This is a genomic window from Pseudomonas sp. TYF_14 (assembly GCF_043105275.1).
In the GTDB taxonomy this organism is placed as follows: Bacteria; Pseudomonadota; Gammaproteobacteria; order Pseudomonadales; family Pseudomonadaceae; genus Aquipseudomonas; species Aquipseudomonas alloputida.
Window position 1 is genome coordinate 112,502 of the sequence record NZ_JBICLK010000081.1, and the last position, 109,143, is coordinate 221,644.

A 109,143-nucleotide genomic window follows, 5' to 3' on the forward strand; every position below is an offset into this window, starting at 1 on the left:
CAGGGCGATGACCTGGAAGTGGTGCACGTCTTCACCGATTTCCTCCGCTTCCTGGTCGCTGTCCAGCCATACACCCAGGCCGCCATCGCGGGCCTTGAGCACGTGGGCATGGTCGCGCCACATTTGCAGCGGCACGATGTAGTCGTCGCAGTTGGTCAGCTCGTCGAACGAGGTTTCCTTGGGCAGCAGGTGCCAGGTTTCGTCGACGATCTGGTTGTTCTTAATGATTCGCTGCATAGACGCGTTCCTTGAAGGGGTCGATGCCGATACGCTGGTAGGTGTCGATGAAACGCTCTTCCTCGGTACGTTGCTCGACGTACACGGCGATCAGCTTCTCGATCACATCGGCCATGTCATCCTGCGCGAAGGACGGGCCAAGGATCTTGCCCAGGCTTGCGCCGCGTGCGGCGTTGCCGCCCAGCGACACCTGGTAGAACTCCTCACCCTTCTTGTCCACGCCGAGGATGCCGATGTGGCCCACGTGGTGGTGGCCGCAGGCGTTCATGCAGCCGGAGATGTTCAGGTCGATTTCGCCGATGTCGAACAGGTAGTCCAGGTCGTCGAAGCGGCGCTGGATGGACTCGGCAATCGGGATCGACTTGGCGTTGGCCAGCGAGCAGTAGTCGCCACCCGGGCAGCAGATGATGTCGGTCAGCAGGCCGATGTTCGGGGTGGCGAAGCCGCTCTCGCGCAGTTCAAGCCACAGCGCGTGCAACTGGCGCTGCTCGACGTCGGCGAGGATGATGTTCTGCTCGTGCGAGGTGCGCAGGAAGCCGAAGCTGTAGCGTTCGGCCAGGTCGGCCACGGCGTCCAGCTGCTTGTCGGTCACGTCGCCCGGGGCAACACCGGTAGGCTTGAGTGACAGGGTCACAGCCACGTAGCCCGGGCGCTTGTGGGCGCGGGTGTTGCGCGAGCGCCAGCGGGCGAACCCTGGGTGCTCGGCATCCAGGGCGGTGTAGTCGACGTTGTCGAGTGCGAGGTACTCGGGGTCGACGAAGTGGCGCGATACGCGCTGCACTTCGGCTTCGGTCAGGGTGGTGGTGCCGCCACGCAGGTGGACCATTTCGGCCTCGACCTTTTCGGCGAACACTTCCGGGGTAAGGGCCTTGACCAGGATCTTGATCCGCGCCTTGTACTTGTTGTCACGGCGACCGTAACGGTTGTACACGCGCAGGATGGCGTCGAGGTAGCTGATCAGGTCCTGCCACGGCAGGAACTCGTTGATGAACGAGCCCACCACCGGGGTACGGCCCAGGCCACCACCTACCAGCACACGGAAGCCCAGTTCGCCGGCAGCGTTGCGCACCGGCTCAAGGCCAATGTCGTGCACTTCGATGGCGGCGCGGTCTTCCTGCGAGCCGTTGATGGCGATCTTGAACTTGCGTGGCAGGTAGGCGAATTCCGGGTGGAAGGTGGTCCACTGACGGACGATTTCACACCACGGGCGCGGGTCGACGATTTCGTCTGCGGCCACACCGGCGAACTGGTCGGTGGTGGTATTGCGCAGGCAGTTGCCGCTGGTCTGGATCGCGTGCATCTGCACGGTGGCCAGTTCGGCGAGGATGTCGGGGATGTCTTCCAGCGCCGGCCAGTTGAACTGCACGTTCTGGCGGGTGGAAATGTGGGCGTAGCCCTTGTCATAGTCGCGAGCGATCTTGGCCAGGGTGCGGACCTGGTTGGCGTTCAGCTGGCCGTACGGCACCGCGACACGCAGCATCGGCGCGAAACGTTGGATGTATAGGCCGTTCTGCAGGCGCAGAGGGCGGAATTCTTCTTCGCTCAGCTCACCGGCCAGGTAGCGGCGGGTCTGATCACGGAACTGCTTGACGCGGTCCTCGATGATCCGCTGATCGTACTCGTCGTATACGTACATAAAAGTCCTGTCTCAGGCATGCAGCTATTCGCGCGCACGGCCGCGCACTCCGGTACGGAGCCGGGGAACGATAGCAGGTTGCGGTTATGCGCTAAAGTGATGTTTTTGCATATGAAAAGAACCAAATGGACTATGTGAGATTGACTGCCATTTGTGCGCTGAGCATCGCCAGGCGTTTATAATCCGGTGTTTGCTTCGCAGAGATGTGACCCCATGCTCAAGGCCCTGTGCCAAAGCTTGTGCCTTGTCTTGCCACTGGTGGCAAATGCGCAACCGGCTTCGGTGGTGTTCCTCAACCCGGGGCTGTCCACCGAGACATTCTGGACCAGCTATACCCGCTTCATGCAGGCCGCCGCGGACGAGCTGGGCATGAACCTGCAGGTGCAATACAGCGAGCGCCGCGCCGACCTGACACTGACCCAGGCCCGGGCGATCCTGAGCGCGCCGCAGCGGCCGGATTACCTGGTGCTGGTCAACGAGCAGTACGTGGCACCGGAAATCCTGCGCCTGTCGCGTGGCACCGGGGTGAAGCTGCTGCTGGTCAACAATGGCCTGACCGCCAGCCAGCGCCTCAGCATCGAGGGCCAGCCCGACAAGTATGCCGAGCCACTGGGTACCTTGATGAGCAACGACGAGCAGGCAGGCTTCCAGATGTTGCACCTGATGCTCGCGCAGCTGCCTCGCGACGCAGGGCCGGTGGATCTGGTGGCTTTTGCCGGGGTCAAGACCACCCCGGCCTCGCAGTTGCGCGTTGAGGGCATGCGCCGCGCCCTGGCCGATTTCCCTCAGGTGCGCTTGCGGCAAGTGGTATACGGCGGCTGGAACCGCCAGCGCGCCTATGAGCAAGCGAAGCAGTTGCTGGAACGTTACCCGGCCACCCGGCTGGTGTGGTCGGCTAATGACCAGATGGCCTTTGGTGCCATGCAGGCGTTCGAGGAGGCCGGGCACACGCCGGGGCGTGACGTGCTGTTCGCTGCCGTCAACAGCTCGCCCGAAGCCTTGCGCGCGCGTATCGATGGGCGCCTGAGCGTACTGATGGGTGGGCATTTCACCCTTGGCGGTTGGGCCATGGTGATGCTGCACGATGATGCCCACGGGCTGGCGTTGAACCGCGACGGCGTGCGCGAACGCCGTATTCCGGTATTGCAGGAAATCGATCAGGCCAAGGCCAGGCGTTGGCTGAAGCTGTTGGAAAGGGACGACTACGGCGTCGATTTTCGGCGTTACAGTGCCGAAGGGCGGCCGCCCGGGTACCGTTACCCGTTTCTGGCGTCACCGGTCGAATATTGAATGACCCTGCTTGAGGGAAGGGCATTGCTCGTCTTAACTGCTGGTGGTGAAGTGCATTCCCATAACCACTACAAGAGGCAATGCAATGGGAAACTCAACCAAGGTCCGCAAAGCTGACAGCAGTGTCGATGCCTGGGCGATCCTCTGCCTGATCGTTCTGGTGGTGGTCACTGCCGTGTATTGGGTCAGCCACCAGTGACTTGCAACTCAAGACCGTGATGTAGCAGGGGCGTCTGCGGGAGGGAATCTCGCAGGCGCTTTCTTATTGCCTGTGGCCGCTTCTTCGCGGTGAAAACATATCCCTTGAGAATGGCGCAGGACCGTCGTAGGGGCAGGTTTACCCGCGAAAGGGCCGGGCCTGCTGGCCAATTTCCACCTGCCGTTCACCGTTGCCGCCGCTACCGTATTCGCGGGTAAACCCGCTCCTACGCCTGAACGAGGGTGGACACAGGTCGGGGGTTGGACAGGCCGCTGTAGGCGCGGGTTCACCCGCGAAGAGGCCGGCACAGGTTAGCGGGTCAGGTGCAGGGCCAACTGCACCAGCCCGATCAATACCGCAATGAACACCAGGGTGAACAGCGCCCCCAGCGCAATGAAGTGGCTGGCCTTGCCGTGGGTGAAGTCGCGTGCGCGGTTTTTGCCGCTTTGCACGCCGAAGGCGGCAGCGAGGATGCTGTGCAGCATCTGCCAGAAGGTCGGGGGTTTGCCCTGGCTGGAATCGTCCATGGTGGCTCCTGGGGAAATCAGAGGCAATCAGGGACAGTGTAGGCAATGGTTGTGAGGTTGCCCGTACCGGCCTCTTCGCGGGGAAACCCGTTCCAACAGGTAAATGACTGCCCTTGAGGGCTGTGTCATACCTGTGTGGGCAAGCCCGCGAAGAAGCCAGCGCAGTCGTTTAGCTGTCATACCCCAGGTTAGGCGCCAGCCAGCGCTCGCTCACGCTGATATCCTGGCCTTTGCGTGCGCTGTAACGCTCGATCTGGTCCTTGTCGACCTTGCCTACGGCAAAATACTTCGCCTGCGGGTGGGCGAAGTACCAGCCGCTGACCGCCGCCGCCGGGAACATCGCGAAGTGCTCGGTGAGGTACACCCCGCTCGGCCCGGTTTCACCGATGGCGGTGCCATCGAGCAGGCGGAACAGAGTTTCCTTTTCAGTGTGGTCGGGGCAGGCCGGATAACCCGGCGCAGGGCGGATGCCGCTGTACTGTTCCTTGATCAGCGCCTCGTTGTCCAGGTGCTCGTCGCGGGCATAGCCCCAGTGCTCTTTACGCACCTGCTCGTGCAGCCATTCGGCACAGGCTTCGGCCAGGCGGTCGGCCAGTGCCTTGACCATGATCGAGCTGTAGTCGTCGCCCTTGTCCTGGTAAGCCTTGGCCACTTCCTCGGCACCGATGCCGGCGGTGGTGATGAAACCACCTACGTAGTCGGTAACGCCACTGTCTTTCGGTGCGACGAAGTCGGCCAGCGACCAGTTGGGCTTGCCGTCCGGCTTGATGGTCTGCTGGCGCAGGTGATGCAGGGTGGCCAGTGCCTGGCCGTCTTCGCCGTAGACTTCGATGTCGTCATCGTCCACCTGGTTGGCCGGCCAGAAGCCGAATACCGCGCGAGCGCTGATCAGCTTCTCATCGATCAGCTTGTCGAGCATCTCGCGGGCATCCTTGTACAGCGCCGTGGCGGCCTCGCCAACCACCTCGTCGGTGAGGATGCGCGGGAACTTGCCGGCCAGGTCCCAGGAGATGAAGAACGGCGTCCAGTCGATGTACTCGGCCAGGGTGCGCAAATCGATGTCCTCCAGCACCTTGACGCCGGTGAAGGAGGGCGCCGTTGGCTGGTAGCCGGCCCAGTCGTACTGCGGCTTGGCGGCGATCGCCTGGGCGTAGCTGAGGCGTTCGGTGCGGGCGCTGCGGTTGGCGGTACGCTCACGCACCTCCACGTATTCCAGGCGGGTCTTCTCGACGAAGCCTGGCTTGAGTTCTTTGGACAGCAACTGGGTGGCCACGCCGACCGCGCGCGAAGCGTCGGTGACGTAGATGACCGCGTCGTTGCTGTACTTGGGCTCGATCTTGACTGCAGTGTGCGCCTTGGAGGTGGTGGCGCCACCGATCATCAGCGGCAGTTCGAAGCCCTGGCGCTGCATTTCGCGGGCAACGTGGACCATTTCGTCCAGCGACGGGGTAATCAGGCCGGACAGGCCGATGATGTCGCACTTCTGCTCGCGGGCCGTTTGCAGGATCTTCTCCGCCGGTACCATCACGCCAAGGTCGACGATGTCGTATCCGTTACAGCCCAGCACCACGCCGACAATGTTCTTGCCGATGTCGTGCACGTCGCCTTTCACCGTGGCCATCAGGATCTTGCCCTTGGCTTCCGGCTTGTCGCCTTTTTCGGCTTCGATGAACGGGATCAGGTGAGCAACGGCCTGTTTCATGACGCGGGCCGACTTGACCACCTGCGGCAGGAACATTTTACCCGCGCCGAACAGGTCGCCGACCACGTTCATGCCGTTCATCAGCGGGCCTTCGATCACTTCGATGGGGCGCGCGCACTGCTGGCGGCATGCTTCGGTGTCTTCGACGATGAACGCGGTGATGCCCTTGACCAGCGCGTGCTCCAGGCGTTTTTCCACCGGCAGCGAGCGCCACTCTTCGTTTTCCACTTCCTTGGTTGCGCCGCCACCCTTGTAGTCGTCGGCGATGGCCAGCAGTGCATCGGTACCATGCGGGGTGCGGTTGAGCACCACGTCCTCGACCTTTTCACGCAGCTGGGCCGGGATCTCGTCGTAGATCTCCAGCTGGCCGGCGTTGACGATACCCATGGTCAGGCCGTTCTGGATCGCGTGGTACAGGAACACCGAGTGGATCGCTTCACGCACCGGGTTGTTGCCACGGAACGAGAACGACACGTTGGACACGCCACCTGAGCTCAGGGCGTGGGGCAGGTGGTCGCGGATATAGGCACAGGCCTCGATGAAGTCGACGGCGTAGTTGTTGTGCTCTTCGATACCGGTGGCGACGGCAAAGATGTTCGGGTCGAAGATGATGTCTTCTGGCGGGAAGCCCACTTCGTTGACCAGGATGTCATAGCTGCGCTGGCAGATTTCCTTCTTGCGCGCGGCTGTGTCGGCCTGGCCGACTTCGTCGAAGGCCATGACCACCACGGCAGCGCCATAGCGCTTGCACAGGCGGGCGTGGTGCTTGAACTGCTCGACGCCTTCCTTCATGGAAATGGAGTTGACGATGCCCTTGCCCTGGATGCACTTGAGGCCGGCTTCGATCACTTCCCACTTGGACGAGTCGATCATGATCGGTACGCGCGAAATGTCCGGCTCACCCGCGATCAGGTTAAGGAACCGGACCATGGCCGCCTGGGAGTCGAGCATCCCTTCGTCCATGTTGATGTCGATTACCTGGGCGCCGGCCTCGACTTGCTGCAGGGCGACTTCCAGGGCTTCGGTATAGTTCTCTTCGCGGATCAGCCTGGCGAACTTGGCGGAACCGGTGATGTTGGTGCGCTCACCGACGTTGACGAACAGCGACTGGCGGTCGATGGTGAACGGCTCCAGGCCCGACAGGCGGCAGGCCTTGGCGATTTCCGGGATCTCGCGCGGCTTGTACTTGGCCACGGCTTCGGCAATGGCCTGGATGTGCCCCGGCGTGGTGCCGCAGCAGCCGCCAATGATGTTGAGGAAGCCGCTGGCCGCGAATTCTTCGACCACCGCGGCCATCTCGGCCGGGGTTTCGTCGTACTCACCGAAGGCGTTCGGCAGGCCGGCGTTGGGGTGGGCGGACACGTGGGTATCGGCCTTGGTGGCCAGCTCTTCCAAATACGGGCGCAGGTCCTTGGCGCCGAGGGCGCAGTTCAGGCCCACGGAAATCGGCTTGGCGTGACGCACCGAGTTCCAGAACGCTTCGGTGGTCTGGCCCGACAGGGTACGACCGGAGGCGTCGGTGATGGTGCCGGAGATCATGATCGGCAGTTCGACGTTGTCGTCCTCGAACACTTGCTGCACGGCGAAGATCGCCGCCTTGGCGTTGAGGGTGTCGAAGATGGTTTCGATCAGGATCAGGTCGGCGCCGCCTTCGATCAGGCCGCGGGTGGCCTCGATGTAGTTTTCTACCAACTCGTCGAAGGTGACGTTGCGAAACCCTGGGTCGTTGACGTCCGGGGAAATCGAGCAGGTTCGGCTGGTAGGGCCGAGCACGCCGGCAACGAAGCGCGGCTTGTCCGGCGTCTCCAGGGTCTTGGCATCGGCAACCTGGCGAGCGATGCGCGCGCCTTCGACGTTCAACTCGTAAACCAGCGACTCCATGCCGTAGTCGGCCTGGGAAATCTGCGTGGCGTTGAAGGTGTTGGTTTCGAGAATATCGGCACCGGCATCCAGGTAGGCCTTCTCGATGGCGGCGATCACGTCCGGGCGGCTGAGCAGCAAAAGGTCGTTGTTACCCTTCACATCGCTTGGCCAATCGGCAAAACGCGTGCCACGATAGTCGTGTTCCTCCAGGCGGTAGCTTTGGATCATAGTACCCATGCCGCCGTCGAGGATCAGGATGCGCTCTTTGAGTGCGTTCTGGAGTGCTTGGAGACGAGCGCTGCGGTCGGACATAGGAACTACCTGGTCGGGCGAATATCAGAAGGTGCCGAATCATAACAAAGCTGCGCGGTTTTTAGGCATGTCGCCCATTTGCATGAAAACTGCTCATGTTGGGCGGGTGGAGGCAGCGCGAAGCACCCAGGACGACCAGGCAACAAATCGTGATGGCTTTCAAGAACCAGGACTTTCCGCACATGGTGCATCGTATCCTTGCCGGCGCCTTCGCCCTGCTCATCAGCGGCGCGGTATTCGGGCAGGCCCCCCAGTCGAGCCCGGCTATTTCCTACACCCGGGACATTCAACCGATCTTCACCGAGAAGTGCGTGGCCTGCCACGCCTGCAACGACGCCGCCTGCCAGCTCAAGCTGGAAAGCCCTGAAGGCGCGGTACGCGGGGCCAGCAAGGTCCCGGTGTACCAGGGCGAGCGGAGCAAGGCAGTCCCCACCACGCGGCTGTTCTACGACGCACACAGCGAAGAGCAATGGCGCAAGAAGGGCTTCTACTCGGTGCTCGACAACCAGGGCGGTCAGGCCGCGTTGATGGCGCGCATGCTGGAGTTGGGCCACAAGACCCCGCTTACGCCCAACGCCAAGCTGCCCGAAGAGATCGTCCTGGGCCTGAGCCGCAACAACATGTGCCCGTTGCCCCATGAATTCGACGCCTATGCCGGCGCACACCCCAAGGAGGGCATGCCGCTGGCGGTGACCGGGCTGACCGACAAGGAATATGACACCATGCGCCGCTGGCTGGCCGCTGGTGCGCCGGTGGAGTACCAGCCGATCCAGCCGAGCGCGGCCGAAGCCAGGCAGATCGCAGAGTGGGAAGAACTGCTCAACCGCCCGGGTTCCACCGAGGCGCTGGTGGGACGCTGGCTGTACGAGCACCTGTTTTTGGCGCACATCCATTTCGCTGGCGGCGAGCAGGGCCACTTCTTCCAGTGGGTGCGCTCGCGCACGCCAAGTGGCAAGCCGGTCGATATCATTGCCACCCGCCGCCCCAACGACCCACCGGGCACGGACTTCTACTACCGGTTGATCCCGGTGCAGGGCGTGATCGTGCACAAGACGCACATCACCTACCCGATGGGGCCGCAGAAGCTCAAGCGCGTGAAGCAGCTGTTCTATGCCGGTGACTGGCATGCTGCCGCGCTTCCGGGCTACGGCCCGCGCCACCGGGCCAATCCGTTTGAAACCTTCGAGGCGATCCCGGCGGTGGCGCGCTACCAGTTCATGCTGGATAACGCCGAGTACTTCGTGCGCACCTTCATCCGTGGCCCGGTGTGCCGCGGGCAGATTGCCACCGACGTGATCCGCGACAACTTCTGGGCGCTGTTCCAGGAGCCGGCCTTCGATCGCTACATCACCGATGCCAAGTACCGCGGCGAGGCTACCCCGCTGCTGGCCATGCCTGGTCAGATCGATGACGTGGGCAGTGTGCTGAGCCTGTGGCACGCCTATCGTGACAAGCGCAACGACTACGAGAAACTGCGCCGTGAAGCCTATGCCGAAATGCCGGCACCGAGATGGTCGACGCTGTGGGCCGGTAACGACAATGCGCTGCTGAGCATCTTCCGTCACTTCGACAGCGCATCGGTGACCAAGGGCCTGGTGGGGGATGTGCCGCTGACCGTGTGGCTGTTCGACTACCCGTTGTTCGAGCGCACGTATTACCAGCTGGCGGTCAACTTCGATGTGTATGGCAACGTTTCGCACCAGTTGCAGACGCGCCTGTACTTCGACCTGATCCGCAACGGCGCCGAGGTCAACTTCCTGCGCCTGATGCCGGCCGACCAGCGCAAGGCGATCCTTGGCGACTGGTACCAGAACAGTGGCAAGGTGAAGATGTGGATGGATTATGAAGACATCGACACCGACACCCCGAGTGGCATCAAGCTCGACCCGCGCAACCCCAAACGCGACTTTGGACTGAAGCTGCTGCAGCGCACCGGCAGCCTGAATGCCGCACCGGACCCGATCAACCGCTGCCAGGGCGCGTTCTGCTCACGGCCGCAGATGAGCGAAGAATTCCGCAATGCCGAGCAGTCGCTCAGCCGACTGGTGTCACGCCCGGCGGCCGGGCTGAAGGTGATCAACCAGTTGCCCGAGGCGACCATGCTGCGTATCGAAGGGCAGGACGGCCAGCGTCAGGTGTACAGCCTGCTGCGCAACCGCGCGCACAGCAACGTGGCGTTCCTGCTGGGTGAGGCGTACCGCTACCAGCCGGGGCTGGATACCCTGACCCTGTACCCGGGGGTGCTCTCCAGCTACCCGAACTTCATCTTCAACATCCCGACCAAGGATGTGCCGGAGTTCGTCGAGGACATGGAGTACGCCAAAGATGACGCGGCGAAGTTCGAGCGCATTGTCATGCGCTGGGGTGTGCGCCGGAGTCACCCGGCGTTCTGGCGCTATTTCCATGACCTGAACAGCTATATCAAGGAGACCGAACCGGTCGAGGCGGGCGTGCTGGACATGAACCGCTACGAGAACCTCTGATCGGGTTGGCTGACCTTTCCGAGTACCTTGCGGTCGGAACGGGTGGGTGGTCTTGATCGATTGCAAAGGGGGCTGCTTTGCAGCCCTTCGCGGGTGAACCCGCTCCTACAACAGGTACGGCGCTGCTCTCAAGGCTGGCGCTGGCCTCTGCACTCGATACGGGCCTCAATGCACCGCCAAGCGCAGGGTATTCCATGCTGTATTCGCTTCAGGCACTGCGGGCGTTCGCCGCCTGGGTGGTGGTCTGCCACCATTTCATGCAGATCTTCTTCGACTTCCACGCCACCGGCCCCATCGGCCAACTGCTCACCGACCGTGGCGCCGTAGGCGTCGACATCTTCTTCGTCATCAGTGGGCTGGTCATCTACCTGTCGACCCGCGACAAAACCATCGAGCCGCGCCAGTTCCTGCTCAATCGGGCGCTGCGCATCGTCCCTGCCTACTGGTTCTACACAGCCCTGATGGCCATATTGCTACTGGCATTCAGCCAATGGATGCCACATCAGGCGTTTGACTGGCGGCACCTGTTCCTGTCGCTGCTGTTCATCCCGGCGGAAAACCCAGGTGGCTATGGCCTGTACCCGACCCTGAACGTGGGCTGGACGCTGAACTTCGAGATGTTCTTCTACCTGCTGTTCGGCCTGGCCTTCCTGGTACGCCAACGGCATCACCTGCTGCTTGTGACTGCCGCTCTGTTGCTGGTCAGTGAGGTACTGGGGCGCATGGGCGTGGTCAGCCGCTTCTACAACAACGACATCATCTACGAGTTTCTGCTGGGCATTGGTGTCGGTGTACTGTACCGCCGCGGGCTGATCCGCCAGGGCCGGTGGTTGCCGCTGGCGTTGCTGGGTGTAGCGGGCATGGCGATCTACTGTCTGGACGCTTCCCAGCGCTTGCTGCACTGGGGGTTACCGAGTGCGATGATCGTCCTGGCCTTCGTGGCCATGGAGCCGCTGTTCCAGGGCAATCGGCTGCTCAAGGCCCTTGGCGACTGTTCCTACTCGGTGTACCTGATACATGTGCTGGTGCTGTATGCCGGTTGGTTCGCCAGTCAGCGCCTGCATCTGAACCCGTTCCTGACATTTGCCCTGTGCGTGCCGTCCATTGGACTAATGTCGTGGTTCAGCTACCAGTGGCTGGAGCGCGGCCTGTACCGGCGAATGCAGGCCTGGCTGGCGGCGCAACGGGGGCCGGCCCCTGAATATGCGCTTTCCCGAGTCAATTGCTAGGACTTTGTTCGAAGGCTGGGTTGGCGTACACTTGGCCGCAAGTCTGTGAGGAACCTACATGAGCGCTATAACCATTACCGACGCCGCCCATGACTACCTGGCCGATCTGCTCTCCAAGCAGAATACGCCCGGCATCGGCATTCGCATTTTCATCACCCAGCCGGGCACCCAGTACGCCGAGACGTGCATCGCCTACTGCAAGCCGGGCGAAGAGAAGCCTGACGACACCGCCGTGGGTCTGAAAAGCTTCACTGCTTACCTTGACGCCGTCAGCGTACCCTTCCTGGAAGACGCGCTGGTCGACTACGCCACCGACCGCATGGGTGGCCAGCTGACCATCAAGGCGCCAAACGCCAAGGTGCCGATGGTCAACGAAGACAGCCCGATCAACGAACGTATCAACTACTACCTACAGACCGAGATCAACCCCGGCCTGGCCAGCCATGGCGGCCAGGTGAGCCTGGTGGACGTGGTCGATGACGGCATTGCCGTACTGCAGTTCGGTGGTGGCTGCCAGGGTTGCGGCCAGGCCGATGTCACCCTGAAGGAAGGCATCGAGCGCACCCTGCTCGAGCGTATTCCGGAGCTGAAGGGCGTGCGCGACGTGACTGACCACAGCCAGAAAGAAAACGCCTACTACTGAGTTGAAGGCGGCTCCCTTAGCAACAAAGTGTTACGGTTTCAACCCCTGCGACAACAGGCCGCAGCCCGTATTCAAAGGGCTGCAGGCCATCCCCGCCATGGTCGGGTAGAACCCCTCTGGGTGTCATGCCAGAATGCCCCGGTTTTTCGACCGGCCCGTCCCGAGGGCCGGCACCTTCCCTGTAAAGGATGGTTTCATGAATGATCTTTTGACCCGGCGTGCGGTTGTCGCCGGCATGGGCGTTCTCGGGCTTGGCCTGCTGGCAGGCTGCAGCCCGGCCCGGGGGCTCGAGTTCAAGTACGGCAAGAACATGAGCAACGAAATCCTCGGGCGCAAGTTCAGCCTCAAAGACCCGCAAGGTAACGTGCGCACCCTGTCGAGCTTTTACGGCAGCATGCCGATGGTCTTCTTCGGCTTCACCCAGTGCCCGGCCGTCTGCCCGACCACGCTGGCGCGGGCGGCGCAGATTCGCAAGCTGCTGAGGGGCCGCGACCGCGACCTGTTCCAGGTGGTGTTCATCACCCTGGACCCGGAGCGCGACACGCCCGAGGTGCTCGATGCCTACGTCAAGGCCTTCGACCCGACGTTCACCGCGCTGACCGGCACCCCCGAGGAAATTGCCGCCGTGGCCAAGGAATTCAAGGTGTTTTACGAGAAGGTTCCGGCCGGAGACACCTACACCATTTCTCACTCGTCCACTAGCTACGTCTACGATACGCGTGGCACCCTGCGCCTGAGCCTGGGCCATTCCCTGAACGCCAAGGAATGCGCCGAAGATCTGGTCACCCTGATGGAGATCTGCTGAATGTCGATGCAACCGATCAAACGCGGTCTGGCTGCCCTGGTACTGATGGGGCTGGCCCTGCCGGCCCTGGCCCAGACCACCGTGAGTGATGCCTGGGTGCGTGCCAGCGTGCCGCACCAGCAGTCCACCGGTGCTTTCATGGTCCTGACTGCCAGCAGCGACAGCAAGCTGGTGGGCGTGGCTTCGCCCGTGGCCAAGACCGTGCAGGTGCACGAGATGACCATGAACGGTGACGTGATGGGCATGCGTGAGGTCAAGGCTATCGAATTGCCAGCCGGCAAGGCAGTGACCCTGGACCCGAATGGCCTGCATGTCATGCTGATGGGCCTGCACAATCAGGTGAAGGAGGGTGACAAAGTGCCTCTGACCCTGACCATCGAGGATGCCAAGGGCGCCAAGGAAACCCTGGAAGTTCAGGCACAAGTGCGTGCGCTCAACGCCGACGCGGGTGGTGGGCATGATCACATGCACATGAACCACTGACAGATCAAAGGGCCGCGTTCAGCGGCCCTTTTTTCAACTGCGCCTTTCAGCTACGAAAGCGCGGCAGCGGTCTGTCGAGGGTCAGCGACGTCAGGGTCTTGCGAACCTGGGCCTCGTCGGCCTCCAGTGCCTTCAGGCTAGCGCGGATCTTGCCGGCGGCGGGCACATCGCCCTGCCGGTCGATCCAGTCGGCAATCTCCTTGCAGGCACTGCTCAGACAGGCCTGGCGCTGGTTCATCAACGACAGAAGGGTGGTGAGCTCTCTTTCGGACATGGCAGGATCCTCCATTCAGCCTTGTCAGTGTAGCAGAGGGTTGGCCAGGCTCTTGCGGCCTTTGCAAGGTGCGCTGCGGCAGCTGCCAGTGGCTGCTCTTGCGGCCCAGTAACAACTCGTTACTTATAAACAGCGTGTTTAAAGTTGATGCTCGTGCCGTGCAAGGGATTCAGGGCTCGATTTCTGAACGTGACCTGTTGAAGTGCTCAACTGCACAGTCGGGAAAATGCCGTCGGGTCTGCATTCAAAGAATGGTTGTTGTAGGAAAATTCCGGGTTTCTGATTTTCGCTTGCAGAAAGCATCGGCGTTGTTACAACTTTCATGTTGAGCTCAATCCTGGCCGAGTCTTAGATTGAGTTGGCCAATATTTGGCAATCTCAATCGGCTCAAAGGAGTGCCCATATGAATCTGCAATCCAAGTGTTCAGGAGCGATGTCGCCAGGAAGTACCCGCTAATGCTGACATTGCGCATTAACCCCGGAACGCGTTCGCTGTCGCTGGGCTACAGCTTTTCCAAATGTGGTGAATTTGCCTTCGAGGCTGCATTTGCCGTGGCGATCGTGTCCATCACAGATGCGGATATGCTTTCGATCGGCATCGCCTACTTTTTTCGTTACTTGCCAAGTGTGGTGTTTTCGCCATTGGGTGGCTGGCTGGCAGATAACGCCAACAAGAAACACACACTATTAGCAATCGAGGTGACAAAAGGCCTGCTGGCACTTTCCTTCTTTGCCTTGTTCAGCGTGTTCACGCCAGTATTACTTGCGTTGGTGGGCCTCGCAATGGTCATGACAGCGCTCGAATGCCTTTATGTGCCCACGTTTCGCGCGTACTTTCCGGACCTTGTCGAAAAGGATGAGTTAGCCACGGTGAACAGCGGTATCCAGGTAATCGAGGACGCCGCCTCGATCCTCGGGCCGCTGGTCTTTTCGGCCTGTGTGTTACTGCTGTCTCGAGAAGCCACTTTCTTGTTTTTTGCAATGTGCCTTATCGTGTCGGCCATTTGTATCGCTACCTTGACGCCTGCCAGGTGTAGTGTCCAACAGGCATTCGATGGGTGCGCCATAATCAGGGATGCGGCGGGCAGTGTGAGTCAGTTGAGGGCCGGCAATGCGCCGTTGTTCGCTGTCATTGGCTGCACCACACTCTGTGCGATGTTCGCCACGTCGGTGATTCGCTTTATCCTTCCAGCATCGGTGCTGGAGCACTTCGCCTCTGAAGCGGCGGTTGGATACGTGTTTTCACTGCTTGCGGCAGGCACGGTGGTGGGGGGCATGCTCTACACGCGCTTCAATCCGCGCACAACCGCAGGATTGGTGCTGCGTTACTGGATGCTCTATGGCGGGCTGTTTTTTGCTGCAGCAGTGGCGCTGCAATTCAATAACTGGCTGTTCCTGTTGATTCTGTTCCTGGTTGGTTTCATTGGTGCATTTGTCGATATCGCAATCGTGACCAACATCCAGTGCTTGTCGAGGGAGCATGAAGTGGGCAGGAATTTTTCCCTCTATTACTTCACCGCCGTGATGAGTGATGCCGTATCAGGGTTGATTGCCAGTTTGGTCTTCGTGCTTGCGGGGCCGGCAACCTTTATCTGGATGACGCTCATGTTATTCATCGCGCCAGTGCGCTGGAACATGAAAGGACGTGGCCCAGATGTCGACAGCCGTACATAGCTTGGGCCTGGCGTATAGATGCAAGTTCGAGAGGGCGCTGCCGCCCTTTCACGCGCGTAGAGCAGAATGAACGCAGGCTTGCCGATACGCCCCCGGGGTCACCCCATAGGCCTGCTTGAACTGCCGGCTCAAATGGCTCTGGTCGGCAAAGCCGAGGTCGAACGCCACTTGCGAAGCGGCCAGGCCGTGCTTCAGCATTTCGCGGGCGCGGGCCAGGCGGCGTTGCTTCAGCCAGGCATGGGGTGGCAGTCCGGTGGCCTGGCGGAACACCCGGGCGAAGTGGAACGGCGACAGGTTGACTGCTGCCGCCAGCGCTTCCAGTGAGGGCGGGTCGGCCAGTTGGCTTTCCAGCAGTTCGCGGGCGCGGGCTACGGCCAGGGGTTCGTGGCCAGGGGCCGAAGGCTCGGCGCACTGCCCGTGCCGCTGCACCAGGGCCAGCACCGCCTGGCGCCAGGCCGTCTGCTGCTGCAAGGCGCTGGCGCTGGCTTCGGACAACTGATGCAGCTGGCTGAACGCGAGGGCCAGGGCCGGGTCATGGATCACGCTGTCCTTGAAGCTGGGCATGCCGTGGCGGCCCAGTTCCAGTTCGTCAAGCACACCGGTCACCCGCTCGTGCTCGGGATAGAAGCCGCGATAACGCCAGCCGGCTTCATGGGCCGTAGCGCCGGTATGCAGTTCGTCGGGGTTGATCAGCACCATGCTGCCGACCGGTGCCAGGTGCTCGCTGCCGCGGTGCCAGAAGCGCTGGGCGCCCGACTCGATCACGGTGAATACATAGCCCTCGTGCACATGCGGGGCAAAGCGCTGCTGATAGTAGCGAGCGTGCAGCATCTCGACGTCGCCCAGGGCTGGCGCCTGCCAGAGGTGTGTCTGCTCGCGCAAGGGCGGGCTCATGCCAGCCAGCTGCGCAGAAGGAAGAAGATCAACATGCTCACCAGCATGCTCAGCAATACGCTGCGGGTCAACAGCACCAGGGCGATGGCCACAAGGGAGCCCAGCAGGTAGGGGTTGAGCAGGCTCAGGTTGAGCTGGTGGTCAGCCATGAAGATGATCGGGCCGCAGATGGCGGTGAGCATGCCCGGCACGGCAAAGCCGAGAAACTGCCGGGCGTTCGAGCTCAGGCGCAAGGGCAGGCGCGGCTCCAGGAATGCGTAGCGGTTGAGGAACACGATGGCGCCCATGGCGAAAATCAGGATCCAGGTCATGCGCGGGCTCCGGCGAATTTCTGGCAAATGAACCCGGCGCTCATGCCCAGCAGGCCTGCGACCACCAGGGCGGTTTCCCAGTGCCAGTAACTGAACAGCACTGAACAGAACAGCGACACGGCTACGCACACCACGGTGGCCAGGTTGCGCACCAGCGGGGCGATCAGGGCGACAAAAGTGGCGACAATGGAGAAATCCAGGCCGAACTGGTCCAGGTGTGGAATGTTCTGGCCCAGCAGTATGCCGGCCAGGGTGAACAGGTTCCAGGCGATGTAGAAGGTCAGGCCCACCCCCAAGGCATACCAGCGGTTGAATTGCAGTTGGTCGTACTGGCTGGTCAGGGCGAAGAATTCGTCGGTCAGCAGAAAGCCCAGGCCCAGGCGCCAGCGCAGCGGCTGGCTGGACAATACCGGGCGCATCGACAGGCCATACAGCAGGTGCTGCGAGGTCAGCAGCAGGGTGGTGAGCAGGATCGACGCCAGGTTGGCACCCCCCTTGAGCATGCCAATGGCCACCAGCTGTGCGGCGCCGGCGAAGACGATGGCCGACAGCCCTTGCCCCTGCCAGGCGCTGAGGTTGGCCTCGATGGCCATGGAACCGGCCAGCAGGCCCCAAGGGGCAACGGCCAGGGACAACGGGAGAATGGCAATGGCGCCGTGAAGAAAGGCTTGGCGGGCGATGTGGGGCATGATGGCTGCATGACGGCTACGTGGCAGGCCAGCATGACAGACGGGGCAGGGGATGGCTTGAACGATCTTGCTGGTCGAGGCGTGTTCGCCTCAACCTCAGTGGCCAACTGACAACAGGGCCGCAAGGCGGCCCCGAATGACCCTGGGTTATGGGCGGCTGGTCAGCAGCTGTTGCGCCGTTGCGCAGCCATTGATGTCTACGGCTTTCTGCAGCAGGCTCGTGCGCTGCTGTGGGTCGAGGTCGCCAAGCAGGCGGTACACCTCGGCCTGGTAGTCGCGCTGACGCCCCCACAGCATTTCCAGGCCTTGTGGCCGGCTGCGGTTGCAGGCCAGGCGCGTGGCCGGTTGCGGGTAGTAGGGGGCGTACACGGTGGCCATGCTGGGGATGGCCTCCAGCGCTGTACGGTACTCGCTGCTGACGTTGTAGGGCCGGCACCAGGTGGCGATGGCGGGCGCCGGTGCGGCAAAACCCTGCTGGAGGCTGGCTTCGAGCAACGGGCAGGCGGCGTCCGGGATTTGCGCGGCGGGCAGGTACGTCATGTAGTACAGCGCCAGGCGGTACTGTGCGACCGGGTGGCCAAGCGCTACCGATTTTTTCAGCAGGGCAACCGCTGTCGGCAAGGTGTGAGCCATGGCCTGGCCCTGGCGGCTAAGCTCAGGGTCGCCGCCCACTGCGGTGCGCAGCGTGCTGGCAGCGTCGTCCTGGTTGTCGGCCTGCTCCAGTAGCGGCAAGGCCTGACGGTAGAGCAGGTCGGCATGAGGGTCGATGCGTACCTCCAGCGCTTGCGCGGCCAGCGGCATCAGCGCAGCCAATAGCGGGGGCAGGCGTCGCACAAGGCTCACAGGCAAACCCCATGGGTGGCCAAGTACGGATGGACGGCTTCGGTGTTCATGGCGGTCAAACGTGCGCCTCGGGCAAATCGTAACGACGACGTATTCTAGCCACCCAAGGGGGGTGGCCGAAAGACCACCCGACAACTGTCAGACGAGCTTGATCGGCGTGACCTTGCGCTGGGCATGTTTTTCCTGGGCCAGCCCAAGCTTGGCGGTGATCACCTTGGCCAAGGCATTGTTGCCCAGATCGTTCAGGTGCAGGCGGTCGATGAACAGGTCGGCGCCGAACACGGGCGAGCTGTCGAGCATGCAGTTCATGTCGTAGCAGGGCACCGGGTCGGCCTGGCTTTTGATGCGGCGGAAAAATGCCGAATGCAACTGTCTGTCGAATGCGCCCTCCAGCAGCCGGTCGAAGTTCGCCGGTTGTTGCTGCAGCGCGGTCAGCATGGCTTGCTCACCGGCGGGCAGAGTATCCCGGCACCAGGGCAGCAGTGGTTGCAGGATGAAGGTGAGCGTGGCGTGGCTGTCTGCCAGCAGACGGTCCCATTGGCGCAAGGTGCGGCCAATGTTGTCGGCGGCACGGGCCAGTCGTTTTTCCGGGGACGACAGTGGCCAGCTGACCGGGGCTGTGACCACGGGAGGGGCCAGCGCCTGGCCGATGCGCCGCCACAGCGACTGCCGACGGGGCGGTGCGCAGGGCTGCATGCCTTCGCTGAAACTGTTGAGAAAGGCCTGGTAGGCCTTGGCGTGCTGCGGGTCGTTGGTACCTGCGAGGACTTCACACAGGGCTTCGTGGGCCAGGCTGTTGAGGCCACTGAGCACCACCACATGGCCGAGTTGGCCAAGGCGGTGCTGGTGGGTCAGGAACATCATCAATTCCTGGGTGGCGTTCAGCCCGCAGCCGGCCAGGCTCAGCCAGACTTCGCCCGTGAGCATCGACAGGTGCGAGGCCACTGTGTGTTCGTCGGAGCTGGCGCCGATGCCCAGGGCTGTGGAGCCGCCGACCAGCAGGTTGATGCGCGACGCACCACCGTGCTCGGCCGCCGAAAAGCGCTTGCCGGCGCAATGGCTGTAGCGCAGGCCAAGGGCATCGGTGTTGATGGTGCCGGAGCGGTAGCCGGTTTCGTGCACATGCAGGGTATAGGGGGCACGGCGACTGCCCAGCAGGAGAAAGCGCTGGTAGTCCTGCTGCAGCGGCGAAGGAGACGGGCGCGTGTCAGTCGTGGTCATGGTCTCTCCTTCGCTTGAGCCGGGTACTTTGCAGCAGATTCAGGCCGCCAGTTCCTTGAGGTTGTACAGCAGGCCGCCGGCGGCGATCAGCAGCAGGGCGACGCCCGACGCCAGGCTGATGATGCGGTTGCTGCGCTGCGAGGCGATCTTGCCGATGGCGAAGATGTACAGGCTGAGCACGGCGAAATCGATGGCCACCCACAGCAGCGACAGCACCACCATGCTCTTGCCGAACGATTCGGTGATCTGAATGAACTGCGGGAAGAAGGCGATGAAGAAAATGATGTCTTTCGGGTTGGAAATGCCCACCATGAAGCCTTGCATCAGCCCGCCGCGCCCAGCCTTGGGGGCCTCGCTCGCTGCGTCTGACGCGGGTGCCTGCAGGGCGTCCCTCAGCGTGCCCACGGCAATGTAGCCGATGAACAGGCAGCCCAGCAGGCTCATGGTGCTGAGCCATGTCTTGTCGATGGCGGCACTGGTGAGGATGATCCACGCTGCCGCGCCGATCAGCACCAGTGATGCCCAGTTGGTGCCGACGGCGGTGAACATGGCCTTGCGCGAGCCGGAGGCGGCCGCAGTGTTGACGATCAGTGCCACCACCGGGCCGGGAGTGGCGATCAGTAGCAGCACGGTGAGGGCGTAGGTGGCGGTGAGTGCGGTATTCACGGTCAGTTCTCGATCAGTATGTCGGGTGTCGGCTGGTGTGCGGCATGGGCGTGGAACGGGCAGCGTGACGGGTTGAGCGAGCCTGCCTCCTGCAGTTGATACTGCTTCCACTCGTAGTTGTCGGTATCGCCGAAAAAGCCAAGGGTGTCGGGCACAACGCCGTCGTTGTAGTGGTGCACGCGCTCGCGAATGCGCTCGCGGATGCGCTTGCCACTCTCGGTGTTGGCGTTGGCCACTTCGTCGAAGTTCTCCCGCGGGTTGATGACGAAGGTGATGTGCTGGCCCAGGTTGCGGCTTTTCATCTGCTGGTGGCCGGGGAAGTTCATGTTGATGAACAGCGGCATGCCGGCATAGCAGAACGACCAGCCGGTATCGTCGGGATCGGTCGGGATGCCTTGAGGCCAAGGGTGCGGGTCGCGCGCATGCACGCCGCGCAGTACCTTCCAGGCCAAGGCCTGCTGCTCGGCCAGGCTGCTGCCGGCTGCGGTTTCGAGAAACACCACCAAAGGGCTGCCGATGCGCTGCTTGGGTGCGATCGGTGCGACGGTGCGCACATAGTTGGCCAGGCCCTGCGCGATATCATCGGCCAGTTGCTCGGCGCGGGCGAAGAGAATGTGGCAGGTTTCGCCGTTTACCGCCTTGCGGCCGAACAGGCAGGGGAATTCGGGGTTGGCGAGAATACTGCGAAAGTGTTCTATGGTTTTGAACGTCCAGTGTTGCATGGTGTGACCATGTTCAGCGGCGAGCTCCAGCGCATCCAGGCGATAGCAATTTCCATATCCCGTAAACATGATTTCCCCAGGCGTTGATTTAAGTGAACGTTCCAGTCACATGCAGGCAGGATCTTGGTTATGTTTGTTATTTACCTGCATTTTCCGAGACGCTCTTGTCGTTGTAAAACGCGTGGAGTTATGACCTACTATTAGTCCTACTCATGCTCGGGACGCCGCCATGTCGGAACGGATTCAGGCCTTGCACGCGTTACGTGCCTTCGAGGTGGCCTCTCGCTATGGCTCTTTCACCCGTGCGGCTGAAGAGCTGGCCCTGACCCAGGGCGCCGTCAGCCACCACATCAAGACCCTCGAAGCCCTGTTCGGCTGCGACCTGTTCGAACGTCGGGGCCCGAAACTGAGCCTGACCGAGCACGGCCGCCTGCTGGCGCAAGAGCTGAAGGTCGGTTTCAAGATCATCGAGAATGCCTGCGCACTGCTGCGTCAGGATCGCTATGGCCTGCGCCTGAAGGCGCCGTCCACGCTCACGGTGCGCTGGCTGCTGCGGGCGCTGGATGCGTTCAAGAAGGTCGAGGACAACTGCAGTGTGCAGCTGTCCAGTGTGTGGATGGATATCGACAGCGTGGATTTCTATTCCGAGCCCTACGACTGTGCCATTCTCCTGGCCAGCGGGCGATTTCCCGCCGATATCGAGAGTTTCAAGCTGTTCGATGAATGGCTGATCCCGGTATGTCACCCGGATTACATGACGCAGGTGCAACCGCAACTGTCCGACCTGCCCCGATGCGAGTTCCTGCACCCGTCACCCGACCGGCGTGACTGGCGGCGTTGGCTGGCGCGAATGGATGCGCTGGACATCAGCATCGACCAGGGGCAGGTGTTCGATACCCTCGACCAGGGCATATCGGCCGCCCAGCAAGGCCTGGGCATTTCAGTGGTCGATCTGGTACTGGCCAGCACCGACCTGGCCGCCGGGCGCCTGGTCACGCCTTTCAAGCATGCCGTGGCCACCGGCGACGGTTACTACATGACCTGGCTCAAGGCCAGCCCAAAAGCGCGGCAGATGCACAAGCTGCGTGACTTCCTGCTCGGCCAGGTACCGCCGCTGGCCTACAAGGACATCAACTACCTGTACGGTTGAATACCCGAGCGAGCATGAAGTCGATGAATACCCGCAACTTTGGCGGCATCTGCCGCCCGGACGGCCACAGCAGATAGAAGCTGCCGCGCCGTTCCATGAAGTCGTCGAGGACACTGACCAGTGAGCCATCGGCCAGTTCGCGACCCACGTTGAAGTCCGGCAGACAGGTAATGCCGCGGTGGTTCAAGGCAAAGCAAACGCGTGTTTCGACGTGGTTGCAGACCATCGAGATGGGGATGTCATAGGCTTGCTCGGGATGCTCCTGGCGCAGCGGCCAGGTTTCCAGCTTGCCGTTGCTGGGGAAGCGATAATGCAGGCAGGTATGCGCCGGCGGGTCTGCTCGACCAGATCGCCGATGGCATGCACATCAGTCAGGCCATGGCTGGGCAATGGGTCACGGCGTATGCCTTGGGCTCGTTACTGACCGCCATCCCGTTGGTGACGTTGACCCAAGGCTGGTATCGGCGCCGGGCGCTGTTGCTGGCGATCATCGGCTTCGTGCTGTTCAACGGGCTGACGGCCTTGTCGAACTCCAACACGCTGACCCTGGTGCTGCGCTTTTTCACGGGGGCTGCGGCCGGCCTGGCATGGGGCCTGATTGCTGGCCATGCCCGGCGCATGGTGCCGGTGCCGTTGCAGGGCCGGGCCATGGCGCTGGCCATGCTTGGGCAGCCGATTGCCTTGTCGCTCGGCTTGCCGATTGCGACATGGCTGGGAGCGGGGCTGGGCTGGCGCGCGACGTTCGTGGTCGTCACGCTGGTGGCGTCGCTGCTGGTGGTGTGGGTGTTGCGATCCGTGCCGGACTACCCGGGGCAGGCTGCCGGCAAGCGCCCGGCGGCCATGCAGGTATTGCGCACGCCAGGGGTGTTGCTCGTATTGCTGGTGATCCTCACCTGGATCCTTGGCCATAACATTCTCTACACCTATATCGTGCCGTTGCTGGCGGCGGCTGGCATGGCTGCGGACATTGGCCCGGTGCTGATGGTGTTTGGTCTGTCGGCGCTGGCCGGGATCGGCCTGGTAGGGCTGCTGGTCGACCGGCACCTGCGCAAGCTGGTATTGCTGAGCCTGACCGGTTTTGCCTTGGCCACGCTGGCATTGGGGCAGGCATCATCGTGGCTTGTGTACCTGAGCATCGCCTTGTGGGGAATGACCTATGGCGGCGCCCCGACCCTGCTGCAGACAGCGTGCGCCGACGCCGCAGGCCAGGGTGGTGATGTGGCGCAGTCGATGCTGGTGACGGTGTGGAACTGCGCCATTGCTCTGGGCGGAATCATTGGCGGATTGTTGCTGGCTGGGGCCGGCGTGGCGTGGTTTGGCGGGGTAGTGCTGGGGTTGATCGCCTTGGCCTGGCTGCTGGCCGTGGCCGGGCGGGGAAGCGGTTTTGTGGCGGGGAGGCGCTAAAACACTCATGCCAGGCACGACACAGGTAGAATAACGCCATCTAAAGACAATCCAGAGGTCGACGCAGTGGAGTTGCAGCAGGGTTTTGTCCTGACCCGGCACTGGCACGATACGCCGGAAGGCACCTGCGTGGAGTTCTGGCTGGCCACCGATGCCGGGCCGCGACTGTTGCGGCTGGCGGCGCAGGAGTCGGTGGCTTTCATTCCTCAGGCGCAGGCCGAGCACGCCCGTGTGCTGCTGGCCAACGAAACCGGGACGAAGCTCAAGCCACTGCGCCTGAAGGACTTCGAGCATCGCCCGATGCTCGGCCTCTATACCCGCCAGCATCGCCAATTGATGCAACTGGAGCAGCGTCTGCGCACGGCCGGTATCGACGTGTTCGAGGCCGATATCCGGCCGCCGGAGCGTTACCTCATGGAGCGCTTCATCACGGCACCGGTGCAGTTCACTGGCCAGCCGGATGCGCAGGGCGTTTACCGGGAAGCCCAGCTCAGGCCTCTGCCAGGCTATCGCCCGGCGCTGCGCCTGGTGTCGCTGGATATCGAGACCAGCGAGCGTGGCGAGCTGTACAGCATCGCGCTGGAGGGCTGTGGCCAGCGCCAGGTGTACATGCTCGGCCCGGCCAACGGCGATGCCAGCGGGCTTGACTTCGACCTGGAGTATTGCGCCGATCGCGCCGCCTTGATCACCCGGCTCAACCAGTGGATGGCCAGGCATGACCCGGACGCGATCATTGGCTGGAACCTGGTGCAGTTCGACCTGCGCCTGCTGCATGAGCACGCCAAGTCGTTGCAGGTGCCACTGGCCCTGGGGCGCAACGGTGCGGTCATGACCCTGCGCAGCCATGCCGGTGGTGGCCATGTTTTCGCCGATGCGCCGGGGCGGCTGCTGATCGATGGCATCGAGGCGTTGCGTTCGGCCACCTGGAGCTTTGCCTCGTTCAGCCTGGAGAACGTTGCCCAGACCCTGCTGGGTGAAGGCAAGGCCATCGACACGCCGTACCAACGCATGGACGAAATCAATCGCCGCTTCGCCGAAGACAAACCGGCCCTGGCACGCTACAACCTGAAGGACTGCGAACTGGTCACGCGCATTTTCGCCCATACCCGGCTGCTCGACTTCCTGCTCGAACGTGCCTCGGTGACGGGATTGGCCGTGGACCGCAGCGGTGGGTCGGTAGCCGCGTTCTGTCACCTGTACATTCCACAGATGCACCGCCTTGGCTTTGTCGCGCCCAGCCTTGGCAGCCGGCCGGACGAAGCCAGCCCCGGCGGGTTTGTCATGGATTCGCGGCCAGGGCTTTACGACTCGGTGCTGGTGCTGGACTACAAGAGCCTGTACCCGTCGATCATCCGGACCTTTCTCATCGACCCGGTCGGGCTGATCGAAGGCCTACGCCAGCCTGACGACGCACATTCGGTCGAGGGCTTTCGCGGTGGGCGGTTTTCACGCACACAGCACTGCCTGCCAGCCATCGTCGAACGGGTGTGGCAGGGCAGGGAAGCGGCCAAGCGCGAGGGCAATGCGCCGCTGTCGCAGGCCTTGAAAATCATCATGAATGCCTTTTATGGCGTGCTTGGCTCCAGCGGTTGCCGTTTCTTCGACCCGCGCCTGGCGTCGTCGATCACCATGCGCGGCCACCAGATCATGCGCCAGACCAGGTCCCTGATCGAGGCGTGTGGCTACGATGTGATCTACGGTGACACCGACTCCACCTTTGTCTGGCTCAAGGGTGCCCACGCCGAGGAAGACGCGGCGCGCATTGGCCGAGAACTGGTGGCAAAGGTCAACCAATGGTGGCAAGCCCATCTGCACGAGACCATGAACCTGCACAGCGCCCTCGAACTGCAGTTCGAGGTGCACTACCGGCGCTTCCTGATGCCCACCATCCGCGGCACCGACGAGGGCAGCAAGAAGCGCTATGCCGGCCTGGTGCAGCGGGCCGACGGTGCTGAAGAAATGGTTTACAAGGGCCTGGAGTCGGTGCGCACCGACTGGTCACCGCTGGCCCGGCAGTTCCAGCAGGAACTCTACGGCCGTGTGTTCCGCAGCGAGCCCTACCGTGATTATGTCCGCGAGTATGTACGGCGCACGTTGGCGGGCGAGCAGGACGAACTGCTGGTTTATCGCAAGCGCCTGCGTCGCCCGCTGGCTGATTACCAGCGCAACGTGCCGCCGCATGTGCGTGCCGCACGCCTTGCCGACGACTACAACAAGCGTCTGCAGCGCCCTCTGCAGTACCAGCGTGGGGGCTGGATCAGTTACGTGATCACCACCGCCGGGCCTGAGCCGCTGGAAAACCTGCAGGCACCGATCGACTACGATCACTACATCAGCCGTCAGCTACTGCCGGTGGCCGACGCCATCCTGCCCTTTGTCGGCGATGATTTCGCGCGCCTTACCGACCATCAGTTACTGCTGTTCTGAACAGGTGGTAGATAGCTAGGCGTCAGCCTGACGCTACAGTCTTCAGACTCGGCCCTCCATGTCGTCGCGGAGGCAGAGATGCAGAACAATAGCCGTCAACCATCGGCTGCGGTCGATACCCTTGCCATGGCACAAGCATGCCAGGACCACTACATCGCACAGCGGCTGCCGGCCTGGATGAAGCGGCTGAGCATGGCCGAATTCACCCTGCTGAGCGAGGCGCTGCCTGAACTGCTGGCCTGCCGTGCAGGCTTGGCGTCAGCGCTGGCGCGGCTAAGCAACCTGAATGCATTTGCCCGGCCCTTGCTGCAGCAAGCGCTCGGTGCCCACGGCGACCTTGATGTCGATCGCCTGTACTTTCGCCAGTGGTACACCTTTCCCTCACACACGATCCATTATGTAACCAGTCGGTTTCCGGTTGTCGGCAGCGACTACTACGACATTCCTCTGCTCGAGGCCGCTTTGTGCAATTTCACCGCAGACCAGCAGCGCGACCAGGCACAGGGCAATTGCCTGGTCGATGTGCGCGGCGCAAGGCGCAGTGAGCTTTCTGCACGGGGCTTCGCCAGGCTGTGTCGAGCGCTGGATCTTGGGCAGAAATACCAGGCGCATCTGGATTCGGTACTTCAGCCCGAAGTCAGGGGATTGCTGACGCGACGGCAACGCTACAGCATGCTGGTGGATGCCCTGCAGGCCAGGGCGCAGGGCATATTGAGCGCAGACGAACTGCAGTGGGTGGTGGCGCTGTGCACCAAGGACACGCTCGGCAAGCTCGAAGGCGCCTCGGTTCGCGTACGCCAGTTGGCGGTGTTCGGTTGCCGCTTGCAGCAAATCGTCGTGCTGGACGTGATCGACGCAGGCTTGCTGTTCAACACCAGCAAGCGCGTGCTGGTCTATGTACCGGGTGACCCGCACGGCCCCTGGAGCGTGCGCAGCGACCTGGAAGATTATGCCCGCCGGGTGCTTGGCAAACGCCTGCGCAAAGATGACTACCGGCGTTTCTTCAACCGCTTCGTGCGCCGACGCGATAGCCAGCGATTCTTCTCGGCCGTCAGTGAGCGCCTCGATGACGTGCCCGGCTGGGCTACCCGGGACCTCGATGAGCAGACCTTTGCCTATCGCCTGCCATTGTTCGAACACCTTGCTGACGACTGGGTCGCGCGGATCAAGGACGATGCTGCGATGATCGCGCCGCCCGTGGCCTTGCTTGATCGCGAGGTCCAGGCCGAACACGCCCGCCGTTTGCGTGCTGAAGGCTGGACCCTGTTGGGTGTTGCAGGGTTCTTCGTTCCTGGCATCGGCGCGGTGTTGTTGGGGGTGATGGCCTGGGAACTGCTTGAGCAGACGTTCCAGGCTGTAGGGGACTGGCAGGAAAACGAGCGCAATGCAGCGCTGGCGCACCTGCTGAATGTAGGCAAAGGGCTGCTGGCTGTCGGGGCAACCGTTGCCGTAGTCGCCACGGCCCGACGCGCCTGGAGTGTGGTGGACAACCTGGTACCGGCGCAGCTGGAAAACGGTGAGGAAAAACTGTGGAACGCAGACCTCGGCCCCTATCGCTGCGAAAGCCCGCCAGACACGGCGGTGCCGGACATGGAGGGTGTGCACCGTGTTGGCGAGCGCCGCTGGATCAGCATGGACGGGCACTGGTATGAGATGACCTGGCACAATGACGATGAACAGTGGCAATTGCTCCCTTACCAGGGCTATGCGCCGCCGCTCCGTCACAATGGGGCCGGTGCGTGGCGGCTGTGGTGCGAACAGCCCGCCGAGTGGGGCGACACACGCCAGTTGTTCCGCCGCCTGGGCGGGTCATTCAGCGACCTCGACGATGCGCAGATCGACCGGTCGCTGGCGATTCATGGCCTGGATGATCAGCATCTGCGGGCATGGCATGTGTATGGCCGACCGCCGGAGGCCGCGCTGCTCGACACCGTCACGCGCGTGCGGCTCGCCGGCAGGATTGGTACGTTGGTCAACCAGTTGCGCGAGGGCGGTGTAACCGCAGACCCGCAACTGCTGGAGCGGGTCATGCGCCTTCCACAAGCCGCCGGCAAGGAAGGAGCAGCGTTGGCCGATGTGGCTTGGGCCGGGCGACGAGAACTGCTTCAGGCGTTGTACGAAGAGCAGAATCCCGACACTGAAACTGGCCGCCTCTTACGACAGAACTTTGCCAGCCTGCACCGCTTGGCCGCGGATGAGGTGCTGCGCGATGCCAGCGAGGATGACCTGCAGCTTTTGCGTGAGACGGGGCGTGTGCCGTTGCTGATGGCCGAGGCAGCAAGGTTGCAGGTTGCGCGGATTCGAATGGCGCGGGTGTACGAGGCGCTGTGCATCGATACGCCGCAAAACCTCGACCTGGCACGTGTGGTCCTGAATCTGCTGGTGCATGTGCCGGGGGCTGGCGGGCCGGGGTGGCGATTGTACGACGGTGATGCCAGCGAGCCGTTACTGACGGTCGAGGGATCGGCGCAGACGTTCGACCTGCTTCATCGTCATGGGCTGTTCCGCCTGCGTGCCCCAACGCACACGGTTGCCGGTGAGAGGGGGGAGTTGTTCGAGACCTTGGCAGCAGCCTATGACGACGCATCGCAAGCGGCCATCGGCCAAGGCCAGCCCTTCGTGCCTGCGTTGCGCCAGGCGCTGACCAACGTGGCTTTCGACCAACGCCAGACCGTGGTGAACCTGCTCAGGCTGGAACAGCCGAGCGGCTCGTTTCTCGCGCCGCAACGTCTTGCTGATGGCCGGATTGGTTACCCCATGGCGGGCGGCAGGCTCTGGGGGGCGTTAGGGCGAAACCGGCCAAGGGCGCTTCAGGCCCGGTTGCGAGACCTGTACCCGGCCTTTACCGACGAACAGATCGGGCGCTGGTTGGCCTCAATTGACGCGCAGGCCAGGTTATCCATGCTGGAGCAGCAATATGGGGTGCTCAAAAGGCACTTGACCCAGTGGGCACGCAGTGCCTTGCTGTCACCAGAACTGGCCGCCCGGCGTGAGTTCAGGAAGGGGCTGATCAACTGCTGGCGCTGTCTTGTGCCGGAACTGCAAGGGCAAGCGGCACTGGATGACGGGCGCTTCATGCTGACCCAGACCATCAGCCGCTTGCGCCATCTGCCGGCCCTGCCCGCGCAAGTGGGCTTTCCCCACGTCTCGATCCTGGCCTTGCGCGCCATGCGCGTGGAGCACGTTCCGGATGAGTTTCTGCGGGCGTTTCCCAACTTGCGCAACCTGGAAATCACCCATTGCCGACTCACGCGTTTGCCATTGCCTTTGATGCTTGCCCAGAAGCTGGAGGTACTCGACTTGTCTGGTAACCAGATCACGCTCGACCAAGGCCAGGCGTTGGTCCTGGCAGATTGCCGGTCCCTGGTGTACCTGAACCTTTCGGACAACCCGTTGCGCAGGGCATTTTCCGTCCAGGCAATGACCGAACTGAATGCCCTCTACCTGTCAAACACCCAGATGCCCGGGTTTCCCTACGGGCTGATGGACGCGCCAGAACTGCACACCCTGAACCTCAGCGACAACCGTATTTCTGAACTGCCCGAGGGTTTTCATCAGTCGCAGTTGTGGCGTTCGGGCAGGGTCGCGCTTTCCGGCAATCCGCTGGGGGGCGCGCATGACGGGGTTTCAACCTGGCATTTGCTTGAGGCCAGTCGCGTGCCTTACCGGTTGCGTATTCTGGATGCGTTGCCTGGCGAACGTCGAGATGAAATGGCTGCACTGTGGGCCCATCTGGAGGCCGAGCAGCAATCGGAAGAGTTTTTCAATACCCTGTCGATGCTGACAGAATCCGGCGCCTTCAGTTTCTCATCGACTGCATCCGCGTTGGCGGCCCGTGTGTTCGACATGCTCCAGGCGATGTCTGAGCATGATGTCCTCAGGCAAGAGCTGTTCGAGCACGCAGCTGCGACCGGTTGCCAGGATAACGCCACCGCACGTTTCGCCGACCTGGAACTGCGAGTGATGATATGGCGCACGAGGCACAGCGGATCTGCCCGGCCTGAGCGGGCCTTGCTGAAGCTCGGTGCCCGGATGTGGCGGTTGGCGGTGCTTGAGCAAATTGCCGCTGAACATGCTTATCGGGTGGGGGCGGGCGCTGAATCGATCGAATTCGCCTTGGCCTATCGAATCGGCTTGCGCAAGTCTCTGGACTTGCCTGGCCAACCCGATGAAATGCTCTATGCAGGGATCCCTGCCTTGAGTAACCAGGACCTTCTCCTGGCCCGTGAAAGGGTCCTGGCGCGACAGACCCGGGAGGGCATTGCTGATTACCTGTCACGCCAGTGGTTCTGGCAGGATTACCTGCACAAGACTTTCCCGGTTCGCTTGCAAGTGCCACCCTCCATGCACGCTGAACTGGAACGGCTGATGGCGTTGGGAAATCGGGAAGAGGATATCGCACGGCTGCAGACCAGCAACCAGCAACGCGAGCATGCGGTGTTGCTGCAGTTGACGCTGGAGGCGCTGGACCGGAATACGGTGCAGCGTCCGCTCAGCTAGCGGGTTGGCGGTTGTCTGAGCGCAGGCATTAGCTATATAGCGCCTGGCGGGGAGCAGGCAACTTAGTCTGGCCTCTTTTCATGAAGAGGCCCCCGCTATGGACACCACTTTGCCGTCAGATGCGCAGGCCGCCATCGATGCTTTCCAGGACGGCATCATCGGCAGGCGCCTGCCACCCTGGTTGCGTCATGCACCTGCTGAGCAACTGCCTGAGATCGGCAGGGCATTGTCAAACAGCCTTCGCTGCTGTGAGCAAGTGAACACGGTGCTGCGAGGCATCGAAGGCCTCGACAGTTTCGTCGCATCAGCCCTGGGAAAGGCCCTCGACGAGCGTTACGGGCTTGGCCGTAACCCGCACTTGCTCAGGTTCCTGGAGGGCCGCCGGGAAGCTGTGATCAACAGTCAGCCGGTGGGCGCGCACCTGACGGCCGTGGTCTATGAAGAAAAGCCGCTGCTCGAAGTGGCATTGCGCAACTTCACGGCCGCCCAGGCGCAGGAAGGTGGCCAGCCGCGCGGTAACCGCCTGCTGCTTCCCCGCCACGGCACGGTCAAACCCCCTACAAGCATCGAGTTTGCCGGACTGTGTCGTGAGCTGGACCTGGGTGAGCGCTATCAACGTCATCTGGATGCCATCCTCACGCCCGCTGGCAATGCCGAGCGCCTGGTGTCTCAGCTTGTAGATGCCAGGCGCTACACCATGCTTGTGGACGCCTACAAAGCCAGGCAGGAGGGAACGCTGGATGCCAGCGAACTCAATGTGATGGTGGCTGTGTGCGAGAAGGGGGAGCTGCCGCGCCTGGCGGGCGACCTTGTGCTGGCCAGGCAACTGAAATTGCTGGGTTGCCAGATTGAGCAGGTCACCGTGTTCGTTGTCATTGAGCAGGGCGTCCTGTTCAACACGACGCGGCGGGTTTTGCTTTACGTGCCTGGGGACCCTTTTTCGCCCTGGCGCGCGTTCGAGAGCATCGACAAACTGAACCGCGAACTGGGCCGTTGCTTGCGAGACAAGGCCTATCAGCGTTTCTTCAGCCGCTTCGTGCTGCGGCGAGACAGCCAGGCTTTTTTCGCCCAGGTCGCGGAGCGCTTCGATGACCTGCCGAGCTGGGCTTTCCGCGATCTCGAACCGCGCTTGCAGGCTTACCCGCAGCCGTTGTTCATCAGCCTGGCACAGGCACATATCCACCAGATCAAGGACGATGCGGCGATGATCGCGGTCCCCGTGGCCAGGCTGGATCGTGAGGTTCAGCGCCAGCATGACCTGCGCCTTGCCGCTGAAGGATGGGCGCTGCTCAACTTGGCCAGTTTCTTTGTGCCTGGGGTTGGCCTGGCGCTGCTGGCCGTGACGGCCTGCGAACTGCTGGGCGAGGTCTACCATGGCGTCGAGGCCTGGCAGGAAGGCGATCGCCAGGAGGCGCTCGACCATTTGACCCATGTGGCGACAGACCTTGCTGTGCTCGCGACCACGGTAGCCGGGGTGGGTGTGGCTCGACGGGTTTGGGCACGCTCTGCGAAGGTCGATGCCCTGGTGCCGGCTCGGCTGGAGGACGGCACAGAGAAACTCTGGCAACAAGACGTGACTCCGTTTCAAAGCCAGGCACCCGTTGCAGCCTTAAGCCCGGACGCCTTGGGTATTCGGCATCAGGACGGGCTGGCCTGGATCGAAATGGACGGGCATCACTATCGCGTGACAGAGGCGGGTGATGATCAATGGCAGTTGTATCCGGTCGACGGCCACGGGCCGTTGCTGCGTCATAACGGCTCTGGTGCCTGGCGATTGTGGTGCGAGCAACCGGCTCGATGGACCGACAGATACCGCATGTTCCGGCGTCTGGGCGAGCCCTTCAGTGGGCTGAATGACGAACAGATCGATCAGGTTCTGCTGTTCCACGGCCTTGATGGCGACGACCTGCGTGGCCTGCATGTACACGCCCAGGCACCGAGCTCCGGGATGATCGACAGCGTGGCGCGGGTCAGGCTTGATCAACGCATCCGCAGCATGATTGGCCGTCTGCGCAGCGGCGAGCCGGTAGACGATACAACAGTGCTCGATCACGCTCGGCGCCTGCCAGGTGCGAGTGGCCTGACAGATCAGGCACTGGCCGCGTTGGCCTGGACGCAGCGCCGAACACTGCTGCAGCACCTTTTCGAAGCCTTGCAGCCCAGCGACACCCCTGGCAGCGCGGCGCTGCGCCGGGTGTTCCCGGGGCTGAGCGCGCGCACTGCGCAAGCACTGGTACAGGCCGCCAGCAGCGTGGACCGCATGCGGCTGCTGTCCAGCGGAAGGGTTGCACTGGGGCTGGCCGAGGCGGCAAGGGGCAGCGTGCTGGCTACCCGCCAGGCTGGGGTATTTGAAGCGTTGTACCTTGATACGCCGCAGCATGCAGACCTGGCACGGGTGGCCTTGGGCTTGTTGCGGTATCTACCCGGAAGCGAACAAGGTGTGCGCTGGCGCCTGTACGAAGGCTCCTTGGGCGGGCCGATACTGGCGAAGACCGAGCAAGGGCCGCGGGCGTTCGATCTGGTGCACGTCAACGGTAGGTTTCAACTGCATGGCAGCCAGGGCACGGCGTTGGGTGAGGCAGGTGAGTTGTTCGACGTCATGGCGCCAGCCTATACCGAAGCGCAACGGCAGGCGATGGGGATCGGCGATCCATTCACGCACAACCTCAGGGTGATACTGGCGCGCGAAGCGGCACGCCATCGTGATGAGATCAGTCGTTTGCTTGGCGCGGTACGCCCAGGTGCTGCCCGAGGGCCCATGCGCTTGGCCGATGGACGTATTGGCTATCCGCTGGGTGGTGGCGGAGTAGGGGGTTTTGCATCAAGGGGGAGTGCCCTGAGGGCAACGCTGCGCGATCTCTTTCCGTGGTTGAGTGATGAGCAGGTCGAGACCTTCGCCGATGACGCCAGGCGTTCAGGGCATCAGATTGAACACGTACTGGCTGACCTTCGCAATGAGTTCGCCATCCTGCGCATGACACTGAATACCTGGGTGGCACGAGGGCAGGGCGATGTCAGGGAAGATCGAGAGGCTCTACGCCAGACGTTGTTCAATTGCTGGCGGCGGTCGGTGGGCGTGGGGGAACTGCAAATCAATGCACAGGAAAACCTCCACGTCATGTTCTGCAATTTCAGATCGAGCGGCTTGCCCAACATACCCCCACAGGTCAGCTTCAGAGGTGTGACCAGCCTGTCGCTGCTGCACCTTGACCTTCTGGAGGTGCCCAGCAGCCTATTGCTGGCTTTCCCTAACCTGCAGACCCTCGATCTGGGAGGGAACCTGTTGACGCGCCTTCCGCAGCCGTTGCTGCAGATAGCGCAGCTGCGGCATCTGAGCCTGACCAACAACCGGATCGTCCTGAACATCGCACAAACCGCCACACTGGCCAGTTGCACGAGCCTGCAGTCTCTCGACCTGTCCCACAACCCCCTGGGGAGCCGGTTCACGTTGGCGGGTTTGGCTGAATTGCGTTGGCTGAACTTGCGCGACACACAGATCTCGCAGTTTCCACTGGGCGTGTTCGACAACGCTCAGTTGGTATCCATTGACTTGCGGGATAACCGGATCAGACACATTCCAGAGGGTTTCTACCAGTTGCCCGTGTGGCAGCGGCGGCGGTTCCGCTTGAATGCGAACCCCTTGGGCGAGGCCCAGACGTTACGCTTGCAGGCTTCGTTGAGCAGCGACGATCCTGCCCTCGACGAGGAGCAAGTGCTTCTGCGGCTGCAGCACGCGCGTGAAGTATGGGGGGATGCCGTGGCCCCGGAGCATCGCGGCTTGATGCTTGCTGCCTGGGACTCGCTGGATTCAGGGCAGGACGCCGAGCGTTTTTTCCGGGTGCTTCGCCAGTTGTTGCTGTCCGAAGACTTTCGTGTCAATGCGCGTGCACTGGGCAATCGGGTCATGGCGGTACTGCAGGCGATGGCCATTACGCCAGAGCTGCGGCAGAACTTGCTGTCGGTGGCCAATGATGAGTGGGGGTGCCAGGACGGTGCAACCTGGTGCTTGAGTAACCTTGAACTGAACTTGCTGGTTTGGCAGGTTGAGCACGCGGCTCAAGGAGAAAGCGAACGCGCTTTGCTAGACCTGGGCAGGCGTTTATGGCGCCAGGATGCAGTAGACCTGTTCGCTACCCGATGGGCGCTACAGCATGGCAGGGCGCTGGAAGGAAGCGAGGTGGGGTTGGCTTTCAGGATCGGGCTGAGGGAGCGTCTCGACCTGCCATTGCAGGTGGGAGAAATGAGCTTTCTTGCGATCTCAGGCGTTCTGGATGCGGACCTTGCACAAGCAGAGGCTGCGGTGCGGGATGCAGAAACCCCGGAAGAGGTTGCCCGCTCCATGGTTGACCGTGAATTCTGGCAGGCGCATCTGGAACGTTCCCACCCTGAGCGATTCGCTGCGGTCGACCTGCCGTTCAGAAGGCAGCTTGAAAGGGTCCTTGACGACGAAGCGCTGAGCGAAGGGGCCATGATCGACCAGGCGGATGCCATTCGTGATGCTCAGCGCGCTGCACGCAGAGGGCTGATGCTGGATTTGACGATTCAAGCGATGGAAATGGGACCCAAGGGGCCATCGATCGATGTACGTTGACATGCGCTCAGGGTAAGGGCTTGCCCGGCCCTGCCAAAGCGGCTTTGGGCTATGCTCAATCAAGCTGAATGTGGTTTGTACCAGCGCCGTAGTCTTGGCTTCAGATGGCTCGGAAATCGACAGTTACTTTTACACACCCCGTTCTGGAATGAAGTGGTTTAGGCTCCCTGTCGGATTTTTCTCCGTGATCTGTAGTCATTGGTTTATCGAGACAATAAGGAGATACGCATGCTTGTCCGGTCACTGACCCTCGCAACCTTGCTTGCTGTTGCCGGCCCCCTGTTTGCCGCAGACAGTGATGCGCCTCTAGCCAAGGAACTGGGCAAGGCCAGGCCATTGGTGGTTATCGCTCCCAGCAGTGCCGACCCGACGTTGCGAGGGCTGAACAAGGCGCTTGAGGACCCGGCCACCCAGGCCGCGTTCAAGGAGCGCAACCTTGTCCTGTACAGCGTCGCCAACATGATGGGCAAGCGAGAAGACAAGAACCTGGAGCAGCAGACCACAATGGCCCTGATTCGGGAACTGAAGCTGGGGGCGAGCAAGGGTACCAAGGTGATTCTGGTGGGCAAGGACGGTGAGCGGCACATGCTCAAGGACGACGACACCGGCGAGGCCATCGACCCGCAGGTGATCCTCAAGGCGGTCGATGATCTGCCTGCCAGCGAAAAGGCGGTGGCGGCACCCGAGCCCGTAGCGGCGGCCCCGCAAGCCAAGGAAAAGGACAGCAAGCCGGCCAAGCCCGCCAAGCCAGCGGCCCCGCCCAAACCGCTGGAAGACTGATCACGCCTCATGGCCCCAAGGCACCTTGGGGCCCGTTGCCGGGTGGTGTGTATCGCACTGTATCTGCCTGTGCTGCAGACCTACTGCCATACAAAAGCGCGCCTGGCACGATACATCCCCGACAAACCGCAACGGCCTAATGGCTCCACTTTCCAACCCCAGTGGAGCTGCATCATGACTCAAGCAAAAAACACCCTCGGCCTGCTCGGCGCCGCCCTGATCGGCAGCATGGCATTGAGCAACAGTGCGTTCGCCGTCGAGCCGCTGGCTCAAGGTTACCAACTGGCCTCGGCCAAAGTGGCCGGCGAGGGCAAGTGTGGTGAGGGCAAGTGCGGGGGGAGCGGCAAGGCTTCCCAAAGCGAAGGCAAGTGCGGTGAGGGTAAATGCGGCGCCGGCGCCAAGGCTGGGGCTGAGGGCAAGTGTGGTGAAGGCAAGTGTGGTGACGCCTCGTTCGCCGAAACCGACAGCAATCACGATGGCAAGGTCTCGCGCGATGAGTTTCTGGCGGTGGCCAAGGACCGTGCCGGTGATTTCGACACGATCGATCGCAACCATGACGGTTTCATCTCCGAGCAGGAAGCGGCCGATCACCTCAAGGCGATTTACCAGGCCAATGGCAAAGCCATGCCGGATGGCTTGTTCAGCCACCTGACCGGCAAACCCTGACGTTCTACCCCATGAAACGCCACAACGCTCCTCCTGCTGGCCAGGTGGGGCGTTGTGCCTGTTGGAGAACTTTTATGTTTCCTGCGATGTTGAACGTTGGCCTAGGCTTGCGTCGCGGCCTGTTGCCGGAACTGCTGGCCATGGAGGCGGGTGCAGTGGACTTTCTCGAGTGTGCGCCGGAAAACTGGATTGCCGTGGGCGGCGCCTATGGCAAGGGCTTGGCCCAGTTGGCGGAGCGCTTTGCTGTCACCTGTCATGGGTTGTCTTTATCGCTGGGTGGCAGTGCGCCGCTGGACCGCCATTTCCTCGAGCAGACCCGGCAGTTTCTCGACCGATACCAGGTGCGACTGTACAGCGAGCACCTGAGTTACTGCAGTGATGACGGGCACCTGTACGACCTGATGCCCATCCCGTTCACCGATGAAGCCGTACGCCATGTGGCCGCGCGCATACGCCAGGCTCAGGAGCAGCTGGAGCGGCGCATTGCCGTGGAGAACATCAGCTACTATGCCGCGCCGTATCAGGCGATGAGCGAGCTCGACTTCATCCAGGCGGTGCTTGAAGAAGCAGATTGTGACCTGATGCTGGACGTCAACAATGTCTATGTCAACGCCTGCAACCATGGCTACGACGCCCAGCAATTCCTTGCAGGCTTGCCTCAGGCGCGCGTGGCCGGGATGCACGTTGCCGGGCATTACGATGAAGCGCCGGACCTCAAAGTGGATACCCATGGGGCAGCCGTGAAGGAGGATGTCTGGGCGCTGTACGCCAGCGCTTGTGCGCGCTTTGGCGTACAGCCGACGGTGCTTGAACGTGATTTCAACTATCCGCCCTTGGCCGAACTGTTGGCCGAGACGGCGCGTATGCGTGCCGTGCAATGCGCTGCCGGAGGGCAAGCAGATGAATGAGACCCTGCGTGCGCAGCAGTATGCCTTGGCCCGTCACCTGCGCGACCCACAGCGCCATGCCCCGCCGCCCGGCGTCGAGGCCCGGCGCCTGAAGGTTTACCGTGAGTTGTTCTATGGCGCCATCGATGGCTTGCTGGCTGGCAACTTCCCGGTGATGCGCCAGGCGTTGGGCGAGCAGCGCTGGCATGCCCGAGTACGTGATTTCTACGCCAGTTACCGTTGCCAGACGCCTTTGTTTACCGAAATTGCCGAGACGTTCGTCGACTACTTGCAACATGTGGCGCTGGACACCCCTTGGCAGCTGGAGCTGGCGCACTATGAGTGGGTCGAGGCGCAACTGTACCTGAGCGATGCCGAGGACCCGGCGCATGACCCGAGTGGTGACCTGCTGGCTGGAGAGCCATTGTTGTCTTGTGTGGCGCGGGTCCTGGCCTATCGTTGGCCGGTGGAACGCATTGGCGTGGACTACCAGCCAACGGCTGCCCCAGCATCGCCGAGCTTGTTGCTGGTTTATCGCGATGCCCGGTTGCAGGTGCGCTTTGCCCGGTTGGCACCTATGGCGTATCGGTTGCTGGTGGAGCAGGGGACCGGAAGAGAGCGGCTGCAGGCATTGGGCGGGGATGTGCAGCAAGGGTTGGCATTGTTGGAGGTATTGCGCGAGCAGGGTGTCATTGTCGGAACAGTTTGAAGGCATTGGGGGGCTGCGCAGCAGCCCCCGATCCTCATCTGCCGAACCGCATGCCCAGCCAATGATCGAGGCTAAGGCGCCCGGCGCCCTTGAGCAGCAGTGGCAGCAACGCCACCAGGTAGATCAGCGGCAACTTGTAATTGCCGAAGCCCTGGTCGGTAATGGCATAGCCTTGGGCCAGTTCCGCCAGGCCCGACCAGTGCGCCGGCCAGTGCACTGCCACTATCGCTACAACGGTCACCACCATCAAACCCAATGATGCCAGCCGGGTACCCAGGCCCAGCAACAGCAGCAACGGCAGTACCAACTCGGCCCACATCGACAGCTGCCAGTTCAGCTCCGCGGGCAGCAGGTTGAAGGGGAACGGGAAGCTGGACTGCAGGTCGGCGAACCAGTTGCTGCCGTTGAATTTCTCCAGGCCGGATTCGAAAAACTCCCAGGCCAGAAATACCCGTAATGGCACGTCGGCGCTCCAGCTGCCGAGGCGATCAACGGTGGTCAGGGTACGGGTCAAGGTCGTCATGTGCGGTGCTCTCTTCAGGCAAGGGCGCGGGTGCTGCGGCGTTGTTTACGGGCCACTTTGGCGGTGAGCTTGACGGCGATGGCGCTGAACATCAGGGCGAACGCCAGCGGGTACCCCCCCCCCATGGGGATGCGCTTGTAGAACGACAGACAGAACACGGCAGCCAGCACCCACATGCCGCTGCTGTGCAGCGCTTGCCAGGCACGGCCGCCCAAGAGCCGCATGGGGGCCTTGAACGAGGTGGCGGTGAGCAGCAGCAAGAACAGGTAGCCGACCGTGCCGGGCAGGCTGGAAGTGAGCGTGCGGCCGGCCCAGAACAGCTCGGGGAATTGCTGGGCGTAGCGATAGATCAGCACGCCATGCACGGTGTGGGAGAACGCGAATGCCAACCCCAGGTAGCGTCGCTCCTGAAGGATGCGGCGGCTTGCTGTGCCAGGCAGCAAGGTCACCAGCGACGAGGCCAGGAACGCCAGCAGGAACAGTGCGAACGAGCTACGTGCGGTGGCACGAATGGCACTGCGCAAGCCGTCTGGGTCGGGTTGGCTGGCCAGGACTATGGCGGTCATCGCCAAGGTCAGGCCGGCGAGGGCGGCGAACAGCTTCCAGCCGGAGGGCAAGGTGAGGGCTTTCATCAGGGACTCCCGGGGTGTGGTTGTGTGACCGGGAGTGTCTCGAGGCGGGGTATCTGCAGTGTGTCAGGGGGATGCAGTTGTGTATCTGTTTGTAGAGGCGACCTCGCGCTTTACAGGAGCGGCCCGATCGAGATCCAAGGCCGTTCCTGCCAACGATCGCACTTCAGGTGAGTTCGATCTGCGCGCACAACCCGCCCTGTTCGCGGTTGCTCAGGGTCAGCCGGCCCCCCATGGCCCGGATCAGCTGGTGGGCAATGGCCAGGCCCAAGCCGGTGCCACCCGTGCTGCGATTGCGTGAACCTTCCACCCGGTAGAACGGCTTGAGCACTTCATCCAGTTCGTCAACGGGTATCCCTGGCCCGTTGTCGAGCACGCGGATGATGGTGGCACTGCCCTCGCGCGACACTTGCAGCTCGGCAGCACCTGCAAACTTCAGGGCGTTGTCGACCAGGTTCACCAGTACCCGGCGCAGCGCATGCGGGCGGGTTTCCAGCAGGGTATCGCTGCTGCCGTGGCGCTCGACCTGGGCGCCGCTGTCCTGGTAGTCGAATACCAGGCTGTCGAGAAAGGCATCAAGGTTGACCCGGCAGGTCGCTTCGGTGCTGCTGTCCATGCTGCGGGCATACGCCACGCCTTCGCGCACCAGGTGTTCCATTTCATCCAGGTCGCTCCCGAACTTGTCCCTTTCGACCCCCTCATCCATCACTTCGACCCGCAACTTCATGCGAGTGATCGGGGTTTGCAGGTCGTGGGAAATGGCCGCCAGCAACTGCATGCGTTCCTTGAGGTGGGCAGCAATGCGCGCCTGCAGGGCGTTGAAGGCCACGGCAGCGTAACGCACCTCGCGTGGGCCGCTTTCATCCAGTTGAACGCCGGGCTGGTCCGGGTCGAGGTTGTCCACTGCCTGGGCCAGACGGGTTAGCGGGCCGATGGCCAGGCGTACCGCCAGCCAGGTACACAGCAACAGCACAGCCAGCTGAATCAGCAGCACCACGGGCAACCAACGGGCTACCGGGACCGGTGCTGGCGTCACGTCGATGGTCAGTGGCGCGCCGTCGGCCAGCTTCAGGTGCGCCTGGAAGTGCGCATTGGGCCCCGGGATTTCCAGGAAGGTCAGGCGGTAGTCGCTGCCAATGGCCTTGACGATCGACGCGGCGGCCATCGGTGGGTCACTGCTGGGCATCGCTTCGCCTGCCAGGCCCTGGTCCAGGCGATAGCGGTAGGTGCGCCGTTCCAGGCGTGGCAGCCAGGCGGCACGCTCGGCTGCGGGCAGGCGGTCAAGGATGGCAACCGAGGTCGCCACGTCCTGTTCGAGGTTACTGAGCATCATCGAGCGGCTGCTGATATAGCGCTCGTAGGCCTGCAGGCCGAACGACAGACCATAAGCCAACACCAGGCCGGTGAAGAAGATCAGCGCCAGACGCGAGGCCAGGGTGCGCGGCCATTTCATGAGGGGGTCTCGAGCAATTGCACCGGCAGCGAAAACACGTAGCCCTCGCTACGCACGGTCTTGATGCAGCTGGGCTCGCGGGCATCGTCACCCAGGCGCTGGCGCAGGCGGCTGACCAGCAAGTCGATGGAGCGGTCGAAGATGTCGGCTTCGCGGCCCTGGGTCAGGTTAAGCAGCTGTTCGCGGCTGAGCACCCGCTGCGGGTGGTCGAGGAACACCCGCAGCAGGCGGTACTCGGCGCCGCTCAGGGCCACCAGGGTGCCTTCGCTGTCGAGCAGGTGGCGCGCGGTGGTGTCCAGGCGCCATTGACCGAAACCCAGCAGGCGGCTGCTTTCACTGATGGTCAGGTTGGGCGGCAGCATGCGTGTGCGGCGCAGCACGGCGTTGATGCGGGCGAGCAGTTCGCGGGCCGAGAACGGTTTGGTCAGGTAATCGTCGGCGCCCATTTCCAGGCCGATGATGCGGTCGGTTTCGTCATTGCGGGCGGTCAGCATCAGCACCGGCGTATTGCGGTGCTTGCCGGCGCGCAGCTCGCGGCACAACAGCAGGCCGTCGTCGCCAGGCATCATGATGTCGAGCACGATCAGGTCGACGCTGTTGGCTTCGAGAAAGGCGCGCATCTGCCGGCCGTCTGCAACGATGCTGGTGCGCAGGCCGTTCTTCTTCAGGTAATTGCCGACCAGTTCGCGGATCTCGCGGTCGTCGTCGACGATCAGGATGTGATCGACGTGTTCCATGCGCTGGGTTCCTGTGCAAAGGGGGTTGGGCGCAGTGTACCGAGCGCGTTCGCCCTTGCCTGCGGGAGTTTGTATTGCAGTGTATCTGGCACGGGTAGGGATACAGCAGGAGGCACATCACAACGTTGGGCGACACATGCGGGATACCTGGCTGACGTGAAATGGTTCTCGACCGGGGAGCAACACTCCTCACACCCAAGTGTTACCCAGGAGAGAAGCCATGAACCTCAAGACTATCGCCAGCGCCAGCCTGTTCGCCGTGCTCGGCTTCGGTGCCATCGCCGCCCAGGCCGCCACTGCCCCGATGCAGGATGGCGGGGTCATGCAGTACCGCTACGGTGAGCCTCTGGATGTGAAGAGAGTGCTGTCGGTGCAGGATGATCAGCGCAATGCCTGCGGCCTGGTGAATACCCGAATGGACTACCTTGACTCCCATGGCCAGCGGCAAAGCGTGCAGTACCTCACCTATGCCACGGACGGTTGCCATGAAAACTGATCGGCGCCGGATGCTCAAGGCCGGTGGTTTTGCGCTGGCGCTGACGGGGCTTGGGTTGGCTGGGCACCTGAAGGCACGCGACAGCTACGGCGCCATGCCATCGCTGGCGGGCGCCAGCCAGTGGTTGAATTCGCCGCCCCTGGATGCCCCGGGGCTCAAGGGCAAGGTGGTGCTGGTGGACTTCTGGACCTGGGACTGCATCAACTGCCGGCGCAGCCTGCCGCATGTGAATGATTGGGCGCGGCGCTATGCCGATCAAGGGCTGGTGGTGGTAGGGGTGCACACCCCTGAGTTCGACTACGAGCATGATGTGGCGACTTTGCGGGACAAGGTAGCCCGGTTGGGTATCGGGTATCCGGTGGCGGTAGATAATGACTACAAGGTGTGGAATGCCTGGGGCAACCAGTTCTGGCCGGCGCATTACTTTGTCGACCGCAAGGGGCAGGTGCGCCATGTGCACTTTGGCGAGGGGGATTATGGTGGGCAGGAACAGGTGATACAGGCTTTGCTGGATGAAAAAGGGTGATTCTCCTGTACCGGCCTCTTCGCGGGCATGCCCCACAGGGACAGTGCAATCAGTAACGTTTGCGCAGTACCTGTGGGAGCGGGCGTGCCCGCGAAGAAGCCAACACTTTTCTATCAGGTGAAACTGGCAAAGTGCGCCTGCATCCGCGCCGCATCCGCCTGCCGCCCGCTGAACAGCTCGAATGCCTTCACCGCCTGGAACACCGCCATGTTGCTGCCATCCAGCGTGCGGCAGCCCAGTGCCCGGGCCGCGCGCAGCAGTTCGGTCTCCAGCGGGAAGTAGATGATCTCTGCCACCCACAGGCGGGGATGCAACAACTCCACCGGCAGTGGCGTGCCCGGTAGCTTGGCCATGCCCACCGGCGTGGTGTTGACCAGCCCGTCCGCTTCGGCCAAGGCTGTGGCCAGGTCGGTGCCAAGCACGGCGCGCTCCGCGCCGAAATGGGTGTTCAGGTTGTCCACCAACGCCTGCGCACGGGTCGCATCCACTTCGAACAGCACCAGCCGTTCTACCCCTTCACCCAGCAGGGCATGGGCCACGGCCGAGCCAGCGCCACCGGCACCCATCTGCACCACCTGGCGCCGTGCAACGTCGGGCAGGCCACGGCGCAAGCCTTCGGCAAAGCCCAGGCAATCGGTGTTGTGGCCGACGCGCTTGCCGTCCTTGAGCACCACGGTGTTTACCGCGCCGATACCACGGGCCTCGTCGGACAGCTCGTCGAGCAACGGCAGGATCGCCTGCTTGAACGGGTAGGTAATGTTCAGCCCGGTGAAACCGGTATGTTGCGCGGCTTCGAGCAGGCCGGGCAGGGCGCTGTCGTCCAGTTGCAACTGGTCGGCGTCGATCAGCCGGTACAGGTAGCGCAGGGCCTGGGCGTCGCCTTCGTGTTCGTGCAGGGCCGGGGTACGTGACAGTTGGATGCCGCGGCCGATCAGGCCGGCGAGGATGGCTTGCTGGCTCATGCCGCACGCTCCTGCAACAGCTCGGCGAAGTGGCTCAGCGCCATGCGGTAGCCGTGGCTGCCCAGGCCGCAGATGACACCGACGGCGATGGACGATACGAACGACAAGTGACGGAACGGCTCGCGTTTGTGCACATTGGACAGGTGCACCTCGATCACCGGCAGTTCGCTGGCCACCAGGGCATCGCGGATGGCGACCGAGGTGTGCGTCCAGGCGCCGGGGTTGATCACGATGCCGGCGCAGCGGCCACGGGCGGCGTGGATCCAGTCGATCAGTTCACCTTCGTGGTTGGTCTGGCGGAACTCGATTTCCAGGCCGTGGGCGTGGGCAGTGTCGGCACATCCCTGAGCCAGGTCAGCGAGGGTTTCGTGGCCGTACTGGGCAGGCTCGCGGGTGCCCAGCATGTTCAGGTTGGGGCCGTTGAGCACGAGAATAAGGGGCTTCATGACGGGCATCGCTTTGTTGTTGTTGAATGCATGTAGTTTTGTACTGACTGGTTAGTTCCGTCAATTGGCCAAGATCGCCGCACCGGGAAAGTGGGCGATTATCGAACTTATTGGGCGTTGACTGTCCTGTACCCAGCCGTGCAAAGCTGCTTCTGCAACGAACCGCAGTGCGTCATTACAAAATTGTAATCTTGCCGCCACCGCCCCGATAACCAGCCCTTTCTACAGTCCCTGGCCAATGCTTCGCCCAGAGGACTGTTTCGTGCCCATCCCCCGCAAGATCGCCTTGCTCTGTCTGCTGCTGGCCAGTGCCACCGACGCCCAGGCCAGCCAGGTGCTGAGCCTGCCCCAGGCGCTTACCGCCGCTTTCGCCCAGAACCCGGAGCTGGCTGCAGCCGGCCGTGAAATTGGCATTGCCGATGGCGAGCGGCGCCAGGCCGGGCTGCTCCCCAACCCGGAGCTGGCCTGGGAGGTTGAGGACACCCGCCGCGACACCAGCACCACCACCGTCACCCTCAGCCAGCCGCTGGAGCTGGGCGGGAAGCGCGGCGCACGTCTCGCCGTGGCGGGTGCCGGCCAGGCCATTGCCCAGCTTGACCTGGAGCGCCAGCGCAACGCCCTGCGAGCCGATGTGGTGCAGGCTTTCCACGCTGCCTTGCGTGCACAGACCGCGCTGGAGTTGGCTCAGCAGTCGCAGGCGTTGACTGAGCGCGGCCTGCGGGTGGTGCAAGGGCGGGTTACGGCAGGTCAGTCATCACCGGTGGAGGCCACCCGTGCCCAGGTGCAACTGGCCCAGGCCCAGGCCGAAGTGCGTCGCGCGAAAACCCAGCGCAGTGTGGCCTACCAGGCCTTGGCCCGGTTGACGGGCAGCCCGCTGGCAAGCTTCGACCGGTTGCAGGCAGCCAACCTTTCGCCAGGCATTGCGCCGGGTGCCGACACCTTGCTTGACCAGGTCGAAAAGACTGCCGAATGGCGCCTGGCCGCTGCCCAGGTCGAGCGCGGCGACGCCTCCCTGGGGGCGGAAAAAGCCCAGCGTATCCCCAACCTCACCGTCAGCCTTGGCAGCCAGTACAGCCGCGAAGACCGGGAGCGAGTGAACGTGGTTGGCCTGTCCATGCCGTTGCCGCTGTTCGACCGCAACCAGGGCAATGTTCTGGCAGCTGCGCGCCGTGCCGACCAGGCGCGCGACCTGCGCAATGCCGTGGCGCTGCGTCTGCGCAGTGAAACCCGTAGTGCCATCAGCCAGTGGGAGGCGGCGATGCAGGACGTTGAAGCCTATGACCGCACCATCCTGCCTGCTGCGCAGCAGGCCGTGGACACCGCCACCCGCGGTTTTGAAATGGGTAAGTTCGCTTTCCTCGATGTACTCGACGCCCAGCGCACGCTGATCGAGGCTCGCGGGCTGTACCTCGAGGCGCTGGCCTCGGCGACCGACGCGCGTGCACAAGTGGAGCGCATCTACGGCGATCTCGACGGCGTGAGCAACAAACCCAATAGCAGGAGCAACAATGACTAACCCACGCAAGCTAGCCCTTCTGGCTGCCGCCATTGCTGCGCTTGGCCTCGCGGGCCTGGCCTGGACCGGCAACCTCGGCCAGGCGTCCAAGGCTCAAGCCCCCCATGACGACCATGGTGAAGACAGCCACGGCCATGCTGCAGCGCAGGCCGCCGAAGGCCATGCAGAGAAGGAGCACGGCGAAGAAGAAGGCCAGCTGCACCTGTCTATCGCGCAGATCGAATCGGCTGGCATACAACTGGCTGCCGCAGGCCCCCGTGAGCTGGGCACCGCCATCAGCTTCCCGGGTGAGATCCGCTTTGACGAGGACCGCACCGCACATGTGGTGCCCCGCGTGCCGGGTGTGGTCGAAGCGGTGCAAGCCGAGCTGGGCCAGGCGGTCAAGCGCGGCCAGGTACTGGCGGTGATTGCCAGCCAGCAGATCTCCGACCTGCGCAGTGAGCAGCAGGCCGCTCAACGTCGCCTGGAACTGGCGCGGTTGACCTTTCAACGGGAACAACAGCTGTGGCAGGAGCGAATCAGCGCCGAGCAGGATTACCTGCAGGCACGTCAGGCGCTGCAGGAGGCCGAGATCGCCCTGGCCAATGCTCGGCAGAAGGTCGCAGCGGTGGGGCCGGCCGGTGCCGGCAACCGCTATGAACTGCGCGCCCCCTTAGATGCGGTCGTCGTGGAGAAGCACCTGACCGTGGGCGAGGTGGTCGATGAGACCAGCAACGCGTTCACCCTGTCCGACCTGAGCCGGGTGTGGGCCACCTTCGCCGTGGCCCCTCGTGACCTGGGCAAGGTGGTGACCGGCCGTGAAGTCACGGTCAGTGCGCCGGACCTGGGCGCCCAGGTTCTGGGCAAGGTCAACTACGTCGGCAGCCTGCTCGGCGAGCAGAACCGTGCCGCCACTGTGCGTGCCACACTGGCCAACCCCAATGGCGCCTGGCGCCCCGGGCTGTTCGTCAATGTGGCTGTCAGCGTCGACCGCTTCGATGCCGCCGTGGCGGTGCCGGAAAGCGCCCTGCAAACCTGGGAGGCGCAGACCGTGGTGTTCGCCCGCACGGAGGAAGGCTTCGAGGCGCGCCCGGTGAAGACTGGCCGTCGCGATGCTGGCCAGGTGGAAATCACCAGCGGCCTGGCCGCCGGTACTCAGGTTGCGGCCGCCGGCAGCTTTGTCCTCAAGTCGGAACTGGGCAAGGGCTCGGCCGAGCACAGCCACTGATCACGGGGACACCTGCATGTTCGAACGCCTGATTCAATTTGCCATCGAGCAGCGCCTGGTGGTGATGCTGGCCGTGGTCCTGATGGCCGCGGTGGGTATCCACAGCTACCAGAAACTGCCGATCGATGCTGTGCCGGACATCACTAACGTCCAGGTGCAGATCAACACCGCCGCCCCCGGCTATTCGCCGCTGGAGACCGAGCAGCGCATCACCTTTGCCATCGAGACCGCGATGGCTGGCCTGCCAGGGCTCAAGCAGACCCGCTCGCTGTCGCGCTCGGGCCTGTCGCAAGTCACGGTCATTTTCGATGATGGCACCGATATCTTCTTCGCCCGCCAACTGGTCAACGAGCGCCTGCAGGTGGCCCGCGAGCAATTGCCTGAGGGCATCGAGGCGGGCATGGGGCCGATCTCCACCGGGCTGGGGGAAATTTTCCTGTGGACGGTGGAAGCCCAGGAGGGGGCGCTCAAGGAAGACGGCACACCGTACACCCCAACTGACCTGCGGGTGATTCAGGACTGGATCATCAAGCCGCAGCTGCGCAATGTGCCGGGTGTGGCCGAGGTCAACAGCATCGGCGGCCATGCCAAGCAATACCTGATTGCACCAGAGCCCAAGCGCCTGGCGGCCTACAAGCTCACCCTCAACGACCTGATTGCAGCGCTGGAGCGCAATAACGCCAACATTGGCGCTGGCTATATCGAGCGCAATGGCGAGCAGTTGCTGATTCGCGCGCCGGGCCAGGTGGCCTCGGCCGAAGACATTGCCAACATCGTTATCTCCAGCGTCGACGGCACGCCGATCCGCGTCAGCCATGTCGCCCAGGTTGGCCTTGGCGAAGAGCTGCGCTCGGGGGCAGCCACCGAAAACGGTCGGGAAGTGGTGCTGGGCACGGTGTTCATGCTGATTGGCGAGAACAGCCGCACGGTGTCGCAGGCGGTCGCTGCAAAATTGGTCGAGATCAATCGCAACCTGCCCAAGGGCGTAGTCGCCGTGACGGTGTACGACCGCACCAACCTGGTGGAGAAAGCCATCGCCACGGTAAAGAAAAACCTGATCGAAGGTGCGATCCTGGTGATTGCCGTGCTGTTCCTGTTCCTCGGCAACATTCGTGCTGCGCTGATCACGGCCATGGTTATCCCGCTTTCGATGCTATTCACCTTTACCGGTATGTTCAGCAACAAGGTCAGTGCCAACCTGATGAGCCTGGGCGCGCTGGACTTCGGCATCATCGTCGACGGCGCGGTGGTGATCGTGGAAAACGCCATCCGTCGCCTGGCCCATGCCCAGCAGCGCCACGGTCGCATGCTGACCCGCGGCGAACGGTTCCATGAGGTGTTTGCCGCTGCCCGCGAAGCACGCCGGCCGCTGATCTATGGGCAGTTGATCATCATGGTGGTGTACCTGCCGATCTTTGCCCTGACCGGGGTCGAGGGCAAGATGTTCCACCCTATGGCCTTTACCGTGGTCATGGCCCTGTTGGGCGCGATGATTCTTTCGGTCACGTTCGTTCCGGCAGCCATTGCCCTGTTCGTCACCGGCAAGGTCAAGGAAGAGGAAGGCCTGGTGATGCGTACGGCACGGCAGCGCTATGCCCCGGTTCTGGCCTGGGTGCTGGGCCGGCGCAAACTGGCATGTGCCGCCGCCGCCGCCCTGGTGCTGTTGTCGGGCGTGATGGCCAGCCGCATGGGCAGCGAGTTCATCCCCAGCCTCAGCGAGGGTGACTTCGCCCTGCAGGCCCTGCGCGTGCCGGGCACCAGCCTGTCGCAGTCGGTGGACATGCAACAGCGCCTGGAGCAGGCGATCATCGCCCAGGTGCCGGAGGTGGAGCGGGTGTTTGCCCGCACCGGCACTGCCGAGATTGCCTCCGACCCGATGCCGCCGAACATTTCCGATGCCTACGTGATGCTGCGCCCGCGCGAACAATGGGTTGACCCGGGCAAACCGCGAGATGAACTGATCGCCCAGGTGCAACGCGCCGCTGCCAGTGTGCCGGGCAGCAACTATGAGCTGTCGCAGCCGATTCAGCTGCGGTTCAACGAGCTGATTTCGGGGGTGCGCAGTGATGTGGCGGTGAAGCTGTTCGGTGACGACATGGAGGTGCTCAACCGCACTGCCGCGCAGATCGCTGCCAGCCTGCAAGGGGTGCCGGGCGCGTCCGAGGTGAAGGTGGAGCAGACGACGGGCCTGCCGGTACTGACCATCGACATCGACCGTGACAAGGCCGCCCGTCATGGCCTGAATGTGGGCGATGTGCAGGATGCCATCGCCATTGCCGTGGGCGGCCGCACCGCCGGTACGCTGTATGAAGGCGACCGCCGCTTCGACATGGTCGTGCGCCTGTCGGAGACCTTGCGGACCGATGTCGACGGGCTGGCCAGCCTGCTGATTCCGGTTCCGGCCAATGCCGCTGAGGGGGCCGGGCAAATCGGTTTCATCCCGCTGTCGCAGGTCGCCACGCTGAACCTGCAATTGGGCCCGAATCAGGTGAGCCGCGAAGATGGCAAGCGCGTGGTGGTGGTCAGTGCCAACGTGCGTGGACGCGACCTGGGCTCGTTTGTGCAAGAGGCTGAGCAGGCCTTGATCGACCAGGTGCAGGTACCACCGGGTTACTGGACGCGTTGGGGAGGGCAGTTCGAACAGTTGCAGTCGGCAGCCGAGCGCCTGCAGGTGGTGGTGCCGGTGGCCTTGCTGCTGGTCATGGCGCTGTTGCTGATGATGTTCAACAACCTCAGGGATGGCCTGCTGGTGTTCACCGGCATCCCCTTTGCCCTGACCGGCGGGGTGCTGGCGCTGTGGGTGCGTGATATTCCGCTGTCTATTTCTGCCGGCGTCGGGTTCATTGCATTGTCGGGAGTGGCAGTGTTGAACGGGCTGGTGATGATTGCCTTTATCCGCGGGCTGCGCGAGGAAGGGCGCACGCTGCGGGCGGCGGTCGAGGAGGGGGCGCTGACCCGCTTGCGGCCAGTACTGATGACGGCGCTGGTGGCCTCGCTGGGGTTCATACCGATGGCCTTGGCCACCGGGACCGGGGCAGAGGTGCAGCGGCCACTGGCGACGGTGGTGATTGGTGGGATCTTGTCTTCTACCGCACTGACGTTGCTGGTGTTGCCGGCGTTGTATCAGTGGGCGTATCGGCGGGATGAGCAGCAGGAAGGCTGAGTACGTGGGGCTGCAAGGCAGCCCCAACAACCTCAAACGGCCCTTCGGGCACCAGCCCGTACACCGTCCACACCCAGGTCGTCATGCAAAGAAATCCGCGACGTTTCCGGCAACGCCAACCCGCCCACCAACGCCACCAGCGCAATCACCACCAGGTAGAACGCCGGTGCCAGGCTGCTGCCGGTCTGTGCGATGAGCCAGGTTGCCACCAGCGGCGCTGTGCCGCCAAATAGCGTGTAGGCCACGTTGTAGGTAATTGCCGAAGCGGTGTAGCGGGTACGGGTAGGGAAGCTTTCCGACAGCAAGGCTGCGGTAACCACGCCGCTGCACAATGCCCCCACCGCGAGCAGGATCACCCCCAGCAGCGCACCCGACATCGAGCCAGAGCTGGCCAGCCAGTACGCCGGGAACACGCACAGCATCACCCACAGGCAGGTAAAGCCGATGGTCTTGCGTCGCCCCACCCGGTCCGAGAATGCCCCGGCCAGCGGGCAGCCGACCGCAGCGAACAGCAGGGCCACGGTGGTTACCAGCAGTGACTGCGCGCGGGTCAGGTTGCCGACCAGTTGCAGGTAGGTGGCGAAGTAGGTGGTGAACATGTAGAACGACAACGCGGTCAGCGAAATGAACGCCCCCAGGTTGCGAATGACCCGGCCATGGTGGCGCAGGGTTTCCTTCAGCGGTGAATGCTCGTGCTCCTTGCCCTGGGCGACGGCTTCGCGGAACGCCGGGGTTTCTTCCATGCGCCAGCGCAGGTACAGGCCGACCAGGCCCAGCGGTGCTGCAATCAGGAACGGAATGCGCCAACCCCAGGCATTCATCGCCTCGGTCGACAGGCTGGCTTCCAGGCCATACGCGATCACCGCCGCACAGGCAAAGGCAGAAAAGGTCGACACAGGCACGAAGCTGCCATAAAAGGCGCGCTTGTTGTCAGGCGCGTGCTCCATCAGGTAGGCGCAGGCCCCGGCATATTCGCCACCGGCAGAAAAACCCTGCAGGCAGCGGGCCAGGGTCAGCAGCGCCGGGGCTGCCAGGCCGATACTGGCGTAGGTCGGCAGCAGGCCGATCAACGTGGTGGAGCCGGCCATCAGCAAGATGGTCAGCGACAGGATGCGCTTGCGTCCCAGGCGGTCGCCCAAGGCGCCGAAGACGATGCCGCCCAACGGACGCAGGGCGAAGGCCACGGCGAACACCGCGAAGGTTTTGAGCAAGGCTACGCTGGCGTCTTCGCTGGCGAAAAACTGGCTGGCGATCAGCGTGGCGAGAAAGCCGTACACGGCGAAGTCGAACCATTCGACGAAATTGCCGATGGCCGAAGCGGCAATCACCCTGCGCAGGGTGGCGGGGGATACCTCATGATGTGCGGACATGCGGGTGCTCTCCGGTTTCCTTTGGCAGCCATGTTGAAAGTGGCGCAGTCGGGCCGCGCCATCGTTATTGTGCTTGCCAGTAGATAGCCGAGCGCTGCAACGCGCTTTGTCGAGGGCGACCTCGGTATGCCTGATTCGACCGGTGCAGCAGGTTACAGCCGGAGTGCCCCCAACGGCCTGTCAGGCCGCACGCTCAAGCACATCCAGCAAATCGATGAATGCCAGGGCCAGTTTATGCCGCGGCGCCAAATGCACCAATGGCACCGAGGCATGGTGCGATTCGCGCATCTTGATCGAACTGCTCAGGTACACCGGCAGCACCGGCATGCCTTCGTTGCGCAGTTGATCGACCAAGGTCTGGTGCAGCGCCGTGCGCCCGGCGAACTGATTGACCACCACACCTTCCACCACCAGCGCGGGGTTGTGGTCCTGGCGCAGTTCTTCGACCTCGGCCATGACACTGTGCAGGGCCTGGCGCGAGAAACTGTCGCAGTCGAACGGAATCAACAGACGCTCGGCCGCCACCAGCGCGCTGAAAGTGTAGAAGTTCAGCGCGGGTGGGGTGTCGATGTAGATTCGCTCATAGTCCTCGCTCAGCGTTATCAGCAACTTGCGCAGCTTGTTGATCTTGAACTTGCTCTCCAGCTTGCTTTGCAGGTCGCTGAGGTCAGGGCTGGCGGTGACCAGGTGCAGGTTGCGGTAGCTGGTTTCGGTGATGGCCACGCGGTGCTTCTTGCCAGCGGCGGTAACCGGCGACAAGGTCTGGCGGAAGAAGTCGGCGATGCCGGCAGGAATGGTGTCGTTGACCAGCCCGGTGAGGTAGAAGGTGGCATTGGCCTGCGGGTCGAGGTCGACCAGCAAGGTTCGGTAGCCCTCGGCGGCGCTGGCAGCGGCGAGGTTGCAGGCGATGCTGGATTTGCCGACGCCACCTTTCTGATTGAAAACCACACGACGCATGAGACGCTCATCCATGAAGTAAAAATGTCAGGTCGGGGTCAATCCTATGACTGAAACGCTGCAGTTTTATGACAGGAATTGTTACAAGCCTCCGAATCATCGTTGCCTGTACCGGCATTTTCACGGGCAAGCCCGCCCGATGGGTACAACGCAAGATGTTCAGGCAAAAGCGACCCGGTTGCGCCCCTCTTGCTTGGCCCGGTAAAGCGCCCGATCAGCCTCGCCCAATGCGTTCATGGGCTCGCCGTGAGTCTCGCCATCCCAGTGCGTCACCCCCAGCGAAATCGTCACTGCCCCCACCGGTTCCACCGGCATGTCCTGTACGGTCACACGCAACCGTTCGGCCACCGCGGCCGCCACGTTCAGGGTGGCCCCAGGCAGCAATATCAGGAACTCCTCGCCACCGGTGCGACACAGCAGGTCGCCCTCACGGCAACAACGGCGCATGAGCTCCGCCAGCTGGCGCAGCACCTGGTCGCCCACTTCGTGTCCATGGCTGTCATTTATCCGCTTGAAGTGGTCGATATCCAGCGCAATGGCTGCAAACTCCCGGTTTTCAGCCTCCAGTAACGACAGGCTGATTTCCAGGCTGCGGCGGTTGCCCAGGCCGGTCAGCGGATCGGTCTGGGCGTCCCGATTGAGCCGGCCGATACGCTCTTGCAGCAAGTTCAGGCTGAACAGCAACGCGCGCTTGAGCTCTGCCGCCTCGAAGTACCAGGCCCGCACCTGATGCAAGTGCTCGGCGGTAGCGGCGCGGTCCATCGTGCGGGCACCGGCAGCAAGCTTCCAGAGCGGTCGGGCGATGGTACGGGCCAGCCACCACAGCAGCAGGCTGCCAACCAGCGCCAAGGGCGCCGAACTGGCGATCACGTTCAGCACCAGATGGTGCAACGGCGCCACTGTCTGCATCAAGGGCTGCTGCGCTACCACGCCCCAGCCGGCGCTGGGGACGGTGGCGAAGCCTGCGAGCATTTCCACGCCCAGGCTATTGGTCAACTGCCGGGTACCGCTGTCCAGTGTCGCCAACTGGTCGACCAGCGCATTGCCCTCCACCACCGTGCCTACCCGCTCGCTATGGGGGTGGTACAGCAGGCGTCGGTTGCGGTCGACCACATACAGGTACGAACCGTCCTTGTAGAAATGCTCGCCCAGCAGGCTGTTGAGGATGTTGCGTTCACGCAGGTACAGGCTGCCACCCACATACCCCAGGTAGTTGCCGTTGCTGTCGAAAATGGGCTGCGATAAGGCTACCACCAGGTTGTCGGCCGCCGACAGGTAGGGCGTGGAAACCAGTGGACGGCGTTCGTGCAGGGCTTCCAGAGCGCCGGGTGACTGCACGTGGGTGCCGACCAGGTGGCGTAGCGGGGCGGGGGATACTGCCAGCAGTACACCGTTGGCATCGATCACGAAGGTGGAGTTGAAGGCCATGCTCTGGCCCAGTACGCGGTCGGTTTCCACCTGCAGCGCTGTGGTGTCGCTCAACTGGCGGCTTTGCACGCTGGCGCTGAACATCAGTTGCTGCAAGGCGTTGCCAATGAAGGTTTCGGTGATGCTGGCCAGCTTGGTCGCATACACCCGGTTGGCTTCCAGGGCATTGTCGATCAATAGCTGGCGCTGTACCCGGTAGCTGGCGAAATAGCTGGCGCACAGCATGACCACTGCGGTAAGCGCGCAGAGCACCAGAATGAGTGTACGTAGATCCAGGCGCAATCCATGCTTGGTGTGTGTCAATCCTGACCTCGGGTGATCGTAAAGGGCGGCTGAACGGAAGTTACCTTGCCGGGCAGCGGTCAAGAGCCTGCTTTGTCCAGCGCATCAAGCTCATCTTCCACCTCTTGCATACGCTGCTCCACCAAGGCTTGCACGTTCACATCGCGGGCGGTTTCGCGCATCAGGGCGGTGAGTTTTTCGCTCAAGCGTTTGCCGGCTTCGGTGTCTTCCAGGGCGCGAGCTTTGGCGGGGTCCTGGGTGGCGGCGACGATGGTGGCGAATTCGGCGTCGCTGAAGTTCTTTTCGCTGTACAGGCGGAACAGGTCCCGGCGCTGGTCCTCGACGGTGAGGTGCTTGCGCAGTACGTCCTGGATGGTCGCTTGCGACAGCTGCGGGTGAGTGCGACCCAGCAGCGCGGACATGCGCTCGATGTTGTGCGTGTAGGCGTCCTGCAGCGGCAGCTGGCTGAGGATCTGATCTTCACGGGAGGGTTTCTGGTCGCAGGCGGTGAATGCAGCAGCCAGCAACAGGGGTAACAGCAACTTCGGGAGGCGAGGCATGGTGTGGCCTGGTCGGGCAGTGAAGACTGCCGATTATACCGATGTCCGCCTTGCCACGACGAGCCCTGTGATTTGCCTTGTGCGGCACGCTGCGGTAGAACCGTGCGCTCCCAACCACACTGGCAATAGCCCGATGCCTAACTGGACCCTGCAACCTGTGGCGCGTGACGCCATTGCCGAAGTGCTGGCGTTTGTCGACAGCGCCCGGCGCGCGCTTTTCCCGATGCTTGCCAACGCACCCTTGCCGCGTGACCTGGCGCATTTCGCCGACACTTATCTGGACGGTGCGGGCTGCTTTCTGGAAGCCCGCGAGGGTGGGCGGCTGGTCGCGGTGATCGGTTACTTGCCCTATGACCATCGCTTTGCCCAGCTTGATTACCGCGCAGAGCGGGTAGTCGAGGTGGTGCGGCTGTTCGTGTTGCCGGCCTACCGCAGGCATGGCCTGGCGGCTGCCTTGTTTGGTGCCTTGCGCGAACGGGCGATGCAAGCGGGCTTGGACTGCCTTTACTTGCATACTCATCCGTTTCTGCCGGGTGCCATTGCGTTCTGGGAGCGGCAAGGCTTCACGGTGGTGGATGTGGAGCAGGACCCGGTGTGGCAGACCACGCACATGCAGTTGCGATTACGCTGACCTGTGGGAACGTGCCTATTGGCGATGACGCAACAGCATGGGCAAGGCTACCAGGTTCAGGGGGCGCGAAAGCGCAGGATGCGCGCGCCGTCGAAAGGGTCGGTGAGGTAGTGGGCGTGGACGCCGAAGGTGCTCAACAGTCGCTCGGGGGTAAGGACTTCGAAGGGGTTGCCGAGGGCGACCAGACGGCCCTTGTCAAGAACCGCGACACGGTCGCAGGTCAGCGCCTGGTTGAGGTCATGCAGCGCTACCAGGGTGGTGACCGGCAGCGCCTGCACTTGTTGCAGCAGGCTTAGCTGATGCTGAATGTCCAGGTGGTTGGTCGGTTCGTCCAGCAGCAGCACCTGCGGCCGTTGGGCCAGCGCACGGGCGATGTGCACACGCTGGCGCTCGCCACCGGACAGCGACCCCCACAGGCGCGTACGCAGGTGCAGGGCGTCGAGGTCGGCCAGGGCTTGCTCGACGATGGCGCAGTCCTGCCGGGAGAACGGTGCCAGGGCCGAGAGCCACGGCGTGCGGCCCAAGGCAACCGCGTCGAACACGCTGATCGCATCGAGTGTGTCGGCCTGTTGCTCGACCAGCGCCAGCGCCTGGGCAACACGGCGGCGGGGCATCTGTGCCAGTGGCTCACCCAGCAGCTGCACGCTGCCGCAGGCGGGTTTGCGCAGCCCTGCCAGCAACTTCAACAGCGAGGACTTACCCGAGCCGTTGGGGCCGACGATGCCCAGGGTTTCACCGGCGACAACGCTGAGATCGATAGCGCTGAGCACGGTAGTGCCGGCCAGTTGCAACCCCAGCCCATGGCAGGCCAGCGGGGGGATGCGAACAGCGGTCATGGCTGTCATGGGCGCCCCCGTCGGCTGACCAGAATCAGCGCGAATACCGGGGCACCGATCAGCGCCGTAACCACGCCCACCGGGATCACCTGACCGGTGATCAGCGTGCGCGAAAGAATGTCTGCCACAATCAGAAACAGCGCACCACCCAGTGCGCTGGCGGGCAACAGACGGCTGTGCCCGGGGCCGAGCAGAAGGCGCAGGGCATGGGGTATAACCAGCCCGACAAAACCGATGGCGCCGACAATGGACACCATCACAGCCGTCACCAGCGCTGCACAACTGATCAGCAGCAACTGGGTGCGCCGCACCGGGATGCCCAGCGAGGCGGCCGAATCGGCACCGAAGGTAAAGGCATCCAGCGCACGGCGATGCCACAGGCACACCAGCAAGCCGAAAATAGCCACCGGTACGGCCAGCCACACCGAAGGCCAGCGTACACCGCTCAGGTTGCCCAGCAGCCAGAACAGGATGCCGCGCGCCTGCTCGGCGGTTGCTGACTTGGTGATCAGGAAGGCGGTCAGTGCATTGAACAGCTGCGAGCCGGCGATACCGGCAAGGATGACCTGTGCATTGTTGCTGCTGGGGCCGGCCGCGCGGGCCAGCACCAGCACCAGGGCGAATGCGGCCCCGGCGCCGATGAAGGCCCCTGCAGACATGCTCAATGCCAGGCTACCCAGCCCCAGCAGGCCGACCAGTACCGCGCCGGTCGAGGCGCCGGCAGACAGCCCCAGCAGGTAGGGCTCGGCCAGTGGGTTGCGCAACATCGCCTGCAGGATGACACCGCAGGTGGCCAGCCCGGCGCCGCAAGCGGCGGCGACCAGGGTGCGGGTCAGGCGGTAGTTCCAGATGATGCCGGCGTCGATCGGGTCCACCGGGTAATCGGCTTGCCACAGGTGGTTGGCCAGCACCTGGCCAACCACGCTGGGCGACAGGTTGGTTTCGCCAATGGCGGTACCGGCCAGCAGGGCGGCCAACAGAGCGGCCAGGGCAACCGCGATGCAGGGTAACAGGCGGTTCATCACGGGGCTGCTTTACCGCTGGCGAAGGCCGTGGACAGCGTCTGCACGCCGCGGAACAGGCGAATGCCGGCCTGCATGGCGTCAGCGTCGAGGATAATGATGCGGTCGTGCTTCACCGCGTCCATGTTGCGGGTTACCGGGTCACTGCGCAGGAATTCGAGTTTTTTCTGGTAGTCGTCGGCGGGGAAACGGCGGCGGTCCATGCGCGCGATGATCAGCCAGGTCGGATTGGCCTTGGCCAGGGTTTCCCAGCCTACGCTTGGCCATTCTTCGCTGGACTCGACCACGTTGCGCACACCGAGGGTGCGCAGCATGAAATCGGCGACACCTTGGCGGCCGGCCACATAGGGGTCGATGTCCAGGTCGGCGCTGGAGAACCAGAACAGCGCCGAAGTTGCCGACAGGTCCTTGCCGGCCAGTTGTGCCCTGGCGCTGTCGAGGCGCCCTTGCAACTCGGCGTTCAGGGCCGCGCCGCGGTCCTGAACGTCGAAGATCTCGGCCAGTTGGCTGATGCTCTTGTAGATGCTGTCTACCTGGAATGCTTGCAGGCGGGTGCCGTCTGCACCGACCAGGTTGTTTTTGCCCTCGCAGTCCGATGGCAGCACGTAGGTGGGGATCTTCAGCTCATCGAACTGCTCGCGGGTGGCGACCACGCCCTGGGCACCGACCATCCATTCGAACTGCGCCGCGACCAGTTGCGGGCGCTTGCCGACCACCGCCTCGAAGCTGGGGTCGTTGTCGGCCAGGCGCGGCACCTTGGCGTTCACCGCCTGGTATTCCGGCAATACGTTGTTAAACCACAGCGAGGTGCCCGCCAGCTTGTCACCCAGCCCCAGGGCATAGAGCAGCTCGGTACCGGCCTGGCCGATGGTGACGGCGCGCTGCGGCGCCTGGGCAAAAACCTGCGGCTTGCCGCAGTTGTCGACCGTCAGCGGATAGTGGGTGGCAGCGGCCTGGGCCAGGCCAGTGAAGCCTAGGCCAGCGAGCAGGGTGGCGAAACGGGGCAGCATGCTGGGCGATCTCCTATCGGACAGTTCTGGTGAGGAACGCACGGACAGGCATCGCCGAGGCCCAGCGGGTGGCCGGGGCAACACGGATGGCCAATCCCGGACACCCCGCCGGTTGGTGAATGTAGGCCGGCAGGTCTCCTGACTGGTGCGTCACGGCCCGGCTCCGGCCTTCCCGGGCGGCAGGCCCAGTGGCATTGATGGAGCAGGCTCGGCACCTACAGTTGCGGGGGCAGTTCCGTTTGGCCCGTATTGGCAGGCCTGGGATTCCCTGTTAGTTCCGTGGTGGAAACCGGCGGCCCGCATGGTAGACCATCGCGTCGCCAGGTGAAAACGCTTTTCAGAAGTACTTCAGCCAACGGATGTCACGGCGGCGCTGCTTCAGTCGGGCGAACCCGCGCACCGGCAGGTACAGCGAAACCGCCAGCAGTACTGCGCCCAGCCATATCGCTGCAACACTGTTGAAACCGAAGTAGTCGCCATGGTTGAGCCCGAACAGCGCTACGCAGGCCAGGTACAGCAGCTTCAGCACATACAGGTGCAGCAGGTAGAAGAACATCGGTGCCGCACCGAACACCGCCAGGGCAGTGATCCAGCGCGCCTGGCCGGCCCGTTCGAACGCGCGTAACAGCAACACGCCGCAGCCCAGGGTCAGGGTCAGGAACAGCAGCGACGGTGGGTATTTGGTGATGTTGAAGAAGCTCATCAGGGTTTGCGTGAAGGTTGGGTAACCGCTCCACGGCGCCTCACCGTAACCGTTGAACATGCGCAGCAGGACAAAGCCAAGCAGCGCGAGCAAACCAGCCGCCAGCAGGTGTTGCTGGCGTTGCCCGGCATCGCTGCCGCGGGCGAACCAGGGGCCCAGGCCGTAACCCAAGGCGATGACGCCGATCCACGGCAGCACCGGGTAAGACGTGCGCAGGTGCAGGTTTTCGGAAAACGCCAGCCAGCCGCGATCATGCAGGATTGCCCACGGCACATGCAGGGCTGAATCCACGCCAAAGTGCAGGCCGTCGAGCAGGTTGTGGCCGGCGACGATGCTGGCGCCCAGGGCGAGCAGTGCGGCGCGTGGCAGCCACACCAGCAGCGACAGGGCGATCATGCTGACGCCGATGGCCCAGATCACTTGCAGGTAGATCACGCTCGGGGGCAACTGGAAGGTCCAGGCGAAGTTGACCAGGGTGAACTCCAGCACCACCAGGAACAGCCCGCGTTTGAACAGGAACGCCGAGACGTCGCCACGGCCCTGATGCTTCTCGCCATACAGCCAGGCCGACAGGCCGGTCAGCAGGACGAACGCAGGCGCACACAGGTGGGCGAGGGTGCGGCTGAAGAAAAGCGCCGGTTCCGTGGTGTCGATGGCCATGGGGTCGCTGACCTGGCGGTGCAGGAGGAAAGTCTCGCGGACGTGGTCCAGGAGCATGAACAGGATCACCAGGCCGCGCAGGGCATCGATGCTCTGCAGGCGCTGGGTGATCAGCGTGGGCGTGGCGGTGGCACTTGTCATGGGTTGTCTAATAGGAATGAATTTCATGTGAAACGTTATCGTATAACAATGCGCTAAAAGGGAATAGAGGTTTTTGTGTGGCCTGTGCCGGGCTCTTCGCGGCACAAACCACCCAGATCAGAAGCTGTAATCCACCGTCGCGAAGTACGACCGCGGTATCCCCATCAACCACTGCTGCCCGCTGAACGCCGACTGCACATACTCGCGATCGAACAGGTTGTTCAACTGCAACCCCACCTTCACATCCGGCATCACCTGCCAGGCGATGTTGGCATCGACCACGGTGTACCCGGGGGCGCTCTGGGTATTGGCGGTATCGGCATAACGCTCATCCACATAGCGGGCCCCAATGCCAGCCTCCACCTGCTGGCCGAAGCCTTTGCTCAACCAAAGGTTGGCGGTACGCCGTGGCACGTTGGCCGGCCGGTTGCCTGCCCGATTCTGCGGCAGGCCGCCGACCCTTTCGTCGAAGTCGTCGTACTTGGCGCGTATCAGCGATGCGTTGGCCGACACCTGCCACTGATGGGCCAGGGCCAGCTCCAGCGTCGCTTCCAGGCCATCGGAGGGCTGCTGCCCGGCTTGTTGCTTCTCGTGCGTGATGGGGTCGTCCACCAGCAGCTTTTTCTTGACGATGTGGTAGGCGGCAAGCGTCCATTCGCCGCGCCCCTCCCAAAAGCGCTGCTTGAGGCCGGCCTCGGTCTGCTTCGCCTCGGTCAGGTCATAGTTCATCTGCGCGGGGCTGAGGCTGATGAGGTTGTTGACCCCGTCCTCGCTGGTTGAGTACTGGCTGTACAACGACAGGTCGTCGCTGATTGCGTACACCAGCCCGACGCGCCAGTTGCCCCCTTGCAGGCTGCGATCGCTACGGCTGTCGTTGATCAAGTTGTTGCGGTCGATGTGGTTCTGGTCGCGACGCACGCCGGTAACCAAAGACAGGCGATCGCTCAATTGCAGGCGGTTCTCGGCAAACAGGGCAAAGGTATGGGTGGTCGAGAGTGTTTGCGGCCGCAACGGCGAGGCGCTATGAAACCCGCCAGGCTGCGGCTGCCACGGGTCGAGGTAGTCGCCGCCGACATCGTTGTACGGTGAATTGCTGTCGACGTTGAATCGCACCTTGTTGTATTCGGCACCGAGCACGGTCTTGCTGTCCAGGCCGAACAGGGTGTGGTCGAAGGTGAAGGTTTGACGGTCGCCGAACTGCTCCTGGTTGTGCTTGATTTCCAGGTAGCTGCCGCGCAGCAACTGCTGACGCCCGGCGTCCCAGCTGTAGTCTTCGGCGTTGCGCCAGTGGCGGCGGCTTTTGATGTAGTACAGCTGGTTGCTGGCGCTGAGCTGGTCGTTCAGCGCCCAGTCGGTCGTGAGCCGGGTCCATTCATCGACGTACTGCTGTACGTCGTTCTGCACGTTGTAGTTCTTTTTGCGCAGGCTGCTGCGGTAGTGGCCGTCGATCAGCGGGGTACCGTAGTAGTTGGCAGGTTGTGCATCGCCGCGGTCATGGGCCAGCGTGAAGCTGAGGTCATCACTGGCGTCAAAACGCAGCGCGGCGCTCAGGGCCAGGCTACGTGAAGCGGTGCGGTCGACCCAGCCATTGCCGGCCTGTTGGTTCAGCGTCAGGCGGTAGCTCAGGCGCTCGCTGAGGCTGCCGCCGCTGTCCAGGCCGAGCTGCTGGCGGTCCCACGAGCCGTAACCCAGTCGCAGGTGGTTGCGCACCTCGCCGGCAAAAGGTTTTTTCGGGATCACGTTGATCACTGCGCCGGTGGCGCCTTCGCCATGCAGTACCGAGGCCGGGCCGCGAATCACCTCGATGCGTTCGACCATCCACGGGTCGACCGGGAAGGTCTGTGTGCCGGCACCGGTGTACAGGCGCGCGCCGTCGAACAGGGTCATCACAGAGGTGTGGCCGGCAAAGCCGCGGGCAGACAGGCCTGTACCGCCGTCCCCCGGGGAGCCGACGAAGGTAATGCCCGGCGAGCGGGTCACTGCATCCTGCACCGTGATGTTGTTGCGCTGCTGAATCTGCCGTTCGCTGATACTGCTGGTGCTGGCCGGTGTTTCCAGGGCGCTGAGGCCAAGGCGCGAGCCGGCCTGGGTCGGCGTGGCCAGGTCGATGGTGCGGTTGTCCTGGGTGTCGGTGATGGCCGTGGAAGGCAGGGCCAGAGGCTGCGGGTCGCGGTCATCAGCCAGCGCCGGCAGGGCAACGGCCAGGCAGGCCGCCAGGGGGTGAAGTTTGAACATACGGGACATGTCGTTCCACTGCTGCAGGAATGAATGGATCCCGGTGGAAAACACGCAAAGGCGAACCATGCAGGCGGGCGCGCGCACGGATTCCGGCCTGCGCCCGCCCACCGCGGGTTGCCAAGTGAAGCTCCAGGCCGGTCTCCGGGCTTGCGAGGGGCATGAAACCTTCACCTTCCCATGCTTGAGCACAGTGGTATCTCGAAGGGTTCGCTCGCTTACCGTTGCGGGGGCAGCACCGGACTTGTCGTGGGCAACACGACGCACCGGTTTCCCGTTTCACCCCGCGCGCGGCGGCGCAGGGCACCTGAAACTGGCGCGCATCTGACCATTGAAAGGCTGGGGCGTCAAATGTTGGTGTGCTGTGAATGCTGAGAAAAAACAACAGGTTGTGCGTTTTTGCGGCGCCGGAGCCCCATTTGGCAAGAACAGCAGGCCCCAGCGTGATGAATTGGCTGGAGGGAAGGCTTGCCTGTAAAGCTAGCGCCCGCGGCGCCGCGATACCCGTGCCTCGATGTTCTTGCGCCCGATCAGCAGCGGCGGCTTCTCCACCACCGGCTCATCCGCCAGCCATTTGTACATCACCAGGCAGTCCACCAGCCCCAGGCGGGCATGACGGTAGGCCTTGGGCAAACGGCCGACTGTTTCAAAGCCCAGCTTGTGCCATAGCGCCACGGCCACTGCGTTGGTGGCTACCACCGAGTTGAACTGCAATGCCAGAAAGCCTTCCTGGCGCGCCAGCTTTTGCGAGTGCTCGCACATCAAGCGCGCCACGCCCCGGCCGCGCGCCTGTTCGCAGACCATGTAGCCGCAATTGCCTACATGCGCACCAGGCCCGGCAGCATTGGGCTTGAGGTAATACGACCCCAGTAGCTCGCCATCTTCTTCGGCCAACAGCGTGTGCAAGGGCAGCTCCAGCCACAGCTGGCGGGCCTGCTCGAAGCTCAGCGCCGGGTCGAAAGCGTAGGTTTCACGGGCTTGGACAATGGCCTGGAAGGTGGGCCAGAAACGATCGAAATCGTCCGGCGTCATGGGGCGAATGTGGATCATGCGGGTTCCTGCGCGGGGTCAGCCGCTCAGTCTGGGTGGCGCGGCGCCGTCGCGCAAGGGCGGCGACGCCGTTTGTGCTCAATCGTTGGCCTTGCCCACCGCGTCCATTGCACGGGCGGAGTACACCAGCGCGGCACCGGCGTTCATGGCCACGGCCACGCCGAGGGCCTCGGCAATTTCCTCGCGGCTGGCCCCCGCTTTGACGGCCTGCTGCGAATGCACGGCGATGCAGCCGTCGCAGCGGGTGGTCACAGCCACGGCCAAGGAGATCAGCTCGCGGGTCTTGGCATCCAGGTGGTTGGTCTTGGCACCTGCACCGCTGGCGGTCATGTAGCCGGCTACGGTGTCGGGGGAGAGTTGCTTGAGATCGCCGATGCCGGCCATCAACTGCTTACGGTAGGCGTCCCAGTCCATCATGCTCATCGTCTTCACCTTGGGGGTTGCGAGTGGAGCTTTCAGGCTAGTCGAAGCGTGGCACGTGCGAGGCGGTACTTTGGTGGGTAAACGCAGGTCACTCGTACGGTGGCCTGCGTTGAGCCTTCAGACGTAGATGAACACCAGCACCAACGCCGCGACCACTGCCCATTTTTCCAGGTAGTAGCGCATGCGGTTGCGCTTCTTCAGCGCCTTGCCACGCTCGCGGATCTTGTAGATGCGGGTGAACAGGCGGTTGATGCCACCGGTCTTGTCGCTGGCGTCGTTGGGCGCAGCGGCAGCGGCCATCACGTTGCGGCTGAACCAGCGGTTGAACGCGGTTGCCCAGCGGTACTTGAGCGGGCGCTCGACGTCGCAGAACAGGATGATGCGGTTGTGCTCGGTGGTGTTGGCGGCATAGTGGATGTAGGTTTCGTCGAAGATCACCCCCTCGCCATCGCGCCAGGCGTATTTCTCGCCGTCCACGTCGATGTAGCAGCCGTCGTCATTCGGCGTGTCCAGGCCCAGGTGGTAACGGTACGAACCGGCATACGGGTCACGGTGGCGCACCAGCTTGGCTCCCGGAGGCAGGGTGGCGAACATGGCGGCCTTGACCGTTCCGATGCCTTGCAGCAGCTCGGTCGTGCGTGGGCAAAGGGCCATTGCCGACGGGTGGCTTTCGCCATACCACTTCAGGTAAAAGCGCTTCCAGCCGGTTTTGAAGAATGAGTTGAAACCGACGTCATCGTAATTGTCGGATTTCTTGATTTCGCCTACGTGCAGCAACTGGCGGCCTTCCTCACGGATCTCCTGCCAGTGGTCCTGCAGCGGTTTCAGTTCTGGAAAGGCCTCGACCGGCAGGTAGGGCTTGGCCGGGTGTTTGGAGAACAGGTACAGGAAGCTGTTGATCGGGGCCAGGAAGCTGGAGTGGTCGCCCAGCTGGCGAGTCAGCTTGTGGCGAACCCGACCGCGCAGGTGAACATAGGCGATCGAGAGGGCGAAGATAAGTACGAGTGCAATTTTCATGGACGTTTACTTGTCGAAAAATGGCCATGCTCCATGGCATGAGCCCGCCAGCATAAACAATCATGGGGGCAGTTTGTACTTATTGTTATGAAACTGCGGGGCGACATTGGTGTAATACCCTACCGTCTTGCGCAAACGTTTCATGTCAGGGAGTTTGTATGGTTCAGGATATACGCCCCAGCGGTAGCCCGTTCAAGCGGCTGTTCTTCGCCTTGCCGGTCAGCGACGCGCAGCGCCGTGACCTGGCCCAGTGGCGGCGCGGGCTGAACCTGCGCAGCGGCAAACCGGTGCCGGCGGCCAACTTCCATGTCACGCTGCTGTTCCTCGGCGATGTAGATACCGCCCAGGTGCCTGCGATCTGTGCGGCAGTCGATCAACTGGCACTGCCGGCCATGGCACCGCGGCTTCTGCTTGACCGCTTGCAGGTGTGGCAGCGGGCCGGCGCCTTGGTGCTGGAGGCGCAGCAGGTACCGCCCGCCCTGTTGCAACTGGTGTACGGTTTGCAGCAGGCGTTGCTGCCGTTGGGGCTGGAAGCGGCCACGCGTGAGTATCGACCGCACCTGACGCTGTCCAGGGATTACCGCGGGCAGCCGCCCGAGGCCAGTAGCGCGCCGGAGTTTTACCTCACCGCGCGACACTTCACGCTTTACGAGTCGCGCAAGGGGGCTTACTGGCCATTGGCGCAGTGGCCGCTGGCGGACTGACTCGCCGGGCGAAAAACGCCTTGTCCCGGATGCGTACCTGCAGGGGCTGTTCAGATCGGGTGATTACACCGGCATGCTTTGGTAAGGCAATTCATCCCCCGGGCTGCGTTCGAACTGGCGCTTGTACTCGCGGCTGAACTGCGAGGTGCTCTGATAGCCCACCCGGTGCGCAGCCTGTGCCACGCCCAGGCCTTCGCCAATCAGCATCTGCTGCGCCTTGAGTAGCCGCAAGCGCTTCAGGTACTGCATTGGCGCCATGTCGGTGCAGCGCTTGAAGTGTTCATGGAAGGTCGAAACGCTCATGTTGGCCCGCGCGGCCAGTGCCTCCACGCTCAGCGGCTCGGCGTAGTGCTCGCGCAGGTGGGCGAGGGCGGCGCCGATGCGGGCGAAGTGCCCCTGTTGCTCCACCAGTGCCCGCAACACACCGGCCTGCGGGCCGCGCAGCGCGGTATACAGCACCTCGCGTACGCGCGCCGGGCCCAGTACCTTGGCGTCAAGCGGGTCCTGCAGGCAGTGCAGCAGCCGTTCCACACTTTCGCGCATGGGTGCATCCAGTGCCGCCGAGGTCATCGATTGCGGGGTTTGCGCCTGCACTTCAGCGTCCGGTGCCAAGCCCATGCTCTGCACCAACTCGCCCAGCACGCCACGGTCGATGCCCACCGCCACGCCCAACAGCGGCGCCTCGCGGGTGGCAAAGGTTTCACACATGAACGGCACCGACAACGCCTGCACCAGGTAATGCCCTGCACCGTACTCCAGGGTACGCGGCCCCAGGCGTGCCAGCTTGCTGCCCTGGGCCACGATCATGAGGCTGGGTTCGTAAATCTGTGGGCTGCTGGCCACATAGTGGTCCCAGCTCAACACCTGCACTTGGGGCAGGAGGGTGGGCACGAAGCCCGGGCGCGTGGTGAGGCTGCGGATCAGTGAGCAGAGCGGCGCATTGGCATCGACGTGACGGGTCAGTTGCATGGTGGACCAAGGGCAGAGAATCAGACAGCTTGATCATCGCAGATTGAGGGCATGGCGCCAGCCATGGCTTGGCATCTTCGTAGAATCAGGCATGCATGCCGGAGAATCAGTCGTGGGCGAGGCGGCGAACGACGCGCAAAATGTGTCGCCTGAATCGTTTCACTTCACTGCGAGGCCCTGCATGTATACCGCCATCGGTTATGCCGCTCAAACCCCCACCAGCCCCCTGGCCCCCATGACGTTCCAACGCCGCAGCCCGCGCCCGGATGACGTCGCCATCGACATCCTGTACTGCGGCGTGTGCCACTCCGACATCCACCAGGCGCGCAACGAATGGGGCATTGCCGTGTACCCGCTGATGCCGGGCCACGAGATCATCGGCCGGGTCACGGCGGTGGGCGACAAGGTCACCGCGCACAAGGTCGGTGACCTGGTGGGCGTCGGCTGCATGGTCGACTCGTGCCGTACCTGTGAAGCCTGCGCCAAGGACCTGGAGCAATATTGCCTCGAAGGCCCGACCATGACCTACGCCACCCCGGACCGGGTCGACGGCAGCAACACCATGGGCGGGTACTCCAGCAGCATCGTGGTCAGCGAGCACTTCGTGGTGCGCATACCGGCCGGCATGGACCTGCCCAGCGCTGCACCTATTCTGTGTGCCGGCATCACCACCTATTCGCCGCTCAAGCACCACGGCGTTGGCCCAGGCCACAAGATCGGCATCCTCGGCATGGGCGGCCTGGGCCACATGGGCATCAAACTGGCCAAGGCCCTGGGTGCGGAAGTGACCCTGTTTACGCGCTCCCAAGCCAAGGCCGAGGAAGCTCGCCGCCAGGGGGCCGACCATGTGATCGTCTCCACCGATGCCGAGCAGATGCGCGCCGCTGCCGGTCGTTTCGATTTCCTGCTCGACACCATTCCGGTGCAGCACGACCTCAACCCGTACCTGGAAACGCTGAAGTTCGACGGTGTGCACATCCTGGTCGGCCTGATCGAACCGATCGACCCGGCATTGCATGCGGCCAATCTGGTGATGAAGCGCCGAGTGCTGGCGGGGTCGTTGATCGGGGGGATTGCCGAGACTCAGGAAGTGCTGGACTTCTGCGCCGAGCACGACATCCGTTGCGATATCGAGATGCTGGATATCCGCAACATCAACCAGGCCTATGAGCGGATGATTGCCGGTGATGTGAAGTACCGGTTCGTGATCGACATGGCCACGTTACAGGGCTGATTGATCGGTTGCCTGTACGGGCCTCTTCGCGGGCAAGCCCGCTCCTGCACAGGGGTGATGTAGGGCTTGCGCGCGGTGGGGCCGTACAGGCAGCAACGATGCAGCCGTTTTACCAGGCCATTGGCTTGTCCCAGCCCTTCCAGAACAACCATCGCCGCACCTCGCCGTGCGCCCCGGTACCGATCTGCCACTCGGGCCGCCCGCTATCCAGCGCAATCACCGAAATAACCCCCGCATGGCTCGCCGCCACCAGCGTTTGCCCGTCGGCGCTGATATCCATCGCACTGATGGTCGAGCCCAGGTAATGCTGCCAATGCTCCGTACCCTCTTCGCCAAACGCCCGCAGGTAGCCATAGGCATCACCCACAATGTACTCGCCATCGCGCGCTACCCCCGCATACACCCTTGCGCCATCCTGCACCAGCGGGGTACGCGGGTCCTGGCTGTAGTAATCGGTATCCAGCCCGTGCAGGTCTGCCACCCTCACGGCCAGCGTGGCACCGCTGTAGAAATGGCAGGCATTGACGATCAACTGGTCACCGGCGCGGTTGAACAAGGCAAAGTGTGGGTATTCACTGCCCGGGCCGATGTGCGCCAGCGGCTTGAGCTGTTCGTCCAGAACAAGGTGCCGGCTGCCTTGCTCACCCACGACGATCAGCCGGCCATCCGCCGACACCGCACCATGCTCCATGCTCAGCCCCAGGCTGATGTCGTCCGGGTCGGTGCCCTCGGCCAGCTCTTCGAGCACGCGTGCCTGCTGTGGCAGCAGGCGAGTCGCACCTTGAGTGGCCAGCACGAAGATACCTTCGGCGCTCACCAGCAGTACTCGCTGGCCATCGGGGAAGGGGATCAGCGCGGTCGGTGTGGGCGGCAGGTCGAACGGCTCGAACGGGTAACCTGGCGGCAACCCCTCCAGCCCCGTGGGCCAGGCCAGGCGTTGCACTTGCGGGCCGCCCCAGCCATCGGTCACACGCACGCCCTCGGCATTGGCCAGGGCGAAGTAGCGCCGCGCGGGGCAGCGGCCAAAGTGTTCGATGCCGATGACCGGGGTTACCCCATGGTGGTCGATACGCACCACCTGGCCCTTGTCGTAAGGCATGCCGATGCGGGCCAGCAGGCTGCCATCTTCCAGCAGCAGGACATGGCTGATGCCTTGGCCGTGGTCTTCGAGCAACGGTATCAAGGGGTGGTGTGCGGGTGGCCAGGCCTTGCGGAATGCCTGGCGCTGCTGTTCGTCGACGCCAGGACGGTTGGCTGCCTGCAGGGCTGACAGCCAGGCGTCGAGCAGGTGTTCGGTGGCGGGTGCCTGCGGCTCTTCGAGGTTGTCCCAGCCGTGCGCACGGCCCTGCGCGACGTAGTCGTTGACGGCCTGGGCATAGGCGATGACTGCCTGCTGCCACTGCTGCTGGGGGTGTTGCTTGTCCATGAGCGGATCGGGCTCCTTGTTGCACACGCGTTTCACACAAAGCGCGCATGGTACTCCTTCTGGCTGCCCTGCGGTTGTGAGGCCCCAGCTTGGCGCGTACCATGCCGGGCATTCCTATCCATAACAAAAACGTACGTTGGCCCCCTGCAAGCGGGTGGCTGGCGTGCGACCTGTTGCCTTGTCTGCGGAGAAGCGGTTTCCACCCATGAACGGACCCATACCCACACACCTGCCGCCCACAACGGGCAGCGGCAGCTGGCTGAGCGTCATCGCCCTGGCCTTGGCGGCCTTCATTTTCAACACCACCGAGTTCGTCCCGGTGGCGCTGCTCAGTGACATTGGCCGCAGCTTCGACATGAGTACTGCCCAGGTCGGCCTGATGCTGACCATCTACGCCTGGATCGTGGCACTGGCCTCGTTGCCCATGATGTTGCTGACCCGCAACATCGAACGGCGGCGTCTGCTGCTGTTCGTGTTCCTGGTGTTCATTGTCAGCCACTTGCTGTCCTGGCTTTCGCAAAGCTTCGCCATGCTGCTGGTCAGCCGCATCGGCATTGCCCTGGCGCATGCGGTGTTCTGGTCCATCACCGCCTCGCTGGCGGTGCGTGTGGCGCCGCCGGGCCAGCAGGCCAAGGCGCTGGGCCTGCTGGCCACCGGTACTACCCTGGCCATGGTCCTGGGCATCCCGCTGGGCCGTGTGGTGGGCGAGGCACTGGGCTGGCGTATCACGTTCCTGAGCATTGCCGGGGTAGCGCTAGCCACCATGCTTTGCCTGATCAAATCGCTGCCGCTGCTGCCCAGCCAGAACTCCGGTTCGTTGCGCAGCCTGCCGGTCCTGTTCAAGCGCCCGGCACTGGTCATTACCTACTTGCTGGTGACGCTGGTCATTACCGCGCAGTTCACGGCCTACAGCTATATCGAGCCGTTCGCCCTGCACGTAGCGCAGATCGGCGGCGACCGCACCACGCTGTTGCTGCTGTTGTTCGGCGGTGCCGGGGTTTTTGGTTCATTGTTGTTCAGCCGTTACAGCGAACGCTTCCCGCATGGCTTCCTGGTAGGTTCGATCGGGGTACTCGCCGCGTGCCTGTTGCTGATGTTGCCGCTGTCGGGCAACTTCTATGTGTTTGCAGTGCTGAGCATGTTCTGGGGCGTGGCAATTCTCAGCTTCAGCCTGGCGCTGCAGTCCAAGACCCTGAAGCTGGCGTCCGACGCCACCGATGTGGCCATGGCGCTGTTCTCGGGTATCTACAACATCGGCATTGGCGGTGGTGCGCTGCTGGGCAGTATCGTCAGCAGCCAGATGAATGTGGCGGATATCGGCCTGGTGGGCGGCAGCGTGGCAGTGGTCGGGCTGGTACTGGCCGTTGCCAGTACCCGGCGCTTTCGCGAGGCGTTGACACGTTGAGCCGAGGCCGCTCAGGCCCCTTGTCGGTCAAGTAGAGGCTCAGGCCAATACTGCAGCCCATGCCGATATCAACAAAACCCCCGCCAACACTTGGTTGAACACCCGCAACCGCCCCGGTGCCTGCAGCCACCGGGCGCTCCCCACCCCCAACACCGCCCAGGCGGCCATGCTCGGCAGAGCGATCAGCAAGAACACCAGCGCCAGCTGCCACACTGGCAACGACGGCGCGGCAAATACCCCGACCACCGCCACGGCCATCAACCAGACCTTGGGGTTCACCACCTGCAACGAGGCCGCACTGAGCGCACTGAAGCCTTGTGCCGTGGCCGCATGGAGCGGGGCGGCGGCACTGCGCAGCATCTTCCACGCCAGGCTGCTCAGCCACAGCACCCCGGCCCAGCTCATCAGCTGTTGCGCCAGGGGGTAGCGCAGCAGCAGTTCGCCTAGCCCCAGCCCGACGAGCAGCACAATGGCTGCAGCCGCGCCACACGCCGCCACGATCGGCGCCAGGCTTGCGCGCAGGCCCCGGCGGGCGCCATGGGCCAGGATCAACAGGTTGGTCGGCCCCGGGCTGATGCTGGACACCAGGGCAAACAGAATGAAGGGCAACAACGACTGTGACATGGTTCAGGGCTCCGTAACATCGAAGCACCATGCTCGCTGCCCGCCGGCACTCAGTCTGGAAGGTTTGAGCAGCGCCTGCGGTAGTCGGCCGGGGTCAACTGGTAGGCGCGGCGGAACCAGCGCCCCAGGTGGCTCTGGTCGGCAAAGCCCAACGCCACGGCCACTTCGGCAGGTGTCTGGCCTTGGGCAAGCAGGCGCCGCGCGCGGGCCAGGCGCAGCTGGATCAGGTAGGCATGGGGTGCAATGCCGAACGCTGCCTTGAACGCACGCGTCAGGCGAAAGCGGTCGATGCCGCAGGCCTGGGCCAGGTCCTCCAGGCCGATGTCGCGTTCCAGGTTGGCATGCAGGAAGTCCCGGGCGCGCTGTGCGGTCAGCGGCAGGCGCGGGTCGGGGTTGATGCGGCGGCGCCAGTGCAGGTGGCGGGTCAGGCAGGCCAGCAGATCGTCCATGGCCGTTTGCCTGACGATGCGCAAGTCCTGGTCATGCACGGCCCGGAAGGCCAGGGCGGTGGCCCGCGCCAGGCGTTCGTCGTGGCACAGGGTGTCGGCAAAGCTGGGCAGGCTGTCGCCCGGCGCGTGCTCGTACAGCGCGCGCAGCTGTTGGTCGAGCCAGGCGGGCTCCAGGTACAGCGTCGAATAGGTGAAGCCTTCTTCGGTGGGCGCCAGGCCATCGTGGATGTCGCCAGGCTCAAGTAAGAATACCTGCCCCGGCGTGCTGCGATGGCGTACCCGGCGGCAGTTGAACTGCTGCACGCCCTGCTCGGTCACGCCGACCAGGAAGCTGTCGTGCCAGTGGGGGTCATAGGCATGGCCGACAAAATGCGCACGGACCGACTCGATGCCGGTGTCGGCGTCCTGTTTGAAGTCGATCCAGTTGCTCATGGACGAGTACCGTGGGGTAAATGGCTACCTTAGCGCAACGCCCCCGGCTCAGTCTGGAACGATTGTGCAGCCGTTGGTCAGGGCCCGGGCGCGCAGGGCCTCGAAGCGTTCGCGTAGCCACAGGTGCAATTGCGTCACGGCAGGCGTGAGCTGCTTGCGATGAGGGCAGACCAAGGCCAGCGGGGTAGGCTCGCCGATCAATTCGGGCAGGACGATTTCCAGTTCACCGGCCGCGATGTTGGCGCTGACATCCAGCCACGACTTGTAGACGATACCTTCCCCCTGGATGGCCAGGCGGCGGATGACGTCGGCATCGTCACTGACCAGCGGCCCACGCACCTGCACGGTGCGGTTACCCAACTGCCACTTGTCGTACACCCGGCTGTGCTGCATGTACAGCAGACAGGCATGCTGTTGCAGCGCGTCGGGGGTGAGCGGGCGGCCGTGGCGGGCCAGGTAGTCGGGCGAGGCCACCAGCACGCGGCGGTTCCATTCGGCCAGTGGCAGGGCGATGTAGTTGGCATCCTGGTTGAGGCCATAGCGGATGGCCACATCCACAGGGTCGCGGTTGAGGTCGGCCATCTGGTCGGACAGGAAGAAGCGCAGTTGCAATGCCGGGTGGTCGCGGCGGAAGGCGCTGAGCCAGGGCAGCAGCATGTTGCGGCCCATGTCGGAAGGGGCCGATACCTGCAGGGTGCCGCGCAGGCTATTGGGGTTGCCATGCAGATCTTCATGGCCCTGGCGCAGGCTTTCCAGCACATTCAGCGCGGTTGGCAGGTAGCGCTCGCCCTCGGCGGTCAGGCGCAGGCTGCGGGTGGTGCGGGCGAACAGGCGTACATCCAGGTCGCGTTCCAGGCGTTTGATTGCGGCAGCCACCTGGCCCGGCAGCAGGCCTGCTTCATGGGCGGCGGCAGTGAAGCTCCCCAGCACGCTGCTGCGGGCAAACAGTTCGAGGTCGGTGATGCGCAGCATTTTCATTCCAGGGATGAAAGTGTTGTTACATTGTGCCGCTTTTTCTTTTTTGCTGGAAAGATAAGATGCCCGGCACATCCACTGTTCACTCTGGAGTTGTCGCATGGATACCGTATCGCTGGCCAAGCGCCGTTACACCACCAAAGCTTACGATGCCTCACGCCGCATTCCCCAGGCCACTGTCGACGCCCTGCTCGAACAACTGCGCCACAGCCCGTCGTCGGTCAATTCCCAGCCCTGGCATTTCATCGTCGCCGACACGGCCGAAGGCAAGGCCCGCCTGGCCAAGAGCACTGCTGAGGGTTACGCCTACAACACGCAGAAGCTTCTCGATGCCTCGCACGTGATTGTGTTCTGCACCCGTACCGAGATGACTGAAGAACACCTGAACGCCGTGCTCGATCAAGAGGCCGCCGATGGCCGTTTTCGTGATGAGCAAGCGCGCGCCGGGCAAAACCAGAGCCGCCGTCACTACGTCAACCTGCACCGCTTCGACCAGAAGGATGTGCAGCACTGGATGGAAAAGCAGACCTACCTGGCGTTGGGTACTGCCTTGCTGGGTGCGGCGGCGCATGGGCTGGATGCCACGCCGATCGAGGGCTTCGACAGCAAGGTCCTCGATGCCGAACTGGGTTTGCGTGAGCGTGGGTTCACCAGTGTGGTGATCCTGAGCCTGGGTTACCGCAGCGAGGCGGATTTCAACGCCGGGCTGAACAAGTCGCGGTTGCCGGCATCGCAAGTGTTCACCTTCCTCTGAAGTTTTTGGGGCCGCTTTGCGGCCCTGGCAATGCTGGCGGTCAACCTGGCAAAGCCCTGGCTTCGACCGCCCGACCCGGCAAACTGGCAATGACCCGGCATATACCGCATACTTGTCGGCAAATGCCGAAAAGGAGCATGCCATGCTTGCCGAAGTGCTTCGCGACAACGGTTACCACGAGTACCGGGCGCGCCTGCAGGCGCTGCTGGACATTCCCGAGCTTGCCAGCGATTTCGAAATCCACACCCGCATCACCGATGGTTTTGCCGCCACCTGGTTGGTAAAGCTGACCGAACGCGGTGTGCTCACGCCGGTGGAGCGCGACCAGATCATCCCGCTGCGCACCCTCAAATCCCGTATCGAGCGTGACCAACCGCTGACCGTGGATGAGAGCGATCGGCTGTTCCGCTCGGCCCACATCACCGCCATGGCCGAGGCCGTGTTCGGTGAAGCGGGCAAGGCCAAACGCTGGCTTTCCAAGCCCAAGGAACGCTTCTCGGGGCTGACGCCGATGCAGATGCTCACCACCCAGCAAGGCACCACGCAGGTCGAAGAAATGCTGCTGCAGATTGCCGAGGGCTATGGCCTGTGATTTTGTGGCGAATCAGCGCCTATGCAGACTTGAGCGGTACGGGGGGCTTGCGTGTAAGTGGCCGCTGGCACCAGGCGGGTCGGCCGGTGGTGTATGCCGCCACCAGCCCTCCTGGGGCGATGCTGGAAGTGTTGGTGCACCTGGAGATCGACCCCGAGGATTTCCCTACCACCATGCGCTTGCTTCGCATCGAACTGCCCGACACGGTTTCCCAGGCGCAGTTGCCCGCTTTGCAGCCCGGCTGGTCTGCTCAGCCTGAGTTGACCCGAACGCTGGGCAATCGCTTTCTGGATGACTGTTCGGCATTGCTGCTGCCGGTGCCAAGCGCGATCATGCCCAGCACCACCAATTACCTGTTCAACCCACGGCACCCGCAGGCGCAGAGCGCGAAAATCCAGGTTGAGGATTTCACGCCGGACAGCCGCCTGTTCTAGGGCGTGGTCACCACAGTGCTGCCGATGCTGCCGCCAGCACCCGGCCAAACACGTCGAGTGCCTTGTCCACGTCCGCCTCGGTGCTGAAACGGCCGATGCTCAAACGCACACTGTTGCGAGCCTGACGCTCATCCAGCCCCAGTGCCAGCAGCACATGCGAGGCAGCGTTGCTCGCCGAGTTGCAGGCCGAGGTGGTCGACAAGGCCAGCTCGCCGGCCAGCGCCGTGCTGTTGAAGCCCTTGCTGTCGATGCACAGGTTCAAGGTATGGGGAATGCGTTGCTTGGCGCAGCCGTTCAGGGTAACGCCAGGCATGGCCAGCAGGCCTGTGCGCAGGCGTCTTGCCAGTTGCTCAAGGCGCTGGTGCTCGCTGTCGCCAGGTTGGCCGGCCAAGGCAAAGGCACTGCCCATGCCCGCTATCTGATGGGTCGCCAGGGTGCCGGAACGCAGGCCCTGCTCATGGCCGCCGCCGTGCATCTGCGCACGCATCAGCACGCGAGCGCGCGGCCCGACATACAGCGCGCCGATGCCTTTCGGCCCGTAGACCTTGTGCGCCGAAAAAGACATCAGGTCCACGGCCATCGTACGCAGGTCGATAGCCAGCTTACCCACGGCCTGCGCGGCATCCACGTGCAGCAGGGCACCGTGGGCACGCACCTGCTCACCGATCGCGGCAAAATCGGTGACCGTGCCCAGTTCGTTGTTGACCGCCATCAGCGATACCAGGCGGGTGTCAGCGCGCAACGCTGCCTGCACACTTGCAGGCTGGATCAGGCCATCGGCATCCGCTGCCAGGCGGGTGACGGCCCAGCCCTGACGTTCCAGCTCGGCCACGGTGTCGAGCACGGCCTTGTGTTCCAGCTGGCTGGTGATCAGGTGTCCGGGCTGGCCGATGCCTTGGGCAATACCCTTGAGCGCCAGGTTGTTGGACTCGGTCGCGCCCGAGGTCCATACCAGCTGCTCGGCGTGCGCGCCGACGCACTCGGCGACTTGCTGGCGCGCCTGCTCCACGGCGTGACGTGCAGCCTGGCCGAAGGCGTGGCCGCTGGACGCCGGGTTGCCGAAGTTGGCCTGGTTACCCAGGCAGGCGAGCATGGTTTCGATAACCCGGTCGTCGACGGGGGTAGTGGCGGCGTAATCGAAGTAGAGTGGGGCGCTAGGCATTGAGGGCAGGTCCGTGTCAGTGGCCGTGAAATCGGCGATCATTGACGTAAGCGTACCTGCCAACAGCGGTATTTTTTTCGTTTCCCTCAGGTCGATTCGCGATTATTTTAGAAAAAAAATTCTCTATCGAAGATCTTTCATGGAATTTTCTACTTTGTCTGGTGAGGGGCCATTAATGGCACCTCACCGGCACCTTCAGGCGTGCTCCAGAGCCTTTTCTTCCTCTGCCACCACGCGCTCGCACAATTCGGTGATCTGTTCGCGCATCCAGCGGTTGGCCGGGTCCTGGTCGGTGCTTTCATGCCAGTACAGGTGCGTTTCCAGTGCAGGGACCTCCACCGGCAGCGCCTGATAACGCAGCTGATGGCGACGGGCGAAGCGCTCGGGAACCGTCATCGCCATGTCGGTCTGCTGCAACACCTGTGACGCCATCAGGTAGTGTTGCGAACGCAGGGCGACCTTGCGTTGAACACCCATCTTGCCCAGCGCCAGGTCGACGTAACCCAGGCCGTTGCGGCGGCTGGAGATATGGATGTGGGTCATGCCCAGGTAGCTGTCGAGGGTCAGCTTGCTGTCGGCCAGCGGGTGACCCTGGCGCAGGGCGCAGACATAGCGGTCCTGCATCAGTTTGATGTGGCGCACCTGCGGGTCGGTGTTCAGTGGCGCGTCGATGGCAAAGTCCAGGCGGCCGGCCGCGAGTTCCTTGGTGGTCTCGCGGCGCTTGCACAGGAAGCTTTCGATCATGACTGCCGGCGCCAGGCGGCGCAGGCGCTGGAACAGCGGCGGCAAGATGACCGCCTCGGTCAGGTCGGTCATGCTGATGCGGAAGGTCTTGTTGGCCTGCTGCGGGTTGAACGTGCGGCTTTCCTGCACCGATGTCCGCAACAGCGCCAGCGCGTTGCGCACAGGGCCGATGATGTTCTGCGCCATGGGTGTGGGCACCATGCCTTGCGCGGTACGCACGAACAGCGGGTCATTGAAGGTTTCGCGCAGGCGCGACAGGGCATTGGACACTGCCGGCTGGGTAATGCCGACGATCTGCCCGGCGCGGGTCAGGTTGGCTTCGGTGTAGATCGCATCGAACACGATGAACAGGTTGAGGTCGACCTTGCTAAGGTTCATGGGCGCCGCTCTTTGTTGGAATTATCGGTCGATCATATATCGGTTATGAATGTTTATACACGCGGAAAATAGACTAGGTGGATGGAGCAATGCTGCTCTAGGCTCTGGCCCACGTACTCCGAACTGTGAAGGTAGCCCAGATGGATTTCGCCTATTCGCCCAAGGTCCAGGCACTGCGCGAGCGTGTCACTGCGTTCATGGACGCTCATGTCTACCCCGCCGAAGCCGTGTTCGAGCGCCAGGTCGCCGAGGGTGACCGCTGGCAGCCCACTGCAATCATGGAGGAGCTTAAAGCCAAGGCCCGCGCCGAAGGGTTGTGGAACCTGTTCTTGCCCGAGTCGGAATACGGCGCTGGCCTGAGCAACCTGGAGTACGCACCGCTGGCAGAGATCATGGGCCGCTCGTTGCTCGGGCCGGAGCCGTTCAACTGCTCGGCGCCGGACACTGGCAACATGGAAGTGCTGGTGCGCTATGGCAGCGAGGCGCAGAAACGCCAGTGGCTGGAGCCACTGCTGCGCGGCGAGATCCGCTCAGCGTTTGCCATGACCGAACCGGACGTGGCCTCCTCGGACGCCACCAACATGGCTGCTACCGCCATACGGGACGGTGACCAGTGGGTGATCAACGGCCGCAAGTGGTGGACGTCCGGCGCCTGCGACCCGCGCTGCAAGGTCATGATCTTCATGGGCCTGTCTGACCCTGAAGGGCCACGCCACCAGCAGCATTCCATGGTGCTGGTGCCGACCGACACGCCGGGCGTGAAGATCGTCCGCCCGCTGCCGGTGTTCGGTTATGACGATGCGCCCCATGGTCATGCCGAAGTCCTTTTCGAGAATGTGCGGGTGCCATACGAAAATGTGATCCTTGGTGAAGGACGCGGCTTCGAAATTGCCCAGGGCCGCCTGGGCCCAGGCCGTATCCACCACTGCATGCGCTCGATCGGCATGGCCGAGCGCGCACTCGAGTTGATGTGCAAGCGTTCGGTGGAGCGTACTGCTTTTGGTCGGCCACTGGCCCGCTTGGGCGGCAACGTCGACAAGATCGCCGACTCGCGCATGGAAATCGACATGGCCCGGCTGCTGACGCTCAAAGCGGCCTACATGATGGACACCGTCGGCAACAAGGTGGCCCGTAGCGAGATCGCCCAGATCAAGGTGGTGGCGCCGAACGTGGCCTTGAACGTGATCGACCGGGCTATTCAGATACATGGTGGGGCAGGGGTAAGCGGCGATTTCCCGCTGGCCTACATGTATGCCATGCAGCGCACCCTGCGCCTGGCTGACGGGCCGGATGAAGTGCACCGGGCGGCGATTGGCAAATACGAGATTGGCAAGTATGTGCCGGTGGAGATGTTGCGTAGCGGGCGGTGAACGCGTCAGCCTGCGCCGGCCCATTCGCGATCAAACCCGCGCCTGCAGTGATTGCGCAAAATCCTGCAACTTGTAGGACGTATCTGAATTTTGGCTGAGGCCACTTGAATCTCCCTTGCTGGTGATAGGTTTCCAACCTGAATCAAGTACAGGGAGTTCATATATGCGCGTCAATCTAGAGGGGAAAGGTCAGGCGGTAGACGGCGATGTCACCACAACGGGTGCTGTCTGTATTGCGACGGGGGCCGGCTATCTAGACGAAGGCCGAATGGTGCTCCGTGAAGGCGACCACACCACCTTCAACCCCGAGCGCTTCTCCCAACCGATAATAGGAGTGCTGCCTGGTACGCTGGAGCCTGGTTTCTACGTAGTTTCACAACGCATGTCGTTTCCCCAGGTGCTGCTACAACTTGGATGATTGACTTTGACAATTGGTCCCCATTGTTGCAAATAGTATTCCTGATTGCGCCTTTCATCCTGGGCCTTGCGGGGATCGCTATCAATGTGAAAATTGCTTTGTCGAGTGATTTTGATGTCGCCCTTTCAGCGATCACGAGCAACCCCTATCTTGAGCAGATGAAACCCGTATGGGGCGGACGAAACCTAAGGCATCGATGCCTACTGATGAGTACAGTAAGCGCTTTGGTCACATTCCCAAGGTTACATTTACGCCTCGGTTGGTTGAACGAAGCGGAGCTTGACAATTTCCCCCCAAAGTTGAGGCGAGATATGGGAGCAGCCCTTTGGCTGATCTTGATTGCCTCACCGGGGGCGGCGGTTGGTTACTTCATCATCAAGCAATGATTGCAACTCAGACCCGCAACTGTGGGTCATTCTTCTTTTGTCCCGTTGTTTTCTTATCGTTAGCTGCTTTTTCTATCGTCTTGTCGTCTTTATTCAACGTCTGCCCCCGCGTCTTGATCAACGAAATCACCACCCCACCCAGCAACAACCCGAATGTCACGCCCAACGACAGCAGCGCCGGCACCTTGCCCACCATGCCGTGGTAGAAAATCTTGCAGCCAATGAAGATCAACACCAGCGCCAGGGCGTACTTGAGGTAGACGAACCTGTGCATCAGCGCCGCCAGCGCGAAATACAGCGAGCGTAAGCCGAGGATGGCGAAGATGTTGGAGGTGTAGACGATGAACGGGTCCTGGGTGATGGCGAAGATCGCCGGCACGCTGTCGACGGCAAACACCAGGTCGGCCAGTTCGATCAGTACCAGTGCCAGAAACAGCGGGGTGGCATAACGCAGCGCCTTGCTGTGCCCGGCCGGGGTATGGCGTACGAAGAAGTGCGAGCCATGGATCTGGTCGGTAACCCGCATGTGCCGCCGCACGAACTTGAGGATCGGGTTGTTGGCCAGGTCTGGGCGACTGTCTTCCTTCGACAGCGCCATTTTCACCCCGGTAAACAGCAGGAAGGCACCGAAGATGTAAAGCACCCAGGCAAAGTTCTGTACCAGCGCCGCGCCCACGCCGATCATGATGGCCCGCAGGAACACCACGCCCAGGATGCCCCAGAACAGAACGCGGTGCTGGTAGCGGCGGGGGATGGCGAAGTAGCTGAAGATCATCGCCATGACGAACACGTTGTCCATGGACAGCGATTGCTCGACCAAAAAACCGGTGTAGAACTCCAGTGCCGACTGCGCGCCCAACTGGTACCAGACCCCCGCGCCGAACAGTACACCGACACTGAAATAGCCTGAATACAGCAGCAGGCTCTCGCGCATTTCAATTTCCCGGTCGTGGCGGTGCAGCACGCCCAGGTCGAGCACCAGCAAACCGATGACGATGGCCATGAACACCAGCCACAACCAGGCGCTGGTACCGAGGACAGGTGTTGTGAGGAATGATTGCAGAGCTGTCATGAGCCCCTCCTTGAATGTCGACGTTGCAAGGCAACAGTGATCCGACATGGCGGCTTGGCAGCCGTCAGAGGGGCCCGGTATCACATGGGCTTGAGCGTAGACCCGTTTGCCCGTGATACCGAATGGGGAGCTGTTACATTTCTTTGCCAGTGCAGAGTTCAGGTCCGCAATCCTTTGCTCAGCCCGTTCCCTTCTATTAAATAACCCCAGTTATAGCCAAAACCAATCGAAAGCATGAGCTTTGCCAATGAGCCTTCAGCGGGATGATTAGTTAGGATTCTATCCATCAACTGATTCCAACCCCATGAAGGAGCGTCTCTCATGCCAATCATCAACAGCCAGGTCAAACCCTTCAACGCCACCGCCTACCACAAAGGCGAGTTCGTTCAGGTCAGCGAAGCCGATCTGAAAGGCAAGTGGTCTGTCGTGTTCTTCTACCCGGCCGACTTCACCTTCGTTTGCCCGACCGAGCTGGGTGACCTTGCTGACAACTACGCCGAGTTCCAGAAGCTGGGCGTGGAAATCTACGGTGTTTCCACTGACACCCACTTCACTCACAAAGCCTGGCACGACACTTCGGACACCATCGGCAAGATCGAATACCCGCTGATCGGTGACCCGACTCACGTCATTTCGCGCAACTTCGACGTGCTGATCGAAGAAGCCGGCCTGGCCGACCGCGGTACCTTCGTGATCAACCCGGAAGGCCAGATCAAGATTGTCGAGCTGAACGACGGTGGTGTAGGCCGTGATGCTGCTGAGCTGCTGCGTAAGGTCAAGGCTGCCCAGTACGTTGCCGCTCACCCAGGCGAAGTGTGCCCGGCCAAGTGGAAAGAAGGCGAAGCCACTCTGGCGCCGTCGCTGGACCTCGTAGGCAAGATCTAAGGTCATGCCCATAACGCGGGCGGTAAGCAGCCGCCAAAGCTGAAGTACCTACCGCCCCGTCAAACGCCCGGGCGACCTCGCCTGGGCGTTTTTGTATCCGAGTTTTGAAAAAGGAATCGCCCGTATGTTGGACGCCACGCTTAAATCGCAACTGAAAACCTACCTGGAGCGGGTCACCCAGCCGATCGAGATCGTTGCTTCCCTCGACGACGGCGCGAAGTCCCGTGAATTGCACGACCTGCTGGTAGAGATTGCCAGCCTGTCGAACCTCATTACCTTCAGCGCGGACGGTACCGATGCCCGTCGCCCTTCGTTCTCGCTGAACCGCCCGGGTGCCGATATCAGCCTGCGCTTCGCCGGCATCCCCATGGGCCACGAGTTCACATCGTTGGTGCTGGCACTGCTGCAAGTGGGTGGCCACCCGTCAAAGGCCAGTGCCGAAGTGATCGAGCAGATCCAGGCCCTGGAAGGTGAATTCAACTTCGAAACCTACTTCTCGCTGTCGTGCCAGAACTGCCCGGACGTCGTCCAGGCACTGAACCTGATGGCGGTACTCAACCCCAACGTGCGCCATGTTGCCATCGACGGTGCGCTGTTCCAGGACGAAGTGGAATCGCGCAAGATCATGGCGGTACCGAGTATCTACCTCAACGGTGAGGTGTTTGGTCAGGGCCGTATGGGCCTGGAAGAAATCCTTGGCAAGATCGACACCAACGCTGGCGCCCGCCAGGCCGAGAAGATCAACGCCAAGGAAGCCTTTGACGTGCTGGTCGTCGGCGGTGGCCCCGCTGGCGCCGCTGCTGCCATCTACGCTGCCCGCAAGGGCATCCGCACCGGTGTTGCCGCCGAGCGCTTCGGCGGCCAGGTGCTGGACACTCTGGCCATCGAGAACTTCATCTCGGTGCAGGAAACCGAAGGGCCGAAGCTGGCCACGGCGCTGGAAGAGCACGTCAAACAGTACGACGTCGACATCATGAACCTGCAGCGCGGTGAAGCGCTGATTCCTGCTGCCGAGGGTGGTCTGCACGAATTGCGCCTCGCGGGGGGCGCTTCGCTGAAGGCCAAGACCGTGATCCTGGCCACCGGCGCCCGCTGGCGCGAAATGAACGTGCCGGGTGAGCAGGAGTACCGCGGCCGCGGCGTGGCCTACTGCCCGCACTGTGACGGCCCGCTGTTCAAGGGCAAACGTGTGGCAGTGATTGGCGGCGGCAACTCGGGTGTGGAAGCGGCCATCGACCTGGCTGGTATCGTCGCCCAGGTGACGCTGATCGAGTTCGACAGCCAGTTGCGTGCCGATGCGGTGTTGCAACGCAAGCTGCGCAGCCTGCCGAACGTCAACGTGATTACCAGCGCGCTGACCACCGAGGTGCTGGGCAATGGCGAGAAGGTGACTGGCCTGCGCTACAAGGACCGCACCACGGATGAACAGCACGAAGTGGCACTGGAAGGTATCTTCGTGCAGATTGGCCTGCTGCCCAACACTGACTGGCTGAAGGGCACCGTCGAGCTGTCGCCGCGTGGCGAAATCATTGTCGACGCCAAGGGCCAGACCAGCATCCCGGGTGTGTTTGCTGCAGGTGACGTGACTACCGTGCCGTACAAGCAGATCGTCATTGCGGTGGGTGAGGGGGCCAAGGCATCGCTGGCGGCCTTTGACCACCTGATTCGGACTTCGGCACCGGCGTAAGCCTGTACCGGCCCTTTCGCGGCTAAAGCCGCCCTCACAGGACTGCGCAGTTGTTGAAACTGTGAAGATCCCCGTAGGAGCGGGTTCACCCGCGAAGAGGCCGGTGCAAGCAAAGCAGCACCTGAAGGTGTCTATGCTTACTGCAGACCCCTCAGGAATCACACCCATGACCCTGATCAGCCGCGAACCCTGGTGGCTAGTCCCCCCAAAGCCCGGGCAGCAAGAGCAGGACCTGCACTGGGGCTACCTGGAAATCTACGCCGACGGTCGCGCTGTGTTCGTCGACCAGCGCCCCACTGACCGGGAGCTGGCCGAGCGCAAGAGCTGCCGCAATTTCCCCGACCCCGAGCCGTGACGGCTCAGCCTTCCAGCTCAGCCAGGCGCGCTTCCAGCGCCGCAATGCGGGCTTCGAGGGCTTCGATGCGGTCTTCTGACACACTGCCGCCACTGGTGCGCGCGCCGCCTTCCTGCTGCCGTGCAGCGAGAATCGCCTCGATTTCCGCCGGGTCGCCCAAGGCATGGGTGTAGCGGTCTTCACGCTGGCCGGCCTGGCGTGGCAGGTGCAAGGCCAGGTCCCGCGAGATCAGGCGCTCCAGCTGATGCTGGATCTGCTCGGCGTCGTCAAAGTCGTGCAGGCGGTTGCTACGAGTCAGCAGTTCGTTGAGGGTTTGCGGGCCCCGCAGGAACATCAGGCCCATCAGCACCAACTGCGCTGGCACCAGCTCCAGTGCCTTGTCTACCCGATGTTCCCAGCGGTCGGCACGGCTGCCCATCTGCAGGCGGGTCATGCCCTGACCTTCGAGGGCGCGCAAGGCCTGGCCGACCTGGCCTTGGGTGAGGTTCATCACCGGCTCGCGGCTGGTCTTCTGGTTGCAGGCCAGGACCAGGGCATTGAGGGTCAGCGGGTAGCTTTCCGGGCTGGTGGCCTGCTTTTCGATCAGCGAGCCGAGAACGCGGATCTCGATGCTGTTGAAGCGGCCTTCACCCGCGGTTTCGTGTTCTGACATGGCCCTGTCTCGTGGCTGGGGAAAGGCCACTAGGGTAGGTAATGCCATCGCGTAAGGCAATTGGGGCCGCAAAGCGGCCCCGGCCCTCTTAGCCGTGGCGCTGCTCTTGAGCCTGACATGCCGCGGCAGTGAACAGCACATCGGTCGAAGAATTCAGCGCCGTTTCGGCCGAGTCCTGCAACACGCCGATGATGAAGCCCACCGCAACCACCTGCATGGCAATTTCGCTTGGGATGCCAAACAGGCTGCACGCCAGCGGAATCAGCAGCAGCGAACCCCCGGCCACGCCCGAGGCGCCGCAGGCGCACACTGCCGCTACCACGCTGAGCAGCACGGCAGTCGGCAGGTCCACCTGGATACCCAGGGTATGCACTGCGGCCAGGGTCAGCACGGTAATGGTGATCGCCGCACCGGCCATGTTGATGGTCGCGCCCAGCGGGATCGACACCGAGTAGGTGTCTTCATGCAGGCCAAGGCGTTCCGACAACGCCAGGTTCACCGGGATGTTGGCGGCCGAGCTGCGGGTGAAGAATGCGGTAATGCCGCTTTCACGCAGGCACAGCAGCGTCAGCGGGTAGGGGTTGCGGCGGATCTTCCAGAACACGATCAGCGGGTTCATCACCAGCGCCACGAACAGCATGCAGCCGATCAGTACCGCCAGCAGGTGCAGGTAGCCGAGCAGCGCGTCCAGGCCCGACTGGGCCAGGGTGGAACTGACCAGGCCAAAGATGCCCAGCGGGGCGAAGCGGATGACCACGCGCACGATCAGGGTTACACCATTGGACAGGTCTTCGACCACGGTACGGGTCGTTTCGCCGGCGTGGCGCAGGGCCACGCCCAAGCCGATGGCCCATGTCAGCACGCCGATGAAGTTGGCGTTGAGCAGGGCATTGACCGGGTTGTCTACCGCGTTCAGCAACAGGTTCTGCAGCACTTCGGCGATGCCGCCTGGCGCGCTCAGCGTGGCCTCGCTGGTGCTTAGCGCCAGGTGCGACGGAAACAGCATGCTGGCAAACACGGCCACCACTGCTGCGGCAAAGGTGCCCAGCAGGTACAGCCAGAGGATCGGGCGAATGTGGGTTTCCTGGCCGTGACGATGGTTGGCGACCGAAGCCATGACCAGGATGAACACCAGCACGGGCGCAACCGCCTTCAGGGCACTGACAAATACCTTGCCAAGAAAGGCCAGGTCGCGGGCGATGGCAGGTGCAAGCAGGGCGAGGGCGATGCCGGCGAGCAGGCCGATGACGATCTGGGTCACCAGGCTGGTGCGGTTGAGGATGCGGAGGAAAGGGGTCATGTGCAGCGGTATCTCGGAATCTGGAAAGGGCGGACTTTACCATAGAGCACCTATAGCGCATGTCGGGCCGTGTTCTTTGTCAATCAGGCTTTTACGGCTACCAGTGAAACAACTCCCGCCGCGCCCCCTCGGTAATCGCCACGATCCCTGGGTGCTTGACCTTGCGCTCCACCGAAATGGCATAGAACGATTCGTGCACGGCCTCGGTCTGCCCGATCAGTTGCACGCCATACTGACGGCACACCTCCTCGGCGATTACGCTGGGCGCTACGAAAATGCCGCTGCCCGACTGTCCGAACGCTTGCATCAAGGCACTGTCATCGAACTCCCCCACGATCCGTGGCTGCACCTGCTGCTCGCCCAGCCACCGCAGCAGGCGGCTGCGTACCACGGTCTCCTGGCCGGGAACCAGCAGCGGAGCATCCTGCAGGCAAGCTGGAAAAGGACCTTCAAGCCGTTGTGCCAGCGCCGGGGTGGCGAAGAAGCTCAGCCCGCACTCGCCCAGCTTTTGGCTGTAGCACTTGATGTCCAGGTGGTTAGGCATGGGGCTGTCGGATATCACCAGGTCCAGGCGCTGGATAGCCAGGTCTGCCAGTAACCGCTCAAGTTTGTCCTCGCGGCAGTTGATGCGCAGCACCTCCTCCAGGTCCATGGTCGGTGCCAGCAGGCGGTAGACAATGGATTTGGGCACCACGTCAGCCACCCCCACACGGAACAGGATCTGCTCTTGAGGGCCGGCACGCAGCATGGCTTCAAGCTCGCTGCCGATCTGAAACATCTGCTCTGCATACACCAGGGCCTGACGGCCGGTTTCTGTCAGTTCCAGCTGCCGGCCAGCGCGCTGGAACAGTTCCAGGCCGTAGGTTTGCTCGAACAGGGTGATCTGCCCGCTGATGGTTTGCGGTGTGAGGTTCAGCTGTTGGCTGGCGCGGGTGATGCTGCCCGTCTTGGCCACGGCCCAGAAGTAATGCAACTGGCGATAGTTAAGCACCGTCGGTCGTTCCGATTCGTAAAAACCGAAGTATATGCCATGAAAATACGAATTTTCCTGAACTATTGCCGTCTTTAGAATGCACGGCTATCAGGCGCCATGCGCCGCCGGGTTATTTCAAGCGAGGACACCATGCTGCAACTCAAATCCATAGGCACCCCGTTGGTGCTGGCTTTGGCCCTGTTCACCCTGGCAGGCTGCGACCAGGCCGAGAAATCCGCGCAGCAGATGCTCGATCAGGCCGCGCAGTCGGCCAAGCAAGCCATCGACGACACCAACAAGGCTGCCCAGCAGGCGCTGAGCGAAGCCATCGGCAGCGAAGGGCAGAAGCCCAAGGATGCCGAGAAGAAAGAAGAAATCCAGGAAATCTGACCCCAACCGCTGCTGCAGGATTTGAACAATGGAATATTTGCTGGAACTCGCCGCTAGCCCTACCGCCTGGGTTGCCCTGGCTACGCTGGTGGCCATGGAAGTTGTACTGGGCATCGACAACCTGATCTTCATCTCGATCCTGACCAACAAATTGCCGGTGGAGTACCGCTCCAAGGCGCGGCGTATCGGTATCAGCATGGCCTTGGTCATGCGACTGGCCTTGCTCAGCACCGTGGCCTGGATCGTCCAGTTGACCGACCCGGTGTTCGAAGTGTTCGGCAACGCCTTCTCGTGGAAGGATGTGATCCTGATTGCCGGTGGTCTGTTCCTGCTGTGGAAGGCGACCAAGGAAATTCACGAAAACGTCGACCCGCATGGCGCCAAGGAGGAAGCCAAGGTCTCCTCCACGGTTACCCTGGGCTTTGCTGCGGCGATTTTCCAGATCCTGCTGCTGGACATCGTCTTCTCGGTCGACAGCATCATTACCGCCGTGGGTATGACCGAGCACCTGCCGATCATGATTATCGCTGTTATCACGGCTGTGATCGTGATGATGGTGGCTGCCGACCCGCTGGCCAACTTCATCAACGACAACCCGACCGTGGTCATGCTGGCGCTGGGCTTCCTCATCATGATCGGCATGACGCTGATCGCCGAAGGCTTTGGCGCCCATGTACCCAAGGGCTATGTGTATGCGGCCATGGCGTTCTCGACGGCTATCGAGGTCCTCAACATCCTGGCCCGTCGAGCGCGTTTGAAGCGTGAGGCGGCTGAAGGTTGATGTAAAAAGGGGCGCCTCGCGCCCCTCTTGCGGACAAGCCCGCTGCATAGGTATTCGCGTGGCACTGGCAACGCGAATACCTGTGCAGCGGGCTTGTCAGTCAGTGGGCTTCGGGAAATCCTGAGGTTAGCTCACCCCGGCATGCCGCCGGGGCCGTCTTACTGGCTGTGGCTTGGCGGGTGCCTGCGGTGGCAGGTGGTGTGCATGACGCCGCACGATACGCAGTACACCCCACAGCATGGCGGCTGCGACGCTCAGCCACATGCCTACCAGCATGAGAATTGCCATGGTCAGGCTCATCTGTGCCTCCATCTTTGCGGCAAGCGCTTGATTGGGCCGCGTTTACCTTCCAGACACTGCTTTAGTCTAGCCCTTCGTCTGTGACGTTCCATCGAACAATGGTCTATCTCTAGGGCCGATTCGCTCCAAGGCGCTGTCGGACTATACCCGCGCCGCTGTCGGACCTATGATCGGTGGCCAGAGCCGGGCGCTGCCTGCCTGGCGTTGGAACAAGCGAGTGTCCATGGAGCAACATTCCTTCAAGGCTGCCCCCCGGCGGCTACTGGCTGCCTGCCTGCTGGCTGCCACCCTGGCCGGCTGCGCCGGCGCACCGCCCGGCAACCTCAAGGGCCTGCCGCAGCGAGTCGAGATCAGCAGCGTGCCGTTCTACCGTGGCAACGCCAACCACAGCGGGGCCATGGCGCTGGCGGCAGTGCTGTCGCAGCAGGGGGCGCCTATTACGCCGGGCTTGCTGGATAAGCCGCTCAACCTGCCTCAGGGCGCTGAAACGCTGGATACCGCTATTCCCCGTGTGGCGCGGGACTACGGTAGGGTGGTGTACCCGCTGGACAAGCAACTGGACGCGCTGCTGACCCAGGTGGCAGCGGGCAACCCGGTGCTGCTGCGTTACGAGGACGGTTCGGCCTGGTGGAGCGAGCCGCGCTATGCGGTGTTGATGGGCTATGACCGTTACAAGCAGCGGGTGCTGCTGCGCTCGGGCATGCACCGGCGGCAGGTGATGGCATTCGATGAATTTGCATCGGCATGGGAGAAGCAGGGGAGTTGGGCGGTGCTGGTGCAGCCACCTCGGCAACTGCCGGCCCAGGTTGATCGCCAGCGGTGGTTGCATGCTGCGGATGAATTGGCCAAGGCCGGGCAAGAGATTGCGGCGAAGCAGGCGGTCAATAGCCTGAACGAATAGCGTTGCCTGTGCCGGCTTCTTCGCCGGCAAGCCCGCGCCCACAGGATTTGTGCTTATTGCACAGTCCGTGTGGGCGCAGGTTTGCCGGCGAAGAGGCCAGGCCTGCCTGAATCAGAAGCCCAGGCGATCGCGCAGGCTGTAGTACCAGGCACCGATGGCGCTGAAGGGTACGCGCAGCATCTGGCCACCCGGGAACGGGTAGTGCGGCAGGCCGGCAAAGGCGTCGAAACGCTCTGCCTGGCCGCGCAGGGCCTCGGCCAGCACCTTGCCCGCCAGGTGGGTATAGGTCACGCCGTGGCCCGAGCAACCCTGCGAGTAGTAGATGTTGTCGCCAATCCGGCCAACCTGTGGCAGGCGCGACAAGGTCAGCAGGAAGTTACCGGTCCAGGCGTAGTCGATCTTCACGTTCTTCAGCTGCGGGAAGGCCTTGAGCATTTTCGGGCGGATGATCGCCTCGATGTTGGCCGGGTCACGCGCGCCGTACACCACGCCGCCACCGAAAATCAGGCGCTTGTCGCTGGTCAGGCGGTAGTAGTCGAGCAGGTAGTTGCAGTCCTCGACGCAGTAGTCCTGCGGCAGCAGGGTGCGTGCCAGTTCTTCGCCCAGTGGCTCGGTGGTGATCACCTGCGTGCCGCATGGCATGGACTTGGCGGCCAGCTCGGGTACCAGGTTGCCCAGGTAGGCGTTGCCGGCAACGATGATGAACTTGGCGCGGACCTTGCCCTGCGGGGTATGCACGACCGGGTTGGCACCGCGTTCGATGCGCACGGCCGGGGTTTGCTCATAGATGATGCCACCCAGCGACTCGACCGCGGCAGCTTCACCCAGGGCCAGGTTCAGCGGGTGGATGTGGCCGCCGCTCATGTCGAGCATGCCGCCGATGTAGCTGTCGCAGGCAACCACTTCGCGGATGCGCTTCTGGTCCATCAGCTCCAGCTGATTATGGCCAAAGCGTTCCCACAGGCGCTTTTGCGATTCCAGGTGACCCATCTGCTTGCTGGTAAGGGCAGCGAATACGCCACCATCTTTCAGGTCGCACTGAATGTTGTACTTGGCCACGCGTTCACGAATGATGCGCCCGCCCTCGAAGGCCATGTGACCCAGCAGTTGCGCCTGCTTGGGGCCGACGGTGCGTTCGATGACATCAATGTCGCGGCTGTAGCTGTTGACGATCTGGCCGCCGTTGCGGCCCGATGCGCCGAAGCCGACCTTGGCCGCTTCGACGATGCTCACCTTGAAGCCGTTCTCCAGAAGGAACAGGGCGCTGGACAGGCCGGTGTAGCCGGCACCGATGATGCACACATCGGTTTCCACCTCACCCTGCAGCGCCGGACGTGGCGGCACCGGGTTGGCCGAGGCGGCGTAGTAGGACTGGGGGTAGGGGGTGTTAGCCATGCTGCAGGAACCTCGTGTTTTATATTTTTAACGAATGTACCGATGCTATCAATAATAATAAACACCCGCTAGTCGTCTGGTGAAAATCCTTTACGGGGCCCCCCTCAGTCAGCCTCTCTATAAAGAGTTTAAGATTCAGTAGGTTAGCGCGAAAAAAAGTGTTGACAGGGTTTTTGTAATGCGTAGAATGCGCACCACACGACAGGCACATAGCTCAGTTGGTTAGAGCACCACCTTGACATGGTGGGGGTCGTTGGTTCGAGTCCAATTGTGCCTACCAAACAAAGGCCCCGGTTTCCGGGCACTTGAAGGGCGATCCGAGAGGGTCGCCCTTTTTGCTTTTGCAAAACTTTTGCAAAATATTTGCAAAACCACCCACCCATCCACCTGACATCGTCTGTGGCCAGACAGAAGGCGTGTGGCGATTTCAGTGATGGCCCATTGGAATCATGCGCGTGGTGTTGTAATGTACGCGCGCCCAGCTAATCTGTTTCGTGTGCAACAGGGATGTGAGTTAAGATGTATATAGTAAAAAATTATGGTTTTTCATTTTCTACTGATAATAGCCACATTGATTTCAAAGATTTTTTTCAGTCGATAGTTGGTCAAAAACTATCTTTCCCGATGAGTTCTGGAAATAATAGAGAAATTATTCTGGACTCTGATGGTGCGTTCTTTTATGGTGTTGTTATTACTATAAAGAATCAGCGTCAATACGCGTCTTTGATTAACGGTAAAAATGGCCTGGCTGTGAAGATAACCAGTCTGGCACAATTAGAAAAGATAGCAGAATTCAATTTTTTTATAATCAATAAAAAGAATGGATTTGGCCTGTATCAGCACCACTTTGGTGCCTGTACTCTTCCGAACTTTGCATCGATGATGACGTCGATGTACCGCAGGAAGCTGGTCTTGGAGAAGGAAAAGCAGTTAAAGGCTCTTGGTGATGATGCGCCGAAAAAACAGGTGGCCGCGATTAATAGCAAGTTCTTCCACGGCCTGCAGTTTCAAATGCTCGTTCAGGAGCGCGATATTGAAAAAGTGCTGGATGCTTACAAGGATATTCGCTCATTTAAATATGAGGTGGCCTCGGTCGAGTCTCATCTTAATGACGCAGTGCCTCTACAAGGCTTGGTAACTAAGTCCGTTCATCAAGTAAGGTTTGATGCTGGGGTGGACAAGTCGCGTATTATCCAGGGTATTAGCTTGATGATGCCGATGGTGCGAGAGAGAACAGCTAGAGTTGAGGTTTTGGACGACGAAGATGAACCTTTTTCGTTGAAAATCATGAACGTTCCTGTAAATTATGGTGAAATTGACTATAATTCCTATATGCTGGGGCTAGGTGGTTTTCAGCTTGATAACGTGAAAGGATGCGCTTTATTCAAGGCCCTCAAGCACAAAATCGAAAAGGAATATTCACATGTCTTCTCGAAAACTGTCGCTAAACCATAATAAGGAAATTGGCATAGCTCTCGTAGCCATGCTGATAACCGTAACAATGTATGTCGGTGCGGTCTGTGTTGCGTCAACTCCGCACCATGCTGTCGATTTTTTGTTAGTGGAGCCGGGCACCACAGCAAAGATTTTTGAGTTTTATTCGTCTAATTTAAGGGCAAGCTTTTTTACTGGCTTTTTGGCCCTTGGTGGTTTTTTAATGTCCGCGAAAACTTTTATCATTGTTAATATGAAAAAAGAGGTTTTCGATACCGCGGGCTACGAAAAGGAGTGGAGAGATAGTTATAAGCTGTCCGGTCCAGGGAAGTCAGTGCCATTGTTCTATCCATTGCGCAGATTGAGCAATATCCTTTTCTACACTATTTCGTGCAGCTTTATCACCTCGGTTTCACAGCTCACTTTGGGTCTTTTTTCTACAATTTTTACAACCTTTGTATGTATTTTCTTTGTGGTCGTCACCCTGCTATTTCTCACGCTTACGTTGTTCTTGATCAAGAAGAATCTTGCAACGATGTTTAATCATTTGGATCAAGTTGCTATTCAGAAGGCTGAGAAAGCTTTAGAAGAAGAAGCTTCTGAAGCGTCGACTAATGACGGCTGACCAATTCCTATAGCATCAGATTCGCCTCTACAATCACATACTCGATCCCTTTCTCAACGTGGCCATCTTGATATCGCTCTGTCATTTCAGGTGTTGCGTGGCCCATCAGCGCCTGAACGTATTCCGTAGGGAATTTCTGCTGCTCGTAAAGCCAGGCGCCCAGGGCCCTGATCTCATGGAAAGTTGGGCGCTCTTCGAAGTCTAGGTGGTCGTAGGCCTTCGCGGCGTCCCTGGCCTTCCTGAAGCTCTTGGACAGGTAGTCCGGGGTAACCGCCGTCCAGTGCTCCTTCGCCTCGATCTGGTCCTGACGGCGTGCCTTCGGGCGATAATGGATCAGGAGGGGTGAAATGATTGGCGACCGAAAGCACTCGTTCACCGTCTCGCGCAGAGCCTTGCCCATGATTATCTGCAGGTGAATCGGCGTGTCGTAGTTGTCGGTCTTGCCGGGGGACACCTTGATGGTGTTCTTGATCAGGTCAACTGCCGACTTCTTCCAGGTCACGATGTCTTCACGGCGCTGCAGGCTGGTCAGGCCCAATCGAATGGCGCGCTTTAGCCACGCCGGAGTTGTATCTGCGTCCAGGATCTTCTGTACGCCCTCTAGAGTGTGGCGCTGGCGCTTCTTCTTGGCTTCCTTCTTCAGCAGGGTCATATCGGCGGCGTTGCGCTCCGCCATGCCCTTGGCGATAGCGAATGTCAGCAGGCTAACCAACAGGGCTCTATGCTTCGTGTAGGCATTGTTGCTGAACTGGTCCAGGTATTCCGCTGCCGCCAACACGTCGAACTGCCCCACCAGCATGTGCCCGATGTCCGTCCGGTACCGCTTGAGCTTGTAGCCGATCTCGTCCAGAGACGAACGCGCATAGCCGCGCTCGGGCAGCCATTCGGTTTCGAAGCGATCAATTAGGGCGCCGATAGTGGGCAGGCGGTCCCCGGTGATGGTCGCCAGCATCTCGCCGTTGTCGGTCATCAGGAATGCCAGCTTGGCATTGGCGGCCTTGGCCAGGCGCACGGTCTCGTCATAGGACTTGTTGATGCTCGTCATCTTCCCGGTGATCGGATTCCGGTACCGCCAGTATTTCCCGTTGGGGTACAGGTTCGGCGGGAGTGTTTTGTTCCTGGGGCTGCGTGGTCGTGGCGCCATTTCAAATATCCAGCATCTGAGCCAAGAGTGGGTCGTACGAGCCGATTACGGCGCTTTGAATGTCTACGAAGTACATCCCACCGCGGACTTCGCCCGCCAATTCCCCCTCATCAATCCATTTCTTCAGCTGCTGCAGGCTCGGCTTTCCGCCGGCGTAGCGCAGTTTCCGGTACTCGCCAACCTCTATAAGCCTAGGCAGGTTGACGGTGATCTGAGCTATGACTTTAGCCATGGCTGAGCCTCAATTGTTACTGTGATTCGACGCCTGATGCGTCAGGTTCTGGTTGTCACGCCGATCTGTCACGTCAGCTATCAGCGCGTTACAGCGGCTCACAACTTCATCCAAGGCCTGCTGGCGCTGGGGTCGGTAACCCGCCATGTATTGCCGGTGATGGGCTGCTTCCTCTGCCGCGCTGTCCCGCAGGTCTTCGAACAGGTCCAGGTCACAGATCACCTTCCCGGCCAGTTCATCGCGATAGGCGACAAAGTCAGCAGGCCGGCGCCGCTCGCGCAGGGCATTAACCGCGCGCAGCACCGTGTTGACAGCCGAACTGATCCGCGCCCTCTGCACTTCTGAGAGCTGCTCCGCTGGAGTGTCGGCATAGTTGCTATCCAGATGCAGTGCATCGCATGCCGCCTGGAAGTCCGAGGCGTGCAGATGGCCCTCGGCGCTCTTGGCACGCTGGCGCCAGTACTCGGCTCGGTCACGCAGTGCTTTGTTTTCCGCGAGCAGGCCCAGGATGGTGGCCGGGCAGGCGGCGGCGATGAAGGCCGCATTGGCGCGGCACTCATCGTCCGTTTTCACACGGCAGTTGGCGAATGCCTGGGCAATCATCCCGCTGTTCTCATGCGCCACGTAGGCGTACAGGAGGTGGCCGTGCTCGTTGATGTACTCGCCTTCGGTGACCCACCGGCCTTGGGTGGCTGCCAGCGCAAGGGCTGCCAACCTAGCTTCGTCGATTTTCAAGTTCTATCCTCCCAATCCCAGCTCATCTTCGGGTCAATCGGCGGGTGAGCCTCCAGGGTGTGCAGGTCCAGCAGCGTGAAGTGGCCTTCCATCCAGCCACCGGTGTCGATGTGGTAGACGTTGCCCAGCAAGACCGGGCGTCGCACGGGCGTATGCCCAACCACGACCGCACGCACGCCGCCGACACCGTGGTGTTGCTCGTGGGTGATCCTGCTACGCGACCACTGCACCGCTTCCTCGACGTTGCGCATTCCCGGCATGCAGCCATCTGCCCAAGACTGAAGCATTCCCCAGGCCGGGAATGGACAGTCCGCGTGCACGATGCCTACCAGGCCCCGGGGCGTCATGACCTCGATGATCAGCGGCAAGTCGGCCAGCAGTTCGACGTAGCAGGCCTGCTCAACGGACGATCTGGCATAGAGCCAGGCCCCGCCGTTGGAAAGGTGCACGTCGCCAACCCGGCCGGAAGGATCGAAGCGGTAGGCCTCGACCGCCATCTGTTCGTGGTTGCCGCGCACGGCGTGGAACCATGGCTTGGCCAGCCAGGTGTCGACCTGATCTGACTCTGGGCCGCGATCGACCAGGTCACCCACCGAGAACAGCCGATCAGCATCAGGATCGAAGTTGACTGCATCCAAGGCGCTCTGCAGGCGGGTGAAATGGCCATGGATATCGCCCACGGCGAAGTCGCGGCCGGCGGTGTTGATTGGGAAACGCTGCAAGATGCTCACGACAGCACCCCCGTGGCCCGCGCAGCGGAAGCAACGATGAAGAAGGACACAACGAACGCCGAGGCAGCCATCATGGGATGGCCGCTGTATATCAGCGCATATAGCTGGAATCCCGTGCTTGGCACACTGATCCACCAGTAGCGCAAAATTCGCTCGGCCACTTCACCGGTTACGGTCCCTGATGCCCAGCCGATCCAGGCCATGGCGTTGAAGGCTACAGTGACATAGAAGGCGAAGCGGCTGAGCGGGGCACCTCCGAACAGCAGTGACAGGCTGATGACGGCGCTGATAGCGGTGGAGATAAGGGTCTGGATCATGCCCGACCTCCCGCCAGCGCCGCCAGCTCGGCCACCAGGGCCTCGGTGCGCCCGTAGAACTTGCCGGTTTCCTCGTTCACGAACCGCTCGAGCACGGTGGACACCGCCACCTGGTTGGCCAGGCCGTGCAATGCGGCTGTGTGCATGGCGGTATCGGTCGACGGCGCATGGACGAAGGCGTCCTGGCTGATCAGCAACGTGCGCACCGGGCGAATGCCCTTGCACTTGCTAGCCCAGTTGGTAGTCGGTGTGCACCACGGCAGCATGTGCAGGCACCAGGAGCTGCCGGCGGAGTTCTGCGTGCTGGACCAGTATTCCATGTGGGTGAAGGCCTGGGCCGGGCCGCCAGCACGGTGAGAGCTGTAGTAACGGTCCCAGTCCGGCAGCTGGAGAAGGTTCGCCCGCATAACCTGCAACTGCTCAATGCTCGGCAGATGCCACCCTCGCTGCCCACGGATGGACATTCCAAGAACCTTCCGGGCGATCGCACTGCCGGCCTCTGCCATGGCGCGGGTGTTCTCCAGGCCGTCATGGAACGACAGGGCGCCGCGGACGTTCACGCGCGGGCCGGGTTGCTCCCACCACTGGGCAGCGGTCTCGAACTCACGGCCTGCGTCGATGATTGCGTGCTCGGCGCCGGCGAAGAAGATCCGCCCGGCGAAGAAGCCCCCGCCCAGGGGCTGGCCGATGGCGGGGAGGGCGGCGTGGTTGATTGCTCGGCGCTTGATCATTCTGGCAACCCTCCCGATGCAATCAGGTTTCGCGCAATCGCGACCAGGTCATCGCTCTCGATGCTCTCGGCGTGCTCGGCGTAATCCAGAACGCGCAGGGCCTCGGCCTGATTGCGAGGCTTGATCTCTGCCAGCAGCCCTTGGACAAACCATTCGCGCGCGATGGCCTCGTGCATCCCATCACCCCATTCGCCAGCAGCGTGCCGCAGGGCATACAGCCGATCCCAATACGCGATCTCATGCAGACAGTCGTCGAGGGTGTTCGGCATCAGGTCGGCGTGCTTGCGGAAGCGCTTGGCGACCTCGGCCTTGTCGTTGTCGATGTAGTCCTTGAAACCCTTGCAGCGCTTTAGGGCCTTCTCGCAGAACTGCTCGGCGGGCGTGTCTTCGAAAATCGTCTCGCCCTCGAAGCGGGCCTGCGCCTCAGACGCAAGGGCGGCTTTCTCCAACGAACCCTTGGCCAGCCCTTCAAGGTCAGCAAAACCGAACGAGAACATCACCGCAAAGGGATTGCCCCCGCTGTTACGCTTCACATAGTCGACATACCGCTGCTCAATCTCCTTGAGCGGTGTATTGATCTGCTTGGCTGCGTCCAGGGCGGTCGCGATCGGCCCGGCCTGGCCGGTCTTGATCACTTCACGCAGCCACAGAACTGCATCCACCTCCTTGTCGCCAGTGATGACCTTCTGCTCGGGCAGCACCTGAACTGCTGGCGCCGTCTCCGCGCTTGGCCGGATCGGGGGCAGGGTGAACAGGGCGCGATGTGCCAGGTTGTCAGTCAAATTGATCATGCTATCCCCCGGAAGTGGTCGGCCGGCACTTGGCGCCCGTCCAGGCCGCAAGCGGCAGACAAGTCCAGCACTTGGCCGAAGGTGGTTTGACGCTGCTGCAGGGCATCCCACAGCAGCAAGAGCAGGCCGGCCTGGCTCATGGCTGCTGCTCCTGCACCACCTGCTGCTGCAAGGCCTCCAGGCGCAGGGCGGTGTCGATCTCCTGATCCAGCTCTTCGCCGGAGAGCCAGTTATCGCCGCGCACTACCAGCAGGTCTTCGTCAGGATCTTCGATGCGCTCGCGGTCACGCAGCCAGCGGTAACGGCGCGCATCTGCCGCCAGCTTGACGTGCTCGTCGATGCTGAACGCTGGCGCTTCCTCGACGGTACCTTCAGCCACGCGGCGGGCGTGGATCTCTTCGCGGTCAACGATCACCCCGCGCGGGGCCTCAATCCCCAGGCGAACCTGGCAGCCGTTAACCTGGGCCACGCTGACCCGGATGTTGCCGCCGATGATGACGGCCTTACCGATGTTGCGACTGAGCATAAGCATGTGAATCTCCTTATTTCGGGCAAGCCGGGGGCCTGCCGCGGTTGTTGGCTTTCGCAGAAATCATGAATAGATCAGGTCAGGCGGAGAGCGTCACGCCACCGCCAAGGCGCATTCGGCGCGCCGGGTTGCTACACGGATTTCAACCTTTCGCTCGCCGCTGTTGCCGCCACGACGAACACGCATGGCTTGGTCGTCTCCGATCATGCTGTGGATGGCCATAATCAGGGCCAGTGCAGTTACGGCAGGGCTGATTACGCCACGCTTGAAAGCTTCAGCAACCAGCGCAGCACGACGGGTGACACCCCATTTAGTGCCGAGGGCGATCAAACGCTTCTTGACGCCATCCTCGCTGATGCCCAATGCCCGAGCTGCTTCTTTGCCAGAAGCTCCACCAGCGATGGCCAGCAGGCATTCCAGCTCGCGAGGAGCTGCGCCATGACCAAGAAGGCCCTGCCAGTTGCCGATGGTGATCGAGCTTGCGGTGGTCATGGTGGCGCTCCTTGCTGTTGGGATGAGTTAAATATGGATTAACTCATATTCTTAGTCAAGGTGTTTGCTCATATTTTGGTGCGGATACTCATAAATCTCGCAGCGCGGGCAAAAAAAATCCGGCCAATGGCCGGAATTTCGGTTGCTTGAGTTGGGGCCTATATGGTGGCGGTATACCAGAATACGCGACCGAGAATCTTGAGCTTGCCATCCAATGCTTCGACCAGTGGGTAATCTTCGTCAGGATGGTCCGCTCGGTTGTAGCTCCTTAGCCGAGTCCCATAATCTGGAAGGCTATGTAGCAGCTTCACTCTGAGCTGCCCCCTATGGGCGACTGCGTACATTCTCCCGTCATCACCATCTAAGATCTGGGTGTTTATGGCAACCACGCTACCTGAGGGCAGGACTGGGTCCATCGAGTTTCCGCGCACCTCAATACAAAATGCGCGATCCGGAGTGATTCCTTGTCGGCTGAGAATCTCAGTATCGAATCGCATTTTGCGAGTTTTAGACACTGCGAATCCTGGTGGGAGAACGAGGCCGCTCCTCAGCACAGACTCAGGGGCATCTCGGTCCTCTTCAATGAACCAGAGGAACGTTTCCGAGTCATCCAGCGGCGAATCTACATCCCATGTGTTGAACGGGCGTGTAGTTTTGAATCCATCAGGCACCGGACCGCGAAAAATGACATGGTCCTCAACCATTGGCCCCACGCCAGTCTCCAGCCACACTGGACTTACCCCGCATACGCTAGCAATCGAGACGGTGTGCGAGGAACCCTGAGACTTCCCTCTTTCAAGGTTCGAAATAGAGGTCTGGTCAATTCCCACTTGGCGAGCGAGCTCTGCCTGGGTAAGGCCTGCTTGCTTACGGGCTGCTTTCAAACGTTGGCTGTAGTTCATCTCAATATCTTCAGGGGTTTACCCCTAGGCTTGCAAATGAGTATTCTCATGATATAGCCTAGGGGAAAGCTCATAAAAGGTGTTGGATATGGATCCTCGCATCCAGAAGCTCATAAGCCATTTCGGTACACAGCAGAAGGCAGCTGTGGCTCTGGGTGTCGACCAAACGACGATCTCTGGATGGTTGCGCGGCAAACACTCTATTTCGCCAGCAAATGCACTTCGTATTCAGATCGCCACATCTGGAGCTATCCAGGCTGCTGACGTTTGCTCTGTTCTCGCGGATTTGGCCCCGACCTTGAAGCAAATGGTACCTGCCAACAGCCATCAGCGTAACTCCACTGAGGTGGCTGTGAATCCATCCAGTACCGGAGGTGCGCAGTGAACAACGTGATTCCCTTCACCTATCAAGGGCAGCCGGTGCGCTTCACGACGGATGGCTGGCTTCACATCACCAAGATCGCCGAGCGCTTCGGCAAACGGGTTGATCACTGGCTCGACAACGCTGAGACGCTTGAGTATTTCCGAGCTCTGGATGAGCACCTGGTTGGCCGCGAGTCTGAAGTTCTAGATACCCGGAATTCCGGGTATGTAAAAACCAGTAAGGCACGCGTTGATCGCGGTGGCGGGACTTGGCTTCACCCGAAGCTGGCCGTTTTCTTCGCTCGCTGGCTAAGCGCGAAGTTTGCCGTCTGGTGCGATGAGCGCATCAGTGAACTCCTGCACGGCGCCCCATTAGCGATCGATAACTTCAACCGCGCCTGCAAACGCTTCGACGTGCGCGAATCTAGCGCGAGCGCGGCCGGTCGCGAACTCAACAGTTGGCGCCGCGAAAAGCCAGCGCTGCTGGCTGAGGTAGAGCGTGGGCGCCAGCTCCTGCAAATGACCTTCGGCTTTGGTGACCCTGGTCACCACCCCAAAGAAAGCTGTCATGGGCAAGAAATACATGAGCCTGGAAGGCCGGGGCAAAATTCTTTTCAAGCCAGATCGGCCTCTAGGCCTTGATTCCGACTTTTTCTGTGAGAGCTTTGAAGGCAGGGGGAATTTGAATGATTAGCACAGACACCGCAAAGCCGCCTTAACCGAGCGGCCCCACCAATTTCTGCATATGGCTTAGCCCAAAAAGCAGAAAACCCGCTGCCAGGCGGGCTTCTAGAACCGACCTCTGCCAGGAGGTCTTCGCTTCACATCACCTTGAGATAGGAGGATGCGCTATGTCGCACCCGAAAAATACCACCACGCCATTACCGGCGCAACTGCCACTTCTCCGCCCCATGGATTTCGGCTCGCATGAGCTTGAGGGAGATGCCGTCTTTTCTATCAAAGCCGATGTTGGCTTGATGGAGGGTATTGGACTGGCTGTCGGGCTCACCGAGGGTATTCATCAACTTGCCCATCGCCTTCAGCTGGCGGCGAACATGGGGGAGTGCATTCGCACGAATGAGCTTCGAGCGCTGGCGTTCCTGGCTGATGCGGCGAACACGCTGAACCGTAGCGCGCAAGTTGCCTTGGAGAAATGGGAGGTGCAGCCATGACTGCTACTCCCCAAACGCTCGCCCACGAATTCCATACCCAGGCATTGCATGCGGTATTCGAGGCAGTTGGAGGTATTCCCGTGCATGAGTCACTCGATGCCGCCACTGACCGTCTTGAAGCGGTCGTGGACGGCCTGCGCGAGTTGATGCAAGAGCCATCGGTCACCAATCTCGCAACTCTTGTGTTTTATGCAGCTGAATCGGCGCTGGCTCTGGTTTACGCCGCGCATGCCGGAGTGGCGCCCGACCAGGACGGCGCGCCACAAAACACTGCATCTCCAGTTCGTGGCGCGGAGGCGAACCAATGACCACGACAACCAGTGAATTGGGCGAAAAGGTCATGGCCCGTCTGCGCGTGATCGAGAGCTTCGCCTCCATCCTCATGGAAAACCACGCCTTCAAGGACGACCAGCCGAACGGATTCGAGCCTCAGCTTGATTTCCATGGTGAGTCCGCCATCCACGAAGCGATGTACATGCTGGCCGATCAGGCCCGGGACCAGTTGCTGCAACTGATGAATGCTGCGGGGGATAGCCAATGACCAGCCGACTATCAAAGAAAGCCGCCTCGGCGGTGCCTGATCTGGATGGCAACAAAGACTTGTTCAATCAGCTGATGGCAAAGGTAAGCCTGGCAGCTGGCGCAAAGACCAGCTATTGCGAACTGGTCGTGGTGCAGATGCTTTTCCACTTTGCCCGGGAGGCGTGCACGAGCGATATCCCTCTGTCCTTGCTGAAGGGTGTTGTCGAAGCGGCAGTAGTCGACGTAGAGCAGGCGCTGGTAGCGGGAGGTGCGGCATGAACCTGCCTTCTGCAGCTTTCACCACCATGGATACCACCGAGCTGCTGGTGCTAGTCAACGAGGCGCGGGCTTCGTTCGGCGAAGGATCGGTCCGGCACAACGACTTTGTTGCACGCTGCAAGGACGAGCTCGATGGGGAGCACTACGAAACTTTCGTAGTGCAAAATTTGAACAACACCCAGTCTGAAGGGCTACGCCTTACCGCCGACCAGTGCAAGTTGGTTGCTATGCGTGAGTCGAAGGGTGTTCGCCGTCGCGTGCTTGCCCGCTTGAATGAGCTGGAAGGTCAGCAGGCCCGCCCGATGACCCAGGCTGAGATCACAGCCGCCAACGCCAACCACCTGGTGGCCGTCGAACGGCAGCAGCGTGAGCAGCAGATTGCCTTGGAGCGCATCGAGCGTCGTGTTGATGACCTGAGCCAGACGACCGTCTGGGACCACTGCCCACAGAACTGTCAGTCGCTCACCCGCATCAAGGAAACGATGCTCAAGCGGCACGGGCTGTCCGGCGCGGTTGTGGACTACGTGCTCAAGGTCTGGCCCAACCAGCCAAACCCAGCCGGAATGGTCCGCAACGGTCACGAAGAGGCGCTCGGCTCCCAGTACTTGGTCTGGTCGAAAAGCCACGTAACCGCTGCCTTCCATCGCTTTGTCTCCGAATCCACGATGGTCACCGCCACCCAGGCGACCCACCCATATTTTGAGGGCCGGTTCCGCCTGGTCCAGAAGGTCCAGCCATGAAGAAACCTACCAAACAGCAACTGATCGAGCGCATCGCTGAGCTATCGATTGAGCACTGTCACGCTCATTACGCGGTCACGTGCCTGCGAGAAGACTACAAGGATGAGGTGTTCCGCTACTTCCGGGCTCATGGCGAGCCGTATCCGAACCGTCACGGCATTGACTATTCCGATCCTGCCTACGACGGCGTCATTCGCGCAACCGCTCAAAGCTACGAGCGCATGAGCGAGGCCAAGCGGCATCGGTACAACATCAAACGGCGTATCGACACGGCTGTGCGAAACCTGATGAGCCAATGCGGCGAGCAGTTGAAGCGCCCCGCGCCGGCAGTTGTGAAACGCGCCACGTTGAGCGGGGAAACCCTCCAATGAACCCGTCTGCCCCCCCCCAGGCGCTCCCGCAGCGCACTGGCGCCACGATCATCAATGGACCCTGGCCGACCTATGCCCAATTCCGAAGCCTGCCGGAGCGCGAGCGCTGGACGATCTACGAACTGGCCAAGGCCGGGCGTCAGACGATGGAAGACAAGGGCTTCGAGATGGCCGAAACCTACGACGCTTTCGTGCGACGGGTTACCGAGGAGCTTGAGCTGTGAGTATCCAATCCATGACCTGGGCGCTTGAGCAGCGCTTGGTCACCGACCCCACTTGCCGCCATGTGCTTTTGTGCCTGGCCAACTACGCCGACAAGAACGGGCGCGGGGCGTTTCCTTCAGCGTCGAGCCTGTCGGATGACACCGGTCTCTCCGAGCGGACCATCCGCTACAAGCTTGATGCCCTGGAGGCCGCTGGAGTTATCCGGCGCGGGAACCAGGCGATTGCCGCCGCCTATATCGACCGCTATGACAGGCGCCCGGTGGTGTACGACATGGTCGAAAATCGGGGTGCAGCTGCTGCACCCCGCGATGACGAGGATGCTGAACGGGGTGCAAATGAAGACGCCACGGGGTGCAGCTCACAACAGAACGGGGTGCAAATGACGACAGAACGGGGTGCACCAGCTGCACCCAATCCGTCATCTATCCGTCAGTTATCCGTCAATAAACCAAAGAAGCGTGCAGGCAAGCCTGCTGGGGAGAAGTCAGCCAAGTTTGATCCTCTGAGTGCGAAGCCTGCAAACGTATCGGTTGAGACCTGGGCCGACTGGTGTCAGCACCGCAAAGAGATCCGCAAACCGCTGACCGCAACGAGCTGCAAGCAGCAGGCTGAGGATCTGGCCAACCACCCGAACCCCGATGCTGTGATCAAGCTTTCGATCGGCAAGGGGTGGACAGGGCTCTTCCCTGACAGTGCTCTCCCTGCTCGGGCTGGGACACAGGCCAACGCAAGTGCAGTGCTGCAAGTACCAGCCCACCACCAGGAGATGTACCCTGATGACCTCATCTAAATTTAGGCCAGCCCCAGGCGAGCGGGCCGCCGGCATTGCCAAATGCGAAGCGCCTGGGCATGGGCAGTACGAAACGAAGCAGGTTGAGCAGTTCGATGGCGGGTGGAAGGCAACTGAGTGCCCTCGCTGCCGCTGGGAGGCACTGAATCTCCAGTGCGAAGACAGCGTACGAGACGCTGCGTACGCCAGCAAGGAAGCTGACGAGCTCAATCGCGACCTGTTCGCCACTGGCATAACGCCGCGCTTCCGTGGGTGCACGTTCGACAGCTTCATCACTAACGCCGAATCGGCCAAGGTCCGCGCCCAGTCTATTTGCCGGCGCTACGCCGAAGAGTTCGAAAGCCACTACCGGGCTGGCCGCGCACTGATGCTGCTTGGTGAGGTCGGGAACGGTAAAACCCACCTGGCATGCGCGATCCTGCAGCACGTCGTACGGAAGTACGGCGCCCAGGGTTTGATCGTCACCGCCGAGGCGATCATGCAGGCCGTGACAGACAGCTTCAGGAGCAACGCTGGGCCTTCGAAGTCCGACCTGCTGGCCGAGCTGGCTGCAGTCGACCTGCTGGTGATCGACGAGGTGGGCATGCACACGCCGCGTCTAGGCAAGGATTTCATGCCCAGTCTGCTGCATGAGGTTATCGACCGCCGCTATCAGCTTGTTCGACCGACGATCCTGATCAGCAACCAAGACCGTGAGCAACTGCCGGCCTTCATCGGGCCACGGGCCATGGACCGCCTGCGCGAGAACGGCGGCCTGCTGGCGCCATTCACCTGGTCGTCGGCGCGTGTCGGGGGTGGAGCATGATCAGTCAGGAGTATCTGGATTGCATGCAAGGCGAATCGCGGCTGCACAGCCCTGAATCGGAGCACGCCCTGATCGGCGCTATGATCCACCAGCCAGCGCTCATTGACGACGTGAAGCTTGAGGTCGGGGATTTCTACCAGGCCGACTGCGCGGAGCTGTTCGAGCTGCTGCTGGCGCTCAAAGCGAAGGGCCGGCAGATCGACGTGGTAACTCTGTCCGACGCCCGCCCGGCCTTGGCAGACGGTCGTGGCACGTTGGCAGTGGCTGCTCATATCGCTCACAACACACCCAGCGTGGCGAACTTTGCCGAGTACGCCCGGATCGTGAAGCAGCGGTCGGTGGCCCGCCGGGTTATCGCTGCTGCGCACATCATGTCGGAGCGGTTGAAGGATGGCGACTCGCTGGACGAGGTGTTGGCGCAGGGGCAGCAGGCCTGGATTGCCCTTGAGGCGGAAGGGCTGGATTCCCGCAAGCGGTACCGCTTCGTGGGCGAGATCCTGCCCGAGGCAATCGACGGGATTGATCGCCGTTTCAATCGTGACGTGGTACTGGGCTTTGACACCGGCCTGCCATCGCTCGACAAGTTCATCCCTGGGGTTTGCCCCGGGCACATGGTCGTCATTGCTGGCGCCCCGGGTAGCGGCAAGACGACCTTGGGTTTGGGCATTGCTGAGCGTGTTGCCCTGGTGGCCAAGTCCACATCGCTGGTGTTCAGCCTTGAGATGACCGATGTGGAGCTGACAAACCGCTCCCTGGCTTCTGTTGGCAGCGTGCAGCTCAAGCACATCACCGAGGGCCATTCGATGGCTGACGGCGATTGGCCAGGCCTGACGGCCGCGGTCAGCCGGCTCAATGATGCGCCCCTGATCTTCTGCGATGACGCCTCCCTGACGATGCGGGATATCCGGCAGATCTGCCGGACGGTTAAGCGCGAGCACGGCCTGGGCTCTGTCACGCTGGATTACATCGGCCTGGTCAACGGCGAGAGCAAGTCAGCCAGCAGGTACGAACAGGTCACCGACATCAGCAAGTCGATCAAGCGGCTGGCTAAGGAGCTGAGCGTGCCCGTGATGGTGTTGGCACAGTTGAACCGCGGCCCCAACAACCGCGCAAACAAGCGCCCCACGAAGAGCGACTTGCGTGACTCAGGTCAGATCGAGGCCGACGCCGACGTGGTGGTGCTGGTTCACCGAGACAGTGAATCCGAGGAAGGGCAGTCGGGCGTCACCGAGCTGATCGTGGACAAGAATCGCCATGGTGAAACCGGAATCTGCCGGGTGCAACACCAGGGCGCCTATCACAGGTTCGCCGAGCTGGTTGGGTATCAGCCAAGTAACGAAGAAGTCGAAATGGGCAGGACATTCGCCGGCCGCCACCGCACCAAAGGAGCTCAGTATGAATCTTTCTAACTTCTGGCCGCGCGCTGGCGCTGGCAAATCCGCAACCCCGGTCGTTTCGGTGAGTGTGGCCAGGCGTGCTGGCGCCGAGCAGCCTGTTGCCACTGGCAATACCCCAAAACCTGCAGAACCGCACCCCCGCCTCGTGGGTCCCCGCGAGCTGCCAGAAAGCCTTGAGGCCTGCGAGGCCCTGCACGAGCAGCTGGTGAGTGACGCAATCCGCCTGGAGCTGGCGCTGAGCCAGGCGCAGGAGGGCGCTGTTCAGGGGCGCCCATACGACCGTAGCTGGTACAACCGGGCCAAAGCCGCCCTCAAGCACATCAACCATGACCGCACCCGGCTGCTGTATCGATGCGGCCAGTTGCGCAAGGAGGCCAAGGCGCACACCCAGCAGCAGATGGACCGGGTCATCCTCGACGTGATCAGGGAGGCCATTCCGGCTGACCAGTTCCTGGGCTTTGTTCGAATCGCTGAGGACCGCATGGCCCAAGGAGTCGCTCGATGAGCAACGTTACTGCGGCCCTGCCGCGCAAGAGCCTGACCGCCGTTGAGTGCAAGTTCCTCAAGGTCGGCAACCGCATGCTGCTGGAGCAGAACAATGGCCGCATCGCATCAGCAGCCCTGATGGATATCGTGGCTGACTGGCACGCCGCGCGCGCCAATGTGGGATTCGAGCAGTTCGCCAAGGGCTGGATCACCGAGGGCAATGCCAAAAACAAACACGCTGACAAGCTGCTGCGCGAGCTGTTCGGCCTGGACACCGACCCAACGCCCCGGAGGGCTGCATGAAGAAACGAACCTACGTGGACAAGGCATTGGGTGATACCGAGTACATGCTCGAGCAGTGGGGTTGGTGGCGTATGGAGGGCATGGGGGTTCCCCGGTACGTCTCGCCGCTTTATGCGCTAATGCGCGACAACGTGCCATCTGAAGGGGGGAGTCGGCAGTACGTGATCACGGATGATCTTGCCCTTGCCGTCGATGGCGCGGTTGCGCGGCTAGCCACACGGAATCAGCAGATGGCGGATTTCATCTGGTCGTACTACGGCTACAAGTGGCCAGCGCTGCGTGTGGCTCGTGAGAACAAGATGGGAGAGGCGAAGGCCAGGGAGATCATCAAAGCGGGCGTTGCCTGGATCGACTGCGCTTTGGAGGATCTGCGAGCGGTCGCATAAAAAGTTCTTTCCACGCGGATAAACACCTGTTTTCATAGCAGCGTGTCCAGCTTGCAAGCAACGCGACACAGAGGAACCCCAGACTTTACGCTCTGGGGTTTTTCGTTTCTGCGGATGACCCGCCCAGGCAGCTGGGCTAAGTCGGTAGTGGCGTCGTCTAATCCCGTGCGGACAATGGGCGGCTACGCGATGAGAGTCTGGGGTACGTGACCCATCGATCCAGACCACCAAGCCGGGAAGCACCGGCCCTCCGCACTCACTCCAAGGGCTCGCCATAACGGCGGGCCTTTCTTTTTCTGCTTCCCGCAAGGGAGGAACCCGGATGCCGAACATGCCAGACAAACCAGACACCTGGGCAATTGCCCTTGCGTGGTTGAGCCAGCATTCGCCCCTGCTGTATGCAGCCGGCCTGTCCTGCGCCATGGCTGTACTGCGCATCACATACGGTGGCGGCACTCGCCGGCAGATGCTGGTGGAGGGCGCCATCTGCGGCGGCCTGACCCTGACGATCATCAGCGGCTTCGAATTCTTCGGCTTGCCACAGAGCATGGCTGCCTTCGTTGGCGGGTGGGTTGGCCTGCTTGGCGTCGAAAAGGTACGCGCCATCGCTGACCGAGTAACCGACATCAAGCTGCCAAGTCGCAAAACCGAGTGATTCGCGCCACAAAATCGAGGCAAGCCGTTTCGTGGTTTTTCATTCTGTGCGCAGCAAAGGGAATCGCTCTTCAGGATTGCGTGAACCAGCGTTCAGTTTCTCGCATTCCGCAGCAGCCGCGGTCTTATTAGTGAAGCCTCGCTTCAGCCTTTCCTTTTCTTGATTGTCGTAGATGTCGAAGCCGCCCGAAGTGGTAGCTGCATAGAACCGGTTACCGATTTGGAAGGATTCACCTTCGATAGGTACAGCCGGAACGATGACGAATCGTGGTTGCATGACTTAGGCCTCCCCATGTGAATACCTAAGTATTAGTTCGATTGCAGAAAGCCAGCAATATGACTCATCGAGCCGAATTGATGGCATCCCGCGTCACTAGCACCAGTGGTCATCTATATCCCTAGGCCAGCCCAAGGGTTGACCCTGCATCACAAAATCACCACCCGCCATTCCGTGGCGCGAGGAACCTATGGAAAAGAAACCCCTGATCCTTGGGCAAGAGCTTGGCCAGGCCGTCTGCCAGGTGCTCGGCTTGGACCCTTCGAAGATCACTTCCGTCACCATTCGCATGGAGCCCAACACCGCTGCTTGCGTGGAGGTGGTCAGCACCATCAGCCAGGTCGAGGGCGAGCAGATCGCAGGCGCCTTGGAGGTCTACGGCCTGACCCGCCGTGGCATGTGATGGCCTGCAGTGGATGCGCCGCCCGGCGCGAATGGATCAACAAGTGGATGAAGGTGGCCCGTGAACGAGCAAGCAATCTCTTTGCTCCAGCAGATCCTGGACCAGCAGCAAAAGCAGACCGGCCTGCTCGAACAGATCGCGACCCAGAACATGGCGCTGATCGAAGCCCTGGCTGACGATACGGCTGCCGACCCAGAGGAACTTCCTCGTACGCACTACCTGGATGGCTCGCCATGCCGCTGAGACCCCAGCGTCCATGCCGAGCATCAGGCTGTCGTGCACTGCACCGGAATGCCACCGGCTACTGCGATTCTCATGTCGACCAGCTCAAGAGCTTCGTTCGTGAGAAGCCACGTGAGAGCTCGACGGCCCGCGGCTACGGGTACAAGTGGCAGCAGGCCCGCGCTGGATATCTGGCCAAGCATCCGCTGTGCATCAAGTGTCAGGCTCGCGGTCTCGTGGTAGCGGCCACTGATGTCGACCACATCGAGCCCCATAAGGGCGACATGACACTGTTCTGGGATCGCTCGAACTGGCAGGCCCTGTGCGGACCATGCCACTCGACCAAAACGGCTTCCGAGGACGGTGGATTCGGCAATTCCCGCCGTAAATGATCAGAAAACGATCAAAAATTTCGAAAATGAGAGAAATTATCATTTAAGGGGAGGGGGAGGTCTCAAAGTTCAGGCCTTTTCGCTTCTAGACCGCGCCCTCAGTCGTTTTTTTACACCCGCGAAATTAAAAATTCAGGAGTTGCGCGATGGGAGGCACCGCCAAGGTCGCCGGCCGTGGTCGCAAACCCAAGCCGACGGCCAAGAAAGAGCTAGCCGGCAATCCCGGAAAACGGGCCCTGAACAAGGCCGAGCCGAATTTCTCCACCATCACCAATGTTGACCCGCCTGACTGGCTCAGTGAGCGAGCAGCCACGATGTGGAAGATGCTTGTTCCCGAGTTGCTGCGCGAGAACGTCATCGCGCTGACTGATCTGCACAACGTCGAGGCGTTCTGCACCGCCTACAGCAACTGGCGAATGGCTCAGGAGGCGGTCGACCAGTTCGGCCCTGTGGTCGAGTCGTCGCAAGGCAGCCCCATGAAGAACCCTGCGCTTACCGCGGCCAACGAGGCGATGCGCCAGATCGTGACATTCGGTTCGATGCTTGGCCTGGACCCAGCCAGCCGGACACGCATCATCGGTGGCAACAAGCAGAAATCCACCAACGAGTTTGTAGCCCTACTGAGTTCCTGATGGCCAAGACCAAACACACCAACGTCGACAAGGCGATGGCGTGGGCAAGGTCCGTCCTCAAAGGGAAGTTTCCGGCCTGCCGCTACATCCATCTGGCGATCGAGCGGCACTTCGAGGACGTCACGGCCAGTCGTTCCAAGGCCTTCCCCTACAAGTTCGATCCGGCGAAGGCCGAGAAGAAGTTGCGGCTCATGCAGCTGCTGCCCCATACGAAGGGCGAGTGGGCCTTCAAGCGGCAACTGATCACGCTCGAACCCTGGCAGCTGTTCGGCCTGGCGTGCACATTTGGTTGGGTCAGGAAAAAGGGCGGCCACCGCCGGTTCCGCGAAAGCTACTGGGAGGTTCCACGCAAGAACGGTAAGTCCGTCATTGCTGCGGGTGTTGGCATCGGCATGTTCACCGCTGACAACGAGTTCGGCGCCGAGGTGTATTCCGGCGCAACAACCGAAAAGCAAGCATGGGAGGTGTTCCGTCCGGCGCGGCTGATGGTCAGTCGATCCCCGATGCTGATCGAGGCGGCGGGAATCGAGGTGAATGCCTCGAACCTGAACATCCCGTCCAACGGCAGCCGCTTTGAGCCGCTGATTGGCAACCCGGGTGATGGTGCATCGCCGTCCTGCGCGATCATCGACGAATTCCACGAGCACGACAGCTCGGCCCAGTACGACACGATGCTTACCGGTATGGGCGCCCGGCGACAGCCGCTGATGTTCATCATCACCACCGCCGGGGCGAACATCGAGGGACCTTGTTACGACAAGCGCCGCCAGGTCATCGAGATGCTCGAAGGCAGCGTACCAGATGAAGAACTGTTCGGTTACATCTGGACCCTGGATGAAGGGGACGATTGGACCGACCCGAAGAACCTGGCGAAGGCCAACCCATGCATGGGTGTGTCGGTGTTTCAGGAGTACCTAGAAAGCCAGCTCGCTCGGGCCATGCGGTCGGCGCGGTTCACCAACACTTTCAAGACAAAGCACCTGAATATCTGGGTGAGCGCCAAAGCCAACTTCTTCAACATGGAGAGCTGGAAGGCCTGTGAGGACACGTCGCTTACGCTTGAGCAGTTCGAGGGGCAGGAGTGGATAGCGGCGTTCGACTTGGCGCGCAAGCT

115 protein-coding genes, 1 tRNA gene, 1 pseudogene and 2 riboswitches (2 of these 119 only partly in view) are annotated in these 109,143 nt (G+C 62.0%); of the genes and pseudogenes, 62 read left to right on the forward strand and 55 right to left on the reverse strand.

The genetic code is table 11. The annotated features are described in order from the left end of the window. Both ACF8O8_RS20975 and ACF8O8_RS20980 read right to left on the reverse strand, forming a co-directional pair. A protein-coding gene (locus ACF8O8_RS20975) for a DUF934 domain-containing protein (RefSeq protein WP_003250391.1) crosses the window boundary here: on the reverse strand, positions 1-237 show its beginning. Its footprint begins 258 nt before the window's first position; only the first 237 of its 495 coding nucleotides appear in the window; it begins with the start codon at positions 235-237; the stop codon falls past the left edge of the window. Next, on the reverse strand, positions 221-1,873 hold the full coding sequence (locus tag ACF8O8_RS20980) for a nitrite/sulfite reductase (protein WP_010953329.1): 1,653 nt from the start codon (positions 1,871-1,873) through the stop codon (positions 221-223). The genes ACF8O8_RS20975 and ACF8O8_RS20980 overlap by 17 nt, the downstream gene beginning before the upstream one ends. Positions 1,874-2,086: 213 nt before the next feature. Between ACF8O8_RS20980 and ACF8O8_RS20985 the strand changes: the two genes are divergently transcribed. Further along, positions 2,087-3,163, forward strand: a complete 1,077-nt coding sequence (locus ACF8O8_RS20985) for an ABC transporter substrate-binding protein (RefSeq protein ID WP_350297636.1) — start codon at positions 2,087-2,089, stop codon at positions 3,161-3,163. Between the two features lie 510 nt (positions 3,164-3,673). On the opposite strand, the gene ACF8O8_RS20990 is transcribed toward ACF8O8_RS20985, so the two are convergent. Next, positions 3,674-3,889, reverse strand: coding sequence for a DUF2970 domain-containing protein (locus tag ACF8O8_RS20990; RefSeq protein WP_004573790.1), 216 nt, complete (start codon positions 3,887-3,889; stop codon positions 3,674-3,676). A 169-nt stretch (positions 3,890-4,058) separates the two neighbouring features. Then, positions 4,059-7,766 carry a methionine synthase gene (gene metH, locus ACF8O8_RS20995; protein WP_392510368.1) on the reverse strand — a complete coding sequence of 1,236 codons (3,708 nt, stop codon included), beginning with the start codon at positions 7,764-7,766 and terminating at the stop codon, positions 4,059-4,061. A gap of 182 nt (positions 7,767-7,948) precedes the next feature. Between metH and ACF8O8_RS21000 the strand changes: the two genes are divergently transcribed. The 5 genes from ACF8O8_RS21000 (at position 7,949) to ACF8O8_RS21020 (ending at position 13,409) form a co-directional block, all read left to right on the forward strand. Further along, positions 7,949-10,249, forward strand: a complete 2,301-nt coding sequence (locus tag ACF8O8_RS21000) for a fatty acid cis/trans isomerase (RefSeq protein WP_010953334.1) — start codon at positions 7,949-7,951, stop codon at positions 10,247-10,249. A gap of 194 nt (positions 10,250-10,443) precedes the next feature. Next, a complete protein-coding gene (locus tag ACF8O8_RS21005) occupies positions 10,444-11,478 on the forward strand; it encodes an acyltransferase family protein (RefSeq protein WP_392510369.1) in 1,035 nt (344 codons plus the stop codon). A gap of 58 nt (positions 11,479-11,536) precedes the next feature. Then, positions 11,537-12,121 (forward strand): Fe-S biogenesis protein NfuA, encoded by a 585-nt coding sequence (nfuA, locus tag ACF8O8_RS21010; RefSeq protein WP_003250416.1) that lies wholly within the window; start codon positions 11,537-11,539, stop codon positions 12,119-12,121. 196 nt (positions 12,122-12,317) lie between these two features. Continuing rightward, positions 12,318-12,926: an SCO family protein gene (locus tag ACF8O8_RS21015; RefSeq protein ID WP_003250418.1), complete on the forward strand. Its 609-nt coding sequence runs from the start codon at positions 12,318-12,320 to the stop codon at positions 12,924-12,926. Continuing rightward, positions 12,927-13,409: a copper chaperone PCu(A)C gene (locus tag ACF8O8_RS21020; RefSeq protein WP_010953337.1), complete on the forward strand. Its 483-nt coding sequence runs from the start codon at positions 12,927-12,929 to the stop codon at positions 13,407-13,409. It begins immediately after the preceding gene. A gap of 46 nt (positions 13,410-13,455) precedes the next feature. Here ACF8O8_RS21020 and ACF8O8_RS21025 read toward each other — a convergent pair whose 3' ends face one another. Further along, the gene (locus ACF8O8_RS21025; protein WP_003250422.1) at positions 13,456-13,683 is read right to left on the reverse strand and encodes a hypothetical protein; all 228 of its coding nucleotides are present in this window, start codon (positions 13,681-13,683) and stop codon (positions 13,456-13,458) included. A gap of 456 nt (positions 13,684-14,139) precedes the next feature. Here ACF8O8_RS21025 and ACF8O8_RS21030 point away from each other — a divergent pair, with 456 nt between their 5' ends. Next, the gene (locus ACF8O8_RS21030) at positions 14,140-15,357 is read left to right on the forward strand and encodes an MFS transporter (protein ID WP_392510370.1); all 1,218 of its coding nucleotides are present in this window, start codon (positions 14,140-14,142) and stop codon (positions 15,355-15,357) included. A gap of 48 nt (positions 15,358-15,405) precedes the next feature. On the opposite strand, the gene ACF8O8_RS21035 is transcribed toward ACF8O8_RS21030, so the two are convergent. From ACF8O8_RS21035 to ACF8O8_RS21065, 7 genes are all read right to left on the reverse strand, one after another. Further along, positions 15,406-16,251: an AraC family transcriptional regulator gene (locus ACF8O8_RS21035; protein WP_003250425.1), complete on the reverse strand. Its 846-nt coding sequence runs from the start codon at positions 16,249-16,251 to the stop codon at positions 15,406-15,408. Beyond that, positions 16,248-16,562 (reverse strand): AzlD domain-containing protein, encoded by a 315-nt coding sequence (locus ACF8O8_RS21040; RefSeq protein ID WP_020193370.1) that lies wholly within the window; start codon positions 16,560-16,562, stop codon positions 16,248-16,250. Before ACF8O8_RS21040 ends, ACF8O8_RS21035 begins: the two co-directional genes overlap by 4 nt. Then, the gene (locus ACF8O8_RS21045; RefSeq protein WP_392510371.1) at positions 16,559-17,251 is read right to left on the reverse strand and encodes an AzlC family ABC transporter permease; all 693 of its coding nucleotides are present in this window, start codon (positions 17,249-17,251) and stop codon (positions 16,559-16,561) included. Before ACF8O8_RS21045 ends, ACF8O8_RS21040 begins: the two co-directional genes overlap by 4 nt. Positions 17,252-17,398: 147 nt before the next feature. Beyond that, positions 17,399-18,094: a sel1 repeat family protein gene (locus ACF8O8_RS21050; RefSeq protein WP_121783722.1), complete on the reverse strand. Its 696-nt coding sequence runs from the start codon at positions 18,092-18,094 to the stop codon at positions 17,399-17,401. A gap of 138 nt (positions 18,095-18,232) precedes the next feature. Further along, positions 18,233-19,315, reverse strand: a complete 1,083-nt coding sequence (locus ACF8O8_RS21055) for a hypothetical protein (protein WP_003250433.1) — start codon at positions 19,313-19,315, stop codon at positions 18,233-18,235. A 39-nt stretch (positions 19,316-19,354) separates the two neighbouring features. After that, positions 19,355-19,981, reverse strand: a complete 627-nt coding sequence (locus ACF8O8_RS21060) for a LysE family translocator (protein WP_010953344.1) — start codon at positions 19,979-19,981, stop codon at positions 19,355-19,357. 2 nt (positions 19,982-19,983) lie between these two features. Next, complete coding sequence (locus ACF8O8_RS21065; protein ID WP_010953345.1) at positions 19,984-20,772, reverse strand: YqcI/YcgG family protein; 789 nt, start codon at positions 20,770-20,772, stop codon at positions 19,984-19,986. A 160-nt stretch (positions 20,773-20,932) separates the two neighbouring features. On the opposite strand from ACF8O8_RS21065, the gene ACF8O8_RS21070 reads away from it, so the two are divergent. Continuing rightward, entirely contained in the window at positions 20,933-21,853 is a 921-nt protein-coding gene (locus tag ACF8O8_RS21070; protein WP_010953346.1) for a LysR substrate-binding domain-containing protein, read from the forward strand. On the opposite strand, the gene ACF8O8_RS21075 is transcribed toward ACF8O8_RS21070, so the two are convergent. After that, positions 21,834-22,169 carry a LysR substrate-binding domain-containing protein gene (locus tag ACF8O8_RS21075; protein ID WP_371920080.1) on the reverse strand — a complete coding sequence of 112 codons (336 nt, stop codon included), beginning with the start codon at positions 22,167-22,169 and terminating at the stop codon, positions 21,834-21,836. The two genes, ACF8O8_RS21070 and ACF8O8_RS21075, sit on opposite strands and share 20 nt — an antisense overlap. On the opposite strand from ACF8O8_RS21075, the gene ACF8O8_RS21080 reads away from it, so the two are divergent. The 8 genes from ACF8O8_RS21080 (at position 22,055) to ACF8O8_RS21115 (ending at position 37,817) form a co-directional block, all read left to right on the forward strand. Then, on the forward strand, positions 22,055-23,257 hold the full coding sequence (locus ACF8O8_RS21080) for an MFS transporter (protein WP_392510372.1): 1,203 nt from the start codon (positions 22,055-22,057) through the stop codon (positions 23,255-23,257). The two genes, ACF8O8_RS21075 and ACF8O8_RS21080, sit on opposite strands and share 115 nt — an antisense overlap. A gap of 66 nt (positions 23,258-23,323) precedes the next feature. Further along, positions 23,324-25,684 (forward strand): DNA polymerase II, encoded by a 2,361-nt coding sequence (locus tag ACF8O8_RS21085; protein ID WP_392510373.1) that lies wholly within the window; start codon positions 23,324-23,326, stop codon positions 25,682-25,684. Positions 25,685-25,762: 78 nt separating this feature from the next. Continuing rightward, positions 25,763-30,184 carry an NEL-type E3 ubiquitin ligase domain-containing protein gene (locus ACF8O8_RS21090; RefSeq protein WP_392510374.1) on the forward strand — a complete coding sequence of 1,474 codons (4,422 nt, stop codon included), beginning with the start codon at positions 25,763-25,765 and terminating at the stop codon, positions 30,182-30,184. A gap of 97 nt (positions 30,185-30,281) precedes the next feature. Next, the gene (locus ACF8O8_RS21095) at positions 30,282-34,775 is read left to right on the forward strand and encodes an NEL-type E3 ubiquitin ligase domain-containing protein (RefSeq protein WP_392510375.1); all 4,494 of its coding nucleotides are present in this window, start codon (positions 30,282-30,284) and stop codon (positions 34,773-34,775) included. Between the two features lie 228 nt (positions 34,776-35,003). Next, positions 35,004-35,555 (forward strand): DUF4174 domain-containing protein, encoded by a 552-nt coding sequence (locus ACF8O8_RS21100; RefSeq protein ID WP_049587595.1) that lies wholly within the window; start codon positions 35,004-35,006, stop codon positions 35,553-35,555. 174 nt (positions 35,556-35,729) lie between these two features. Continuing rightward, the gene (locus tag ACF8O8_RS21105) at positions 35,730-36,221 is read left to right on the forward strand and encodes a hypothetical protein (protein ID WP_049587597.1); all 492 of its coding nucleotides are present in this window, start codon (positions 35,730-35,732) and stop codon (positions 36,219-36,221) included. Between the two features lie 74 nt (positions 36,222-36,295). Then, a complete protein-coding gene (locus ACF8O8_RS21110) occupies positions 36,296-37,129 on the forward strand; it encodes a DUF692 domain-containing protein (RefSeq protein WP_392510376.1) in 834 nt (277 codons plus the stop codon). Next, positions 37,122-37,817: a DUF2063 domain-containing protein gene (locus ACF8O8_RS21115; RefSeq protein WP_392510377.1), complete on the forward strand. Its 696-nt coding sequence runs from the start codon at positions 37,122-37,124 to the stop codon at positions 37,815-37,817. Before ACF8O8_RS21110 ends, ACF8O8_RS21115 begins: the two co-directional genes overlap by 8 nt. A gap of 34 nt (positions 37,818-37,851) precedes the next feature. Here ACF8O8_RS21115 and ACF8O8_RS21120 read toward each other — a convergent pair whose 3' ends face one another. The 4 genes from ACF8O8_RS21120 to ACF8O8_RS21135 all read right to left on the reverse strand — a co-directional run bounded on the left by ACF8O8_RS21120 (position 37,852) and on the right by ACF8O8_RS21135 (position 41,159). Beyond that, a complete protein-coding gene (locus tag ACF8O8_RS21120) occupies positions 37,852-38,340 on the reverse strand; it encodes a DoxX family protein (RefSeq protein ID WP_350297646.1) in 489 nt (162 codons plus the stop codon). Positions 38,341-38,354: 14 nt separating this feature from the next. Further along, positions 38,355-38,972, reverse strand: coding sequence for a ferric reductase-like transmembrane domain-containing protein (locus ACF8O8_RS21125; protein WP_392510378.1), 618 nt, complete (start codon positions 38,970-38,972; stop codon positions 38,355-38,357). Positions 38,973-39,135: 163 nt separating this feature from the next. Then, a complete protein-coding gene (locus ACF8O8_RS21130; protein ID WP_392510379.1) occupies positions 39,136-40,422 on the reverse strand; it encodes a sensor histidine kinase in 1,287 nt (428 codons plus the stop codon). Beyond that, positions 40,419-41,159 (reverse strand): response regulator, encoded by a 741-nt coding sequence (locus tag ACF8O8_RS21135; protein WP_014591607.1) that lies wholly within the window; start codon positions 41,157-41,159, stop codon positions 40,419-40,421. The genes ACF8O8_RS21130 and ACF8O8_RS21135 overlap by 4 nt, the downstream gene beginning before the upstream one ends. A 220-nt stretch (positions 41,160-41,379) precedes the next feature. On the opposite strand from ACF8O8_RS21135, the gene ACF8O8_RS21140 reads away from it, so the two are divergent. Together ACF8O8_RS21140 and ACF8O8_RS21145 are read left to right on the forward strand one after the other, a co-directional pair. After that, positions 41,380-41,655 carry a DUF2790 domain-containing protein gene (locus ACF8O8_RS21140; protein WP_010953358.1) on the forward strand — a complete coding sequence of 92 codons (276 nt, stop codon included), beginning with the start codon at positions 41,380-41,382 and terminating at the stop codon, positions 41,653-41,655. A gap of 10 nt (positions 41,656-41,665) precedes the next feature. Then, positions 41,666-42,181 (forward strand): thioredoxin family protein, encoded by a 516-nt coding sequence (locus tag ACF8O8_RS21145; protein WP_049587599.1) that lies wholly within the window; start codon positions 41,666-41,668, stop codon positions 42,179-42,181. A 113-nt stretch (positions 42,182-42,294) separates the two neighbouring features. Here the strand turns inward: ACF8O8_RS21145 and ACF8O8_RS21150 are convergent, their stop codons facing one another. Together ACF8O8_RS21150 and aroQ are read right to left on the reverse strand one after the other, a co-directional pair. Then, entirely contained in the window at positions 42,295-43,143 is an 849-nt protein-coding gene (locus ACF8O8_RS21150; RefSeq protein WP_010953360.1) for a shikimate dehydrogenase, read from the reverse strand. Further along, positions 43,140-43,589, reverse strand: coding sequence for a type II 3-dehydroquinate dehydratase (aroQ, locus tag ACF8O8_RS21155; protein ID WP_003250469.1), 450 nt, complete (start codon positions 43,587-43,589; stop codon positions 43,140-43,142). Before aroQ ends, ACF8O8_RS21150 begins: the two co-directional genes overlap by 4 nt. 262 nt (positions 43,590-43,851) lie before the next feature. On the opposite strand from aroQ, the gene ACF8O8_RS21160 reads away from it, so the two are divergent. The 3 genes from ACF8O8_RS21160 to ACF8O8_RS21170 are packed head-to-tail and all read left to right on the forward strand — an operon-like array spanning position 43,852 to position 49,475. Then, positions 43,852-45,105 carry a TolC family protein gene (locus ACF8O8_RS21160; protein ID WP_049587601.1) on the forward strand — a complete coding sequence of 418 codons (1,254 nt, stop codon included), beginning with the start codon at positions 43,852-43,854 and terminating at the stop codon, positions 45,103-45,105. Beyond that, a complete protein-coding gene (locus ACF8O8_RS21165; RefSeq protein ID WP_392510380.1) occupies positions 45,098-46,312 on the forward strand; it encodes an efflux RND transporter periplasmic adaptor subunit in 1,215 nt (404 codons plus the stop codon). Before ACF8O8_RS21160 ends, ACF8O8_RS21165 begins: the two co-directional genes overlap by 8 nt. Positions 46,313-46,328: 16 nt before the next feature. Next, positions 46,329-49,475: an efflux RND transporter permease subunit gene (locus ACF8O8_RS21170; RefSeq protein WP_392510381.1), complete on the forward strand. Its 3,147-nt coding sequence runs from the start codon at positions 46,329-46,331 to the stop codon at positions 49,473-49,475. 32 nt (positions 49,476-49,507) lie between these two features. Here the strand turns inward: ACF8O8_RS21170 and ACF8O8_RS21175 are convergent, their stop codons facing one another. From ACF8O8_RS21175 to ACF8O8_RS21190, 4 genes are all read right to left on the reverse strand, one after another. Further along, positions 49,508-50,845 carry an MFS transporter gene (locus ACF8O8_RS21175; RefSeq protein ID WP_392510382.1) on the reverse strand — a complete coding sequence of 446 codons (1,338 nt, stop codon included), beginning with the start codon at positions 50,843-50,845 and terminating at the stop codon, positions 49,508-49,510. A 180-nt stretch (positions 50,846-51,025) separates the two neighbouring features. Then, the gene (locus ACF8O8_RS21180; protein ID WP_392510383.1) at positions 51,026-51,802 is read right to left on the reverse strand and encodes a ParA family protein; all 777 of its coding nucleotides are present in this window, start codon (positions 51,800-51,802) and stop codon (positions 51,026-51,028) included. A gap of 159 nt (positions 51,803-51,961) precedes the next feature. Then, positions 51,962-53,533: a diguanylate cyclase gene (locus tag ACF8O8_RS21185; RefSeq protein WP_392510384.1), complete on the reverse strand. Its 1,572-nt coding sequence runs from the start codon at positions 53,531-53,533 to the stop codon at positions 51,962-51,964. A 59-nt stretch (positions 53,534-53,592) separates the two neighbouring features. Beyond that, positions 53,593-54,072: a hypothetical protein gene (locus ACF8O8_RS21190; RefSeq protein ID WP_003250484.1), complete on the reverse strand. Its 480-nt coding sequence runs from the start codon at positions 54,070-54,072 to the stop codon at positions 53,593-53,595. Positions 54,073-54,205: 133 nt separating this feature from the next. Here ACF8O8_RS21190 and ACF8O8_RS21195 point away from each other — a divergent pair, with 133 nt between their 5' ends. Next, positions 54,206-54,703, forward strand: coding sequence for a GNAT family N-acetyltransferase (locus ACF8O8_RS21195; RefSeq protein WP_003250486.1), 498 nt, complete (start codon positions 54,206-54,208; stop codon positions 54,701-54,703). Between the two features lie 56 nt (positions 54,704-54,759). Here the strand turns inward: ACF8O8_RS21195 and ACF8O8_RS21200 are convergent, their stop codons facing one another. The 8 genes from ACF8O8_RS21200 to lpxO form a co-directional block, all read right to left on the reverse strand. After that, entirely contained in the window at positions 54,760-55,548 is a 789-nt protein-coding gene (locus ACF8O8_RS21200; protein ID WP_054888682.1) for an ABC transporter ATP-binding protein, read from the reverse strand. Continuing rightward, a complete protein-coding gene (locus tag ACF8O8_RS21205; protein WP_003250493.1) occupies positions 55,545-56,561 on the reverse strand; it encodes an iron ABC transporter permease in 1,017 nt (338 codons plus the stop codon). Before ACF8O8_RS21205 ends, ACF8O8_RS21200 begins: the two co-directional genes overlap by 4 nt. Then, entirely contained in the window at positions 56,561-57,571 is a 1,011-nt protein-coding gene (locus ACF8O8_RS21210) for an ABC transporter substrate-binding protein (RefSeq protein ID WP_392510385.1), read from the reverse strand. The genes ACF8O8_RS21205 and ACF8O8_RS21210 overlap by 1 nt, the downstream gene beginning before the upstream one ends. Before the next feature lie 110 nt (positions 57,572-57,681). Continuing rightward, a riboswitch (cobalamin riboswitch) is annotated at positions 57,682-57,880 on the reverse strand. A gap of 28 nt (positions 57,881-57,908) precedes the next feature. Further along, a complete protein-coding gene (locus ACF8O8_RS21215) occupies positions 57,909-59,075 on the reverse strand; it encodes a DUF1624 domain-containing protein (RefSeq protein WP_392510386.1) in 1,167 nt (388 codons plus the stop codon). Between the two features lie 117 nt (positions 59,076-59,192). Then, a complete protein-coding gene (locus ACF8O8_RS21220; protein ID WP_392510387.1) occupies positions 59,193-61,319 on the reverse strand; it encodes a TonB-dependent receptor in 2,127 nt (708 codons plus the stop codon). A 108-nt stretch (positions 61,320-61,427) separates the two neighbouring features. After that, positions 61,428-61,636: riboswitch (cobalamin riboswitch) on the reverse strand. Between the two features lie 154 nt (positions 61,637-61,790). Continuing rightward, positions 61,791-62,360 carry a GNAT family N-acetyltransferase gene (locus ACF8O8_RS21225; RefSeq protein WP_014861782.1) on the reverse strand — a complete coding sequence of 190 codons (570 nt, stop codon included), beginning with the start codon at positions 62,358-62,360 and terminating at the stop codon, positions 61,791-61,793. 78 nt (positions 62,361-62,438) lie between these two features. Next, positions 62,439-62,783, reverse strand: a complete 345-nt coding sequence (locus ACF8O8_RS21230; RefSeq protein ID WP_049587614.1) for a carboxymuconolactone decarboxylase family protein — start codon at positions 62,781-62,783, stop codon at positions 62,439-62,441. Positions 62,784-62,900: 117 nt separating this feature from the next. Beyond that, positions 62,901-63,800, reverse strand: coding sequence for a lipid A hydroxylase LpxO (lpxO, locus tag ACF8O8_RS21235; protein ID WP_392510388.1), 900 nt, complete (start codon positions 63,798-63,800; stop codon positions 62,901-62,903). A 158-nt stretch (positions 63,801-63,958) separates the two neighbouring features. Here lpxO and thpR point away from each other — a divergent pair, with 158 nt between their 5' ends. Continuing rightward, a complete protein-coding gene (thpR, locus tag ACF8O8_RS21240) occupies positions 63,959-64,504 on the forward strand; it encodes an RNA 2',3'-cyclic phosphodiesterase (RefSeq protein WP_392510389.1) in 546 nt (181 codons plus the stop codon). 63 nt (positions 64,505-64,567) lie between these two features. On the opposite strand, the gene ACF8O8_RS21245 is transcribed toward thpR, so the two are convergent. Then, positions 64,568-65,473, reverse strand: a complete 906-nt coding sequence (locus ACF8O8_RS21245; protein WP_010953378.1) for an AraC family transcriptional regulator — start codon at positions 65,471-65,473, stop codon at positions 64,568-64,570. Between the two features lie 181 nt (positions 65,474-65,654). Between ACF8O8_RS21245 and calA the strand changes: the two genes are divergently transcribed. After that, positions 65,655-66,707, forward strand: a complete 1,053-nt coding sequence (gene calA / locus ACF8O8_RS21250; RefSeq protein ID WP_010953379.1) for a vanillin reductase — start codon at positions 65,655-65,657, stop codon at positions 66,705-66,707. Positions 66,708-66,816: 109 nt separating this feature from the next. Here calA and ACF8O8_RS21255 read toward each other — a convergent pair whose 3' ends face one another. Then, entirely contained in the window at positions 66,817-68,133 is a 1,317-nt protein-coding gene (locus tag ACF8O8_RS21255; RefSeq protein ID WP_350297657.1) for a hypothetical protein, read from the reverse strand. A gap of 205 nt (positions 68,134-68,338) precedes the next feature. Here ACF8O8_RS21255 and ACF8O8_RS21260 point away from each other — a divergent pair, with 205 nt between their 5' ends. Continuing rightward, entirely contained in the window at positions 68,339-69,538 is a 1,200-nt protein-coding gene (locus ACF8O8_RS21260) for a sugar transporter (protein WP_392510390.1), read from the forward strand. Positions 69,539-69,577: 39 nt separating this feature from the next. Here ACF8O8_RS21260 and ACF8O8_RS21265 read toward each other — a convergent pair whose 3' ends face one another. The 3 genes from ACF8O8_RS21265 to ACF8O8_RS21275 are packed head-to-tail and all read right to left on the reverse strand — an operon-like array spanning position 69,578 to position 72,015. Further along, a complete protein-coding gene (locus tag ACF8O8_RS21265) occupies positions 69,578-70,162 on the reverse strand; it encodes a LysE family translocator (protein ID WP_010953382.1) in 585 nt (194 codons plus the stop codon). Positions 70,163-70,212: 50 nt separating this feature from the next. After that, positions 70,213-71,043 carry an AraC family transcriptional regulator gene (locus ACF8O8_RS21270; RefSeq protein ID WP_003250518.1) on the reverse strand — a complete coding sequence of 277 codons (831 nt, stop codon included), beginning with the start codon at positions 71,041-71,043 and terminating at the stop codon, positions 70,213-70,215. A gap of 48 nt (positions 71,044-71,091) precedes the next feature. After that, a complete protein-coding gene (locus ACF8O8_RS21275) occupies positions 71,092-72,015 on the reverse strand; it encodes a LysR family transcriptional regulator (protein WP_010953383.1) in 924 nt (307 codons plus the stop codon). Positions 72,016-72,118: 103 nt separating this feature from the next. On the opposite strand from ACF8O8_RS21275, the gene ACF8O8_RS21280 reads away from it, so the two are divergent. The 3 genes from ACF8O8_RS21280 to ACF8O8_RS21290 all read left to right on the forward strand — a co-directional run bounded on the left by ACF8O8_RS21280 (position 72,119) and on the right by ACF8O8_RS21290 (position 73,798). Next, the gene (locus ACF8O8_RS21280; protein ID WP_014591578.1) at positions 72,119-72,772 is read left to right on the forward strand and encodes an oxygen-insensitive NAD(P)H-dependent nitroreductase NfsB; all 654 of its coding nucleotides are present in this window, start codon (positions 72,119-72,121) and stop codon (positions 72,770-72,772) included. A gap of 142 nt (positions 72,773-72,914) precedes the next feature. Then, positions 72,915-73,364 (forward strand): antitoxin Xre/MbcA/ParS toxin-binding domain-containing protein, encoded by a 450-nt coding sequence (locus ACF8O8_RS21285; protein ID WP_003250525.1) that lies wholly within the window; start codon positions 72,915-72,917, stop codon positions 73,362-73,364. Beyond that, a complete protein-coding gene (locus ACF8O8_RS21290) occupies positions 73,361-73,798 on the forward strand; it encodes an RES family NAD+ phosphorylase (protein WP_003250527.1) in 438 nt (145 codons plus the stop codon). Before ACF8O8_RS21285 ends, ACF8O8_RS21290 begins: the two co-directional genes overlap by 4 nt. Positions 73,799-73,805: 7 nt before the next feature. On the opposite strand, the gene ACF8O8_RS21295 is transcribed toward ACF8O8_RS21290, so the two are convergent. Both ACF8O8_RS21295 and ACF8O8_RS21300 read right to left on the reverse strand, forming a co-directional pair. Continuing rightward, positions 73,806-74,960, reverse strand: coding sequence for a cysteine desulfurase family protein (locus ACF8O8_RS21295; protein ID WP_049587669.1), 1,155 nt, complete (start codon positions 74,958-74,960; stop codon positions 73,806-73,808). A 195-nt stretch (positions 74,961-75,155) separates the two neighbouring features. Continuing rightward, positions 75,156-76,082, reverse strand: coding sequence for a LysR family transcriptional regulator (locus tag ACF8O8_RS21300; protein ID WP_010953387.1), 927 nt, complete (start codon positions 76,080-76,082; stop codon positions 75,156-75,158). 140 nt (positions 76,083-76,222) lie between these two features. On the opposite strand from ACF8O8_RS21300, the gene ACF8O8_RS21305 reads away from it, so the two are divergent. The 3 genes and pseudogenes from ACF8O8_RS21305 (at position 76,223) to ACF8O8_RS21315 (ending at position 78,256) form a co-directional block, all read left to right on the forward strand. Beyond that, positions 76,223-77,452, forward strand: a complete 1,230-nt coding sequence (locus tag ACF8O8_RS21305) for an acyl-CoA dehydrogenase (RefSeq protein ID WP_049587623.1) — start codon at positions 76,223-76,225, stop codon at positions 77,450-77,452. A 163-nt stretch (positions 77,453-77,615) separates the two neighbouring features. Continuing rightward, positions 77,616-77,864, forward strand: a pseudogene (locus tag ACF8O8_RS21310) (PAAR domain-containing protein); the annotation flags it as partial. A 2-nt stretch (positions 77,865-77,866) separates the two neighbouring features. After that, positions 77,867-78,256, forward strand: a complete 390-nt coding sequence (locus tag ACF8O8_RS21315; RefSeq protein ID WP_392510391.1) for a hypothetical protein — start codon at positions 77,867-77,869, stop codon at positions 78,254-78,256. 7 nt (positions 78,257-78,263) lie between these two features. On the opposite strand, the gene ACF8O8_RS21320 is transcribed toward ACF8O8_RS21315, so the two are convergent. Next, entirely contained in the window at positions 78,264-79,328 is a 1,065-nt protein-coding gene (locus ACF8O8_RS21320; protein ID WP_010953389.1) for a TerC family protein, read from the reverse strand. A gap of 321 nt (positions 79,329-79,649) precedes the next feature. Here ACF8O8_RS21320 and ahpC point away from each other — a divergent pair, with 321 nt between their 5' ends. The 3 genes from ahpC (at position 79,650) to ACF8O8_RS21335 (ending at position 82,255) form a co-directional block, all read left to right on the forward strand. Then, positions 79,650-80,213 (forward strand): alkyl hydroperoxide reductase subunit C, encoded by a 564-nt coding sequence (ahpC, locus tag ACF8O8_RS21325; RefSeq protein WP_003250537.1) that lies wholly within the window; start codon positions 79,650-79,652, stop codon positions 80,211-80,213. Between the two features lie 124 nt (positions 80,214-80,337). After that, positions 80,338-81,900 carry an alkyl hydroperoxide reductase subunit F gene (gene ahpF, locus ACF8O8_RS21330; RefSeq protein ID WP_392510392.1) on the forward strand — a complete coding sequence of 521 codons (1,563 nt, stop codon included), beginning with the start codon at positions 80,338-80,340 and terminating at the stop codon, positions 81,898-81,900. Between the two features lie 166 nt (positions 81,901-82,066). Then, positions 82,067-82,255, forward strand: a complete 189-nt coding sequence (locus ACF8O8_RS21335; RefSeq protein WP_003250541.1) for a hypothetical protein — start codon at positions 82,067-82,069, stop codon at positions 82,253-82,255. A gap of 4 nt (positions 82,256-82,259) precedes the next feature. Here ACF8O8_RS21335 and ACF8O8_RS21340 read toward each other — a convergent pair whose 3' ends face one another. The 3 genes from ACF8O8_RS21340 to nhaR form a co-directional block, all read right to left on the reverse strand. Next, the gene (locus tag ACF8O8_RS21340; protein WP_392510393.1) at positions 82,260-82,907 is read right to left on the reverse strand and encodes a YceH family protein; all 648 of its coding nucleotides are present in this window, start codon (positions 82,905-82,907) and stop codon (positions 82,260-82,262) included. 88 nt (positions 82,908-82,995) lie between these two features. Beyond that, positions 82,996-84,207 (reverse strand): serine/threonine transporter SstT, encoded by a 1,212-nt coding sequence (sstT, locus tag ACF8O8_RS21345; RefSeq protein WP_010953393.1) that lies wholly within the window; start codon positions 84,205-84,207, stop codon positions 82,996-82,998. Positions 84,208-84,304: 97 nt separating this feature from the next. Further along, positions 84,305-85,198 carry a transcriptional activator NhaR gene (gene nhaR / locus ACF8O8_RS21350; RefSeq protein WP_003250547.1) on the reverse strand — a complete coding sequence of 298 codons (894 nt, stop codon included), beginning with the start codon at positions 85,196-85,198 and terminating at the stop codon, positions 84,305-84,307. A gap of 132 nt (positions 85,199-85,330) precedes the next feature. Between nhaR and ACF8O8_RS21355 the strand changes: the two genes are divergently transcribed. Both ACF8O8_RS21355 and ACF8O8_RS21360 read left to right on the forward strand, forming a co-directional pair. Continuing rightward, entirely contained in the window at positions 85,331-85,570 is a 240-nt protein-coding gene (locus tag ACF8O8_RS21355; RefSeq protein WP_049587630.1) for a hypothetical protein, read from the forward strand. A gap of 28 nt (positions 85,571-85,598) precedes the next feature. Beyond that, complete coding sequence (locus tag ACF8O8_RS21360) at positions 85,599-86,351, forward strand: TerC family protein (RefSeq protein WP_003250551.1); 753 nt, start codon at positions 85,599-85,601, stop codon at positions 86,349-86,351. Between the two features lie 126 nt (positions 86,352-86,477). On the opposite strand, the gene ACF8O8_RS21365 is transcribed toward ACF8O8_RS21360, so the two are convergent. Continuing rightward, positions 86,478-86,651, reverse strand: a complete 174-nt coding sequence (locus ACF8O8_RS21365) for a hypothetical protein (RefSeq protein ID WP_003250553.1) — start codon at positions 86,649-86,651, stop codon at positions 86,478-86,480. Positions 86,652-86,817: 166 nt separating this feature from the next. Between ACF8O8_RS21365 and ACF8O8_RS21370 the strand changes: the two genes are divergently transcribed. After that, positions 86,818-87,552: a peptidase C39 family protein gene (locus tag ACF8O8_RS21370; protein WP_010953395.1), complete on the forward strand. Its 735-nt coding sequence runs from the start codon at positions 86,818-86,820 to the stop codon at positions 87,550-87,552. Positions 87,553-87,663: 111 nt separating this feature from the next. On the opposite strand, the gene ACF8O8_RS21375 is transcribed toward ACF8O8_RS21370, so the two are convergent. Further along, on the reverse strand, positions 87,664-88,947 hold the full coding sequence (locus ACF8O8_RS21375) for an FAD-binding oxidoreductase (RefSeq protein ID WP_003250557.1): 1,284 nt from the start codon (positions 88,945-88,947) through the stop codon (positions 87,664-87,666). A gap of 203 nt (positions 88,948-89,150) precedes the next feature. On the opposite strand from ACF8O8_RS21375, the gene ACF8O8_RS21380 reads away from it, so the two are divergent. From ACF8O8_RS21380 to ACF8O8_RS21390, 3 genes are all read left to right on the forward strand, one after another. After that, positions 89,151-89,227 (forward strand) — tRNA-Val (locus ACF8O8_RS21380). A gap of 239 nt (positions 89,228-89,466) precedes the next feature. Beyond that, the gene (locus ACF8O8_RS21385) at positions 89,467-90,402 is read left to right on the forward strand and encodes a hypothetical protein (protein ID WP_392510394.1); all 936 of its coding nucleotides are present in this window, start codon (positions 89,467-89,469) and stop codon (positions 90,400-90,402) included. Further along, positions 90,371-91,006, forward strand: coding sequence for a hypothetical protein (locus tag ACF8O8_RS21390; RefSeq protein ID WP_392510395.1), 636 nt, complete (start codon positions 90,371-90,373; stop codon positions 91,004-91,006). The genes ACF8O8_RS21385 and ACF8O8_RS21390 overlap by 32 nt, the downstream gene beginning before the upstream one ends. Positions 91,007-91,013: 7 nt before the next feature. Here ACF8O8_RS21390 and ACF8O8_RS21395 read toward each other — a convergent pair whose 3' ends face one another. After that, a complete protein-coding gene (locus ACF8O8_RS21395) occupies positions 91,014-92,150 on the reverse strand; it encodes a tyrosine-type recombinase/integrase (protein ID WP_392510396.1) in 1,137 nt (378 codons plus the stop codon). Here ACF8O8_RS21395 and ACF8O8_RS21400 point away from each other — a divergent pair. After that, positions 92,041-92,388: a hypothetical protein gene (locus ACF8O8_RS21400; RefSeq protein WP_392510451.1), complete on the forward strand. Its 348-nt coding sequence runs from the start codon at positions 92,041-92,043 to the stop codon at positions 92,386-92,388. The genes ACF8O8_RS21395 and ACF8O8_RS21400 overlap by 110 nt on opposite strands. 3 nt (positions 92,389-92,391) lie before the next feature. Here the strand turns inward: ACF8O8_RS21400 and ACF8O8_RS21405 are convergent, their stop codons facing one another. The 9 genes from ACF8O8_RS21405 to ACF8O8_RS21445 all read right to left on the reverse strand — a co-directional run bounded on the left by ACF8O8_RS21405 (position 92,392) and on the right by ACF8O8_RS21445 (position 97,610). After that, positions 92,392-93,117 (reverse strand): hypothetical protein, encoded by a 726-nt coding sequence (locus ACF8O8_RS21405; RefSeq protein WP_392510397.1) that lies wholly within the window; start codon positions 93,115-93,117, stop codon positions 92,392-92,394. Then, the gene (locus ACF8O8_RS21410) at positions 93,114-93,848 is read right to left on the reverse strand and encodes a metallophosphoesterase (RefSeq protein WP_392510398.1); all 735 of its coding nucleotides are present in this window, start codon (positions 93,846-93,848) and stop codon (positions 93,114-93,116) included. Before ACF8O8_RS21410 ends, ACF8O8_RS21405 begins: the two co-directional genes overlap by 4 nt. Continuing rightward, on the reverse strand, positions 93,845-94,165 hold the full coding sequence (locus ACF8O8_RS21415; RefSeq protein WP_392510399.1) for a hypothetical protein: 321 nt from the start codon (positions 94,163-94,165) through the stop codon (positions 93,845-93,847). The genes ACF8O8_RS21410 and ACF8O8_RS21415 overlap by 4 nt, the downstream gene beginning before the upstream one ends. Continuing rightward, complete coding sequence (locus tag ACF8O8_RS21420; RefSeq protein WP_392510400.1) at positions 94,162-94,896, reverse strand: hypothetical protein; 735 nt, start codon at positions 94,894-94,896, stop codon at positions 94,162-94,164. Before ACF8O8_RS21420 ends, ACF8O8_RS21415 begins: the two co-directional genes overlap by 4 nt. Beyond that, positions 94,893-95,687: a hypothetical protein gene (locus tag ACF8O8_RS21425; protein ID WP_392510401.1), complete on the reverse strand. Its 795-nt coding sequence runs from the start codon at positions 95,685-95,687 to the stop codon at positions 94,893-94,895. Before ACF8O8_RS21425 ends, ACF8O8_RS21420 begins: the two co-directional genes overlap by 4 nt. Beyond that, positions 95,684-95,827, reverse strand: coding sequence for a hypothetical protein (locus ACF8O8_RS21430; RefSeq protein ID WP_392510402.1), 144 nt, complete (start codon positions 95,825-95,827; stop codon positions 95,684-95,686). The genes ACF8O8_RS21425 and ACF8O8_RS21430 overlap by 4 nt, the downstream gene beginning before the upstream one ends. Continuing rightward, the gene (locus ACF8O8_RS21435) at positions 95,824-96,219 is read right to left on the reverse strand and encodes a carbon storage regulator (protein ID WP_274297746.1); all 396 of its coding nucleotides are present in this window, start codon (positions 96,217-96,219) and stop codon (positions 95,824-95,826) included. Before ACF8O8_RS21435 ends, ACF8O8_RS21430 begins: the two co-directional genes overlap by 4 nt. Positions 96,220-96,309: 90 nt before the next feature. Beyond that, positions 96,310-96,708, reverse strand: a complete 399-nt coding sequence (locus ACF8O8_RS21440; RefSeq protein WP_392510403.1) for a LuxR C-terminal-related transcriptional regulator — start codon at positions 96,706-96,708, stop codon at positions 96,310-96,312. Between the two features lie 158 nt (positions 96,709-96,866). Beyond that, positions 96,867-97,610, reverse strand: a complete 744-nt coding sequence (locus ACF8O8_RS21445) for a helix-turn-helix transcriptional regulator (protein ID WP_054886678.1) — start codon at positions 97,608-97,610, stop codon at positions 96,867-96,869. 88 nt (positions 97,611-97,698) lie between these two features. Between ACF8O8_RS21445 and ACF8O8_RS21450 the strand changes: the two genes are divergently transcribed. From ACF8O8_RS21450 to ACF8O8_RS21525, 16 genes are all read left to right on the forward strand, one after another. Continuing rightward, positions 97,699-97,995: a Cro/CI family transcriptional regulator gene (locus ACF8O8_RS21450; RefSeq protein ID WP_392510404.1), complete on the forward strand. Its 297-nt coding sequence runs from the start codon at positions 97,699-97,701 to the stop codon at positions 97,993-97,995. Further along, complete coding sequence (locus ACF8O8_RS21455) at positions 97,992-98,615, forward strand: KilA-N domain-containing protein (RefSeq protein ID WP_392510405.1); 624 nt, start codon at positions 97,992-97,994, stop codon at positions 98,613-98,615. Before ACF8O8_RS21450 ends, ACF8O8_RS21455 begins: the two co-directional genes overlap by 4 nt. A 209-nt stretch (positions 98,616-98,824) precedes the next feature. Then, positions 98,825-99,145 carry a hypothetical protein gene (locus tag ACF8O8_RS21460; RefSeq protein WP_392510406.1) on the forward strand — a complete coding sequence of 107 codons (321 nt, stop codon included), beginning with the start codon at positions 98,825-98,827 and terminating at the stop codon, positions 99,143-99,145. Beyond that, positions 99,142-99,453, forward strand: coding sequence for a hypothetical protein (locus ACF8O8_RS21465; RefSeq protein WP_392510407.1), 312 nt, complete (start codon positions 99,142-99,144; stop codon positions 99,451-99,453). The genes ACF8O8_RS21460 and ACF8O8_RS21465 overlap by 4 nt, the downstream gene beginning before the upstream one ends. Beyond that, positions 99,450-99,686 carry a hypothetical protein gene (locus ACF8O8_RS21470; protein ID WP_392510408.1) on the forward strand — a complete coding sequence of 79 codons (237 nt, stop codon included), beginning with the start codon at positions 99,450-99,452 and terminating at the stop codon, positions 99,684-99,686. The genes ACF8O8_RS21465 and ACF8O8_RS21470 overlap by 4 nt, the downstream gene beginning before the upstream one ends. Next, positions 99,683-99,946, forward strand: a complete 264-nt coding sequence (locus tag ACF8O8_RS21475) for a hypothetical protein (RefSeq protein WP_392510409.1) — start codon at positions 99,683-99,685, stop codon at positions 99,944-99,946. Before ACF8O8_RS21470 ends, ACF8O8_RS21475 begins: the two co-directional genes overlap by 4 nt. After that, the gene (locus ACF8O8_RS21480; protein ID WP_392510410.1) at positions 99,943-100,686 is read left to right on the forward strand and encodes a phage antirepressor; all 744 of its coding nucleotides are present in this window, start codon (positions 99,943-99,945) and stop codon (positions 100,684-100,686) included. Before ACF8O8_RS21475 ends, ACF8O8_RS21480 begins: the two co-directional genes overlap by 4 nt. Next, a complete protein-coding gene (locus ACF8O8_RS21485) occupies positions 100,683-101,057 on the forward strand; it encodes a hypothetical protein (RefSeq protein ID WP_392510411.1) in 375 nt (124 codons plus the stop codon). Before ACF8O8_RS21480 ends, ACF8O8_RS21485 begins: the two co-directional genes overlap by 4 nt. Then, entirely contained in the window at positions 101,054-101,281 is a 228-nt protein-coding gene (locus tag ACF8O8_RS21490) for a hypothetical protein (RefSeq protein ID WP_392510412.1), read from the forward strand. The genes ACF8O8_RS21485 and ACF8O8_RS21490 overlap by 4 nt, the downstream gene beginning before the upstream one ends. Next, positions 101,278-102,072, forward strand: a complete 795-nt coding sequence (locus ACF8O8_RS21495; RefSeq protein WP_392510413.1) for a helix-turn-helix domain-containing protein — start codon at positions 101,278-101,280, stop codon at positions 102,070-102,072. The genes ACF8O8_RS21490 and ACF8O8_RS21495 overlap by 4 nt, the downstream gene beginning before the upstream one ends. Further along, positions 102,059-102,877, forward strand: coding sequence for an ATP-binding protein (locus ACF8O8_RS21500; protein WP_392510414.1), 819 nt, complete (start codon positions 102,059-102,061; stop codon positions 102,875-102,877). Before ACF8O8_RS21495 ends, ACF8O8_RS21500 begins: the two co-directional genes overlap by 14 nt. Continuing rightward, a complete protein-coding gene (locus ACF8O8_RS21505) occupies positions 102,874-104,286 on the forward strand; it encodes a replicative DNA helicase (protein WP_392510415.1) in 1,413 nt (470 codons plus the stop codon). Before ACF8O8_RS21500 ends, ACF8O8_RS21505 begins: the two co-directional genes overlap by 4 nt. After that, positions 104,273-104,779 (forward strand): hypothetical protein, encoded by a 507-nt coding sequence (locus ACF8O8_RS21510; protein WP_392510416.1) that lies wholly within the window; start codon positions 104,273-104,275, stop codon positions 104,777-104,779. Before ACF8O8_RS21505 ends, ACF8O8_RS21510 begins: the two co-directional genes overlap by 14 nt. Beyond that, entirely contained in the window at positions 104,776-105,063 is a 288-nt protein-coding gene (locus ACF8O8_RS21515) for a hypothetical protein (RefSeq protein WP_016489225.1), read from the forward strand. The genes ACF8O8_RS21510 and ACF8O8_RS21515 overlap by 4 nt, the downstream gene beginning before the upstream one ends. After that, complete coding sequence (locus tag ACF8O8_RS21520; RefSeq protein WP_392510417.1) at positions 105,060-105,449, forward strand: antiterminator Q family protein; 390 nt, start codon at positions 105,060-105,062, stop codon at positions 105,447-105,449. The genes ACF8O8_RS21515 and ACF8O8_RS21520 overlap by 4 nt, the downstream gene beginning before the upstream one ends. A 322-nt stretch (positions 105,450-105,771) precedes the next feature. Next, the gene (locus tag ACF8O8_RS21525; protein ID WP_392510418.1) at positions 105,772-106,104 is read left to right on the forward strand and encodes a phage holin, lambda family; all 333 of its coding nucleotides are present in this window, start codon (positions 105,772-105,774) and stop codon (positions 106,102-106,104) included. A gap of 39 nt (positions 106,105-106,143) precedes the next feature. Here the strand turns inward: ACF8O8_RS21525 and ACF8O8_RS21530 are convergent, their stop codons facing one another. Continuing rightward, positions 106,144-106,380, reverse strand: a complete 237-nt coding sequence (locus ACF8O8_RS21530; RefSeq protein ID WP_392510419.1) for a hypothetical protein — start codon at positions 106,378-106,380, stop codon at positions 106,144-106,146. Positions 106,381-106,570: 190 nt separating this feature from the next. Here ACF8O8_RS21530 and ACF8O8_RS21535 point away from each other — a divergent pair, with 190 nt between their 5' ends. The 5 genes from ACF8O8_RS21535 to ACF8O8_RS21555 form a co-directional block, all read left to right on the forward strand. Beyond that, complete coding sequence (locus ACF8O8_RS21535) at positions 106,571-106,783, forward strand: hypothetical protein (protein ID WP_392510420.1); 213 nt, start codon at positions 106,571-106,573, stop codon at positions 106,781-106,783. Between the two features lie 60 nt (positions 106,784-106,843). After that, entirely contained in the window at positions 106,844-107,026 is a 183-nt protein-coding gene (locus tag ACF8O8_RS21540; RefSeq protein WP_392510421.1) for a hypothetical protein, read from the forward strand. Further along, a complete protein-coding gene (locus tag ACF8O8_RS21545; protein ID WP_392510422.1) occupies positions 107,017-107,397 on the forward strand; it encodes an HNH endonuclease signature motif containing protein in 381 nt (126 codons plus the stop codon). Before ACF8O8_RS21540 ends, ACF8O8_RS21545 begins: the two co-directional genes overlap by 10 nt. 146 nt (positions 107,398-107,543) lie before the next feature. Continuing rightward, a complete protein-coding gene (locus tag ACF8O8_RS21550) occupies positions 107,544-108,029 on the forward strand; it encodes a phage terminase small subunit P27 family (RefSeq protein WP_392510423.1) in 486 nt (161 codons plus the stop codon). Beyond that, positions 108,029-109,143, forward strand: the 5' portion of a protein-coding gene (locus ACF8O8_RS21555; RefSeq protein WP_392510424.1) for a terminase large subunit. Its footprint extends 610 nt past the window's final position; only the first 1,115 of its 1,725 coding nucleotides appear in the window; it begins with the start codon at positions 108,029-108,031; its stop codon lies beyond the right edge, outside the window. The genes ACF8O8_RS21550 and ACF8O8_RS21555 overlap by 1 nt, the downstream gene beginning before the upstream one ends.

Excerpts from the sequence above, each read along its gene's own strand:
- ACF8O8_RS21115 (WP_392510377.1), top strand. The coding sequence starts at position 37,122 with ATGAATGAGACCCTGCGTGCGCAGCAGTATGCCTTGGCCCGTCACCTG.
- ACF8O8_RS21190 (WP_003250484.1), bottom strand. The coding sequence starts at position 54,072 with ATGCCTCGCCTCCCGAAGTTGCTGTTACCCCTGTTGCTGGCTGCTGCA.
- ACF8O8_RS21340 (WP_392510393.1), bottom strand. The coding sequence starts at position 82,907 with ATGTCAGAACACGAAACCGCGGGTGAAGGCCGCTTCAACAGCATCGAG.
- ahpC (WP_003250537.1), top strand. The coding sequence starts at position 79,650 with ATGCCAATCATCAACAGCCAGGTCAAACCCTTCAACGCCACCGCCTAC.
- ACF8O8_RS21090 (WP_392510374.1), top strand. The coding sequence starts at position 25,763 with ATGCAGAACAATAGCCGTCAACCATCGGCTGCGGTCGATACCCTTGCC.
- ACF8O8_RS21530 (WP_392510419.1), bottom strand. The coding sequence starts at position 106,380 with ATGCAACCACGATTCGTCATCGTTCCGGCTGTACCTATCGAAGGTGAA.
- ACF8O8_RS21550 (WP_392510423.1), top strand. The coding sequence starts at position 107,544 with ATGGGAGGCACCGCCAAGGTCGCCGGCCGTGGTCGCAAACCCAAGCCG.
- ACF8O8_RS21365 (WP_003250553.1), bottom strand. The coding sequence starts at position 86,651 with ATGAGCCTGACCATGGCAATTCTCATGCTGGTAGGCATGTGGCTGAGC.
- ahpF (WP_392510392.1), top strand. The coding sequence starts at position 80,338 with ATGTTGGACGCCACGCTTAAATCGCAACTGAAAACCTACCTGGAGCGG.
- ACF8O8_RS21255 (WP_350297657.1), bottom strand. The coding sequence starts at position 68,133 with ATGGACAAGCAACACCCCCAGCAGCAGTGGCAGCAGGCAGTCATCGCC.
- ACF8O8_RS21320 (WP_010953389.1), bottom strand. The coding sequence starts at position 79,328 with ATGACAGCTCTGCAATCATTCCTCACAACACCTGTCCTCGGTACCAGC.
- ACF8O8_RS21070 (WP_010953346.1), top strand. The coding sequence starts at position 20,933 with ATGTCGGAACGGATTCAGGCCTTGCACGCGTTACGTGCCTTCGAGGTG.
- ACF8O8_RS21140 (WP_010953358.1), top strand. The coding sequence starts at position 41,380 with ATGAACCTCAAGACTATCGCCAGCGCCAGCCTGTTCGCCGTGCTCGGC.
- calA (WP_010953379.1), top strand. The coding sequence starts at position 65,655 with ATGTATACCGCCATCGGTTATGCCGCTCAAACCCCCACCAGCCCCCTG.
- ACF8O8_RS21415 (WP_392510399.1), bottom strand. The coding sequence starts at position 94,165 with ATGATCCAGACCCTTATCTCCACCGCTATCAGCGCCGTCATCAGCCTG.
- ACF8O8_RS21535 (WP_392510420.1), top strand. The coding sequence starts at position 106,571 with ATGGAAAAGAAACCCCTGATCCTTGGGCAAGAGCTTGGCCAGGCCGTC.
- ACF8O8_RS21145 (WP_049587599.1), top strand. The coding sequence starts at position 41,666 with ATGCTCAAGGCCGGTGGTTTTGCGCTGGCGCTGACGGGGCTTGGGTTG.
- ACF8O8_RS21480 (WP_392510410.1), top strand. The coding sequence starts at position 99,943 with ATGAACCTGCCTTCTGCAGCTTTCACCACCATGGATACCACCGAGCTG.
- ACF8O8_RS21315 (WP_392510391.1), top strand. The coding sequence starts at position 77,867 with ATGATTGACTTTGACAATTGGTCCCCATTGTTGCAAATAGTATTCCTG.
- ACF8O8_RS21525 (WP_392510418.1), top strand. The coding sequence starts at position 105,772 with ATGCCGAACATGCCAGACAAACCAGACACCTGGGCAATTGCCCTTGCG.
- ACF8O8_RS21285 (WP_003250525.1), top strand. The coding sequence starts at position 72,915 with ATGCTTGCCGAAGTGCTTCGCGACAACGGTTACCACGAGTACCGGGCG.
- ACF8O8_RS21045 (WP_392510371.1), bottom strand. The coding sequence starts at position 17,251 with ATGCCCCACATCGCCCGCCAAGCCTTTCTTCACGGCGCCATTGCCATT.
- ACF8O8_RS21425 (WP_392510401.1), bottom strand. The coding sequence starts at position 95,687 with ATGATCAATTTGACTGACAACCTGGCACATCGCGCCCTGTTCACCCTG.
- ACF8O8_RS21195 (WP_003250486.1), top strand. The coding sequence starts at position 54,206 with ATGCCTAACTGGACCCTGCAACCTGTGGCGCGTGACGCCATTGCCGAA.
- ACF8O8_RS21460 (WP_392510406.1), top strand. The coding sequence starts at position 98,825 with ATGTCGCACCCGAAAAATACCACCACGCCATTACCGGCGCAACTGCCA.
- ACF8O8_RS21265 (WP_010953382.1), bottom strand. The coding sequence starts at position 70,162 with ATGTCACAGTCGTTGTTGCCCTTCATTCTGTTTGCCCTGGTGTCCAGC.
- ACF8O8_RS21000 (WP_010953334.1), top strand. The coding sequence starts at position 7,949 with ATGGTGCATCGTATCCTTGCCGGCGCCTTCGCCCTGCTCATCAGCGGC.
- ACF8O8_RS21355 (WP_049587630.1), top strand. The coding sequence starts at position 85,331 with ATGCTGCAACTCAAATCCATAGGCACCCCGTTGGTGCTGGCTTTGGCC.
- ACF8O8_RS21120 (WP_350297646.1), bottom strand. The coding sequence starts at position 38,340 with ATGACGACCTTGACCCGTACCCTGACCACCGTTGATCGCCTCGGCAGC.
- ACF8O8_RS21470 (WP_392510408.1), top strand. The coding sequence starts at position 99,450 with ATGACCACGACAACCAGTGAATTGGGCGAAAAGGTCATGGCCCGTCTG.
- ACF8O8_RS21485 (WP_392510411.1), top strand. The coding sequence starts at position 100,683 with ATGAAGAAACCTACCAAACAGCAACTGATCGAGCGCATCGCTGAGCTA.
- ACF8O8_RS21465 (WP_392510407.1), top strand. The coding sequence starts at position 99,142 with ATGACTGCTACTCCCCAAACGCTCGCCCACGAATTCCATACCCAGGCA.
- ACF8O8_RS21215 (WP_392510386.1), bottom strand. The coding sequence starts at position 59,075 with ATGACAAGTGCCACCGCCACGCCCACGCTGATCACCCAGCGCCTGCAG.
- ACF8O8_RS20980 (WP_010953329.1), bottom strand. The coding sequence starts at position 1,873 with ATGTACGTATACGACGAGTACGATCAGCGGATCATCGAGGACCGCGTC.
- ACF8O8_RS21125 (WP_392510378.1), bottom strand. The coding sequence starts at position 38,972 with ATGAAAGCCCTCACCTTGCCCTCCGGCTGGAAGCTGTTCGCCGCCCTC.
- ACF8O8_RS21505 (WP_392510415.1), top strand. The coding sequence starts at position 102,874 with ATGATCAGTCAGGAGTATCTGGATTGCATGCAAGGCGAATCGCGGCTG.
- ACF8O8_RS21305 (WP_049587623.1), top strand. The coding sequence starts at position 76,223 with ATGGATTTCGCCTATTCGCCCAAGGTCCAGGCACTGCGCGAGCGTGTC.
- ACF8O8_RS21275 (WP_010953383.1), bottom strand. The coding sequence starts at position 72,015 with ATGCTGCGCATCACCGACCTCGAACTGTTTGCCCGCAGCAGCGTGCTG.
- ACF8O8_RS21065 (WP_010953345.1), bottom strand. The coding sequence starts at position 20,772 with ATGTTTACGGGATATGGAAATTGCTATCGCCTGGATGCGCTGGAGCTC.
- ACF8O8_RS21105 (WP_049587597.1), top strand. The coding sequence starts at position 35,730 with ATGACTCAAGCAAAAAACACCCTCGGCCTGCTCGGCGCCGCCCTGATC.
- ACF8O8_RS21475 (WP_392510409.1), top strand. The coding sequence starts at position 99,683 with ATGACCAGCCGACTATCAAAGAAAGCCGCCTCGGCGGTGCCTGATCTG.
- ACF8O8_RS21040 (WP_020193370.1), bottom strand. The coding sequence starts at position 16,562 with ATGACCTGGATCCTGATTTTCGCCATGGGCGCCATCGTGTTCCTCAAC.
- ACF8O8_RS21260 (WP_392510390.1), top strand. The coding sequence starts at position 68,339 with ATGAACGGACCCATACCCACACACCTGCCGCCCACAACGGGCAGCGGC.
- nfuA (WP_003250416.1), top strand. The coding sequence starts at position 11,537 with ATGAGCGCTATAACCATTACCGACGCCGCCCATGACTACCTGGCCGAT.
- ACF8O8_RS21230 (WP_049587614.1), bottom strand. The coding sequence starts at position 62,783 with ATGAGCATGATGGACTGGGACGCCTACCGTAAGCAGTTGATGGCCGGC.
- ACF8O8_RS21020 (WP_010953337.1), top strand. The coding sequence starts at position 12,927 with ATGTCGATGCAACCGATCAAACGCGGTCTGGCTGCCCTGGTACTGATG.
- ACF8O8_RS21225 (WP_014861782.1), bottom strand. The coding sequence starts at position 62,360 with ATGATCCACATTCGCCCCATGACGCCGGACGATTTCGATCGTTTCTGG.
- ACF8O8_RS21210 (WP_392510385.1), bottom strand. The coding sequence starts at position 57,571 with ATGCTGCCCCGTTTCGCCACCCTGCTCGCTGGCCTAGGCTTCACTGGC.
- ACF8O8_RS21360 (WP_003250551.1), top strand. The coding sequence starts at position 85,599 with ATGGAATATTTGCTGGAACTCGCCGCTAGCCCTACCGCCTGGGTTGCC.
- ACF8O8_RS21435 (WP_274297746.1), bottom strand. The coding sequence starts at position 96,219 with ATGCTTATGCTCAGTCGCAACATCGGTAAGGCCGTCATCATCGGCGGC.
- ACF8O8_RS21175 (WP_392510382.1), bottom strand. The coding sequence starts at position 50,845 with ATGTCCGCACATCATGAGGTATCCCCCGCCACCCTGCGCAGGGTGATT.
- ACF8O8_RS21510 (WP_392510416.1), top strand. The coding sequence starts at position 104,273 with ATGAATCTTTCTAACTTCTGGCCGCGCGCTGGCGCTGGCAAATCCGCA.
- ACF8O8_RS21390 (WP_392510395.1), top strand. The coding sequence starts at position 90,371 with ATGTCTTCTCGAAAACTGTCGCTAAACCATAATAAGGAAATTGGCATA.
- ACF8O8_RS20990 (WP_004573790.1), bottom strand. The coding sequence starts at position 3,889 with ATGGACGATTCCAGCCAGGGCAAACCCCCGACCTTCTGGCAGATGCTG.
- ACF8O8_RS21280 (WP_014591578.1), top strand. The coding sequence starts at position 72,119 with ATGGATACCGTATCGCTGGCCAAGCGCCGTTACACCACCAAAGCTTAC.
- ACF8O8_RS21130 (WP_392510379.1), bottom strand. The coding sequence starts at position 40,422 with ATGAAATGGCCGCGCACCCTGGCCTCGCGTCTGGCGCTGATCTTCTTC.
- ACF8O8_RS21520 (WP_392510417.1), top strand. The coding sequence starts at position 105,060 with ATGAAGAAACGAACCTACGTGGACAAGGCATTGGGTGATACCGAGTAC.
- ACF8O8_RS21370 (WP_010953395.1), top strand. The coding sequence starts at position 86,818 with ATGATCGGTGGCCAGAGCCGGGCGCTGCCTGCCTGGCGTTGGAACAAG.
- metH (WP_392510368.1), bottom strand. The coding sequence starts at position 7,766 with ATGTCCGACCGCAGCGCTCGTCTCCAAGCACTCCAGAACGCACTCAAA.
- ACF8O8_RS21295 (WP_049587669.1), bottom strand. The coding sequence starts at position 74,960 with ATGCCTAGCGCCCCACTCTACTTCGATTACGCCGCCACTACCCCCGTC.
- ACF8O8_RS21395 (WP_392510396.1), bottom strand. The coding sequence starts at position 92,150 with ATGGCGCCACGACCACGCAGCCCCAGGAACAAAACACTCCCGCCGAAC.
- ACF8O8_RS21335 (WP_003250541.1), top strand. The coding sequence starts at position 82,067 with ATGACCCTGATCAGCCGCGAACCCTGGTGGCTAGTCCCCCCAAAGCCC.
- ACF8O8_RS21025 (WP_003250422.1), bottom strand. The coding sequence starts at position 13,683 with ATGTCCGAAAGAGAGCTCACCACCCTTCTGTCGTTGATGAACCAGCGC.
- ACF8O8_RS21220 (WP_392510387.1), bottom strand. The coding sequence starts at position 61,319 with ATGTCCCGTATGTTCAAACTTCACCCCCTGGCGGCCTGCCTGGCCGTT.
- ACF8O8_RS21170 (WP_392510381.1), top strand. The coding sequence starts at position 46,329 with ATGTTCGAACGCCTGATTCAATTTGCCATCGAGCAGCGCCTGGTGGTG.
- ACF8O8_RS21490 (WP_392510412.1), top strand. The coding sequence starts at position 101,054 with ATGAACCCGTCTGCCCCCCCCCAGGCGCTCCCGCAGCGCACTGGCGCC.
- ACF8O8_RS21245 (WP_010953378.1), bottom strand. The coding sequence starts at position 65,473 with ATGCAACTGACCCGTCACGTCGATGCCAATGCGCCGCTCTGCTCACTG.
- ACF8O8_RS21375 (WP_003250557.1), bottom strand. The coding sequence starts at position 88,947 with ATGGCTAACACCCCCTACCCCCAGTCCTACTACGCCGCCTCGGCCAAC.
- ACF8O8_RS21135 (WP_014591607.1), bottom strand. The coding sequence starts at position 41,159 with ATGGAACACGTCGATCACATCCTGATCGTCGACGACGACCGCGAGATC.
- ACF8O8_RS21150 (WP_010953360.1), bottom strand. The coding sequence starts at position 43,143 with ATGAGCCAGCAAGCCATCCTCGCCGGCCTGATCGGCCGCGGCATCCAA.
- ACF8O8_RS20985 (WP_350297636.1), top strand. The coding sequence starts at position 2,087 with ATGCTCAAGGCCCTGTGCCAAAGCTTGTGCCTTGTCTTGCCACTGGTG.
- ACF8O8_RS21400 (WP_392510451.1), top strand. The coding sequence starts at position 92,041 with ATGCTCGTCATCTTCCCGGTGATCGGATTCCGGTACCGCCAGTATTTC.
- ACF8O8_RS21450 (WP_392510404.1), top strand. The coding sequence starts at position 97,699 with ATGGATCCTCGCATCCAGAAGCTCATAAGCCATTTCGGTACACAGCAG.
- lpxO (WP_392510388.1), bottom strand. The coding sequence starts at position 63,800 with ATGAAAATTGCACTCGTACTTATCTTCGCCCTCTCGATCGCCTATGTT.
- ACF8O8_RS21055 (WP_003250433.1), bottom strand. The coding sequence starts at position 19,315 with ATGACCACGACTGACACGCGCCCGTCTCCTTCGCCGCTGCAGCAGGAC.
- thpR (WP_392510389.1), top strand. The coding sequence starts at position 63,959 with ATGGTTCAGGATATACGCCCCAGCGGTAGCCCGTTCAAGCGGCTGTTC.
- ACF8O8_RS21165 (WP_392510380.1), top strand. The coding sequence starts at position 45,098 with ATGACTAACCCACGCAAGCTAGCCCTTCTGGCTGCCGCCATTGCTGCG.
- ACF8O8_RS21015 (WP_003250418.1), top strand. The coding sequence starts at position 12,318 with ATGAATGATCTTTTGACCCGGCGTGCGGTTGTCGCCGGCATGGGCGTT.
- sstT (WP_010953393.1), bottom strand. The coding sequence starts at position 84,207 with ATGACCCCTTTCCTCCGCATCCTCAACCGCACCAGCCTGGTGACCCAG.
- ACF8O8_RS21095 (WP_392510375.1), top strand. The coding sequence starts at position 30,282 with ATGGACACCACTTTGCCGTCAGATGCGCAGGCCGCCATCGATGCTTTC.
- ACF8O8_RS21420 (WP_392510400.1), bottom strand. The coding sequence starts at position 94,896 with ATGATCAAGCGCCGAGCAATCAACCACGCCGCCCTCCCCGCCATCGGC.
- ACF8O8_RS21385 (WP_392510394.1), top strand. The coding sequence starts at position 89,467 with ATGTATATAGTAAAAAATTATGGTTTTTCATTTTCTACTGATAATAGC.
- aroQ (WP_003250469.1), bottom strand. The coding sequence starts at position 43,589 with ATGAAGCCCCTTATTCTCGTGCTCAACGGCCCCAACCTGAACATGCTG.
- ACF8O8_RS21035 (WP_003250425.1), bottom strand. The coding sequence starts at position 16,251 with ATGAGCCCGCCCTTGCGCGAGCAGACACACCTCTGGCAGGCGCCAGCC.
- ACF8O8_RS21205 (WP_003250493.1), bottom strand. The coding sequence starts at position 56,561 with ATGAACCGCCTGTTACCCTGCATCGCGGTTGCCCTGGCCGCTCTGTTG.
- ACF8O8_RS21430 (WP_392510402.1), bottom strand. The coding sequence starts at position 95,827 with ATGAGCCAGGCCGGCCTGCTCTTGCTGCTGTGGGATGCCCTGCAGCAG.
- ACF8O8_RS21440 (WP_392510403.1), bottom strand. The coding sequence starts at position 96,708 with ATGACCACCGCAAGCTCGATCACCATCGGCAACTGGCAGGGCCTTCTT.
- ACF8O8_RS21300 (WP_010953387.1), bottom strand. The coding sequence starts at position 76,082 with ATGAACCTTAGCAAGGTCGACCTCAACCTGTTCATCGTGTTCGATGCG.
- ACF8O8_RS21005 (WP_392510369.1), top strand. The coding sequence starts at position 10,444 with ATGCTGTATTCGCTTCAGGCACTGCGGGCGTTCGCCGCCTGGGTGGTG.
- ACF8O8_RS21200 (WP_054888682.1), bottom strand. The coding sequence starts at position 55,548 with ATGACAGCCATGACCGCTGTTCGCATCCCCCCGCTGGCCTGCCATGGG.
- ACF8O8_RS21545 (WP_392510422.1), top strand. The coding sequence starts at position 107,017 with ATGCCGCTGAGACCCCAGCGTCCATGCCGAGCATCAGGCTGTCGTGCA.
- ACF8O8_RS21030 (WP_392510370.1), top strand. The coding sequence starts at position 14,140 with ATGCTGACATTGCGCATTAACCCCGGAACGCGTTCGCTGTCGCTGGGC.
- ACF8O8_RS21445 (WP_054886678.1), bottom strand. The coding sequence starts at position 97,610 with ATGAACTACAGCCAACGTTTGAAAGCAGCCCGTAAGCAAGCAGGCCTT.
- ACF8O8_RS21110 (WP_392510376.1), top strand. The coding sequence starts at position 36,296 with ATGTTTCCTGCGATGTTGAACGTTGGCCTAGGCTTGCGTCGCGGCCTG.
- ACF8O8_RS21100 (WP_049587595.1), top strand. The coding sequence starts at position 35,004 with ATGCTTGTCCGGTCACTGACCCTCGCAACCTTGCTTGCTGTTGCCGGC.
- ACF8O8_RS21270 (WP_003250518.1), bottom strand. The coding sequence starts at position 71,043 with ATGAGCAACTGGATCGACTTCAAACAGGACGCCGACACCGGCATCGAG.
- ACF8O8_RS21500 (WP_392510414.1), top strand. The coding sequence starts at position 102,059 with ATGACCTCATCTAAATTTAGGCCAGCCCCAGGCGAGCGGGCCGCCGGC.
- ACF8O8_RS21515 (WP_016489225.1), top strand. The coding sequence starts at position 104,776 with ATGAGCAACGTTACTGCGGCCCTGCCGCGCAAGAGCCTGACCGCCGTT.
- ACF8O8_RS21180 (WP_392510383.1), bottom strand. The coding sequence starts at position 51,802 with ATGCGTCGTGTGGTTTTCAATCAGAAAGGTGGCGTCGGCAAATCCAGC.